Here is a 111,113-nt window from a genome sequence, read left to right on the forward strand (position 1 = left end):
CGACGCGCCGTCGATCGTCAAGGTCGTCGAGGCCACGCTCCCGGCGCGCGAGACCGCGGCCGAGCGCGGCGGGCGCCTGCGCCTCGCCTGAGACGTCCGTCCGGACGGGTTCGTCCCGGTGGCAGGATGCTGATGCGCGGGCGGCACGGTCGCCTGCGATCCCTTTGCCCGCGCCTTGCGGGCATGGCGCCGGGCTGGCAGAAGCGGCCCGGCTTCCCGAAGTGAGGTACCACCGGAGATCGGGCCCGCCGCCCGAGCCGCCGAGAAGGAACGCATGACCGAGGCCCAGCACCGCACCGCGTCCACCCCGTCCGGCACCGCAGTCGAGCCCGGCCCGGTGCTGATCACCGGCGCCAGCGGCTTCCTCGGCCCGGCGCTCGTCGACGTGTTCCGGGCCGCCGGCTTCCCGGTGCGGGTGCTGGTGCGCGCGACGAGCCCGCGCACCAACCTGACCTGGCCCGACGTCGAGATCGTCGAGGGCGACATGCGCGACCCCGAGGCGGCGGCGGCCGGGATGCGCGGCATGCGCTACCTCGTCCACGCCGCGGCGGATTACCGGCTCTGGGCGCCGGACCCGGACGAGATCGTGCGCACCAACCGCGAGGGCACCCGGGCCCTGATGCGGGCGGCGCTCGATGCGGGCGTCGAGCGGGTGGTGTATACGTCGAGCGTCGCCACCATCAAGCCACACGACGACGGCACGCCCGCCGACGAGACCCGGCCGCTGACGCCCGAGACCGCCATCGGCGCCTACAAGCGCAGCAAGGTGGTGGCCGAGCGCGTGGTCGAGGAGATGGTGGCCCGCGACGGCCTGCCGGCGGTGATCGTCAACCCGTCGACCCCGATCGGCCCGCGCGACGTCAAGCCGACCCCGACCGGGCGGATCATCGTCGAGGCGGCGAACGGCAAGATGCCGGCCTTCGTCGATACGGGCTTGAACCTCGTCCATGTCGACGACGTGGCGAAGGGCCACCTCCTCGCCCTGCACCGGGGCCGCATCGGCGAGCGCTACATCTTGGGCGGCGAGGACGTGCTCCTCTCGCGCATGCTCGCCGACATCGCCGGCCTCGTCGGGCGGAAGCCCCCGACCGTGCGGCTGCCCCGGGCGGCGGTCTATCCGGTGGCCTTCGTGTCCGAACTCGCTGCCCGGATCACCGGCAAGGCGCCGCTCGCCACGATCGACGGCATCCGGATGTCGCGCTACCGGATGTTCTTCTCCGACGCCAAGGCGCGGGCCGAGCTCGGCTACGCGGCCCGGCCCTACCGCGACGGCCTGTCCGACGCCGTCGCCTGGTTCCGTCAGGCTGGATACATCCGATGAAAACCGCCACCGAGGCGCGCTCCGGCAAGGGGCACCGCGACGAGAATTTTCCGGTCGCCTCGCACCTGATCCATCCGCGCCATCGCGGCCCGATCCTGGACTTCTACTACTTCGTCCGGGCGGGCGACGACGTCGCCGACAATGCCGGCCTCTCGCCGGAGCGGAAGATCGCGCTCCTCGACGGCCTCGCCGACGCGCTGACCGGCAAGGGCCCCGACGATCCGGAGGCGGCCCCCTTGCGCCGCTCGCTCGCCGAGCGCGGGCTGCCGCCGCGCCACGCCCTGGAACTGCTCGACGCGTTCCGGATGGACGCGCACAAGTCGCGCTACGAAACCTGGGACGAACTCGCCCATTATTGCCGCTACTCGGCGGTACCGGTCGGCCGCTTCGTCCTCGACGTCCACGGTGAGGATCCGGGCCGCACCTGGCCGACCTCCGACGCGATCTGCACCGCGCTGCAGGTGATCAACCATCTGCAGGATTGCGGCAAGGATTTCCGGAGCGTCGACCGGGTCTACCTGCCGCGGGAGACCCTGGAGAAGCACGGTGCCCGCATCGAGGATCTGGGAGCCGAGCGTGCCACCCCGGCGCTGCGCGCCGTGATCAAGGACCTGGCGCAACGCTGCCTCGACCTCCTCGAGGAAGGTAGGCCCCTGCCCGACCTGATCGACGACACGCGTCTCGCCATGGAGATCGCGGCGATCCACCGCCTCGCGGTCCTGCTCGCCCGCGGCCTGCTGGTCCGTGATCCGCTGAGCGAGACGGTCCATCACGGCAAGGCCGCCTTCGCGCTCACCGCTCTCGGCGCCGCCGCCACTGCCCTCGCCCGGCGGCCGTTCCGCCGCCACTTGCATCCGGCCCTGCGGGGAGCCCGCCCGTGACCGCCCTCGCCTCCCAGACCCCGTCCCAAGCCGAGGCGACCGCCGAGGCCCCGGCCCTGCCGGCCGCCGGCTCGTCGTTCTACACCGCGATGCGGCTGCTGCCGGCCGAGCAGCGCGACGCGATGTACGCGGTCTACGCCTTCTGCCGCGCCGTCGACGACGTTGCCGACGACGGCGGTGCCCGCGAGGTGCGGGCGGCCGAACTCGACCGCTGGAGGGCCGACATCGACGCCCTCTATGCCGGAAGGCCGGTGCCGCGGACCCAGGCCCTCGTCGGCCCGGTGCGCCAGTTCGGTCTCCGGCGCGAGGATTTCCAGGCGGTGATCGACGGCATGGCGATGGACGCCGAGGCCGACATCGTCGCCCCCGATTCCGCGACCCTCGACCTCTATTGCGACCGGGTGGCGAGCGCCGTCGGCCGGCTCTCGGTGCGGATCTTCGGGCTGCCCGAGGAGCCGGGCATCAAGCTCGCCCACCATCTCGGCCGTGCGCTCCAGCTCACCAACATCCTGCGCGACATCGACGAGGATGCCGAGCGCGGCCGGCTCTACCTGCCGGCCGAGCCGCTGGCGGCGATCGGGCTGAACCATCCGACCCCGGCTTCCGCCCTCATCCATCCGCGCCTGGGCGAGGTCTGCGCCCGCCTCGCCGACGAGGCCCAGGGGCACTACGATGCCGCCTGGGCGATCATGAACCGCGAGCCGCGCCGGGCCACCAAGGCGCCCCGGATCATGGGGGCGGCCTATCACCTGATTCTCGTCGGCCTGCGCAAGCGCGGCTGGGCGGCGCCCCGCGCGCGGGTGAAGCCCGGCAAGCTCGCGCTGGTCGGCGTCCTCCTGCGTCACGCGATCGTCTGATGGGTACGGTTCACGTTCTGGGCGCCGGCCTCGCCGGCCTCTCGGCGGCCCTGCGCCTCGCCAAGGCCGGCCGGCGCGTCGTCGTGCACGAGGCGGCCAAGCAGGCCGGCGGGCGCTGCCGCTCCTACTTCGATCCGGCCCTCGGGCTGACCATCGACAACGGCAACCACCTGCTGTTGTCGGGCAATCGCGACGCCCTCGACTTCCTGAAGCTGGCCGGCGCGCCCGAGGGCGTGCTCGCCGGGCCGGACGAGGCCGCCTTCGCCTTCGCCGACATCGCCACCGGCGAGCGCTGGACCCTGCGCCCCAATGCCGGCCGCCTGCCCTGGTGGGTGCTCGATGCCCGCCGCCGGGTGCCGGGCAGCCGCGCCCGCGACTACCTCGCGCCGCTCGGCATCTTCCGCGGCGCGACGAAGTCCGCGACGATCGGCGAGAGCATGGCCTGCGAGGGGCTGCTATGGGATCGCCTCTGGCGCCCGGTGCTGCTCGCCGCCCTCAACACCGAGCCGCAGGAGAGCGATGCGGGCCTTGCCGCCACGATCCTGCGCGAGACGCTGGGTGCCGGCGGCCGGGCCTGCCGGCCCCTCGTCGCGGTGGAGGGCCTGTCGGCGGCCTTCGTCGATCCGGCCCTGACGGCTCTGGCGGCAGCCGGCGCCGAGATGCGCTTCGGCCGGCGCCTGCGGGGGCTCGGAATCGGGGACGGACGCCTGACCCGGCTCGACTTCTCGGACGGCGCGGAAGAGCTCGGCGCCGACGACGCGGCGGTGCTGGCCCTGCCCGCATGGGTCGCCGCCGACCTGATGCCGGGCTTGAGCGTGCCGCAGAGCCACCGCTCGATCGTTAACGCGCATTTCGCGCTGGCTCCGAAGCCGGGCGCGCCGCTGCTCCTCGGCGTCGTCGGCGGCGTCACCGAATGGCTGTTCTCCTATCCCGACCGGCTCTCGGTGACGATCAGCGGCGCTGACCGCCTGCTCGACGTGCCGCGCGAAGAGCTCGCCCGCACGATCTGGGACGAGGTCTCGCGGCTCTCGGGCTTCTCCGGCGAGCCGCTGCCGCGCTGGCAGATCGTCAAGGAGAAGCGCGCCACCTTCGCGGCGACGCCCGCCGAGGCGGCGCGACGGCCCGGTGCGCGCACGCACATCGCCAATCTGGCCTTGGCGGGAGATTGGACCGCGACCGGGCTGCCCTCGACCATCGAGGGGGCGATCCGGTCCGGGGCGACGGCAGCGCAGGTCCTGGCTGGTGTTGGCACCGGTGCGAGCACCGGCGGCAACGCTGCGTTGCGCGGAGCCGCTTGACGCCGGGGTCCGGTTTCGGGAACAGCGTGGGCGTGCGCGGCGTTTTGTGCGCTGCAAAAATCAATCGGGATGGCATCATGGGCGGCGGGGCGGAGCCGCCCTCGCTCGAGGAAGGCAGAGATACCGTGGGCAAGGTCGAGACGCTGCAACGCAAGAGCACGCAGGACATCACCCTCGACGAGGTCGAGCGGCGGGTGTCGGCCGCGTCCCGGGCGCTGACGCAACTGGCACATGCCGACGGGCACTGGTGCTTCGAGCTGGAGGCGGACGCCACCATCCCGTCCGAGTACATCCTCTACCACCACTTCCGTGCTTCGGTGCCGCCGCGGGAGCTGGAAGAGAAGATCGCCGTCTACCTGCGCCGGACGCAGAGCGCGCTGCACAATGGCTGGGCGCTCGTCCACGAGGGCCCCCTCGACATGAGCGCGAGCGTCAAGGCGTACTTCGCCCTGAAGATGATCGGCGATCCGATCGACGCGCCGCATATGCGCCGGGCCCGGGAGGCGATCCTGCAGCGGGGCGGCGCGGCCCATGCCAACGTCTTCACCCGCACCCTGCTCGCCCTCTACGGCGAGGTGCCGTGGAGCGCCGTGCCGGTCATGCCGGTCGAGGTGATGCTGCTGCCGCGGTGGTTCCCGTTCCACCTCGACAAGGTCTCGTACTGGGCCCGCACCGTGATGGTGCCTCTCTTCATCCTGCAGATGAAGAAGCCCCGGGCCAAGAACCCCCGTGGCGTCGGCGTGCGCGAGCTGTTCACCCAGGATCCGGAGCGGATCCGGCGCTGGCCCTCCGGCGCGCAGGAATCCTCGCCCTGGCGCCCGGTCTTCGCGGTCATCGACGACATCCTGCGGGTGGTCGAGCCCCTGTTCCCGGCCGGGCCTCGCGCCAAGGCGGTCGACAAGGCGGTGGCCTTCGTCAGCGAGCGGCTGAACGGCGAGGACGGCTTGGGCGCCATCTTCCCGGCCATCGCCAACTCGGTGCTGATGTACGAGGCGCTCGGCTACCCGGAGGACCACCCCCTGGTGGTCACGGCGCGCTCGGCGGTGGAGAAGCTCGTCACCGTCAAGGAGCACGAGGCCTACGTCCAGCCCTGCCTCTCCCCGGTCTGGGACACGGCGCTCGCCGCCCACGCCTTGATGGAGGCCGGCGGGCAGGAGAACGAGCGCCAGGCCCGCGCCGCCCTCGAATGGCTCAAGCCCCTTCAGGTCCTCGACATCAAGGGCGACTGGGCGGCCCGCAAGCCGGACGTGCGCCCGGGCGGATGGGCGTTCCAGTATGCCAACCCGCACTATCCCGACCTCGACGACACCGCCGTGGTGGCGATGGCGATGGACCGGGCGCAGACCCGCCTCGGCCCCGGCGAGGGCGGCTCGGACTACACCCAGTCGATCGCCCGGGCACGCGAATGGATCGAGGGCCTGCAGAGCCGCGACGGCGGGTTCGCGGCGTTCGACGCCGACAACACCTATCACTACCTGAACTACATCCCGTTCTCCGACCACGGCGCCCTGCTCGACCCGCCGACCGCCGACGTCACCGCCCGCTGCATCTCGATGCTCGCCCAGCTCGGCGAGACCAGGGAGACGAGCCCCGTCCTCGCCCGGGCCGTCGACTACCTCCTGGCCGACCAGGAGGAGGATGGCAGCTGGTACGGCCGCTGGGGCATGAACTACATCTACGGCACGTGGTCGGCGCTCTGCGCGCTGAATGCCGCCGGCCAGGATCCGGCCTCCGCGCCGATGCGCAAGGCGGTGGAGTGGCTGGTCTCGATCCAGAACCCGGACGGCGGCTGGGGCGAGGACGCGGCGAGCTACAAGCTCGAGTATCGCGGCTACGAGCGGGCGGCGAGCACCGCCTCGCAGACGGCCTGGGCGCTGATCGCCCTGATGGCGGCGGGCGAGGCCGACCACCCGGCGGTGGCCCGCGGCGTCAACTACCTCGCCCGCACGCAAGGGCAGGACGGGCTGTGGGGCGAGGAGTTCTACACCGGCACCGGCTTCCCGCGGGTGTTCTACCTGCGCTATCACGGCTACGCGAAGTTCTTCCCGCTCTGGGCGCTGGCGCGCTACCGCAATCTCCAGCGGGGCAACAGCCGCCGGGTGGCGGTGGGGATGTAGCGAGGAGCGGTCGGGCCCGCGGCGCAACCGCGCCCGCCCGGAACGACCGCCCGGGCTCGGGCATTCCTCGGGCCGGGAGCCGCGCGATGACCCTGTACAGTTACCACATCTCCCACGAGCAGTGCCCGCCCCGGGCCCTGCTCGCGCTGGCCCAGCGGGCCGAGCAGGCCGGTTTCGACGGGGCCTTCTCCTCCGACCACCTTCAGCCCTGGTCGCCGAGCCAGGGCGAGTCCGGCTTCGCCTGGGCCTGGCTCGGCGCCGCCCTGCAGGCGACCGAGCGGCTGACCTTCGGCATCATCTCGGTCCCGGGGGGCTGGCGCTACCACCCGGTGGTGCTGGCCCAGGCCGTGGCGACCCTCGGACAGATGTTTCCGGGCCGGGTGCCGTGGGTGGCGCTCGGCAGCGGCCAGGCGATGAACGAGCGCGCCACCGGCGGCGCCTGGCCCGACAAGGCCGAGCGCAACGCCCGCCTGCGCGAGGGCGCCGAGATCATGCGGGCGCTCCTCGCCGGCGAGACCGTGACCCAGCGCGGGCGCCTGACGGCGGTGGACGCCAAGGTGTGGTCGCTGCCCGAGACCCCGACCCGTCTGGTGGGGGCGGCCACCAGCGTCGAGACCGCCGCCTGGCTCGGCACCTGGGCCGACGGGCTCCTCACCGTCGGGACGAGCCCCGAGGCCTTGGGGCCGATCGTCGACGCCTTCCGGGAGGGCGGCGGCGCCGACAAGCCGGTCTTCCTCAAGATGGATCTCAGCTACGCCCCCGATCCGGCCGAGGCTCTGCACCAGGCCCATGCCGAGTGGCGCTTCAATGCGCTACCGGCCTCGGTTGCCTGGGAACTGCCCCGCCCGGCCGATTTCGAGGCCGCCGCCCGCTACCTGCGGCCCGAGGACATGCACGAGGCGGTCCTGATCTCCCACGACCTGCCGGCGCTGACCGAGCGCATCGCCGCCTGCGCGGCGCTCGGCTTCGACAGCATCGACCTGCACCAGGTCGGCGGCAACCAGGCGGCGTTCATCGACGCCTTCGGCGAGCGGGTGCTGCCGACGCTCCACGGCCGCAAGGCCCCGGTGATCGAGTTCGATCCGTTCGGGCGCAAGCCTGCGGCGCGGGCCGGCTAGACCGCCCGGATCCTGAACGCAGAAAGGCGCCCGACCGGCCGGTCGGGCGCCTTTCGTCGAATACGATCCGGATCAATAACCGTAATAGAAGCGGCGTGGGCCGTAATACGGGCGCCGCCAGTACGGCCGCGGGCCGTAATAATAGGGGCGCGGTCCGTAGAACGGCCGCGGTCCGTAGAACGGGCGGCAATAGCCGAAGCGGTTCGGGAAGAAGCCCGGGCCGCAGCCGCCGGCCACCTTCGTCACGCCCGTCTCCGACGCGAGCGTGCCCGCCGTGCCGAGGCCGATCGGGGCGGCCTGTACGGTCGACGCAAGACCCAAGCTACCGATCAAGCCGCCCGCGACGAGGGCGGCCATCCCGAGCACCTTGACGTGCATCATCGTGGGATCTCTCCTTGGGAGTGAGGGGCGGCCGCGAGGACCGCCCTGCCCCGCAAGGAAAGAACTAACGACCTGAATGCACGATGAGCGCGCCTGTCGGCTCCCGCTCAGCTCGGGATGCGTCTCAGCGGCGCTTGGACTTCCCCGGCGCCGGCCCAGAGACCACCGGGTCGGCCGCGGCCCGCATGGCCGCGCCGCGGCCGCGCCGGCTCTGGCCGAGGCCGGAGCTCTTGGCGAGCTCGGAGCGCTGGGCGGCGTAGTTGGCGGCGACCATCGGGTAGTCCGGCGGCAGGCCCCACTTCTGGCGGTAGGCTTCCGGGGTGAGCCCGCGCCCGGCCAGGTGACGCTTGAGCGTCTTGTACGGCTTGCCGTCCTCAAGGCTGATGATGTGGTCGGGGGTGACGGTCCGGCGGATCGGCACCGGCGGCGCCACCCTCTCGGGCTCCGGCGCCGGTGCCGCGCCGAGCTGGCTCAGCGACGTGTGGACCGCCGCGATCAGTCCAGGGACGTCCGCTGCCGGAACGGAGTTGTTCGCCACATAAGCCGACACGACGTCGGCGGCGAGCTCGATCAGGTCGAGCGACCGGGTGGGGTCATCGTTGGTCATGGCGCACCAGATCGAAATGACTGGCTCAAGAGGGCACGTGTTGTCGGGGGCGTCAACCACAGGTGATATGCGTAACAACAGAATTCGTCAGTCTCGATACGAAATAGAAAAAGTATCGCACGCGATTGGCCGGCTGGCTCCGCATCGCGCCGGAGGCGGTTCGGCCCGGGCGGCGCCGGGGCCACACCCGCCGGGATATCGTGCTAGCCCGTTGGTCCTGACGGTTTTTTCACGAACGGCGGTTTCCCCTCGGTGGGGAAATGCCCTAGCTGTTGCTGCATTGCGCCATCCGGCGCCCCGTTCCTGTCAGCACGATCCGCAAGACATCCCATGACCGACAAGAACCGCCGCTTCCTGGTCATCGGCACCGCCGCCGGCCTCGCCTCGACGCTGCTGGCGGGCGCGTGGCCGCGCCCCGCCTTCGCCTGGACGGACCAGGATTTCGCCCCCGTCCGGCGCCGGCGCTCCCGCGATCCCGTCCCGGCGGATGACGGCGCGTTCTACGACACGCGGGGCCAGGCCACCGATCCCTATTATCGGACCGAGCCCGTCCCCACCGAGGCGCCGGAGGAGGATTCGTTCTGGGGCGGCGGCCGGCGCGCCGTGGCGCCGCAGCCGGGCACGGTCGATCCGAACGCCGCGATCGTGGTCGATGACGGGCCGATCGACTACGCCCGTGCCTATGCGGCGCTCGACACCGAGCCGTTTCCGGTCCCGGCCTTCCGCTGGCGCCGGGCGAACCCGTCCTTCCTGCGCCAGGAGGTCGCCTATGGCGGCCGCTACGCGCCCGGCACGATCGTGGTCGATCCGCGGGCGCACCACCTCTACCTGATCCAGGAGGGCGGCCGGGCGCGCCGCTACGGCGTCGGCGTCGGCCGCCAGGGCTTCGCCTGGAACGGGGCGGCCACCATCAACTCCAAGCAGGCCTGGCCGGACTGGTACCCGCCCAAGGAGATGATCGCCCGCCAGCCGGCCCTGGCCCGCAGCGTGTCCAAGCTGCAGAGCGGCCTCGGCGTGCCGGGCGGCCCGCGCAACCCACTCGGCGCCCGCGCCCTCTACCTGTGGCAGAACAACAAGGACACGCTCTACCGCATCCACGGCACCACCGAGCCGGAGAGCATCGGCCGCAGCGTCTCCTCGGGCTGCATCCGGATGATCAACCAGGACGCGATCGACCTCTACGCCCGGGTGCCGGTGGGCGCGCAGGTGGTGGTGCTGGGCTGACATCACAGGCCCGCCCAGCAGAGGCGCACGGCGCACCTCTGCTTGGCTTCTTGTTCTTGCAGCATTTGGCCGGCGGAATGATGCCGGGGGGATCAGGGCCGCCGCAGGGCCGGTCCTCCCCCGGTGATGTCCGGCGGCAGGCGGGCTCCTTCCTCGGCCTGGTCGACCGCTCGCAGCACGAGCCGGCGCAGGGCCTCTGCGCCCGGCGCGGCCTCCGCGACGAGGGCCCGCACCTCCGGCTCGGGGGCCGACAGGATCTCGGCCTCGAGCGCCTCGGTCAGGCGGTCGAGCGCGCGGTCGGGGCGCCACTGGGTCATCGCGGGCCTCCCTCGGAATCGAGCCGCAGCAACGCGCGCCGCAGCCGCTTGCGGGCGCTGTCGTAATCCGTCTGGGACAGGCCGTGCCGGGCGCGGATCTCGCCGGCGGAGCGGCCGTGGCCCAATCCCTCGATGATCCGCAGCACCGTCTCGTCGCCGGAGAACAGCGCCACGATCCTGCCGAGCGCCTGTGCGGCGGCGATCGCCCGCTCGGGATCGGCACCCTCGCGGTCCGCCGCGTCGTGCTCCCGCCACGCCCGCTCCTGGGCCAGCCAATCTTGAGCCAGCCACTCTTGGGCCAGCCGCCGCCGGAGGTCGTGCTCGATCGAGCGCATGCATCCGGCCAGGAAGACCAGGACCGGAACCCCCGGCGGCCAGCGCCGCGTGCCGTCGAGCGCCCGCACGATCGCCTCGTGCAGGATGTCGGACCAGTCGGTGCCGGGAAGCCGGCGCGCCCGCAGCCGGGCGAGCGCCCGCAGGCGCGCGAGATCGACGGTCGACAGGTCGCGGATCGCCCCCGCGACGTCGCGCTGCTCGGCCTCGTCCGTCTCCATCGTCACCACGTCCGCACTCGTCCAGGGTCATGCGCATGGGCGCGCCGACTGCGGACAGGCGCGGATCGAAATTTTGCGAAATGGTCCGGCCGGTCCGCGTCCCGTCGGTTCATGCGCCTCCTCTCGTGGCCGCGCATCGGCGGCTGGAGAGCGCGCATCCGGAGCAGGCACCATGACACGGGACGAGCGGGCCGCCATCGCACGGCACATCTACGCCAGGCACGTCGCCCACGCGGCGGCTGCGGACGAGGCCGGGCTGCGCAGCGCCCTGGAGGCGGCCCTGGCCGTCATCCCTCGCGAGCGCTTCCTGCCGCCCGGACCCTGGCACCTGGCCCGCCTGTCCGGCGGCTATACGCCGACGCCCGATGACGATCCGGTCTATCTCTACCAGGACGTGCCCGTGGCGATCCGGCCGGAGCGGCACCTCAACAACGGGCAGCCCTCCTTCCTGGCCGGCCTGATCGCCCGGGGACGGCCGGGCCGGGGCATGAAGGCGGTGCATGTCGGCACGGGGACCGGCTACTACACGGCCCTGCTGGCCCGCCTCGCCGGGGCGGAGGGCCATGTGCTCGGCATCGAGCATGACCCCGCCCTCGCGGCCTTCGCGGCCGAGGCGCTGGCCGAACTGCCGCAGGTCCGCATCGTCGCGGGCGACGGCGCCGCCATGACGCTGCCCCCGGCCGACCTCGTCCTCGTCAATGCCGGCGCGGTGCGTCCGGCCTATGCCTGGCTCGACGCGCTCAAAGTCGGCGGGCGGCTGGTCCTGCCCCTGACGGCCGGGCCGCGGCCCGGCACGCCGATCACCCGAGGGGCCGTCTTCCTGATCGAGCGTCGCGACGAGGGGCACTACACGGCGCGCTGCCTTTCCCCGACCCTGATCTATCCCTGTGCCGGCGCCCGCGATCCTGTGGCCGAGCGGGCCCTGGCACGCGCTCTGGCGGCCGGCGGCCAGGAGGCCGTCCGGATGCTTCACCGCACCGATGCGCTTCCCGACGACAGATGCTGGTTGCGCGGGCCTGGCTGGTGCCTCGCCTATGGATGACGGAGGGTTCGCGCACCGGCCTCGTCCGCGACGACAGCGAAGCCGGCGACCACTGCCCGACGATGGCACGGGATGCCGAGGCATCGACCGCGTGAGCGGCATCCCGGAACCGGGACATGCGCTACGCGGGCGGCCGGACCTTGGCGCTCGGGACCGCGTGCGCGGTCGCCGGGTCGGCCAGGATCGTCTTCACCGCTGGCAAGGCGGCCGCGGAGGCGACGAGGCCGGCATTGCGCCGCACGTAGAGGCCCCAGGCGGTGACGAGCAGCGTCACCAGCGCGCCGGTCAAGGCGGTGGCGGTGTCGGCATCGATCCAGCCGCGCCCGACGGCGATCCCGCCGCCGAACTGCAGCAGGGTGCGCAGCAGCGTGGTGAGCTGGTCCTGGTTCATGACGATCTCCTGTCGAAGGATGGTGGGGCGGAATGTGCCCGTCAGGCCGCGACGGGCTGGCCGCAGGCCGGGCAAGGGGTCGGTGCGGCGGGACGCTCCGGGGCGGCATGGAGCGCGAGCGCCGCCGCCCGCACCTCCTCCACCCGTCGACCCCAGCCGCGCCCGAAGCGCGGCCAGGTCGACAAAGCCCGCAGGAACGTCAGCCGCCCGTCGCACAGGGCGTCGATCAGCGCCGGCCCGTCCCGGCCCTTGAGCGCCGCCAGCGTTACCGGGCCGAGCCGCCCGTCATCGGCGAGGCCCAAGGCCCGCTGCAGCCCGATCACCGCCCGCCGCGGGCCGCTGTTCACCGCGAAGTCGAACAGCGCGTAATCCAGCCCCGCCGGCAGCGCGTCACCCTGGATCGCGTCCCAGAACCGCCGCCGGTAGAGCGGCGCCACCGAAGCCACCGTCAGTGCCCGCACCTCCGCCCGCATCGCCGGCCGGCCGAGCCACAGGCTCAGCGTGCCGATCGTCACCCCGAGGTTCGTCGCCCCTCCCGGGTCGTGCGGGTCGTCCGACCACCCGCCCTCGTGTGTCAGGACGAGCGAAAGCGCCCGCTCGAACGTGCTCGCGGCCATACCGTCTCTCCGGGTTGGGCAGGGTGGTGCGGCGCGCCGGCCTTGCGCCGGGCGTCAGGCCGCGATCAGGGGCAAGGGGTCAAAGGGCGGCAGCCTGGCGCCACAGCGCGTCCAGCTCCGCCGCGTCGGAGCCGAGCGCGGCGCCGAGCTGCGCCACCATCGGGTGACCGCGCTCGAACGCGGTGGCGCCCGACAGCAGCATCCGGGCGGCGAAGCGCTCGGCCGCCGGCAGGCCCGCCACCGCCGCCTCGATCCGCGCCGGCAGCACGCCCGTCATCACCGCCGCCAGCGCCTCGTCGGGCGTGATTGCGCCGGCCTGCGCCAGGGCCTGGAAGAACTGCCGGTCCGACACCGCCGGCAGGGGTGCGGCCGGCGCCGGCGCGGCTTGCAGCGCCGCGAGCTGCGCCGCCAGGGCGTCCCGCTCCGCCTCCGCGGCATCGCGCGCCGCCGCCGCCACATCGCGCGCCTCGGCCATCTCGTCGCGGTCCCGTCGCGCCGCCTCCGCGGCGGCCATCGCCGCATCACGTCCGGCCAGCGCCGCGGCGTCGATCCCGTCCAGGACCGCCGAGAGCGGGAACCCCGCCGCCTCGGCCTGCGCGGGCGTCAGCGCCCCGCTCGCCACGAACTGCGCCTCGCTCGCGCCCGGCGGCGTCACGTGCCGGCCCAGCACCACGTGCCAGGCCGGCGCCTCCGCCGATCCCGCCGGCCGCCCGCGATACAGGAACTCGTACAGGTAGGCTTCGCTCATCTCACCCTCACGCCGCGACCGGGCTGTCATCCGACAGCCGCCGCCAGTTGCCGTTGGAGTAGCAGGCGACCACGCCCGTCCCGGCGCCCGCGCCCTCGCCGGACTTGCGGCCGTTCGAGACGTAGATCACCGCCCCGGCCGTTCCCGCCGGCACCGTCGCCACGGTGTACGAGCCGGGACGGATGGAGCCGGCAGCCACTATGTTGTGACTGAAGGTCGCCGCCCCGGTTGCCCTGGAGAGAGCGAGCGGCGTGAACAGGAAGCTGCCCGTGTCGCTGAATGCCGCCAGAACATAGTCGGACCCGGAGTTCCCGCCCGTTTCGGGTGTTCCCGTTGCCTGCATGGCCCAGCGCAGCATCCCGGCCGACTGGATGTTCACGCCTCGCGAGTAGCCCGATGCGCCGTTGATGAAGGACGACGTGTACTGAGACGTGTTGCCGCCGACACGCATCTCTCCTGCGACGCTCAGGACACCGCTCCCGCTCAGCGTCGCGACAGGTACGGTGCCGGCATACCACTTGTGGAATGCGTTCGCGGTCGGGACGCTGTTCCACAATGTGCTGCCGTCGATGCCGATCGCGTAATCGACATCGCTGCCCGACAAGGCGGGAAACAGCACGATCTTCGTTCCGACCGAGCGCGTCGTCGTGGTCGGGGGCGCCACGCCCGCGTTGCGATAGCCGATGACGTTGCTGGCGCCGTTGTCCAGGTTCACCGCACCCCCGCTGACGGTCAGCGCGCTCACGGTCGTGGAACCCGTGTTGCGGTTGATGACGAAGGGCGTCGCCCGATAGGTGCCGTCGTCGGAGAACGTGTTGATGAAGAAGTTCGAGCCGGCGTTGGACCCGCTCTCCGCGGTGCCGTCGACGCCGTAGTCCCAGCGGAAGGCGCTGCCGGTGAGAACCCGCGTCGTCCGGAAGGCGCCGGCGGCGCCGCTCAGCGCCAGGCTGGCGAAGGTCGGGACGTTGCCGCTCCCCAGCCCGAGCGCGGTCGCGCCCTGCGCCGCCGTGCCGGCGAGGACGCTGCGGCCGGGGGCGCTGGCGTCGGTGATGTCGGCGGCGGCCGGGCCGGTCACCGGCTTGCCGGAGGCGCGGACGTAATCGCGCACCGTCCAGGCACCGGACGCGTCCGAGGTCGCCAGCGCCGTGTCGCCGGGGGCGGTGACCAGGGGGGCGCCGCCCGGCAGGACCAGGCTGGCGGGATTGTGGGTGAGCGTCGCGGCGCCGGTGAAGCGCAGCAGGCGCAGGCGGTGCGGGCTGGTGCCGAAGCTCGTCACCGTGCCCGATCCGGTGAGCGCCACCTTGAGGGCGGGGAGCGCGCCGAGGTCGACGGTGGCGGCGACCGGGGCGGAGGCCTCCGCGGCCGCGAGGTCGAGGCCGCCGGTGCCGCGGTCGACCCGCAGGGCCTCGCGCCAGGCGGCGCCATCGGGGGAGACCTTCAGGCGCAGGTCGTCGTCGCCGGTCAGGCCCAGTTCGGCCCGGCCGGAGAAGCCGGACTGGAACAGCAGCGACAGGGTGTTGCCGGAGGCTTCCTTGTTGAGGGTGTAGCGCAGATCGCCGCTGCCGCCCTCGCCCACCGTCAGGGCGGTCCACAGCGCCTTGTTGAGCTTGGCGGCGAAGGGGTTCTGCGCGTCGGCGGTGGTGCCGAGGCCGAGCCGGGCGAGGTTCTGCAACGCCGTCAGGGTGGAGCGGAACGAGGCCCAGGCCACACCTGTACAGGTGTAGAGGTCTGCCTCGTCCGCCACGAAGGCGAGCCAGCCGGGGCGCGGCACGAAGCTGCGCCACGCCCCGTCCTGGTAGCGCACCACCCGGCCGGCCCAGCCCGCCCACGCCCCCGTGGGGGCGGCCCCCGCGATCAGGTAGCGGTCGCCCTCCGCCGGGCTCGCCGGCGGCGCGGTCAGGTCCTTGTCGAGGACGGCGAGCTGGACCAGCGTGTCGAGGGCGACGAGCGCCTCGTTGTGGGTCACGTGCTTCTGCGCCTGCGCCGCCGCCATCAGCGGCAGGGCGAGGTTGGCGGTGGCTGCGTCAGGCATACAGGGTCGCCCTCAGGGCCGCGCCGCGGCCGTAGGTTGCCGAGAGTTGGTGGATGGCGACGGACAGGCTCGCGACCGGCCCGCCGAAATCGGCCGCCTGGTGGGCCGCCGTGTAGGTGACGGTGGGGCCTGCGACCTCGAACGTGCGCAGCACCATGGAGCCCGCCAGCACGTCGAGGGCGTAGGCCTCGGCTTCCTCCGCGAGCGGCACCTCGACCTGTTCCCAGGGGTCGCCGTCGATCCGGGTGCGCCGGATCCACGACAGGACCAGGTCGCCCGACTCCGCCCGCACCATCCGGGCCTGCGCCGGGGCGTAGGGGCGCAGGCCCACGCCGCGGAACGCCAGGGTGGCGCCGGTGAAGCTCGGATCGTCCTGCGGCCGGCCGAGCGGGCCCCAGCGCCAGGCGAGCGGCAGGGTGCGGAGCGCCAGGGGCATCCCGGACTGCACCAGCGCGTCGGTGAGCACCACGAACGGCGCCCCGGCCGGGGTCGGGGCGCCCAGGGCGAACTCCGTCCCGAGCTGGCCGCGCAGCAGCGTGGCGAGCCGGTAGCGCCTGGGTGCCAGCAGCGTGGCTTGCGCCCATTGCAGCACCTCCCACTCGCCCGACGGCGTCAGCAGGGCCGCGACGTTGGCTCCGTTGAGCACGTCGATCTCGGGGGCGGAGGCCAGCTCCACCCCGCGCGGCACCTCGACGTACACCGCGTTGACCCGGTCCCACCGCCCGCACGGGCCGCCAAACAGCGCCGCCGTCAGCTGCCCGATGATCGACCGCGCGCCGATCGCCGCGTCGTCCACGAACGCCCCGCCGGCGGTCGCGCGCAGGACCGCCACCGGCGACCACGGCGCCGTGTAGGCGGCGAGGTAGGGCGCGTGCGCCACCGTGTCGGCGCGCAGGAGCGGCAGGTCGAGGAACTGGAACAAAGCCACCCCCACCGTCGCCGGCGGCTCGGCCGGGCGGGGCGTCGCGGTGCCGTCCCGGTAGGCGAACACCGACAGGTCGGTGCGGATGCCGCTCGCCGGCCGGCCCGCTTCCAGGCCGAGGCGGGTCAGCCGGTAGTCGGCGCCGCTCCCGGCGAGAGAGAGGGTGACGACGTCGCCGGCATCGAGCGCCAGGCAGGACGGCGGCAGGGTCGCCCCGACCTGCTCGCGCTCGACCACGCCCTGATAGAGCAGGGCCTGCGCGATGCCCCGCGCCGCCCCCTCGTCCAGGCACAAGGGCACCGAGACGCGCTGCACCGCGTTGGCCCGGCCGTTGGTGCGGCGCGCCTCGACCGACGCGGACTGGTAGCCGCGTTGCGGATCGATGTAGGTCAGCGCCACCACCCCCGGCAGCGCCGTCTCCTCCCCGCGGGTGCGCCGGTAGTCGCCGCCGCTGCCCTCCCGCGCCACCAGGTCATCCGCCGTCAGGGCCGCCGCCGGGGCTCGCGCCAGCGGCGCGAAGACCAGCCGCCCGGCCGACTCCGCCGCGTCGAAGAAGAAGCACGTGCGCAAGGGGTCGAGCGAGGCGCGCGGCGTCTGCACCTCCGTGACGGCGTAGCCCTCCACCAGGCCATGGAGCTGGCCGACATCGATCGGCACGCCGAGGCCCCCGCACAGCTCGGCCACCACGTCGGCGATCGGCGTCAGGCCGAGCCGCCCGTTGATCCAATGGCCGAGCCGGTAGTTCGGCCCGTCGCTCCACACGCTCGCTTGGCGCGGGAAGTCCGGGTAGGGCCGGGCATCCCAGGTCCAGACGAACAGCCGCTCGGGATCGACCATCCGGCCACCGTAGACCGCCGAGACCGGGTTGCCGGCCGCCCCCTGCCAGTAGGGGAGCGTGGCTTCGAGGTAGGCCCGTTGCGCCGCCAGGTCGCGCCGGCCATTCGAGAAGTACGGCAGGAAGCTTTCCGACGATTTCGGATCGACGAAGACGTTGGGCTGGTTCATGCCCTTGTCGACCGCCGGGCAGCCGAGTTCGATGAACCGGACCGGCTTGCCCTGCGGCACCCACCCCGTCGCGGTGGCCTGGCGCACCCCGCCCGGCCGGTCGCGATGCGGGTTTTCCCACCAGGCGCGCAGATCCTTGAGGCGGAAGACCCAGTGCTCGCCGTAAGCGGTATCGGCGATCGGCACCCGGTTCTGGGCGTCGCGATCGGCGGGCGTCGGATAGGACCAGTCGAACAGCTCGCCGGCCGCGACGTTGCCGGCGAGGTAGCCCGGATCATAGGGCGAGGGAGCGCCTGCCTTGGCGTCGAGATGGTCGAACCCGTCGCGCCAGTCGGCGAGCGGCATGTAGTTGTCGATCCCGACGAAGTCGATGTTCGGGCTCGACCACAGCGGATCGAGGTGGAAGTACACGTCGCCCGAGCCGTCGGCCGGGCGATGACTGGCGTATTCCGTCCAGTCGGCCGAGTAGCCGAGCTTCGTCGCGCCCCCCAGGATCGCCCGCGCGTCGGCCGCCAGGCTCACGAGCTGCGCCACCGCCGGGAAGGTCGAAGGCCCCGACCGCACGGTGGTGAGCCCGATCATCTCCGAGCCGATCAGGAACGTGTCGACCCCGCCCGCGGCCTCGGCCAGGCGCGCGCAATGCAGGATGAAGCGGCGGAACGAGAACTCCGCCTTGGCGCAGGTCACCGTCCGGCCGTTCCACGCCAGATCCGCCGGCGCCACGCTGCCGAAGAACGCCGCCACCTGGCCGGCCGCCGCGGCGGTCTTGTCGGGGCTGCCGGGCCGGCCCGGGGCCGGGTGGCAGGTCACGCGCCCGCGCCAGGGAAAGGCCGCCTGCTCCGCCCCGCCATGGGGATCGGGCAGCCCGTTGCCGGCGGGAATGTCCATCATCACGAACGGGTAGAGCGTGACCGCGTAGCCCCGCCCTTTCAGGGCCTGGATCAACTGCACCACCGACAGGTCGGACGGCGCGCCACCGAGCAACGGGCCGCCGGCCGCGTCGCGGCTGACGATCCCGGCGCTCGCCCGGTCGACCCCGCCGGCGAGCCATTCCGGGGTGGTCGACTTCGTGGCCGTCTCGACCTTCGGGACGATGCGGCAGGCGCCGAGCCGCAGATCCGTGCCGTGCCAGGCGACCACCAGCGAGACGTGCCGGCAGCGCGGCGCCTCGGCGGCGAGCTGGTCGAGCGCCTTGAGCGCGTCGACCCCGCCCGAGACCGTGTTCTGCCCGCTGATCCCGCCGAAGGTCGCGGCGTTGACCGGCGCGGTGGCGTAGGTGAACTCGCCCATGCTCGGGATCATCGTGACGGCGGTGACCAGCTCCTCGAGCCGCGGCCGGCCCGAGGCGTTGGGCGCGCGCCGGATCACCTCCGCGGTGATGACCGGGACGCGGTTGCCGAACTCCCCGAGCGGCAGGTCCTCGAACACGATGTAGGCGAGGCCACGATAGGCCGGGGCGTTGGCCGCGCCCTCGATGGCCGCGATCTTCGGGTCCGGCCCCTGCGCCTCGTCGCCGAGATAGACCCGGGCGCCGTAGGCGGCGAGCGCGATCCGCTTGCCGTCCGCGTAGACCTGGCCCACGGCGACGATCGGGCCTTCGCACAGGGCGATCGCCACGCTGACGCTGTAGGAATAGGTCACGTTGAACTGCTTCTGTCCGCCGCCGCCCTTGCCGCCGGAGGACTTCACCTTCTCGACCTTCTGCGTCTCCTTGAGCTTGGTGGCCCAGATGATCTGCCCGCCGACGCGGACGCGGCCGAAGACGCGCGCGAGGGCCGCGCCCTCGGTCGAGGCGGTGACGTGGAGGTCGGAGAGGCGCGGGCCGAGGTTGATCTGCGGCTTGGGGCGCGCGCCGAACAGGGCGCGATCGAGGGCGCTGCCGCCGGCGGCGCCGAGCACCTGGCCGATGGCGCCGCCGATCGGCCCGCCGAGCGCGTTGCCGACCGCCTGGCCGGCATAGGACAGGACCAGCGTGCTCACGTCGGGATCTCCGGGAAGCGGAAGGCGTAGGCGATGCGCCGGGACCAGGCCGGCGGGATCCAGGTCTCGACCACGGCGTGACCGTCATAGGCGTGGATCATCACGGACGGGGCGACCACGATCCCGCAATGCTTGGCCGGCAGGCGGTCGCGCCAGCGGAACAGCAGCACGTCGCCGGGCTCGGCCGCGCCTGGTTCGAGCGCCACCAGGTGGCGGGCGGCGGCATCCCGCAACGTCTCCTGCCCCCGGTCCTCGGCCCAGCTCGGGGTGTAGGGCGGCGGCACCTCCGGCTCGGCGCCGTACAGCGCGGCGTAGACGCCTCGCAGCAGGCCGAGGCAGTCGCAGCCCGCCCCGCGCAGGCTGGCCTGGTGGTGATAGGGCGTGCCGAGCCAGGTGCGCGCCAGCGCGACGACGCGCGCGCGGGTGTCAGCCGAGGCGGCCTCCATCATTGTCCGCTCCCTGGACGGCGTAGGCCACGGCGTAGTCGTTGCCCGGAAGATCCGGGAAGCCGCGGAAGTTGACGACGTTGGCGAACTTGTCCCGGCAGCTCGCCAGGGACTTGTCGCAGCCGGCGACGACCTGGAACCCGTCGCCGGCCATGATCGGGGCCGGCATCGGCTCCCACAGGTCGAGGGTGGCCAGCGCGCCGGCGCGGGCCTGGGCCCGCACCTCGACCGCGGCGCCGGCATTGGCGCCGGAGGTCCAGACCAGCCGGCCGGCCTCGAACCAGCGGGCGGCGTAGCCGGCGAGGCCGGAGGCGGCGAGGCTGCGGGCGCTGCGCACCGTCGCGACCGTGCCGGCGCCGCGCATCGCCGGGGCGGTGGCGTCGATCCGGCAGCGGGCATCGCCGAGGAGCGCGTCGCAGGAGCGCTGGTAGACCCAGCCGCGGGGCTGGTTCAGCCGATCGGCGAGGCCGCGGACTTCCGCCGTGAAGGCGGTGGGCCCACGGGAGACCTCGCCCACGGTGCCGGAGAGGACGAGGACGCGGTCGGCCGGGCTCGACCAGTCGACCCGCCACACCGCGACCGCGGCGCCGTCGAACAGGCCCCGCGCCAGCTCGGCTTCCGCCAGGCGCCCGCTGGTCAGCGCCCCGACGATCTCCAGGGAGTCGGCCGCGAGACCGGTGCCCTGTTCGAGCGCGGTGCCGGTGGCGCCGCTCTCGGCCGAGCACAGGACGCCGTCGACGGTGAGGTCTAGGTCATGGTCGGTGAAGCCGAGGCGCAGGCCGTCGGTGCGGGTGACGATCCAGCACTGGCACAGGGTAGTCACCCCGCTCGCGAGGCGAGCAGTCAGGGTGGGCGAGAGCGTCTTCATGGGATCAGCGGCGGATCTCGAGGATCGGGATGTCGGCGACGAGCCCGGCGCGCAGGGCCTGATGGTCGATCTCGATGCGGTCGGTGGCGAAGCGCACCGGCACGTCGAAGGTGAAGCCCGCCGTCACCACGGCCCCGGACGCGGGCGCGGCCGTGAGGGTGACGAGGCCGGTGGCGGGATCGAGCGCGAAGGCCGAGGCGGCGAGCGCGACGCCGCCGACCGCGACGGTGACCGAGCCGGCGACCGGCTTGGTGATCGGGCGGGCATAGGGCGCGAAGGCGGCGCCGTAGGTCTTGGCGAGCGGGAAGGCGCGGGTGGTGCCGTCGCCGGTGCCGAGGCGCTGGTCGGTGGGGGCGACGGCGCGGCCGGGAGCGGCCGAGCTGTGGTCGAAGGTGTCGCGCCAGCGAAAGCCGTAGAGCGGCCCGCGGCGCTCCTCGAAGAAGGCAATCAGCATGGCCACGTCCTCGGCCGAGCGCAGGGCGGGTCCGGCATTGTAGCGGCGCCGCGAGTGGCGCCAGAGGCTGTTGCGCTCCTCGTCGCCGGAGCCGAGCGTGACGATCTCGGTACGCCGCTCCGGCCCGCCGCGGGAGCCGTAGGACAGGGCGAGGGGGAAGCGGACCTCGTGGAAGGGGCTCGGCATGGGTCACGGGCTCCGGATGCTCACAGGCCCCTCAGGCCGCGCTGCACCGCCCGGGCCAGGGCGGCGCTGACCTGCGCCTCCGAGCGGTGAAAGCTCGGGGCGTCCGCGGTGGCGATCGAGACCGAGACCTGGACGGTCGGGGCGGGGGCCGGGGTCGTGACGCCGTGCGTCGCCGGCAGGATCCGCCCGGGCTGGAGCGGCACGAAGGTCTCGCGGCCGCTCTCGCCCACCGTGTAGGCGACGCCTGGGGTGACGGGACCGCCGGCGGCGCGGCCGGTCGGGTTCCGGGTCAGGCCGAGCGAGCCGAGCGCGTCGCCGATCAGGTCGCTTCCGGGGCTGCCGCGGCCGAACAGGCCGTCGAAGGCCCGGTCGAGGCCCCGGCTCGCGAGCGTGGTGGCGAGCCGCGCGACCACCGTGGTCAGGCGCTCGCCGTGCAGGATCGCGCCCTTGAAGCTGTCGGCCAGCGCCGAGCCGAGCTCCCGCGAGGCGGACTGGGCGGCGCGCTGCGCGGCCTCGGCCCGTTCCACCTGGGCGGTCGCGGCGCCATAGGCCTCCGCCACCCGGTCGACCTCCTCGCGGAGCGCCGGCGTCACCGCGAGATCCGCCTTCTTGGCCGCCTCCAGCAGCCGGAACGCCGCCTCGGCCTTCGCGGCGGCGCCCTCCTCCCGGCCGACCGCGCCGGCCTCGACCTGCAGGAGATTGGTGCGCCGGGTGAGGCGCGCCACCTCGTCGCGAAACGCGTCGTCCTCCGGCTCCGCGGCCTTGACGGGCTGCGCCGGGGACCGGGCGGGCGCCCGGGCAGGCTCGGGGGTGGCGGTGCCGCCTGGGGCAGACATGGCGATCTGGGCGAGGCTGCCGCGGGGCGCGGCGTCGCTGATCGCGAAGGCGTCGGTGATGCGGGCGCGGATCGCCGCGTCCTCGCCGGAGGCTGCCCGCACCCGCCGACCGAGATCCGCGACGAGGTCGGCGGTGGCCGGGATCTTGTCCGCGATGCTCCCGACCGCGCCCGCCACCGCCTCGAACCCCGCCACCGCCTCCCGGGAGGCGGAGCCGGCCTCGGTGAGGCGGGCGGTCAGGCTTCCGACCGCGTCGTCGACCCGGCGCAGGGAGGCGCCGTCGGCCGCCATCGGCAGGGCGCTCGCCTGCTCGACGGCGCGCTGGAGCCTGCCCAGAGTCTCCGGCGCGGCCATGCGGGCGAGCTCGTCGCGCACCTCGGCGCCGGCCCGCGCCATCGCGGCCGCGATGCGCCCGCCCCCGGCCTCGACGGCGCGCTCGGCTTCCGCCATCGCCCGCTCGGCGAGCGGCCCGGCCCGGGCGAGCTCGCGCTCATAGGCCTCGACATTGGCCTCCAGGGAGACCACCAGGCGCTCGATCTCAGTCGTCATGCGGGGGATCCGTCGTCATCCGGCAGGCCTCCTTCCGGGAAGCCTTCACCGGGCGCGCCCTGGAGCCAGGCCCAGAGCGCGTCCTCCTCCTGCGGCGTCGGGGCGTCCGCCGCGTCCGGGTCGCGGGCGCGGTTGAAGCCGTCGACGTAGGCGGCGAGCTGCCACAGGCTCATCGCCCGCAGGTCGGCGGCGGGCAGGCCCATGGCGGCGGCGGCGCCGTAGAAGGCCGCGAAGGCGATCCGCCCCTGCGGGCCCGCAGCACCCGTGGAGCGGCCGACCCGCTCGTCCTCGGTGCCCTCCAGCGCCGCCGCCAGCACCAGGGCGGCCTTGGCGATCAGCGGGATGCAGGGCAGCCCGTCGAGGCGGCGGGCGATGGCGTGGGCTTGCGGCACCGGGGTGCCGCCGCCGATCAGGCCGAGGCGCAGCACGTCGCGGACGTCCTGGAACCGGTAGAGCCGGCCGGCATGGAACCGGTGCAGCAGGGCGGCGGGCCCCGCGCCCGTGGCCTCCTGCAACGCCTCCAGGTCGCCGATGGCGAGGCGGAAGCGGTGAGTAGTGTCCTCGAGAGCGAGGTCGATATGGCCGTCGCGGCTCATGGAAGCCTCACGCGGCCGCCGTGAAGGACACCGCCCCGGTCGATTGCAAAGCCACCGCAACGGTGCAGCGCTCGCCGCGCACGGCGCCGACCTCGAAGCTGGTGAGGTGGAAGAGCCCCTCCCAGGCGCCGCCGCCGTCGGCGCCGGTGCCGCTCACCTCGACCCGGGCCTTCACCGGCCCGTCTGCCTCGAAGGCTGCGCGCCAGCGGGCGATGCTCTGACGGGCCATCACGCCCTTGCCGGAGACCGCCACCGACTTCGAGACCGCGAACCGGTCGACGAAGGGCGCGGCGTCCTCGTTGGCGCAGTCGGGCACGACCGCGCTGTTGGTCTCCTTGGTGAACTGCGCCGCGCGCTCGGTGAGGCCGCACGGCGCCTCGAAGGTGCCCGCTTTAGAAGGGCTCTCGAGCTTCACGGCGATCGCCGAGAACGGCAGGGTGGTGGGCTGGGCCATCGGGTCACTCCTCGAGAAATCAGACGGTTTCGGCGGCGACGGCGCCGAAGCGGGCGACGCCGTGCCAGGAGCCGGGCCCGAGGGGTTCCGGCAGCACCAGGCTGCGCTCGTGCGACAGCCACAGGAGCTCGCCGCGGGCGAGCGCCAGGTCGGCCTCGTCGAGGGCGGCCGCGACGGTGGCGAGCAGCTCCTGCACCGGCCCGAGGCCGCGGGCCCCGCGCAGGAAGGCATGCACGGTCAGGCGGCAGGCGCAGCCGCGCCAGCCCTGCGCTTCGTAGGGACTCACCTCCGGCGGATCGACGCGCAGGAACGGCCATTCCTCGCGGGCGCTCACCGCCTCGCGCACCCGGTCGCCGACGAGCGGGCGCAAGGCGGGATCGGCGAGGAGGCGGGTGCGCACCGCCCGCAGGAGCTGGGGCGAGAGATCGAGGCCGGCCATCACCCCCTCCCCGTCAGGCGCGCGACCGCCGGGCCGATCACCGGCCGGACCGCTCGTGTCGCGGTGCCGAATTCCCGCGCGATCAGGCCGGGTGCCTCGACCGTGACGGCGGCGCCGTCTCGCATCTCCGCCGCCTCGGCGCGCCCGTCGGGCAGGTCTGTCTCGATGTCGACCGCGAGCGCGCTCGCGGCCTCCCGCGCGCGGGCCCGCGCGGCGTCGCTGCCAGCGCGGGCGAGGCGCGCGAGCCGCGCCTGGAGCGGGCAGGTCTCGGCTCTCTGCGTCACAAGGATCGTCCCTGGATGATGGCGTGGCTGCCGGCGGGGTCGGTCTCCACCGCGACGATGCGGTGGCGGATCCCCGCCAGGGTGATCTCGTCGTCCGGGTTCGGGGGGAGGCCGGGCGTCAGCACGACCGCCCGTACCAGGCGGCCCGGCAGGCCGGGCTCCTCGGCGGCCTCCCGGGCGCCGTCGATCCGGGCCCGGACGGGCTCGTCCGCGACGCCGCCCGGGCTGACCCGGTGCAGGACGGCCTCGTCGAAGAGAGGCGCGAAGACCGCTCCGAGATGGCGCCCGAGGCCGTTGAGGAGGAGGCCCATCACACCACCACCACGCCGACGCTGTTGCGGCGCATCACCTCGTGGAAGCGCCGTCCGTAGGAGGTGAGCCCAAGCGTGCCCGGGGCTGAGTCGGTGGGCGGGTCGTGGCGCTCGAGGTGGAGCGTGCCGCTGCGAAGCGCCTTGAGGTCGAGGGCGCCCGCCCGGGCGAGCTCGGCCTCGGGCCCGCCCCGCCCGTCGAGCGTGAGGGTGTGGGCGGCGTGGAGCATCCGCCCGAGGGCGGCATCCGCCGCCGGCCAGGCCGCCCCGACCCTGGGGCCGGCCTCCGCCAGTGCGTCCGCGACCGCCGCGTCGGGCACGCCCGCGAAGGCCGGAAAGCGGGCCCGGAAAGCCTCCGGGGTGGTCGCCTCCGCCATCTCACGCCTCCCCGCCGGAGGGCGGCCGCTCGCGGCCGCGGCGGTCCGGGCGCGGCTTCGGTGTCCCCGGATCGGGCTCCTCCTCCACCCGCACCTCGCCCGCCGCCTCCCAGGCGGCGAGGCAGGGGTCCGGTCGTTCGGGGAGCATCAGCACCACGCTCTCGCCGGGCAGCAGGAGCCGGGGGGCGCGGGCTCCCTTGGGCCAGACCAGCCGGGGGCCGGCCGCGTGGTTCGTCACCCGCATCATCGCGCGCCTCCCCCTAGATGCCGTCGAGGTAGCGGCAGGCGGCGGGGCGGCGGATGTCGAGGCCGCCGAGCCGGAAGGCGCCCGGCACCTCGAATCGCCACGGGCCGGTCTGCCAGGCCGGGAAGAACCGGAACGGCATCGGCAGCCACAGCTTCAGCACGGACGGGTCGCGGCGATACGCGACCAGACGGGCGGTACCGCCAGTGCCGGCGGTCTCGAGGGCCCGCACGCCGTAGACCGTCAGCTCCTGGCCCGTCTCCAGGGTGTAGACGTTGTGGCGCCGGATCCAGTCGAGCAGGGTGAGCGGGCTGATCCCGTCGAGGCGGCGCAGGCCGATGCCGAGCATCTGCTCGTAGGGCAGCAGCAGGGTATCGGCCATCTCGACGGTGTTCGAGCCGGTGAAGATGCCGACGAGCTGGCCGTTGACGTCGGCGAGGATCTGCTCCGGGCTCTTCTGGGCCCAGGCGCTGCTGCCGTTCGCGCCCGTCGCGGCGGCGCTGCCGACCGTCACGCCCGGATGGTTGAGCAGGCCGGAGAAGCCCTTGGCGGGGTCGCCCATGAGCGCGACCTGATCGATGAACTCCTCCGAGGCGAGCCGCGCCGCGTCGGCCTTGTCGGCGTCGAGGTTCATGCCGAGGAGCTGGGCCTTGCCGAGCTCCTCGAGGTCGTAGCCGTAGCCGATGCCCGCCATGGCGACGGTGGTCTCGTGCTGGCGGCGCAGCAGCTCGGCCTTCGGCAAGTCGGCGGCGGCGCCGTGGACCCAGGTCGCCTGCCCGACCCGGTCGACCGAGAAGTAGGTCACGGTCGGTACCCATTCGGGCGCCGCGGTGTCGACCGGCACCAGCCGGGGATAGCGGATCGCCGGGTACTGGGCGCGGTAGACGGTGGGCTCGATGAAGGCCTGCTGGCTGACCAGGAAGGCGAGCGCCCGGGGCGCGTCGGTGAGGAGGGTGCGGGTCATGGCTCGTGCCTCTCGTCAGTTCAGGCGCAGGCGGACGAGGCCGCCGATGGGCGCCGAGGTGTCGAACAGGGCGCCGGGGATCGGGGCGTTGCCGGAGGCGGCGGCCGTGACGGCGCCGGCGGGCGTGACGTAGGCGGGACTGCCGGCGCTCGCCGCCGAAGCCGTGACGACCCAGACGGCGCCGCGCACCATGACCGGCGCCGTCTCGCTCTTGGCGAAGAGGTCGCCGCCACCCGGGCTCGGCCGGGCGTTGCGGTCGGCGAGCACGATGCCGCGGAACATCGCGCCCGCGGCGGCGATGCCGTCGTCGCGGGCGCCCTGGAAGGCGGCGCGGCCGAAGCCGATCCCCTCCGGGGTCTCGACATTGCGGCTGAGGATGATCGCGGGAGTCTGGTCGGCGGCCATGCCCTCGTAGGCGGCGGCCGGGCGGCCGGGATAGCTGGTCTGGACGGGGGGCATCAGCGGGCTCCTGCGGGTTTCCAGGCGTTGCGGAGGGTCTCGACCATGGCGGCATGGGCCGCCTCGGGCGTGCGGGGAGCGGGGCCGTGGTCGCGCAGGGCGTCGCGCAGCGGGTCGGCGGCCTGGTGCGAGAGAGCCGGTCGCGGAGTGGCGGCGAGGACCCGGAACGCGCCCTCGACCGCCGCGGGGCTCATCGCTGTCGTTTCCGCCTCCCCGAGGATGCGGGCCACCGCCTGACGCCGGATTGACTCGGGGGTGAGGCCGGCGGGATCGAAGGCGTCGCCGAGGATGCGGCGAGCGTCGGCGACCAGGGCGCCGCGCTCGGCTGCCAGGGCATCGAGGGCCTGCGCATCCGGCACCCGGGCGCGGAGCGCCGCGACCTCGCCATCGCGCTGCGCCAGCGCCGTTTCGGCGGTCTGCGCCCGCGCCTCGGCCTCGGCGAGACGCCGCTCCAGGTCCGCGTCGCCGATGCGGCAATCCGGCCCGGCACGCCCTTGCGCCACGATGGCGACGTGGTCGACGACGACGCGGGTCTGGCGGGCGTCGTAGGGGCTGCCGTCCGGGGCGGTGCCGGGGGTCCAGTCGAGGTCGCAGGTATAGCCGACCGAAACCTCGCGCCGCCCGGCCTGCACCGCCGCGATGGCGGCTGAGTCGGCGAGCAGCATCGGGATGCGGACGAACGCACCGTCGCGCACCACCTCGTCGCCGACATGGCCCCTTGCGACGCCGCGCCAGGTCCGGGGCGTCACCGCCTCGGGCGGGTGGTCGAGGGTGACGGGCTTGTGGCCGAAGCTGCGCAGGGATTCGGCGCGGAAGATCTCGTCCGGGTCGCGGTAGATCCGGACCTCGCGGAGGTCCGGCCGGGCGACCTCGTCGCCGCGATAGACCTGGACGTTGCCGGCGCGGGCGGCGCGGGCCTGGACCACCAGGGCGCCGTTGCCGAGCGGGCGCGCGCCCGCGATCTCGGCCGCGGGGCCGAGGCTGAACCGGTCGAAGAGATGCATGGGGGAGTTCTCGTGTGGGAGGTGAAAAATCCTCGCTCCCGCTCGGCCCCGTCGGCTCACACGCCGGTTCGTGCGCCTCTCCTCTCCCCGCCTGCGGGGAGAGGAGAGAACCCGCGCTCCATCCGGAGGCGATGTGACCGTGCCGGACCGATCGGGAAAGATGGTTCGAGGGTTGTGACGCCTGCGCTCAGCCCGCCGGCCGGCCGAAGGCCGCGGCGATGCCGGGGAAGAGGTCGGCGGATGTGAGCCAGCCCTCGACGCCGCGGGAGAGGATGCTCGCCGGCACCACGCCGTCGCGGGCGAGCATCGCGGCGGTCTCGGCCTTGAGGCGGCCGACCTCCGCCTTCTCGCGCTCGCTCGCCTGAGCGAGCGGCCGCCAGGCGTAGCGCAAGGAGGGCTCGTCGCGGCCCAGCGCGTCGCGGATCAAGAGCCGGTCGAGGCGGGCGATGGCGGGGGTGAGCTCGACGGTCTGCCGCGCCGCCACGTGATCGTGGTAGTTGCGGATGTCGGATTCCCCGGTGGCGTTGAGGCCGGCGGGCGACTGGCCGAGCAGCCGCGTCACCGGGATGTCGGCGGCCCCCGCCGCGACCTGGAGGAAGAGGCGTGCCACCTCCGGCAGGCCGGAGAAATCGAGCTGCTTCTGCTGGTAGCGCTCGCCCTCCGGCGAGCGGCCGTCGCCTTCGAGCAGCAACATGCCGAACAGGCCCTTCATCCGGGCCGCGTAGGCGAAGCGCTCTGTGAGCCGGTGGGTGCCGTCCTCGGTCGAGAGATGCTGCGACAGGCCCGGTACCGAGATCACGTCCTGCTTGGCCTCGGGCAGCATCGCGGCGATGTGGGCGGCGGCGGCCGTCGCCTGGTCGACCGCCTCCAGGAGCGCCTGGAGCACGCTGTCGCCCCATCCGTCGCCCACCTCGTCCTCCGGCAGGGCCGCGCCGAGAAGGCGGATCACCCGGGACGGATGGATCGTCCGTCCCCCCGCGATCGCGTAGCCGAGCGTGTAGCCCTTGGGCTCGCCGAACCAGGGCGAGAGCGGGTCGCGCTCGATCCCGCCGGCCTGGATCTGGCCGCGGGGCAGGACGTGGAGGTAGCGCAGGCCCCCCTGCCCGACCGTCTCGGGCTCGAGCGGCAGGCCCGGATCGGCGGCGCCATCCCCGATCAGGATCGCCGCGCCGCCATGCAGGCGGGCGAGGCGCAGGGCCCGCAGCAGGCGGTCGCGCAAGCACAGGCGCTCCTCGCTCGCGGCGAGCGCCGCGGCGATCTCCTGCGGCGCCTGCCAGGCGCGCCACTCGCGCAGCATGTCGAACGGCACGATGTCGACGACCTTGCGGGCGAGCCAGTTGTCCCGGTAGGCGGCATCCAGTTCCGCCCTGGCGCGGGGCACGTGGACGTGCAGGTTGCCGGTGCTCTTGTCCCGCGGGCCGCCGAGGCCGGAGACGAGGTTGGCGAGGCGGTCGGCGAGCCACATCACAGGACTCCGAGCAGGCCGTATCCCGGCCGGGCGAGCGCCGCGAAGGCGCGCGAGAGGGCGTCGACCTGATCGAGGAAGGCGCCGTTGGGGAAGGTGCAGAGCTCGTCGAGGAAGGCCTCGTTCCAGGGGCCGACGACGAGGTGCAGGTTGCCGGCCTCGGCCTGGGCCGAGACCGGCGCGGCGCGGGTCGCCTTGTCGCCGCTCTCCGGGGAAGCCCGCACGTCGTAGCCGGCGAGGCGCCCGACGAGGTACTGCGCCTGTGCCTTGCCGGCCTGGCCCGGATCCTGCGGCAGCGAGATCCGGCAGGACGGCCCGTCCTCGGCGGCGGTGGCGAGGATCAGCCTCTCGACGCCGCCGGCCGAGAGCCGGTCGCGGCGCACGTCCGCGACGTAGAGGCGCCCGTCGGGGGCCCGCGCGAGCTTGACGCCGGCGGTGTAATCCGGCTGGCGCCCGCTCCGCGGCAGGCTCGCCGCGAGGTCCCAGGCCCGCACGGTGGCGCAGCTGGCGGGAAGCGCCCGCACCAGGGTGAGCCAGCCTCGCTTGAACAGCCCGCCGTCCCGGGGCGCCGGGCGCTGCTGGTACTGGCCGGCCGCCGCGTACTCGCCCATCGCGGCCTTGTCGCGCTCCACCGCTTCCCTGGGGAAGCGGGCCGGGAAGAGCAGCTCGCCCGGCTCCCGACGCGGATCGGTGAAGCCGATGCGGGTGGCGCAGGCGCGCTCCGGCTCGAACTCCATCGGCAGCACGAGGTGATCGTAGCCGAGGTTCTTCGCCAGGATCACGCCCGACAGGTCGCGCTCGTGCAGCCGCTGCATGATCACCACGATGGCCGAGCGGACCGGGTCGTTGAGACGGGTCGGCACGGCTTCCAGGAACCATCGGGCGACCGCCTCGCGCACCCGCTCGGAATGAGCGCCGTCGACCGAGATCGGGTCGTCGAGAATCACCCGGTCGCCGCGCGAGCCGGTGATCGAGCCGGCCGAGACCGCTTCGCGCAGGCCCGTGGCCGTCGTCTCGAACCGTCCCTTGCGGTTCTGGTCGCGGGTGAGCCGCACGCGCTCGCCCCACAGGGCCCGGTACCAGGGCGAGGTGATCAGGCGGCGGGTGCGCAGGTTGTCGCGGAGCGCCAGCCGCTCGGTGTGCGAGACCGCGACGGTGCGCAAGGACGGGCGGTTCTTCGGCCCCCATTCCCAGGCCGGCCAGAATACGCCGGCGAGCAGGCTCTTCATCGTGCCGGGCGGCACGTTGATCAGGAGCCGGGTGATCTCGCCCGCGGTCACCGCTTCCAGATGGGCGCTGATCGCGTCGATGTGCCAGCCATGCACGTAAGCGCTGCCCGGCTCGATCACCGGCCAGGCCCGGCGCACGAAGCCCGCCAGGCTCTCCTCGCTATCGAGCCGGTCGAGGACCCGCAGCAGGGCCGGCGGATCCCTGAGCCAGGCGCTCGGCGATGGCCCGGAGCTGGGCCCGCTGCTCTTCGTCGAGGAGCCGGAAGGCGGCGTCGGGATCGGGGATCGCGGTGTCGTCACGCTGCTCGCCGTCTCCCTTGCCGTCGAGGTCCCACGCCTGCCGCTCCAGGGCGATCCACAGCCGCGCCGCGGTCGCGAGGTCGCGCAACGCCGCGACGCGCTTCTGCAAGGCCGCCGCGCGGGCGAGCCCGCTCTCCTCCGCGCCGTCGTCGGGCCCGGACTCCGCCGCGATGGCGGCCTGGAGGTCGCCGAGGAGTTGCAGGGTGAGGGCGGCGCCCTGCGCCACCACGATGCGGTGACCGCCGAGCACGTCGCCCGGACGTGTCTCGCCCAAAGGTGCCTCGCCCGCGGGTACGTCGCTCCCCCATCCCTCCGCCCGCGCCCGACGCCTGAGCGACGCCGGGCTGATGCCGAAGCGTCGCGCGACCGCGGGCCCGGCCCCCGGCTCCGCCCGATAGGCCGCCGAGATGCCCGCCCAGTCGATGACTCGCCGTGCCATATCGCCTCTTCGAACAATGGGGGCACGGCCCGGGAGGGCCGGACGGAGGCCCGTAGACACGAGCCGTCCTTCGCCTCGGTGATGCCGTGGGCCGGGTCCGGGGACACATCCCCGCGTGGCGGGGCAGTCGAGCAGCCACCTCCCTCACAGGGCAGGCCGCAGACCCGGATAACCTGAAACCCTTGTACCCGCCCCGCCGATGTTCGTCAAATGTTCTCTTCCGCGGGGCGCAACTTTTTTGGGTGAGTTATGCGTGGTCGATGTGGTCCTCCGCGAGCACCACCGGGGTCTCGCGCCCGAACAGCGACAGGGCAACCCGGTAGCGCCGCCGGGCCGGATCGACGCCATCGACCGTGCCGCGCAGGGCCGCGAGCGGGCCGGCCGTCACCCGTACGGCGTCGCCGAGGGCGAACAGCAGCGCCGTCACCGCCTCCGCGTCGCCGCCCACCTCGCCACCGCCATGCCCGGTGATCGCGTCGGCGAAGCCCTGGAGCACGGACGGCGCGATGACGATGGCGTGACCGTCGCGATACAGCACCCGGGCGATGCCCGGATGGCTCTCGACCCGCGCGAGATCGGCATCGTCGCGCAATCCGACGAAGAGCGTGCGATGCAGGAGCGGTACCCGGGCGGTGCGGCGGCGGCCCGTGGGGGAGGTCAGCTCGACCTCCTCGCGCGGCTCGAAGCTGGCGATGCCGGCGGATTCGAGGTCGCGGGCCGCCCGGGCGGCCCAGCGCGGCTTCGTCTCGGCGACCATCCAGATCCGGTCGGTCGCGAGCACGATCCGGGTGGGCCGGACCCGCCGGCGTCGCCGGCGGCGGATCTCGGCGGCCCGGCCGGCCGGGGGCCGCGCATGCGCCAGGGCCTCCCGGCGGCGGCGGGCGATGCGGCGCTTCTTCCCGCTCACGCCGCCCTCCCCGGCTGACGAAGAGCTGTTTCGCTCAAGGCCCGCCAGGGCGATCCGACGGCGGGTCGGGAGGGGCGATCCGCTCGCGGGCGGCCTCCCGCGTCAGCGCCTCGGTCGCGCGCACGATGCGGGCACGCACCATGAGGAACAGGCCGACCCCCGCGGCGAGGGTCCAGAGCACGATCAGGGCAACCTTCATGCGCCCCTCCTGCACTGGGGCGGCGCGCGGCGCGAGCGTCTTCGTTCCCGGCGGGCCGGCTCTCCCCTACATCGCGCATCCGTTGCGGCGATTCGCCGCCGAGGTGATCAGGCGGGCATCGACCCGGATCGTCCCGCTCCGCCCCGGCGTTGCGCCACGGAGCGGCCGCACCGTCGGGCGGTCTGCGGTGGGCTACGAGGAAACGGTGGACCATCGGAGGACTCCCGCAACGAGGGATACGACGCAAGCCTGCCCTTGGGTTAGGGTGGCAGGGTGAGACACGCGCGAACAACGCTGCTTGCCGCGGTGCTTGCGACCAAAGTAGCTACATGATGTAATGATTTTGCTCAATACCTCAAGTGTCAGGGAATTTCGTTGAGGTGATCCAGTCGGGAGAGAACCGGGTCCGGGCCGCGCAAGGGGAGCGGCTGCGGCAGGCACGCATCGCCGCCGGCTACCGCTCGGCGCGGGACGCCGCGCTGCAGAATGCCTGGCCGGAGAGCACCTACCGGGCGCACGAGGCCGGTACCCGGACCATCGGCCAGGACGATGCCGAGCGCTACGCCGCGCGCTTCCGCCGCGACGGCGTCGAGGTCACCGCCAAGGGGCTGCTGTTCGGCGACGACGACGCGCCGGAACCGCCGGCGGAAGGTGGTCAGGTCGTGGGAGTGAAGGGATTGATCAGCGCCGGCGGCTTGATCGACACCGGGGACGAGCAGCCCGGGCCGGGGGGCGACCTCTTCCGCATCACGGTGCCGTTTCCGGTGCCGCACGGCACCATCGCGTTCCGGGTCGCCGGCCTGTCGATGTATCCGAAATACGAGCCGGACGACGTGGTGCTCTGCGCCGAAACGGGGGAGAGCCCGGAGCGTCTGCTCGACCTCTACGCCGCGGTCACGACAGCGGAGGGGCACCGCTTCCTGAAGAAGATCCTGCGCGGCTCGCAGCGGGGCTCGTACCACCTCGAGAGCCACAACGCCCCGCTGATGCCCGATTGCCGCCTGGTCTGGGCCTCGGGCATCATCAGTACCGTGCACGCGCAGCATTGGAGCCGGTTCAGCACCCGCTCGATCTCCGGCGGGTGAGCGGATCGCTGCGCTGTGCAGTGATGTTGGTCAGTCCGCCTGCGCGACCCGGGCCGTGCGGCGCTGCGCGGTCCAGCGGCCGGAGCAGAGGGCGGAGACGGTCCAGGTGCCGGAGCCTGAATTGGCCTGGAGCCGGCCCGAGGCGGCGCCGCTCGCCGAGCCGTGGCGGACCGTGAGGCCGACATTGCCGTCCGACCCGATGCGCCCGCTCACCGTCGCGCCTCCCTCTCCCGTCGAGGCCACCCGCACGTCGCCGTCGGCGATCGCGAGCGAAACGGTGTAACGGCTGTCGCACATCCCCGATTCGGTGACGAGCTGCACCGACCAGGTGCCGTTGAAGCTCCGCCCCTCCGCCGCCGCTGGCTGCAGACTGGCCGGCAGGGCGGCGCACAGGACGAGAGCGGCGACGGACGACTTGAGCATGGGACCCCCTGATTGTTCGAGCCCGGCCGAATGGACGGGGCCGGGTCGCTTCTTGGATGCGTGGCAGAGCGTTGCGGCGGGACCGCAACGTCCCGCTGCGCGAACACGGGTGGTCGCGCGCTGGACGAGAAGCGATGTGGATGAGGCACCATTAACGCGGGCAGAACGGCAGCAATATGGCGGGTCGCAGCGCGTCGATCCGCGGATCGACTGGGCTATGGCCGCGCTTGTCCGCCGTCTTGCTGCCGGCGACTTGACCGGTCTTGGCGGTTAGCCTGGGTTCAGGCCGGCAGGGTCGCCGCCATGCGGCGGCGCAGGGCCTCGTCCGGAAGCCGGCCGGTGCCGGCGCGCAGATTCGCCGCCATGTGGCTGGGATCGGCGGTGCCGGGGATCGCGCAGGTCACGGCCGGATGGGAGACCACGAACTTCAGCAGAATCTCAGCCCAGGTCGCACAGCCGAGTTCCGCTGCGTAGTCCGGCAGGGGCTTTCCCGCGAGGCGCCGCAGCAGCCCGCCGCCGCCGAAGGGCCGGTTGACCAGCACCGCCACGCCGCGCTCGGCGGCGAGGGGGAGGATGGTGTTCTCTGCCGCCCGGTCATCGAGGGCGTAGTTGATCTGGAGGACGTCCAGCCGCTCCGCCTTCAAGACCGCCTCGACGGCGTCGTAGGCGCTCTCGGTATAGTGCGAGATGCCGAGGTGGCGGATCCGTCCTTCCTCCTTCCAGGCCCGCAGGGTCGGCAGGTGGGTGCGCCAGTCGAGCAGGTTGTGGATCTGCATCAGGTCGAGGCGCTCGGTGCGCAGGAGCTGGAGCGAGCGCGTCATCTGCGCGATCCCCGCCTCGCGGCCGCTGGTCCAGACCTTGGTGGCGAGGAAGGTACGCTCCCGAGCCCCGGCTTCCGCCACCAGGTCGCCGGTGACGCCCTCGGCCCGGCCGTACATCGGCGAGGAATCGATCACCCTCCCGCCCTTGGCGAGAAGCGTCGCCACCACCTCGCGCAAGGGCGCCCGCTCGGCGGGTTTCGTCCCGACATCGAAGCCGCGCCAGGTGCCGAGCCCGATCACCGGCAGGGTCTCGCCGCTCGCCGGGATCGGCCGCCGGTGCAGCTCCTCCCCTTGCGCGGCGGCCCGGCCACCGACAGCCGCCGCGAGGGCGGCGCCGAGGAAGCCTTGCCGGGTCAGTCCGTCCTCTCGCGTCATCGCGTCTCTCCCCTGTCCGCGCCGCGCCTGTCGCGAAACGCCCGGGGGCACTCCCCGGTGCCCTTGGCGAAGAAGCGCGAGAAATAGGCCGGGTCGGTGAAGCCGAGGCTGTAGGCGATCTCGGCGATGCCGAGGTCGGAATAGAGCAGGCTGCGCTTGGCCTCGAGCAGGCGGCGCTCGCGGATGATCCGGCCGGGGCTCGCGCCCGTCACTGCCCGGCAGGCGGCCCGCAGCCGCGCCTCGGTCACCCCGAGATCGTCCGCATACGCGGCGAGCGGGCGCTCGCGGCGGTGCTGCGCCTCGACGGCCTCGCGGAACCGCGCGGTCAGCAGCGCCTGCGGGCCCGGCGGGGCCGCCGGCTCGCGCGTCGCGGCGAGCCGGCGCAGGCCGGCGACCAGGAGCAGCATCAGGTGGGCCTCGATGGCGCCGCGCCGGCCCGCCGCCGCCCAGGCCAGTTCCCGGGCGAGCTCGGCCACGGCCTCCTCGACCGGGCCCGGTTCCGGCAGCGTGAGGGAAGCGGGGCCGGCAAAGAGCGCCGACAGCTCCGGCTCGCGCCCGCACAGGTCGCGCAGGTAACGCGCCGAGAGGGTCAGCACCGCCCCGACCGTGCCGTCGGCGAAGCGGAAGCCGTGGGCGGTGCCGGCCGGGACCGCCAGCAGGCACGGCGCCGCAAAGGGGAACCGCTCGGCCTCGGCCCGCATCTCCCCCCCGCCCCCGGCGATCAGCAGCAGCTGGTGCAAGCTCGAATGGACGTGCGGGCGGATGGTCCAGCGGTTCGGGCGGCTGCGATCGTCCAAGGCCTCGAGGTGCAGGAAGCGGTCATCGGCGTCCCGCGGCGCCTCGCCATAGAGGAAGAAGTGCGGCACGGCAGCGGGTTGGGCGGGATCGAAGCGCATCGTGGGCTTGCCCTGGCGGGATGGGCGGAGTGTTCGAAAAGTCCAATTTTTCCCTCGCCCCGTCCATCGTCAACCGGTGCGCCGCGGTTCACCTTTCCGCCATCGAGCAGCCACCGCCGAGACGGTGGCGCCACGGTTCAAGGAAACGCCCATGCGCACCCAGGTCGCCATCATCGGCGCCGGCCCGGCCGGCCTCTTCCTCGCCCATCTGCTGGCGCGCGCCGGGATCGATGCGGTGGTGCTGGAGCGCCGCACCCGCGACTACGTCGAGGGCCGGGTGCGGGCCGGCGTGCTGGAGCAGGGCACCGTCGCCTTGATGGGGGAGCTCGGCCTCGATGCCCGGCTCAAGGCCGAGGGACTGGTCCATACCGGCACCAACCTCGCCTATGACGGCGAGATCTTCCGCGTCGACATGGCGGCGCTGACTGGCGGCTCCGCCGTCACGGTCTACGGCCAGCAGGAGGTGATGCGCGACCTGTTCGACGCCGCCGAGCCCCGCGGCGTGCGGATCGTGTTCGAGGCCGAGGGCGTGCGGCTCGACGGTATCGGCGGCGACAGCCCGAGCGTGAGTTACACCAAGGACGGGGTCGCACACACTCTGACGTGCGACTTCATCGCGGCCTGCGACGGCTTCCACGGCGTCGGACGGGCGGCGATCCCGGCCGACGTGCTCAAGATCTACGAGCGGGTCTATCCGTTCGGCTGGCTCGGCATCCTGGCCGAGGTGCCGCCGGTCAACCACGAGTTGATCTACGCCAACCACGCCCGCGGCTTCGCGCTCGCCAGCATGCGCTCCCCCACCCGCAGCCGCTACTACGTCCAGGTCGGCCTCGACGAGCGGATCGAGGACTGGTCCGACGAGCGGTTCTGGGACGAGGTCGAGACGCGCTTAGGACCCGAGGCCTCGGCCGGGCTGGTGCGCGGCCCCTCCTTCGAGAAGAGCATCGCGCCCCTGCGCAGCTTCGTCGCCGAGCCGATGCGCTACGGCCGCCTGTTCCTGGCCGGCGACGCCGCCCACATCGTGCCGCCGACCGGCGCCAAGGGCATGAACCTCGCGGTCTCCGACGTCGCGATGCTCGCCGAGGGCTTGAGCCTGCACTACGCCGAGCGCGATTCGTCCGGGCTCGACGGCTACTCCGCCCGGGCGCTCGCCCGGGTGTGGAAGGCCGAGCGCTTCAGCTGGTGGTTCACCGGCCTCACTCACCGCTTCCCCGACATGGATGAGTTCGCCCGCCGGATGCAGGTGGCGGAGCTGGCGTATATCCGGGGATCGCGGGCGGCGCAGACGGTGATCGCGGAGAATTACGTCGGGCTGCCGATGGCGGCTGGGCGCGATGCCGTGAGCGTGTGAGGCGCGAGCGGTCTCAGCGGCACGGCTCCGCCACGACCTCGCCCCAGCTCTTCAGTGGGAAGGCCCAGTCGTAGGCCAAGTTGAAGACGAAGGCGTAGGTCACGTAGAAGAGGGCGATCGCGATATCCATGACGAAGGCCTCGACGAGGCCGATCCCGAGATACCACGCGATCGGCGGCAGCAGGATCACGAGCAGCCCGGCCTCGAACAGCACGGCGTGAGCCAACCGAAGGGGGAGGCTCTTGCGTGTAGTCCCGGTGAGCCGCTGCATCGTCCGATCGAAGCCCAGGTTGTAGACGTAGTTCCACGCCGTCGCGGTCACGGCGCTGCCGATACCGATCGCGCCCATCTCGGAGGCGTGCAGCCCGAACAGCACGGTCCCGAGCGGGATGATGAGCGCGAGGCCGACGATCTCGAACAGGAGGGCGTGGCGGATGCGGTCGCGCGTGCTTCGCATGATCTGGCTCCGAAAGGTCGGTTTGGTCGGCCGCCTTCTATCTGCGATGCTCCGGTCGGCAAGTTGGGACATATCTCGGAATCAGATGGATGGCCGTCTCGTTCGACCAGCTCCAGGCCTTCGTGGCAGCGGCCGAGGCCGGGTCCTTCTCCGGCGCGGCCCGTGGCTTGCGAAAGGCGCAGTCGGCCGTCAGCACGCAGGTGGCGAACCTCGAGGCGGATCTGGGCCTGACGTTGTTCGACCGGACGGGTCGGAACCCGGTTCTCACCCCGGCGGGGGAGCGGCTGCTGCTGGAGGCCCGGGTCGTGCTCGAACGGCGGGAGCACCTGATCGGCGTGGCGAGCAGCCTGGAGCAGCGGGTCGAGAACCGGCTGGTGGTCGCCATCGACGAACTCTACCCTGAGCACGCGCTCGGCGCCCTCTTCGCCGAGTTCGCTCAGGCCTTCCCCTTCGTGGAGCTGGAACTGCTGTTCCCGCTGATGGAGGACGTCAGCCGCATGGTGCAGTCGGGCGCGGCCGATCTCGGCGTGATGTGGCGCCAGGAGGTCCTGCCGACGGAACTCGGCTTCCAGACCATCGGCTGGGTGCCGCTCAAGCTCGTCTGCGGGCGCGACCACCCGCTCGCGAAGGCGCGGGTGGAGTGGGAGGAACTGAAGCGCCACCGCCAGATCCTCGTCGCCGCCCGCAGCGACGGCCCGGAGAAGCGCCGCCTGCGGGTCGCCGCCGAGGTGTGGTGGGTGGAGAGCCACTGGGTGATCCTGGAGATGGTGAAGCACGGGATCGGCTGGGCCTTCGTCACCGATCACGTCATCGCCGCCTCTCTCACCGCGCCGTACCTCGTCACGCCGGACCTTCAGTTCGACCAGGGCGACTGGCCCATCGCCCTGGAGCTGGTCTGGCACAAGCAGCGGCCCTGCGGGCCTGCCGCATCCTGGCTGCGCGAGCGCTTTGCGGCGGAGCGGGTCGGCAGCCTCTCGGGACGTTGAGCGGGCCGGATGAAGGGAGAGCCGTGCAAGGGCAGCGGAGGCCCCCGGACGGAGCCTCGGCACGCGCTTGCCTGTCCCGTCATCCCGGATGCGGAGGACGGACTTGGTCGTCCGAGCCCCGGCGCACGACGAGCGGACAGATTTCCTGACAGGGCCGAGCGCCGCCCTTCATCTCGCCGTTTTGGTCCCGCTCCTAGCGTGATCCGTCCCGCCCCTCCGCATCACCCCCGCCCCGCAGCAACTCCCCCGCGACATCCCCCAGCCGCGGCGCCGGCTCCCGGGTGAAGGGCAACGGCCGGCACACGGCGAGCGCCGCCAGCCCGAACCGCGCCGTCATCAGGCCGTTGAGCACGCCCTCTCCGAGCTTGGCCGAGATCCGCGCGGCGACCCCTAAGCCCAGCACCTGCTGCACCAGGCTGTCGCCGACCGCGACGCTGCCGGTGACCGCGAGATGAGCGAGCGCCGCCCGGGCGAGGCGCAGGAAGCCGAACAGGCCAGGCCGGCCGCCATAGATGGTGGCGATGCGGCGAAGCAACCGGACGGCGGCGAAGATCACGAAGCCGACATCGACGATCGCCCGCGGGCTCAAGGCCGTTACCGCCGACACTTGCTTCGCGGCCTCCGCCACCGCCGCCTTGGCGGAGCGGTCGAGGGCGCCGAGCAATTCGGCCTCGGCGATGCCGATCCTGTCCTCGACGTCGAGGATCTGGTCGTCGAGGGCGGCGAGCCGCGCCCGTGCTGCACCGGCCGCCGGCCGCTCGGCGTAGAGGCCGGACAGCTTTCGCACGACGGCCTTGGCGGCGCTGTGATCGCGGGATCGCAGCGCGTCGAGGGCCTCCTCGCGCAGGGCCTCGATGCGGCGCTCGCGCAGCACGCCCGCCACCTCGCGCCAGACGATGGCCGCGAGCGCCACCACCGCCACAGCCAGCAGCACCAGCGCCACGATGCCGAGCCAGGGCGCGGCGGAGAAGAGATCGGCGATCAGGCGCTCGATCGCGAGCCCGATTCCGAGCGAGGCCAAGCCTCCCAGCGCCGAGAGCAGCAAGGTCGCCCAGGGCGCGCGCGAGCGCGGCGCCACCGGCACGGCGACGCCGTCGGCGGCCTCGACGATCTCGAACGGCTCCTCCACCACCCGGATTCCGTCGGGCAACGCCGTCTCGGTGCCGGGTGGCGGCGGGGCGGTCATGGTCTCCGTGCCGGTGGGCGGCAGGCGGAAGGCGCGGGGCTTCGGAGTGGGCGTGTCGGTCATCGAAAGCCCTCAGGCCAGGCGGTCGCCGATCAGGAAGTGCAGGGCGCGGTCGAGGCGGATCTGCGGCAGGCGGCCCGGGCGGCCGAGGGCGTCGCGGGAGACGGGTGGCGGGCGGAAGCGCGGGAAGCGCAGCGAGCCCGGGGGAACCGCCCCTTCCAGCACGGCTTCGGGCCGCTCGGGCAGCTCGCCCGGGAAGATCGCGGCCTCGGTCTCGCCATCGAAGGTCTCGCCGTCGATGCTCTCGCCCGCCTCCGGCGTGCCGGCCACCGCCCTGAAGGCGCTCGGCCCGTCATGCACCACCGTCTCGCGGGTCGAGCGGACCGAAGCCAGCGCCTGGGTGCTGACATGGGCGCCCGCGGCCTCCGTGCGCCGCAGGGAACGGGCGACGAGGAGGCGCAGGAGCGCGTCGAGCCGGTCGTGGCTCGCATGGTGCAGGTGGTCGGCTTTGGTGGCGGCGAACAGGATCCGGTCGGCCCGCGGCGCGAAGAAACGCGACAGCAGGGTGTTGCGCCCGACGCGCAGGCTCATCAGCACCCGGTCCAGAGCCTCCTCCAGCTCGGCGAGCGCCGCCGCCCCGGCATCGACCGCCGCCAGCACGTCGACGAGCACGATCTGCCGGTCGATGCGCTGGAAATGGTCGCGGAAGAACGGCGTCACGACCCGGTGCTTATAGGCCTCGAAGCGGCGCTGCATCAGCCCGCCGAGGCTGTCGGGGTTGACCGGGCCGTTCAGGATCAGGGGGGCAAAGGTCAGCGCCGGCGAGCCCGCGAGGTCGCCCGGCATCAGGAAGCGGCCCGGCGGCGTGGTCGCCACCGCCTCGGGGCCGGCGCGCACGGCGGCGAGGTAGACCTTGAACGCCTCGCTCGCCCGCTCGGCCACGATCTCGTCGAGGGGTTGGTTCGGGTCCAGCGCCCTCAAGGACGCGAGCCAGGGCGCCGCCATCGCGGCCCGGCCGGGGCGCTGGGCGGCGGCGATCGTCTCCCGCGACCAGCCCTCGTAGGTCTGCTCGATCAGCGCCAGGTCGAGCAGCCATTCTCCGGGGTAATCGACGATGTCGACCATCAGGCTCGCCGGGCCGGTGCGCCAGCCGCTCTTGCGCTCGTAATCGACCTCGAGGCGCAGCTGGCTGATCCGGTCGGTCGAGCGCGGCCAGCGGCGCGCCTCGGTCAGCGCCGCGAGATGGTCCTCGTAGGGGAAGCGCGGCACCGCGTCGTCGGGCTGCGGCACCAGGCGCGCCCGACGCAGGCGGCCCTCCTGGGAAGCGCGAAGCGCCGGCAGCGGGTGGAGGCCGGTGAGCTGGTGCACGAGCGCGGTGGTGAACACCGTTTTCCCTGAGCGGGCGAGGCCGGTGACGCCGAGCCGCACCGTCGGCTGGACCAGCAGGTCGTTGGAGGCCTCCGCCAGGGAGCGCGTGGCCTCGGTGACGGACTTGGCGAGGGAGCCGGCACGCGCGGCGAGGTCGGTCAGGGGCACGCGGTACGCTCTCGCTTCATCGTGATCCGGGAGGTGGCGCGGCGGGGAGGCTTCCGCAAGGGTTACGGCAAGAGCTACGGCACGGCTTCGGCCTGCCGGCGCTCCGCGCCGCGCTCGGCCTCGGCCCGAGCGATCGCCGCGGCGACGAGGGCCGGGCTCGCCCGCAGCGCCCCGAGCTCGACCGAGGACATCGCCAGCAGCACCGGAGCGAGGCGCTCGGTGGCATGCCCCTCCGGCGTGAACAGGCCGAGGTCGTCCCCGGGTTTCACGCCGACGCTGCCGGCGATGCGGGCGGCGTAGTTCTGGATGCGGATCTCGTCGGAGCCGCAGAGCGGTGCGGGCGGCCGCAGGGCCAGCGGCAGGGACGAGGCCGGGGCGACGGCGAGCGTCGGCAGCGCGGCGGCCTCCGCGGCGAGGCGCGCGCCGTCGAGGATCCGGCCGGGCTCGATGGCGGCGGACGGGCGCGCCGCCTCGCCGATGCCGGTGGCGATGGTCGGGAGCGGGGCCGCCCTGACGGCCCGCAAAGGCTGGCGCGGACGGCCCTGCATCCGGGCTAGCGCCGACCAGGGCTGGACCCGCATGGCATTGCCGGCGGCGGGCCGGGCGGGCGCGGAGACGCCGCGCGCCGGCGACCGCGCCACCCGCCGGGGCGCCCCGCCGCGGCCGTGGCCGGCGAGGAAGCGCGCCCGCAGGGTGCGGCCGATGCCCTGCGGCGCCAGGGCGGCCAGCGCTGGCGAGGCGGGCGCGGCCGCCCGTCCCGGGGCGGCGACCCGCGCCACGGCGGGGGCGGCGCATTCGGCCGGCGCCCAGCGCCGGACGATCGCCAGGGCCGAGCGGCGCCCGTACTCGCCGTAATAGCGTCGGAGCAGCGAGACCGCGGCGTCGGCCCCCTGCCCGGCCGTGGCGAAGCCGGTATGGCCCTCCTGGTCGCCGCCGATCTCGCCGTCCCAGCGCGCCCGCTTGATGCACCAGTAATTGTTGAGCTTGACGCAGCGCGCCACGAAGGCCGGGTCGCTCGGCACCGCCCAGGCGGTCCAGGCGAGGGAGAGCGGCAGGAGCCCGTCCTTCGTCTCGCTGCGCCAGTTCGACACCGCCCGCGCCTCGGGCCGGTAGACCGGCGTCTCGCGCGCCGGCGCCGCCAGGGCGGATGCGGCGGCGAGCCCGTCACCGACGCGCGCGGCGCTGTCCCGCACCAGGGCGGCAGCTGCATTGGTGGCAGGGCCGGCCGCGAGGCTCAAGCTGAGGAAGGCGGTGAGGATCACGGGGCCCGCGGGTCTCCGTTCAAGGATCGGCTCTCTCAAACGGCTCCGGAGCGATCCGGTTCGCCGCGTCCCGCGCTCACTCGTCCTCGCCGTGCCCCAGGCTCTTCGGGGTCACGAACCGCTCGACCGTCCCGTCCCCGGCCTCGACCTTGGCCCACGACTCCACGGCTAAGTCGATCACCGCGATCGCCGCCGTCGGATACTTCTTGGTGAGTGCCCGCCGCTCCTCCCCCGGCTTGCCGAGGAGCCGAGCGAGGTCCTGGAAGCCCGGATTGTGGCCGATCATCAGGGCGGTCGCGGCCTCGTCCGGGATCGAGTGCACCACGTCGAGCAGGCGTGAGACCGGCGCTTCGTAGATCTGCGGCACGGTCTCGTCCGGCATTGCCCCGAGAGCCGGCTTGACGAGGTCCCAGGTCTCCTGGGTGCGCCGGGCCGGCGAGACCAGAACCCGGTCGGGGATCAGCCCCTCCGCCGCCAGGTAGGCCGCCATCTTGGGGGCGGCCTCACGCCCGCGGGGAGCGAGCGGCCGGTCGATGTCGGACGCGCCGTCCGGCCAGTCGGACTTGGCGTGGCGGAGCAGGATCAGGCGGCGCATCGCTCTAGCGTCCCTCGCGGCGGCTCAGGAAGGCGAGCTTCTCGAACAGCCCGACATCCTGCTCGTTCTTCAGGAGCGCCCCGTGCAGCGGCGGGATCAGCTTGCGGGGGTCGCGCTCGCGCAACTGCTCCGGGCCGATATCCTCCGCCATCAGGAGCTTGAGCCAGTCGAGCAGTTCGGAGGTCGAGGGCTTCTTCTTCAGGCCCGGCGCCTCGCGCACCTCGAAGAAGATTCGCAGGGCCTCCTCGACGAGGCGCTGCTTGATGCCCGGGTAATGCACGTCGACGATGGCCTTCAGCGTGTCGGCGTCCGGGAACTTGATGTAGTGGAAGAAGCAGCGGCGCAGGAAGGCGTCCGGCAGCTCCTTCTCGTTGTTCGATGTGATGATGACGATCGGCCGGCGCTCCGCCCGCACGGTCTCGCCGGTCTCGTAGACGTGGAACTCCATCCGGTCGAGTTCGAGCAGCAGGTCGTTCGGGAACTCGATGTCGGCCTTGTCGATCTCGTCGATCAGCAGCACCGGCCGCTCGGGCGCCGTGAAGGCCTCCCACAGCTTGCCCCGCCGGATGTAGTTGGCGATGTCGGAGACCCGCGGGTCGCCGAGCTGCGAGTCGCGCAGGCGCGAGACCGCGTCGTACTCGTAGAGGCCCTGCTGCGCCTTGGTGGTCGACTTGATGTGCCAGGTCAGCAGCGGGGCGTTCAGCCCGCGGGCGATCTCCTCCGCCAGCACGGTCTTGCCGGTGCCCGGCTCGCCCTTGACGAGGAGCGGCCGCTCCAGGGTGATGGCGGCGTTGACCGCGACGGTGAGGTCGCCGGTGGCGACGTAGCTCTCGGTTCCGGTGAAGCGCATCGGGCTCGTGTCAGTCCTGTCGTTCGGGAATTGTCCCGAACCTATGCGGCGAAAGCCGCGCTGGCGAGCCCCGCCCTCCTCACAGCTTCGACGGATCGAACCACACGCAGCTGCGGGCGATCACCGAGAAATTCACCTCCGAGCGGGCCGGCTGCGGCAGCAGCTCGCCGTCGATCGCCACGGTGGTCTGGTTCGAGGTGGCGCCGTCGCCGAAGGTCTGGGGCCTCGTCACGTAGCAGTACTGCTTCTCGGGCTTCTGCTCGTCGCCCTTGAAGTTCCAGCCGGTGACGATCGAGCCGTCGAGATAGGGCACGGTCTTGAACACCGTGAAGCTCGTGCGCACGGCGGCCGCGGCGCTCGCGGGCGCCTCGGTCTTTCCCTGGTTGCCGGTGAGCGAGGAGACGTCGGGACGGCCCTTCGCCGCCGCCGGCACCCCGCCCTCGATCTTGAGGGTGTTGTCGGTGAGCCGGACCTCTCCGCTCGTCTTGAGCGTCGTGGTCTCAAGGGCCTGGGTGAGGGCTTTCGCGAGCTTGTCGGAGGCGTTCCCGACCTCGTTCATCGTCGCGTAGCCGTAGAAGGCGGCGCCGAGGCCGGCGCCGGCGAGCCCCACGAACGCCCCGAGCCCGATCGCCCGGAACAGGAAGGCGCGGGCGTTGGAGATCCGGGCCTCGGCCCGCAGGCGCCCGTTGACGTGCTGGGCGAGCGCGACGTTCTCCGGCGTGCCCGGTGCGAGGTAGCTCACGGTCTCGGCCTCTCGATGCGGTCGTCGTCGCGCGCCGGCGGTGCCGGGGGCGTGCCGGCCTGCGGCACGGTCGGCGAGCGGCGCTGGTCGAGGGGGATCGCGGCGCCGGAAGCCACCGCGGCCTCGCGCATTGCGCGCTGCGCGTCCTGGATCTGGGTCGCGCTCTCGGCCATCTGGTTGAGGAGGAGCGGCACGCCCTCAGGCTGCATCATCGCGTCGAGGTCGTCCTCGTCGCGATAGGTCTTGCGCACCTGCACGGCGCAGAGCGCCAGCAACGTCGAGGCGAAGGCAGCGCACAAAGCCGGCGCGAAGACGAAGATCCGCAGGAAGGCGTGGACCTGCTGGTCGGTGACGTCGATCGGATCGGCGCCGTAGACCATCGCCGTGAAGGAGTGCAATTGCGAGCGCCGCACCGCGTCGCGGTAGGCGCCCTCGGCTTCCGTCACCCGGCGGTCGGCGGCGGCGCGGTCGAGCTGGGCCCGGGCGGCGCGGGCCTCCGTCAGGTTCTTGGCCACCACCGCCCGCTCGTCGCCGGCGGATTTCAGGCTGCCCGCGATGGTGGCGGTGCGCGGATCGGTGACGCAGCGCAGGTAGTTGTAGCGCTTGCCGCGGCTGTTGGTGCCCGACAGCCGCTCGCAGCGCTGGCCCGGCAGGCCGGCGAGCTGGGCCGAGGCCTCGGTGGCGCGCTTCTCGAGCGCCGCGGCCTCCGCCGTGTACTGCGCCACCCGGGCGTCGGCCTGGGCGATGCGGTTGTCGATCGTGCCCCGGTCGGCCTCGGCCTCCCGCAGCGTGGTGCGGGCCTTCGAGGCCTCGGCGAGGCGGGGATGGAACATCATCTCGCCGAGCTGCGACACCGACTTGGTGGTGACGCCCGCCGCCATCACGATGCCGACGATCGCCAGGCCCTTGATCAGCCAGTCGCGCTGGACCCGGATCAGGATGCCGAGCGGCACCCGGCACAGCTCGATCGCCGCGTAGACGATCGGTGCCAGCAGCATGAACCAGAAGCTCTGGTCGTTGCGGTCGGCATAGGTCTCGGCGAAGAACCAGGCCCCGGCGAGCGAGGTGCAGATCACCAGCGCCTCGACCAGGTAGGCGATGGCGACGTAGCCCCAGCGGATGCGGTAACCCTTGCGGATCGCCCGGTCCTGCTTCCAGGCATCGGTCTCGTCGGTCCAGGCGCGCTTCTCGCGCACCACCACCCGATCGGGAGGCTGTCGGCCCATCTCGGCTCCTCGTCCGGCCGCCCGGGAGCAGCCGCGTACACGGAATCTCAATCCTTCACGCTATGCGGGTTTTGCGCCGAAAATGCGCCCTCTGCGAGCGGGGCTTGCCGCGGCGCAGCGTCCGGGTGGTGGTTTACGCACCGCAAAACGCCGTGGATCGCGTTAGAACTGGCTTGCGGCGCGGTCGTCGCGCCGAGAACCGACGCCGCGCGACGGCGTCGCCAGACCGGAGCGAGGCCCCGCATGTCGGATGACCGCTACCACAAGGATCGCTACCACAAGGACAGGTTGGGCAACCGCCGCCTGACGCCCGAGACCCTGATGGTCGGCTACGGCTACGATCCCGCCCTCTCCGAGGGGGCGGTGAAGCCGCCGGTCTTCCTGACATCGACCTTCGTGTTCACCTCCGCCGAGCACGGCAAGGCATTCTTCGACTACGTCTCCGGGCGGCGCGAGCCGCCGGCCGGCGAGGCGGCGGGTCTGGTCTATTCCCGCTTCAACCACCCCAACAGCGAGATCGTCGAGGACCGCCTGGCGGTGTTCGAGGAGGCGGAGGCCGCCCTCCTGTTCTCGTCGGGGATGTCGGCGATCGCCACCGTGATCCTGGCTCATGCCCGGCCCGGCGACGTGGTGCTGCATTCCCAGCCGCTCTACGGCGGCACCGAGACGCTGATCGCCAAGACGCTGGCGGGGTTCGGCATCGGTGCGGTCGGCTTCCAGGACGGCACCGACGAAGGCAGCGTGACGGCCGCCGCCCAGGCTGCCGAGGCCCTGGCGGAGAAGGGCGGCGGGCGCGTCAGCGTCGTGATGGTCGAGACGCCGTCGAACCCCCTCAACACTCTGGTCGACCTCGCGCTGGTGCGCCAGGCGGCCGACCGGATCGGCGCCCGGCAGGGCGGGCAGGCGCCGGTGGTGGTCTGCGACAACACCCTGCTCGGCCCACTCTTCCAGCATCCCCTGCGCCACGGCGCCGACATCTCCGTCTACTCGCTGACGAAGTATGTCGGCGGCCATTCCGATCTCATCGCCGGGGCGGCTTTAGGCTCGGCGGCCCGGATGAAGCCGGTGCGGCTCCTGCGCTCGGCGATCGGCACCCAGCTCGACCCGCATTCGTGCTGGATGCTCGGGCGCTCGCTGGAGACCCTGACCCTCCGAATGGAGAAGGCCAACCGCAACGGCGAGATCATCGCCGAGCGGCTGCGCGCCCACCCGAAGGTGGCGAAGCTGCACCATCTCGGCCACCTCGAACCCGGCTCCGGCGCGGCGCGCGTCTACGCCGCGCAATGCGCCGCCCCGGGCTCGACCTTCTCGTTCGACGTCGCGGGCGGCGAACCGGAAGCCTTCCGGGTGCTCAACGCGCTGCAGCTGTTCAAGCTGGCGGTGAGCTTGGGCGGCACGGAATCGCTCGCGAGCCACCCGGCCTCGACCACCCATTCGGGAGTGCCGAAGGAGGTGCGCGATCGCCTCGGCGTCACCGACGCGACGATCCGGGTCTCGATCGGCATCGAGCATCCGGAGGACCTGGCGGCGGACCTGGAGGCGGCGCTGGCCACCCTGGGGTGAAATGCGCCGGCTCCGGCCCGTTTTGGCTTGCCCCGACGGGCCCCCTCCGCATGATGGCCGCCCGTGCCCCGGCTGCGCCCTCTGCGGCGGGGCTGCCCCCATCCGCAATCTGACAAGGCCCCGCCGCTCCCGATGACCGAGCACGCCGCGTCCGGCTCCTACAAGGAAGTCATCCTGTTCCTGGTCACCGCCGGGATCGTGGTGCCGTTGTTCCATCGCCTGCGCGTCAGCCCGGTCCTCGGCTTCATCGGCGCCGGCGCCCTCCTCGGGCCGTCGGGCCTCGGGCGCCTCACCGAGACGGTGCCGTGGCTCGGGGCCGTGACGATCTCGACCCGCACCGAGATCGCGCATCTCGCCGAGCTCGGCGTGGTCTTCCTGATGTTCATGATCGGGGTCGAGCTGTCCTGGGAGCGGTTGCGCATCCTGCGCCGCCTCGTCTTCGGCCTCGGCTCGCTGCAGGTGGTGGTGTCGAGCCTCCTCGTCGGGGCGGTGCTGATGGCGCTCGAGGTGCCGCCTACCGCCGCGATCCTGGTCGGGCTGGCGCTCGCGCTCTCCTCCACCGCGATCGTGCTGCCGGTGCTCGCCGAGCAGAAGCGGCTCAACACGCCGGCCGGGCGGGCGAGCTTCGCGGTGCTGCTGTTCCAGGACCTCGCCGTCGCCCCGGTGCTGTTCGCCATCGCGGTGCTCGGCCGCAAGGACAGCGACGCAGTGACCGGCCTCGCCCTGGCGCTGGGCCAGGCCGCGGTGGCGCTCGCGCTCCTCGTCGGCGCCGGACGCTTAGGCCTGCGGCCGCTGTTCCAGCTCGTCGCCCGCACCCGCAGCCCCGAACTCTTCATGGCCGCCTGCCTCCTCGTCATCGCGGCGACGGCGTTGGTCGCGGCGGCGAGCGGCCTGTCGATGACGCTGGGCGCCTTCGTGGCCGGGCTGCTGCTCGCCGAGACCGAGTATCGCCGGGCGATCGAGGCCACGATCGACCCGTTCAAGGGCCTCTTGCTCGGGGTGTTCTTCGTCTCGGTCGGCATGGGCATCGACCCGGCGGTGCTGATGAAGACGCCGCTCACCATCTTAGGCTTGGCCCTCGGGCTCCTCGTCCTCAAGGGCGGAGTCATCGTGGCGATCGGCACGGCTTTGCGCCTGCCCCGGGCGGTGGCGCTCGAATCCGCCCTGCTGCTCGGGCCGGGCGGCGAGTTCGCCTTCGTGCTCGTCGGCAGCGCGCTCGCCGCGGGCCTCGTGCCCGACGATCTCGGCCAGGCGGCGCTCGTCGTCACCACCGCCACGATGGTGATGATTCCCGGCCTCGCCGCTCTCGCCCGCCGCCTCGGCCGGCGGATCGACCGGACCGCCCTCGGCCGGGCTCGGGCCGAGCCGCCGCCGGCGGAGCGCCAGCCCGGCCGGGTGATCGTCGCGGGCTACGGCCGGGTCGGCCGGCTCGTCGCCGAGATGCTGGCCCGCCACAAGGTGCCCTACATCGCCCTCGACATGGACGCCGCCCGGGTCTCCGACCAGCGCCGCCTCGGCAACCCGGTCTATTTTGGCGATTCGGCCAATCCCGACCTGCTGCGCCGCTGCGGCATCGACACCGCCCGCGCCCTGGTGGTGACCCTCGACCAGCCTCGCGCCGTCGAGGCGGTGGTGGCGGCAGCGCGCGCCGAGCGGCCGGACCTGACCATCGTCGCCCGGGCCCGCGACGCCCGCCACGCCACCGCCCTCTACGAGATGGGTGTCGACGACGCGGTGCCGGAGACGATCGAGGCCTCGCTCCAGCTCTCGGAAGCGGTGCTGGTCGATGTCGGGGTGCCGATGGGGCTGGTGATCGCCTCGATTCACGAGCGCCGCGACGAGTTCCGGGCGATCCTGCGCCGCAAGGAGGCGCCGCCGGCCGCACCCTTCCAGGCCCGCCGCACCGTGGGGAAGGCGCCGTGAGCGGCATCGGACCGCAGCAGGAGGCGGCGCTCAAGGCGGTGTCGGACTGGCTCAAGCGCGGCAGCCCGCAGGTCTTCCGCCTGTTCGGCTTCGCCGGAACCGGCAAGACGACGCTGGCCCGGCGCCTCGCCGAGGATGTCGAGGGCGGGGTGCTGTTCTGCGCCTATACGGGCAAGGCGGCCTCGGTCATGCGCGCCCGCGGCTGCCCCGACGCCTCGACCATCCACAGCCTGATCTACCGCACCCGCGAGGATACCGAGGGTGGGCCGGCCTTCACCCTCAACCGCACCGGGCCGGTGAGCAAGGCGGCCCTGGTCGTGATCGACGAATGCTCGATGGTCGACGGCGACCTCGGCAACGACCTGCTCTCCTTCGGCACGCCGGTCCTGGTGCTCGGCGATCCGGCGCAGCTGCCGCCGGTGAAGGGCGGCGGCTTCTTCACCGAGGCCGAGCCCGACGTGATGCTGACGGAAGTCCACCGCCAGGCCGCCGACAACCCGATCGTGCGCCTCGCCATGACGGTGCGCGAGGGCGGACGCCTGGATTACGGGACCTACGGCGAGAGCCGGGTGATCCCGCGCCGCGAGATCGACCCCGGCACGGTGCTCGCCGCCGACCAGGTGCTGGTCGGCCTCAACCGCACGCGGCGGCTCTACAACGGCCGCATCCGCGAGCTGATCGGCCATGCCGACCCGATGCCGGCCGTGGGCGAGAAGCTGGTCTGCCTGCGCAACGACCGCACCAAGGGCCTGCTCAACGGCTCGACCTGGACCGTCCAGGCGCTGCGCGCCGCCCCCCGCCCCGACCTCGTGCGCCTCGACGTGGTGCCGGAGGACGATCCGGCGCTCCGCCGCAAGCCCCAGGACATCCGGGTTCTGCGCTCGGTGATCGCCGGCAGCGACGAGGAGGTGCCGGCGATCCTGCGGCGCGAGACGGAGGAGTTCACCTACGGCTACGCGCTCACCGTGCACAAGGCGCAGGGGTCGCAATGGGACAAGGTGGTGTTGTTCGACGAATCTTACGCCTTCCGCGAGCACCGGGCGCGCTGGCTCTACACGGCGCTGACCCGGGCGGCGGAGGCGGTCACGGTGGTGGTGTAGGGGTGGCTTGCACAGCCGCGCCCATGCGGTAGCCTGCCCGCATGTCGATCGAAGTGTCCTGCACGTTGCGGAAGGCCGATCCCGGTGCCCTGCTCCGGGAACTCGACGACGTGCGCGTCATGGCCGACGTGACGACCGACGACGGGGACACGATCGCTGCCGTCACGGAAGGTACGGTCGTCGCCGTGTGGAGCGGGGCGAGTCCTACGACGTCGAGTTTCCGGAGCCGATGGGGGCGTTCGCGACGGTGAAGGCTGCCGATCTCGCCCGTGTCGGGCGCTCGGTGCCTTGAGCGAGGACGGGTGGAAGCCTGCCCTCGAGGTGCCCGGCAGCAAGCTCGTTCATTATTCGTTGAACGTCTATCATCCCAGGGCGGCCCGAAAGCGCGGTTCTTCATGACTTTCGGTTTCGATCCCGCCCATCCCGAGGTGGAACCGATGGAGACGCCGGACGGCCGCCGGCCACGGGTCCGCAGCGTTTGGCAGCTCCATGACGGATCAATGTGGCGTCTCATCGCGGCAGTGCCGCTCGCCTGGCACGATGTGTGCCGGCCGAGCAGCGTGCCAAGTAACGTGAACCGGGTGGGAGACGGTACCTTGGCCAGCACCCATATGACGACGCGACCGAAGAGTTGCGCAAGCTGGTCCGCTAAGACCTCGAGTGGGCCGCGCCGGTGAGAGACCATGGCCGAGGCGAGAGCCGAGGCGTGCCGCGGTTTGGACGCATCCGTCAGGAAGGACGGCCCGCATCGTCCGGCGCGCAGGCCTCATGACGATCGGTCTTGCGCCGCTATCCCGAGCACGGCGGCGACCGCCTCCGAGGGCGATGAGGCCGCACTGTCGATGACGAGGCGTGGCCGGTCCCACGACTCGTAGCCGCTGCGCAGGATCGCCTCCCACGACGGTTGGACGAGGCCGGGAATGTCCGACACCCGTTCCTCGACGCGGCGGCGATGCTCTTGCGGATCCGCGCACACGACCTCGACCTCGATCAGCCGCACCGAGGCGCGGGCGGCCACCGCCCGCCATCCCTCGCGGCTAGCAGTGACCGGATTGACGCAATCGGCCACCACGACCCGCCCGTCCGCGAGATTCGCCTCCGCGAGGGCCTGCGCCACCGCGTAGCCGGCCGCGCCCACAGCGTCCGCCGGCACGCCCGAATCCCGGATGGCCTGCTCGATGATGTCGACGCGCAGATGGATCGCCGCGAGGGCGCGGGCGAGCCTGCGGGAGATGGTCGTCTTTCCGGTTCCTGGCAGACCACCGAACACGATCAGCATGGCGCGGGCTCTCGGCGGTTGTGGTGGTGTGAAGAACCACGCCCAACGTTCTTACGGCATCGTCCTCTCGCATCACCCTGCGTCATGTAACCGGCTGGGCATCCAGATCGCCACGCCTGCCCGCGTCATGCTGGACGAACGCTCCCGCAACCCCCACCTACGCCGCAGCACGACGCGACAGCCTGTCCGGAGAGACATCCTTGGCCAACGACGACGCGGGGGGCGCCCCCCGCATGCATGCGACGACGATCCTGATGGTGCGCAAGGGCGGCCGGGTGGTGATCGGGGGCGACGGGCAGGTCAGCCTCGGCCAGACCATCGTCAAGGGTAACGCCCGCAAGGTGCGGCGGCTGGCCAAAGGGTCGGTGATCGGGGGCTTCGCCGGCGCCACCGCCGACGCCTTCACGCTGTTCGAGCGGCTGGAAGCCAAGCTCGAGCAGTATCCGGGCCAGCTCACCCGCGCCTGCGTCGAGCTGACCAAGGACTGGCGCACCGACCGCTACCTGCGCCGCCTCGAGGCGATGATGCTGGTCGCCGACAAGGACGTCAGCCTGCTCCTCTCCGGCGCCGGCGACGTGCTGGAGCCCGAGGGCGGCGTGATGGCGATCGGGTCGGGCGGCAACTACGCCCTCGCCGCCGCCCGGGCGCTGGAGGAGCAGGACCTCGATGCCGAGGCGATCGTGCGCCGCGCCATGCGGATCGCCGCCGAGATCTGCGTCTACACCAACGGCAACCTGGTGATCGAGAGCCTGGACGCCGCCTGACGGCTGCCCGCTCGTCCCTCACCCCCGCATCCGGCCGCGAGCCCCCGCGAAGAACTCCGCGAAGATCCCCATGACCACCTTCTCCCCCCGCGAAATCGTCTCCGAGCTCGACCGCTACATCGTTGGCCAGGGCGACGCGAAGCGCGCGGTCGCGATCGCGTTGCGCAACCGCTGGCGCCGCCAGCAGCTCCAAGGCCCGCTTCGCGAGGAAGTGGCGCCGAAGAACATCCTGATGATCGGCCCGACCGGCTGCGGCAAGACCGAGATCTCGCGCCGCCTCGCGCGGCTCGCCGGGGCGCCGTTCCTGAAGGTCGAGGCGACGAAGTTCACGGAAGTCGGCTATGTCGGCCGCGACGTCGAGCAGATCGTGCGCGACCTCGTCGAGGTCGGCATCGGCTTGAAGCGCGACGAGAAGCGCCGCTTCGTCCAGGCCAAGGCGGAGGCCGCGGCCGAGAACCGCGTCCTCGACGCCCTCGTCGGCCCGACCGCGAGCCAGGCCACCCGCGACGCCTTCCGGCGGCGCCTGCGCGCCGGCGAGCTCGACGACAAGGAGGTCGAGCTGGAGCTGGCGGCGGGCGCGCCGCAGGGCCTGCCGATGTTCGAGATCCCTGGCATGCCCGGTGCCGCCATGGGGGCGATCAACCTCGGCGACATGCTCGGCAAGGCGCTCGGCGGCCAGAAGGGCAAGCCGCGGCGGATGACCGTGCGCGACGCCTACGCGCCGCTGATCAGCGAGGAATCCGACAAGCTCCTCGACCAGGACAGCGTGGTACAGGAGGCCCTGCGCGACGTGCAGGACAACGGCATCGTCTTCCTCGACGAGATCGACAAGATCTGCGCCCGCGAGGGCCGCTCCGGGGCCGACGTCTCGCGCGAGGGCGTGCAGCGCGACCTGCTGCCGCTCATCGAGGGCACTACGGTGGCGACCAAGCACGGGCCGGTGAAGACCGACCACATCCTGTTCATCGCCAGCGGCGCCTTCCACGTCTCGAAGCCGTCCGACCTGCTGCCGGAGCTTCAGGGCCGGCTGCCGATCCGGGTCGAGCTGAGCCCCCTCACCGTCGACGATTTCCGCCGCATCCTGACCGAGACCGAGGCGAGCCTGACCAAGCAGGCGGTCGCCCTGATGGCGACGGAGGGCGTGACGATCGACTTCACCGACGACGCCATCGACGCGCTCGCCCGCGTCGCCGTCGACGTGAACTCCTCGGTCGAGAACATCGGTGCGCGCCGGCTCCAGACGGTGCTGGAGCGGGTGCTCGACGACGTGTCGTTCACGGCACCCGACCGCGCGGGCGAAACCGTGACGATCGATGCGGCCTACGTCCGCGACCGGGTCGAGAGCCTGGCGCAAAACGCGGATCTGAGCCGGTTCATCCTCTGAGCCGCTTCGTTCTCTGAGCTTGGTCGGGGCGGAGCCTATCCGCCCCAGACCTGCCCCGGCCGCAACGCCAGGAATCGCTCCGCCGGCACCTCCGCCTCCGCGAGCGCCCGTGCCAGGGCCTCGGCCGGCTCGCCCGCACCCTCGTTGGTGAGCCGGAACGTGCCCCAATGATGACCCAGGCCCTGTTCGGCTTGGACGTCCCGGAAGACCCGCACCGCCTCTTCCGGGTTCATGTGCTGCGGCTGCATGAACCAGCGCGGCTCGTAGGCGCCGATCGGCAGGGTGGCGAGGCGGGGTGCGCCGAAGCGCTCGCGTACCCCTCGGAAGATCGCCCCGTCGCCATAGCCGGTATCGCCGACATGGTAGAGCACGCCCTGCGGGGTGGTGAGCACGAAGGCGCACCAGAGCGCCATGCGCTTGTCGTTCACGCCCCTCGCCGACCAGTGATAGGCCGGCACCAGGTGCACGACGATCCCGCCGCCGAGATCGACCGAACCGTCCCAGTCACGGGTCTCGACCGGGATCGTCGCATCGTAGCTGCGGAGGATCGCGTCGTTGCCGAGCGGCGCCACGAAGGTCGGCGCGTGCTCGGCCCAGAGCCGGGCGAGGATCGGTCCGTCGAGATGGTCGTAGTGGTTGTGGGTGATCAGCACCACGTCGATCGGCGGCAGGGCCGCGAAGGCGATGCCCGGCGGGTTGGCGCGCTTCGGCCCGGCGAAGCCCACCGGGCTCGCGCGCCGGGCATAGACCGGATCGACCAGGATGTTGCGGCCGGCGACCTGGAACAGCAGGCTGGCATGGCCGATATGCACCACCCGCAGGCCCTCGACCCGCTCAGGAGGAGTGTCCTGCGGGAACGGGCTCGGAACGTGGGCCGGCCAGGCCTCCCGGCCGCCGCCGAGCTGCCAGCGCGCCAGCTCGGCCATGTCCTTGTCCTGCGGCTGCCCCGGCGAGAAGAACCGCACGCCGTCGAAATGATCGCTGACCGGGCCCCGATAATAGGGATTGCGGCTGCGTCGGTGAGCGGCGTAGCCGACGCCGCCGAGCGTCATCACGGTCATGGCGCTGGCGAGCTTGAGGAAGCCACGGTTCTTCATGCGAGGGAGATGACCGGGCGAAGGCCGAGGTCAAGGTGCGCTCCCGCGGACCCTTCGCCGCGCCCGGGATGGATTGCGCGAGGCCGATGAATCCTTACATTCGGATCATCGGCAACAACAGGAAGGAGGTGATCCAGTGTCTCATTGTCATCAGCCGCGGTCGTCTGCGCGCCGGACCTGGATCGTCGCCTCCGGCTTCACGGCCTGAGCGTACGACGAACATTCCAGGATCGGTAAGATCCTGACAGATCGATCGGTCGGACCGCGGTTCGGCAATGGAAGGGCCGCCCTGTCGCCAGGTCGGCCCTTCGTCCGTTCTTGAGCGGCGCCGATCACGGTGCGACATGGTACGCGTGAGCGCGCCTCGGCCATGGCTCCCGCGCTTGACGATGACTCATGATCCGTTTCCGTCCCGGACGGCTGCAGCGTCAGCGGAAGCAGATCACGGATCCGGCAGCGGGACGTGCCGCGAAGCGGTTCCGTCTCGGAAGATGCCTCAGAGGCTGCGATCGAGCAACACCGCCTCCGCCTCCTGCAGCTGGCGTCGCAGGGACGCGTTCTCGGCCTCCAGTTCGCGGATGCGGGCGAGCAGTGCCGCCGGCGTCGTGTCGGACGCGCTCGCCGCCGCCGGGTGGGCCGCCTCGTCCGCGAAGGTCACGCCGACGCTGTCGGCCTTCCGCCAGCGCAGGGTCGCCTTGTGGGTGCGGTCCTTGGCCGGGATGATAAGGTCGAAGCCGTCCGGAAGCGTCGCGGTCTGGCTGAGCATCAGCCGCGCACCGGAGGCGGAGATGTCCCGCACCAGGCAATCCATGCTGGAATTGCCGTTGTTGAAGACGATGCGCCCCTTCAGGAACGTCCGCAGGCGGGTCTCCCTGCGCAGCTCGGACATGTCGGGCATGGCGGAAAGCCTCTCGGCCTCGCGTGGTTCGGATGCCGGGAATCCTATCCTGCCGACCTTTAAGGAATGCTCGCCGCGATCTCGGAGGCACGCGAACGTCGTGCGGGGAGCCGGAGCATCACGGCACGCGGGTCCCTCAGCCCTGCACCGGAGACGTGCTCTGGAAGAGGTAGAACCCGTTGAAGCGCACCGCGGTCGCGGCGGCCGCGCCATCGAAGCCGGTGGGCCCGGGCGTGCTGCCGTCGAGCTTGCCGCCGAACGCCCAGCGGGCCTCGGTGACGAAGGCCGGCACGGCGTAATCCTCCGGCACCGCGCAGACCAGGCCGTCGAGTCCCTTCAGGCAGAACAGGTTGTAGCTTCGCATCGGATCGCCTCCGCTCGCAGGTGCTGCCATGGCGTCCATTCGCTAGCGGCTGATTTGGCCGAGACTATGTCAGCCTCCAGCCTAGGGCGCCACCACGATCTTGGCCATGACGCTAGGTCCTGACCCCCAGAACAGGCCATCATCACGAAATCGTGCGAGCCGGGAACCGCGGGACGACACGAGACAAGGTGCCGATATCGGCCAGATACGCGGTGCCGCCCCGCATCATCGGGCCGGCAACTGTGAACAATTCCAATTGTGCAGGATCTGATCGATCGTCGCCACTTCGAGCTGCTGGCCGAAGCGTTGCCGGTAGAGCGTCATCATCGCGTCGTGGGTCTCGTCCGAGGAGGAGCAGACCGCGTCGGTGGCGAGCACGATGCGGTAGCCGCGATCGACCGCGCCGAGCACGGTGGCGAGCACGCAGACGTCGGTCTCGCCGCCGGTGATCACCAGGGTCTCAGCCCGGCGCGCCCGCAGCGCGTCCTCCAGGCCCGGCTCCATCCAGGGCGAGTAGACGGTCTTGTCGATGACCGTGCCGGGTGGCGTCAGCGCCGCGAGCTCCGGCACCAGCTCCACCATCTCCGGCCCAAGCCGCTCCACCGTCATCTCGGCCCAGCGCTCCCAGTAGCGCTTCCAGCAGCCCCGTCCCTCCCCGGGGCGACGGGCGGGGACGAAGCGGGTGAACAGCGTGCGCTCCGGCAATGCGGCCGCGAGGTGCAGGACCCGCGGCAGCACCCGGCCCATCCAGGGCGTGTGCCAAGCGGTCTTCCGGGCAAACAGGTTCTGCATGTCGACGCAGACATGCACCGCGCGCTCGTCGAGCGGGCCGTTCGGCAGGGCGTCGGTGTCGGAGGGCGCGGCGCTGGCCATGTGGGGTCGGGCTCCCGGTGAGGGGCTCGTCTCGGCCCCGGGGCCCGACCAACGCTTATACCCCCATGGGGTTTCTGGGATCAGCCCTGCGGGACGTTGCGCTCCAGTTCGTCGAGCCAGGCGCGGGCATTGCCGTCGGAGGGCGCGCGCCAGTCGCCCCGCGGCGACAGGGCACCGCCCGCCGCGACCTTGGGGCCGTTCGGCAGGGCCGAGCGCTTGAACTGGCTGAAGCCGAAGAAGCGGCGCAGGAACACCGCGAGCCAGGCCCGGATCTCCGGCAGGGCATATGCCCCCCGCTTCGCCTCCGGGAAGCCGGGCGGCCAGGGCCCGCGCGCGGCATCCTCCCAGGCCATCAGCGACAGGAAGGCGATCTTCGAGGGCCGGTAGCCGTAGCGCAGCGTGTAGAACAGGTTGAAGTCCTGCAGCGCGTAGGGGCCGATCTTCGATTCGGTGCTCTGGATCGTCTCGCCCTCGCGCGCCGGCACCAGCTCGGGCGAGATCTCGGTCTCCAGGATCGCCTCGAGGGTGCGGCCGACCTCAGCCTCGAACTGGCCCGACGCGATCACCCAGCGGATCAGGTGCTGGATCAGGGTCTTGGGCACCCCGGCATTGACCGCGTAGTGGGACATCTGGTCCCCGACGCCGTAGGTGCACCAGCCGAGCGCCAGCTCCGACAGGTCGCCGGTGCCGATCACGATCGCGTCGTGCTGGTTGGCCAGCCGGAACAGGTAGTCGGTGCGCAGGCCCGCCTGCACGTTCTCGAAGGTGACGTCGTAGACCTCCTCGCCCCGCCCGAACGGGTGGCCCATGTCGGTGAGCATCTGCCGGGCGGCCGGCCGGATGTCGAGCTCGGCCGCACGGGTGCCGAGCGAGGCCATCAGCCGGTGGGCGTTGCCCTTGGTCTCGTCCGAGGTGGCGAAGCCCGGCATGGTGTAGGTGAGGATGTCCGAACGCGGCAGGCCGAGCTGGTCGAAGGCGCGGGCCGCCACGATCAGCGCGTGGGTCGAATCGAGGCCGCCCGAGATGCCGATCACGACGCGGCGCGTGCCGATCGCCTGCAGGCGCTGGGCGAGGCCGGCCACCTGGATGTTGTAGCCCTCGTAGCAATCCTGCGCGAGGCGGGCGGGATCGGCCGGCACGAACGGGAAGCGCTCGACCGTCCGGTGGAAGCCCAGATCCGTCTCCGGCGGCGCCAGCCGGAACGGCACCCGGCGGTAGGACGGCGCGCGCGCCAGGGCTTCCCGGGCATTGTCCTCGAAGCTGCCCATCTGGGCCCGCTCCTGGCGCAGGCGGTCGAGGTCGATGTCGGCGAGCGTCACCTGCGGCTCGGCCGGAAAGCGGGGTCCTTCCGCGATCACCTCGCCGTCCTCGTAGATCGCGGTCTGGCCGTCCCAGGAGAGGTCGGTGGTCGATTCGCCCGGGCCCGCCGCGGCGTAGATGTAGGCCGCGAGGCAGCGGGACGAGGCCGAGCGGCACAGGAGTGACCGGCTCTCCGCCCGCCCGATGGTGATCGGGCTGCCCGAGAGGTTGGCGAGCACCGTGGCGCCGGCGAGCGCGGCGAGCGAGGACGGCGGCACCGGGATCCACATGTCCTCGCAGACCTCGACCCCGAGGACGAGGCCCGGCAGGTCCTCGGCCGGAAACAGCAGGTCGGTCCCGAACGGCGCCTCGGTGGCGCCGATCCGGATGGTCTCGCCCGTCACCCCGGCGCCGGAGGCGAAGTGACGCTTCTCGTAGAACTCGCGGTAGTTCGGCAGGTAGCTCTTCGGCACCACCCCGAGCAGACGGCCGCGATGGATCAGAGCGGCAGTGTTGTAGATCCGGTTGCGGTGGCGCAGGGGGGCGCCGATCACGAGAACCGGCATCAGCCCGCAGCTGGCCTCGACGAGGAAGCTCAGCGCCGCCTCGACCCGCTCCAGCAGCGTCTCCTGCAGCAGCAGGTCCTCGAGGGCGTAACCCGACAGGCAGAGTTCGGGAAACACCGCCACCGCAACGCCGTCCGCATTGCAGCGCTCCGCCAGGCGCAGGATCTCGGCCGCGTTGGCGTCCGGATCGGCGATGTGGCTGCGGCCGACGCAGGCCGCGACGCGGGCGAAACCGTGCCGGTAGAGAGATCGGAACATCGTGCTGGCAGCCCCTTCTCGCCGGAAATGCCCCTGCTCCTTAACGCGGCCGCGCGCGCCCCGGTACCGGCTCCCGTGCCTAATCGGGCGTTAACGATGCCGTGCCTAACTGGTGCGACGTACGCGGCCGCGGGCCGCCCACACACCATTCGGCATCATGAGACAATCGGGACGGCCACCCTTCTCCGACTCCTCGCCGCGCGCGCCCCAGCGGGTGCGCGACCATCTCCGCACGCCCGAGCGCCGGGAGCGCCCCCTCGGCGTCCTCGCCCAGACGGTGATGAGCCTGCGGGCCCTCCTGGCCCGCCGATTCGCCCCCCCCGCGCCCCCGCCCGCCCAGCGGGACTATACCTTGAGTCGGCGCGCCACCCCGAGCTGGATGGCCGACGCCCTGGTGCGCCCTGACGCCCCGGAGCCCGGCTTCACGCCAGCGCTGCCGCCCGAGCCGTGGAATCAGAGCCCCTTCGCTCCGGCTCCCAGCCCCGCCCCGCGCCCGGCGCGGGCCGCCGCGGCGTCCCATGCCGCTCCGGCGGAGGGGTGGGCGCCGGATCCGGCGCTCATGCAGGCGCCGATGCCGGTCTCGGCTGCGCCATCCCGGCCCGCGCCGCCCGCCGCCCGCCCCGCCCCGGCGGTGCCGCCCGCTTCCCATGGCGAGGCGCAGGCCCGTCGCGCAGGAGAGTTTGCCGGCGCGGCGCAGGCCTGGCCGCAGGATTCTCTACCCCAAGATTCTCTGCCTCAAGATTCTCTGCCCCAAGACTTGCCGCATCAGGGCTTCCCGCCTCAGGAGTCGCGGCCGCCCCTGCCCGAGGCTGTCGTGCCGCTGCCGGCAGAACCCGTTTTCCCGGCGGAGCCCGAACTCCTCGCGACATCGCCGGTCATGGTCGCCCCGGAGGCGCCGCGCCGCGCCTCGTCGTCCGCGTCCACCTGGGCGCCGGATCCGGCCCTCGTCCCCGAGGGAGGCTGGATCATGCCGATTCCCCCCGCCGGCCCGGCCCGCGCCGTTCTGACCCGGGCCCGCCGCCGCGACGCGGAGCCGTCCGCGGCGGCATCGGAGGCGCAGTCCCGGCCGTCGCCGCAGGAGCGTCAGCCGGAGCGTCCCGCCGAGACCGGGGTGCGCTTCACCCGCACCCCCGACCACGTGCTGCAGGCGCGCCATCGCCGGCGCGAGCAGGCCCTGCGGGAGAAGGAGGAGGCCCTGCGCGCCGCCGAGGCGGAGGCGGCCGCCCGCGCCGCCGCCGAGATCGCGGCCGCCGAGGCGGCCCGGGCGGAGGCCGAAGCGGCCCGGGCCGAAGCCGAGGCCGCCGCGGCGGCCGCGGCGGTGCCCCTGTGGCGCCAGCCCTTCGTCCTGCCGCCGGGCGTGCGCTTCACCCGCACGCCGGACCATCTCCTGCGCCATCCGCAGGAGGAGACCGCCCGGGCCGAGACCATGTCGGGTGAGATCGCGGCCGGCGAGGCGGCGCCCGAGCCCGAGGCGACCGTCTCCGTGGAGGCTGCCGCCGCCGAGCCGGTCGCGACGGAGGAGCCCGCTGCCGAGGCCGTCGCCGCGCTGACGGAGCCGGTCGTGGACGCCGTCGCCGCGGAGTTCACCCGCGAGGTCGTTCGGGAGACCGTTCAAGGGACCCTTCAAGCGGTGATCCAGGAGATCGCGCACGACGTCGCCGAGCCCCCGGTCTCCCCGGCCGGAGAGGCACCGGTCGCGGCCGTCTGCGCGACGGCGATCTCGGCCGTCGAGTTCGAGGCTGTCACCTCCGGATCCGCCGCATCCGAGCCTGCCGCCCCGGCTCCCGAGGTCGCGTCGGCCGGGACTGCGTCTTCCGCGCCGGATGGGCCGGCCCCGGAGCCGGCCGTCGTCGCGGACGCTCCGGTCGCGCCGATTCAGGTCTTCGACGTCCCGAACAGCGCGATCCTGGTGCCGGTCGACGTCTCGCATCTCCGTTCCCTGCCCCCGCGCCCCGTCTACACCCTCGACCGCCTGCTCCAGCACGACTGGACTCGCCCGCTGCCGACCGCCGCCGAGCAGGACAACCGGCCGGCCCCGGAGCCGGTCGCGGAGGAGCCGACCGCCGAGGCCTTGCCCGACGAGGATCCCGTCCCATTGGTCGAGCCTGCTGTCGCCGGGCCGGTCGCGGAGACCGTGCCCGCGCGACCGATCGCGGTGCCGCAGGATGTGGCGCCCACGGCGGACCTGCTGCTGGACGTGCCCCTCGTGGGCTTGCCTCCCGCAGACCTGCCCCCCGTCGACTTGTCTCCCGTGGATGTGCCTCCCCTGGACTTGCCGTCCGTGCCAGAGCCCGCCGTCGAGGCGGCGATGGGGGTCGTCCCGGCGGTGATCGCGCCCGCGGGCGACGTCCCCGAGGCTGTCGTCGCCGTGGAGCGAGACGTTGCGGCCGACCTGCCGCCGGCCGCGATCCTGCTGCCGGCGCCCGCCCCGATGCTGGCCCTGACCTACGCACCCCTTCCGGAGACGGCGCTCCTGCCCGTGCCGCTGGAGCCCGAGGCCCCGGCCGCGCCGCTGCCGCTCATCGCTCTCGACACCGTGGTGGAGGCCGCGACCGAGGTCGTGCCGCCCGTCGAGTCCGCTCCCCCCGCGGCACCCCTGTCCGTCGAACCTCTCCCCGCTGCCCCCCTTCCCGCTGCCCCTCTGGCCTTCGCGCCGGTGCCGTGGTCGTTCATCGCCACGGACGCGCTGCCGGTGACGCAGCCCGTGACGGCGGAGACCCCGCCGGCCGTGACGCCCGTCGCAGCCGCCGAGGATCGGCCGATGGCGGAGCCGGTCGCCGAGCCGGCGTCTCCCGCCGCGCTACGGGGGACGCAGCCCTTCGTCTACGTGCCGACCGGCCGCCTCAACGCGCAGCCGCCCGCCCCGACCCTGCCCTCCCCGCCGCGCCCGCCGCGCATCATCCTGCCGATTGCGACACAATCGGCGCCGTCCGCCGCGCAGCCTGACGCCCCGGCCCCCGAGCCGGAGCCCGTCGCGACGGCGCCGACCTGGTCGCCCGCTACGGCGGAGATGCCGGTCGCGGAGCCGCACGGCCTGGTCATCGGCACGGCGGGGCTCGATTGCGACCTCGGCCTCGATGCCGACGAGGATGGGGAGGACGAGGACGACATCCTGGCGCCCGTCACCACCATTCCGCTGCGCCAGGCCGCGCGTGCGGTCGAGGCGCCCTACGAGCTGCCCTCGGTCGATCTTCTGGCCGAGCCGCGGGAATCGGACGGCAGCAACCTCGATCCCGAGATGCTGGAGGACAATGCCCTCCAGCTGCAGCAGGTGATCCAGGATTTCGGCGTGCGCGGCGAGATCCTGGCGGTCCGCCCGGGTCCGGTCGTGACGCTCTACGAGATGGAGCCGGCCCCCGGCACCAAGTCGAGCCGCGTCATCTCGCTCGCCGACGACATCGCCCGCTCGATGTCCGCCATCTCCGCCCGCGTCGCCGTCGTCCAGGGCCGCAACGCCATCGGCATCGAATTGCCGAACCTCAAGCGCGAGACGGTCTATCTGCGCGAGCTCCTGACCTCGCCGGTCTTCACCGAGACCAAGCAGAAGCTCGCGCTCTGCCTCGGCAAGAACATCGGCGGCGAGGCGATCATCGCCGACCTTGCCCGCATGCCCCACCTGCTGGTGGCCGGCACCACCGGCTCGGGCAAGTCGGTCGCCATCAACACCATGATCCTGTCGCTGCTCTACCGGATGAAGCCGGAAGAGTGCCGCCTGATCATGGTCGATCCCAAGATGCTCGAACTGTCGGTCTACGACGGCATCCCGCACCTGCTCTCGCCCGTCGTCACTGACCCGAAGAAGGCGGTCATCGCCCTCAAATGGGCGGTGCGCGAGATGGAGGAGCGCTACAAGAAGATGGCGCGCCTCGGCGTTCGCAACATCGACGGCTTCAACGCCCGGGTGGCGGAGGCGCGGGCGCGGGGCGAGGTCATCACCCGCACGGTTCAGACCGGCTTCGACCGCGAGACCGGCGAGGCGGTCTACGAGGACGAGGTCATGGATCTCTCCGCCCTGCCCTACATCGTGATCGTGGTCGACGAGATGGCCGACCTGATGATGGTGGCGGGCAAGGACATCGAGGGGGCAATCCAGCGTCTCGCCCAGATGGCGCGCGCCGCCGGTCTTCATCTCATCATGGCGACGCAGCGTCCGTCGGTGGACGTGATCACCGGGACGATCAAGGCGAACTTCCCGACCCGGATCTCGTTCCAGGTGACCTCGAAGATCGACTCGCGGACGATCCTGGGCGAGATGGGCGCCGAGCAGCTGCTGGGCCAAGGCGACATGCTGTTCATGGCCGGCGGCGGGCGCACGACGCGGGTGCACGGCCCGTTCTGCTCGGACGACGAGGTCGAGCAGGTGGTGGCCCATCTCAAGCGCCAGGGCCGTCCCTCCTACCTCGACGCCGTCACGGCGGACGAGGAGGCCGAGGAGGCGGCCGCCGCCGCGCAGGACACCCCGGTCATGGACCAGGGCAGCTTCGGCGATCCGTCGGCCGACCTCTACGACCAGGCGGTGGCGGTGGTGCTGCGGGACAAGAAAGCCTCGACGAGCTACATCCAGCGCCGGCTGCAGATCGGCTACAACCGGGCGGCCTCGCTGATGGAACGGATGGAGCGCGAGGGCATCGTCGGCCCGGCCAACCACGCCGGCAAGCGCGAGATCCTGATCGAGCCCGCGCCCCAGCCCGGAGCTGAGGAGGCGTGAGCCGCCCCGCCGTCGCATATTCGCCACAGGGGGCGGCTCTATGGCCGGACCGGCCCCCTGCGGCACACCAGCATCCCGGACAGGCGCGGCGTCGGCATGCCGGCGCGGCCCCGTCCCTCCCCGTTCGCCCACACGGAGAACCCTGCCGATGAACGGCCGTCCCCGCTCCGGCCCGCTCCGCGCGGTGTCCCTCGGCGCCGCTCTCTCGGTCGCCGCCCTCCTGAGCGCGGCGCCCGCCGAGGCACAGGTGTCGTCGTTCCTCGACGGCCTGTTCGGCCGCAAGGACCCGGCGCCCGAGGCGCAGCCGGACCTCGCCCCGGCCGTTCCGGGCCAGGCTCCGGCGACCGGTCAGGCCCCCGGCTCCTCCGCCAAGGCGCCGTTGCCGCCGCGCCGGCCGGCTTCCCTCGGCGGGGCTAAGAATGCCGCGCCCGAGCCGGTCGAGACCGCCGCGGTGCCCGCCGCCGCGCCGGCCCAGCAGGTCGCCGCCGTCACCACGCCCTCGGCGGTCGACCCTGCCAATCCGGCCGCGGTGATCGAGCGCGCCAACGCCTATTTCAACGGCGTCACGACGCTGACCGGCAACTTCGTCCAGATCGGCGCCGACGGGCGCAAGATCGGCGGCAAGCTCACCCTCGCCAAGCCCGGCCGCCTGCGCTTCGACTACGATCAGCCCTCCTCCCTCGAGGTGATCGCCGACGGCACCTCGGTGGCGGTGCGCGACCGCAAGCTGGCAACCCAGGACCTCTACTTCATCTCGCAGACGCCGCTGAAATTCCTGCTGCGCGACAAGATCGACCTCGCCCGCGACCTCACCGTCACCGACGTCGCGGCCGAACCCGGCGGCATCCGCATCGTGCTCGACGACCGCTCGACGCTGGGGGGCACCTCGCGCATCGCGCTCTACTTCGACGACGCGATGAAGACCTTGAGCCAATGGCGGATCACCGACCCGCAGGGCTACCAGACCACCGTGCTGCTCTCCAACCTCCAGCGCGGCCGCGCCGTCGACGGCATGCTGTTCGTCATCAATTACGGCCGGGCGGTCGACAAGGAGCTCGAGGCCAAGATGCAGCAGGCCCGCCCCAACTGATCCACTCCCGCCTTCGAGATCTCGACCGTTGCGCCTCACCGTCAGCACCTGGAACATCAACTCGGTCCGCCTGCGCATCGACCTCGTGCGCCGCTTCCTCGACGAGGCGAAGCCCGACGTGCTCTGCTTGCAGGAGACCAAGTGCCCGGACGACCGCTTCCCGCTCAAGGAGCTGCAGGGCTTCGGCTACCCGCACGTCGTGTTCGCCGGGCAGAAGGGCTATAACGGCGTCGCGATCCTCTCGCGCCTGCCGCTGGTCACCCGCGAGGTGATGAGCTTCTGCGAGCGCCAGGACGCGCGCCACATCTCGGCGGTGCTCGGGCCCGAGGCCGGGCGTGCGGCCGGCATCGCCATCCACGACTTCTACGTGCCCGCCGGCGGCGACGTGCCGGACGCCAAGCTCAACGACAAGTTCGCCCACAAGCTCTCCTTCATGGACGAGCTGCGCGCCTGGGGCGGCCGGCGCCCGTCCGGCCCGGCGATCCTCGTCGGCGACCTCAACGTGGCGCCGCTGGAGCACGACGTCTGGTCGCACAAGCAGCTCCTCGACGTGGTCAGCCACACTCCGATCGAGACCGAGCGTCTGGAGACCCTGCGCGGCGAGGCCGGCTGGATCGACACGATGCGCCACCTGCGCCCGCCGCCGGAGAAGATCTACACTTGGTGGAGCTACCGCTCCCCCGACTGGGCCGCCGCCGACAAGGGCCGGCGCCTCGATCACATCTGGGTCACCCCGGACCTCGCCGGAACCGTGAAGTCGGTGACGGTGGCCCGGCATACGCGGGCGTGGGAGAAGCCGTCGGATCATGTGCCGGTGACGGTGGAGCTGGAGCTTTAGGATCGAAGCGCGATCGGCTTGGGCAGCCAGATCTTCGTCCAGCCTCGTCGAAAAACCATTGCTGAGCTGCCGCGCCGACCACGACCTCGCTGCGCCGGTTCGCGGACGCGACAGGGGGGGGCGCCTCCGAATCGAGTTCGCCTTCGGACCTGAAGGCCGGAGAGGCGGAACGCCGCGCGCCGCCCCTCCTCACCCGTGCTTACCGATCCGCCTTCTCGCCCCTCAACTCCCGGGCGACGAACCCCTTCGTCACCGGCACGATCTGCTTGAACACCGCCTCGGCCATGCGCTCCTCCTCCCGAAGCGAGAGGCGCAGGGTCTCGACGTCGCGGCCGTGCCCGGCCTCCTCGGCGAGCGCGATCAACGACGTGTAGGCAGCGATCTCGTAGGTCTCGACCGAGTAGTCGGTATAAAGGTTCTTCAGCACCTCGTCGCCCGTCACGCTGTGGACCAGAGCCGCGACGTTGCCCACCGTCTGGGTCACCACGTCCTTCAGCAGCGAGCGGTCCTCGCCGTGGCCGTGCAGCAGGTCGGCGAGGCGGGTGACCTGCTGGTCGGTCTCGCTCTTGTGCAGCCGCAGCGCTTGGGTCAGTTCGGGATAGTTCTCGTAGCGCTCGATCTGGCGCTGGATCATCTGTGCCGCCTGCTTCTCCAGGGCGTGGGTGTTGCGCAGGGCGGTGACGTAGATCGACTGCACGGTGTCATTGGTAGCCGTGCCAGTCCGGTCCGCGGTCGCGGTCATCGTGAACCTCTCGTGGGGCAGCGAATGGCGGACAAACTACTCGGGAGTACCCCGGGTTCGACCTCGGCCGTTCGCCGCCGGCCGGCGCGGGCGTGACGAAACCGCGCGCGGGGTAACCGGCCGATGGGGAGTGGCGGGGCCCGGCGGATTCGTGTAGAGGTGCGTCACCCTCGCCCTCACACGGCGAGGTTTTTCGCCTTGGCAGACCGCGCTGGACGACATCCCGGCCCGGCCGAGCCCCGTGCGGAAGGCGGCCCTCGAGGTCGCGCATCCAAGAACCCGTACCACCTGAAAGGACACGCGATGTCGATCACGGCGGAGCGCAAGACCGCGCTCATCAAGGAACATGCCCGCGGCGGAGCCGACACCGGCTCGCCGGAGGTGCAGGTCGCGATCCTCACCGAGCGGATCCAGAACCTCACCGGGCACTTCAAGACCCACACCAAGGACAACCACTCGCGCCGCGGCCTGCTCAAGCTGGTGTCGCAGCGCCGGTCGCTCCTCGACTACCTGAAGCGCAAGGACGAGGCGCGCTACCGCGCCCTCATCGAGCGCCTTGGTATCCGCCGCTAAGGCGGGTCTCACGCGGTTCGGGCACCGGTCCGGGCCGCGTTTTTGCAGGTGAGACGCCCTTCGACAGCGAAGGGGTGCTCACCCGTCCCGGGTGGGCCGGAATGGGTCCGGCCGCCCCACTCTCCGGGACCCGCGAGGAACGCGGGCCGCGACCGCCAGGGCAGGATCGCCGGTGGCTCGTCAACGAGCCCCTCGCCGTCTTGCGCTGGCGCCGCCCTCCCGGACCGCAGGAAGGCATGACGAACATGTTCGACGTTCAACGCGAAGAGCTGCTGTGGGGCGGGCGCAAGCTCGTGCTCGAGACCGGCAAGGTCGCCCGCCAGGCCGACGGCGCCGTGGTCGCCACCTACGGCGAGACCTCGGTGCTCGCCACCGTGGTGTCGATGAAGGAGCCGAAGCCCGGCATCGATTTCCTGCCGCTCACGGTGAACTACCAGGAGCGCACCTACGCCGCCGGTCGCATCCCGGGCGGGTACTTCAAGCGCGAGGGCCGTCCCTCCGAGAAGGAGACCCTGGTCTCCCGCCTGATCGACCGGCCGATCCGCCCCCTCTTCGTCGAGGGCTGGCGCAACGACACCCAGGTCGTCGTCACGGTGCTCTCGCACGACCTCGAGACCGATCCCGACGTGCTCGCCATGGTAGCGGCCTCTGCGGCGCTCACCCTCTCGGGCGTTCCGTTCATGGGTCCGATCGGTGCGGCCCGCGTCGGCTATGTCGGCGGCCAGTACAAGCTCAACCCGCCCATCCAGGAGATGGAGGGCTCGACCCTCGACCTCGTCGTCGCCGGCACCCAGGACGCCGTGCTGATGGTCGAGTCCGAGGCCAAGGAACTGCCCGAGGACGTGATGCTCGGGGCCGTGATGTTCGGCCACAAGCACTTCCAGCCGGTCATCGAGGCGATCATCCGCCTCGCCGAGAAGGCCGCCAAGGAGCCGCGCAACTTCCAGCCCGCGGACAATTCCGAGGTCGAGAAGGCCGTGCTCGAGGTCGGCGAGGCCGAGCTGCGCGAGGCCTACAAGAAGACGGTCAAGCAGGAGCGCTACGCCGCCGTCGACGCCGTGAAGGCGAAGGTGATGGCCGCGCTCGCCCCGGCCGAGGGCGAGGCCCGCTTCGAGGCCGAGAAGATCAAGGCCGCCTTCAAGGAGGCCCAGTCGAAGGTGGTCCGCTGGAACATCCTCGACACCGGCTCGCGCATCGATGGCCGCGACGTGAAGACCGTGCGCCCGATCCTCTCCGAGGTCGGCGTTCTGCCCCGCACCCACGGCTCGGCCCTGTTCACCCGCGGCGAGACCCAGGCGCTGGTGGTGGCGACGCTCGGCACCGGCGACGACGAGCAGTTCATCGACGCGCTCGAGGGCACCTACAAGGAGACGTTCCTCCTTCACTACAACTTCCCGCCCTATTCGGTGGGCGAGACCGGCCGCATGGGCTCCCCCGGCCGCCGCGAGATCGGCCACGGCAAGCTCGCCTGGCGCGCCGTGCACCCGATGCTGCCCCCGGCCCACGAGTTCCCCTACACGATCCGCGTCGTGTCGGAGATCACCGAGTCGAACGGCTCGTCCTCGATGGCCTCGGTCTGCGGCGCCTCGCTGTCGCTGATGGATGCCGGCGTGCCCTTGCGCCGTCCGGTGGCCGGCATCGCCATGGGCCTCATCCTTGAGGGTGAGCGCTACGCGGTGCTGTCCGACATCCTCGGCGACGAGGACCATCTCGGCGACATGGACTTCAAGGTGGCCGGCACGGAGGAGGGCATCACCTCGCTCCAGATGGACATCAAGATCGCCGGCATCACCGAGGAGATCATGCGGGTGGCCCTCGCCCAGGCGAAGGACGGCCGCGCCCACATCCTCGCCGAGATGGCGAAGGCCCTGACCGCCGCCCGTCCCGAGCTCGGCGAGCACGCGCCGCGCATCGAGACGATGCAGATCCCGACCGACAAGATCCGGGAAGTGATCGGCACCGGCGGCAAGGTCATCCGCGAGATCGTCGAGAAGACCGGCGCCAAGATCGACATCCAGGATACCGGCATCATCAAGATCGCCTCGTCGGACGGCAAGGCGATCAAGGCGGCCTATAACTGGATCCGCTCGATCGTGGCGGAGGCCGAGCCCGGCATGATCTACGAGGGCACGGTCGTGAAGACGATGGAGTTCGGCGCCTTCGTCAACTTCTTCGGCGCCAAGGACGGCCTCGTCCACATCTCCGAGCTCGCCGCCCAGCGCGTCGCCAAGGTCACCGACGTGGTGAAGGAAGGCGACAAGGTGAAGGTGAAGTTCCTCGGCCAGGACGAGCGCGGCAAGATCCGCCTCTCGATGAAGGTCGTCGACCAGCAGACTGGCGAGGACATCACCGAGAAGCTGAAGGCCCAGCGCGACGCCGACCGCACCCGCGAGAAGCAGTCCCGCGCCGGCGAGTGATCGGCTGACTACATCGGCGGGAGCCCGGACGGGTCCCCGCCGCCTTGAAGAGGAAAGCGCGGTCCTTCGGGGCCGCGCTTTTTTCGTGCGGGAGCGTCCGCGCGCATCGGCGGATCGGGATGGCGAGCGTCGGTGGCGGATCGTGCGATTTGCTGTCATTCTCCTCGATGCTCGGAAGGTACGTCGTCACGCCCGCCGTCACCATCCGCAACCTCCCCGATGAGGCTCATCGCGCTCTGAAGGTCCGTGCCGCCCAGCACGGGCGCGGCACGGAAGCCGAGATGCGCGACATCCTTGAGGCGGCGGGGCGCCAGACGCATCGCGTCAATCCCGGCACGTTGCTGTCCGCCATCGGCCGCGGGGCGGGCCTGACGGAAGCGGACATGGAGCCATTCGACCGTCTCCGGGACGGGACCTCAACCGGGCCGATGGGTTTCGAGTGCTCCCGCTCGACACTCACGTCTTATCCGAGCCGTTGAGGCCGGCCTCCGATCCGTGCGTGCTCGCCTGGATCGACGCCCAGGCGATCGAGACCCTCTACCTGCCGCCCATCACCGTGGCCGAACTCCGGTTCGGCATCGCCGCCATGCCGCCGGACAAGCGGTGCGATCCGCTCCGCCGCCTGGAGGCGGAGGTGCTGCCTCTGTTCCAGGACCGCGTCCTCGCTTTCGACCTGGAGGCCGCGCAGGCTATGCCGGTCTCATGGCGCGGAGCGAGGGAGGCCGGCCGCGGCGTCGCCATGGCGGATGGCTGCGTCGCCGCGACGGCCGCGTCGCGCGGCTTGATGGTCGCCACCCGCGACACGAGCCCTTTCGAAGCCGCCGGGTTGCGCACGCTCGATCCGTGGGCACCCCCGTGATGGCCGTCCGCCGCCTTCCCGCCCGTCCCCACCTCTGCTTCAAGGTCTATCGCGGGCTTCGCTGATTCGCCCGCCGGAGAGGCAGCGCATGAGCGACGATCTCGTCTTCTACACCCATCCGATGTCTCGCGGCCGCATCGTCCGCTGGATGCTGGAGGAGGTCGGAGCGCCCTATCGCACCGAGATCGTCGGCTACGGCCCGACGATGAAGCAAGCGGCCTACCGGGCCATCAATCCGCTCGCCAAGGTGCCGGCCTTGACCCATCGCGGCATCACCGTGACCGAGACGGCGGCGATCTGCGCCTACCTGGCCGATGCCTTTCCCGAAGTCGGCCTCGCCCCTGCGCCCGACAGTCCGGAGCGCGGCGCCTATTACCGCTGGCTGTTCTTCGCAGCCGGGCCGGTCGAGGCAGCGGTGACCAACAAGGCGCTCGGCGTCGAGGTATCGGAGGAGCGCCGCCGCATGGTCGGGTACGGCAGCATGGCGGAGGTGCTCGACGCGCTCGAAGGCGCGGTCTCGGGCCGCGACTACCTCGCTGGCGGACGCTTCACGGCCGCTGACCTCTATCTCGGCGCGCACCTGATGTGGGGGATGCAGTTCGGCGGCATCGAGCGGCGCCCGGCCTACGAGGCCTACGTCGCCCGCCTCGCCGACCGCCCGGCGGCCGTGCGTGCCCGGGAGATCGACGACCGGCTGATCGCCGAGACGCCGCATGGCTGAGAAGAGGCGTTGCAGGGCTGAGGGCCGCCTCCGTCAGGGAACGTCCGGTCTCCGGCCGCGTTCGCACCGCGACGCAGCGGAATTCTTCCGCGACCGATCCTGACGGAGATCCCATGGCCAGCGACCTCATCCACGACGTGTTCAGCGGCGAGCGCAACCTGACCACCAAGGAGCGGGCCATCTCGGTGGTGCTCGGCCTCGGGCTGGCCGCCGCGGCCGCGCAGCCTCGGCCGAACAAGTTCCTGAGCCTCGCGGCCCTGGTGGCCGGCTCGCTCCTGGCGATCCGCGGCGCCACCGGCCATTGCGCCGCCAAGTCGCTGATGAACAGCGGCTCCCACGAGCCGGCACGAATCTGACGAAGCCTCGGGGCGCCCACGGCGCCCCGTTCTCGATGGAAGAGATCGACGCAATGAAAAAGCCCGCGCCGGTATCCTGGCGCGGGCTTCGTCCTGCTGTGGGGAAGAACCGGCGGGATCCCGCCGGTTTTCCGAATCCCTCAGAGGGCCGTGGAGCGGCGGCGGCCCTGGATGAAGCCGAAGATCGCCAGAACGATCACCGCGCCGATCACAGAGGCGATCAGGCCTGCACCCTCGTTCGGTGGGTACCAGCCGGTGACCTGGCCCAGGAACGTCGCCACGAAGGCGCCGACGATTCCGAGCAGGGTGGTCATGATGAAGCCGCTCGGCTCGTTGGCCGAGCCGGGCATGATGAACTTGGCGATGACACCGGCGACGAAGCCGATGATGATGGTCCACAGGATCGCAAGCATGAGGGCTGCCCTTCGGCTCCGCTTAACTGAAGAGCAAACGCACGGGCGGCGTCGTGGTTGCGCCGGGACGTGCGTGCCGTCGCCCGGACCTTTGCCGACAGATCCTGGCCAAGGTTCCTCGGAGGGCCCTTTACGCCGGCACGGGTTCGGCGGCACAAGGCGCCTGAGCGCCATTCCAGAGCCCTCCCGCTCAGAGCCCTCGAGGAGTTCCCGATGACCATCACGCGTTTCGAGACCGGCACCCGGATGAGCCAGGCGGTGGTGCATAACGGCACCGTCTACCTGGCCGGCCAGGTTGCGGACCAAGTCTCGAACAATGAGGGCGTCGAGGCGCAGACCAAGGACATCCTGGGCCAGATCGACGCGTTGCTTGCGACGGTCGGCAGCGACAAGACCCGGCTGCTCTCGGCCACGATCTACCTCACCGACATGTCGACCTTCGCCGAGATGAACCGGGCCTGGGACGGCTGGGTGGCGGCTGGCCACGCCCCGGCCCGGGCGACCGTGGAGGCGAAGCTCGCCGGTCCGCAATACCGGGTCGAGATCTCGGTCATCGCCGCGACCGGAGCCTGACGGATGAATCCGCTCCGGCGCCGTTTCCTGGGGGCAGCGGCCTGCCTCCTCGCCCTCGTGGCGGGGCCTTCCGGCCCCGCAGCCGCCGCGCCGGAGCGGGTCGTCAACATCTACAACTGGTCGGACTATATCGACCCCAAGATGCTCGACGCCTTCACGCGCGAGACGGGCATCAAGGTTGTCTACGACACCTACGACACCAACGAGATCGTCGAGACCAAGCTGCTCGCCGGCCGCTCGGGCTACGACATCGTGGTGCCGACGGGTCCCTTCCTGCAGCGCCTGATCAAGGCCGGAGCGTTCCAGCCCCTCGACAAGGCCAAGCTGCCGAACCTCAAACATGCTTGGCCGGAGGTGACGGCGCGGCTCGCGGCCTACGACCCGGGCAACGTCTACGCCGTCGACTACATGTGGGGTACCACCGGCATCGGGGTGAACACCGCGCTGGTGCGCGAGCGCCTCGGCCCCAATCAGCCGCTCAACACCTGGGACATCGTCCTGCGCCCCGAGCTGGTGACGAAGCTCAAGGATTGCGGCGTCACGATGCTGGATTCGCCGGACGACATCGTCCCGAGCGTGCTCCAGGCGCTCGGCCTGAAACCCGATTCGCGCCGGATCGACGATCTCGACAGGGCGGGCGACGCGCTGTTCCGCATCCGCGGCGCGGTGCAGAAGTTCCATTCCTCCGAGTACATCAACCAGCTCGCCAACGGCGATGTCTGCCTCTCTGTCGGTTATTCGGGCGACGTGCTGCAGGCGCGCCGGCGCGCCCGCGAGGCCAAGAACGACGTCGACATCGCCTATTACATCCCGCAGCAGGGCGCTCTGATGTGGTTCGACGCCTTCGCGATCCCGAAGGACGCGCCGCACGCGGCGGAGGCCCACGCCTTCATCGACTTCATGATGCGGCCCGAGGTGGCGGCGGCCAACACCAACTTCGTCTCCTATGCCAGCGGCAACCTGGCGGCCAAGGCCCTGGTGCGCCCCGAGATCCTGTCCGATCCCGGCATCTACCCGGACGAGGCTACCTTCCGCCGGCTGTTCACCAACACCGCCTATGACGACCGCACCCAGCGCGTGGTGACCCGGCTCTGGACCCGCGTGCGCACCGGGCGCTGAGGCTGCCCAAGGCCACGCATAGCACTCAGTGCTTGCAGTGGTTCGATCGGGCTAGCCGTCATTCTACAGCGTCGGCCTGCACCGGTGAGCGCGGCCGCACGCTTTCTCCGCCGAGGGCCCAAGTCTCTTGCCCCAAGTCTCTTGTCCGACGAGTGTCGACGCCCCGGAGCCTGGGGGCCGACCGGCCGGTCCGGCCTGACGCGCCACGCCCCTGCCCTGCGGCTTCCGAACATCACCGGCGAGCGATTGTTGACTGTGATCCTCGTGGCCGGCACCATCTCTACCCCGCGCCTATCTTATGTGCATGAACAGCCCAAAGGTCGATGCGCTCGCCGTATCTCCGGTGCGTCTCGGTCCATTCGTTGGGGCGGAGGCCAGGACAGGGAGGGGCGCTGGTGTAAGGCTGTAGAGGCCGTGAAACCATTTGAGGGTGGTGCTGGGAGTGTCGACGCGATGCTTGTCTGTAGGCGCTCGGCAATTCTCGCGCGCGGCTCCTTCCCCTGGAACAGGTCCTGGCCATCGCGTGGGACTTCCGTGGGACTGCCGGCAGTGAAGGCCGCTCCTGTTCGCCGTTCGTTGCGCCAATCGCGAAAAAAGGGGGTTGCGCGGCCAGGGGCGAAAAGCTAGATCGCTCATGCCCTTCGGGGCGTCGGAGCGTAGCGCAGCCCGGTTAGCGCACTAGTCTGGGGGACTAGGGGTCGGAGGTTCGAATCCTCTCGCTCCGACCATTCAAAATCAAGCACTTAGGCTTGTTTCTTGAGGGGGATGAACCCTCGGGTTGCAAAATGGTTTGTAAGATCCGGCGCCTCGACAGGGGCGCTTTTTGCTTTTGGCCTCATGACTCTCTTTGAGGTGGGATTCGTCGCGATCTCCGGCATGGTGCAGCCGGCTTCCGCCAGCATCGTTACCGCCGTTCCGCGCAGGTCGTGGACGTGCCGCTTGATCCTTGCCGGGCATCAGAGGTGATACGGCCCGCCTCGGGTGCATGCGGCGCTGCGCGCGGAAGGCTGCACAGCCAGTCGCGGACGGATGGAGCGCCCGATGCGTCGCCATGGCATCCGGGCCTTGGCGGGGCGTCGGTTCCGGCCATGCACGACCGACAGCCGATACGACCTGCCATCGTCTCCAAACTCCTCAAGCGGCTCGTCTCGGCTGCCCCGTCCAGCCAAGTCTGGCTGGCGGACACGACTTACCTTCCCACGGCAGAGGGGTGGACCTGCCTCGCTGCCGTCCTTGATCTTGCCACCTGCAAGAGCGTCGGTTGGTCGATGCGCGACCACATGCGGACTGTGAGCTGACGTCGGCTGCCCTGATGATGGCCACTCGACCGCAGCGACCGGCCATCTGTCACTTGGATCGTGTTAGCCAGTACGAGGTGGATGCTTGCCGCAGACAACTCGCCGATATGCGGGCGACGCCCTCCATGAGCCGCACTGGCTGCTGCGACGATAATGAACTAATGGAAAGCTTCTTCCACTCCCTCAGAGTCGAACTCGTCCACCAGCGACGATGGGCGAACCGGGATGAGGCCCGGCGCGACCTGTTCGCCGACATCGAAGGCTATTGTACTCGACAGCGCGTCCCCTCGACTCTCGGCTCCATCACGGCTGAGCAGGCCGATCGGAACGCAAGCTAACCCTGTGTCGGCAAAATGGGGGAGGATCATCTCCTGCGACCTCGCCAAAGCAGTCGGCCGAGGGCCAGAGATGGGTTTACTGGTAGACGGCGGCCCATTGCGGCAGGTCGCGGGGCATGTAGGGCCACGGGGCGCCTGTCTTGACGATGGAGTGCGGGCCGTTGACCATTTGGCGCAACGCATGGTCGCGCTGGCCCGAGGCCTCACGCAGCAGCGCTCATTCCTCATCGGCCATGTCGGACTCGGCGATGTCGGACGGGTCGGCGACGCAATCGGCGCTCACGTTATGTCATAGAGTCATAACACGCTTAGGCTGAGCGGGCGCGCCCGTCGGGCGTGTTCGCCGCTCGCGCCGGGGACGAGGCGGAGCGCTTCGCTCGGCTCGCAGCGGGAAGTTTTCCGTGCGACAAGACGGGTCATGAGACCCGGCCTCCTCTCTCTCGACGCCTTCCTGACCCGCCGCGCCGCCGACCGGCGGCTGGCGCGGCTGACCCACGACATGCCGCTGCCGGAAGCGCGCGGGCTGGAATTCGGGCCCGGGGACAACCCCACCCCACTGCCCGTGGGCGTGCAGGTCGCCACCGTCGATCACGCCCTCGACGCGGGCGCCGGGCTGCCCGGCGCGGCGCCGATCGACCATGCCTGGGCGGGATCGGGGCCCCTCGCCCCGATCGTCGGCCCGGACCCCTTCGACGTCGCTATCGCCGCGCAGGTGGCGCAGTACGTCCCCAACCTGCTCGGCTGGCTGCGCGGCATCCACGGGGTGCTGCGCCCGGGCGGCGTGCTCAACCTGTCGCTGCCGGACAAGCGCTTCATGTTCGACGCCGCGCGGCCCGCGAGCACCTTGGCCGAACTCGTCGAGGCCGATCTTCTCGGTCTGACGCGGCCCAGCCCGCGCCAGCTCTTCGCCCATGCGAGCGAGGCGCGGGCGGTCGCGCCGGCGCAGATCTGGGCCGGCGAGGATCCGGTGGCGGCGCCGCGCCTCTCCGGCGAGGCGGCCCTGGCGCATGCCTACGCGGAGGCCTCCGCGGCGCTCGCCGCCGGGTCTTACGTACCGTGCCATTGTTGGGTGTTCACCCCGGAGGGATTCCTGGACTTGGTGGCGGGAGCGACGCGGCTCGGGCTGTTCCCGTTCGTGCTGAACCGGGTCGGTGCGACGGAGGTGGGCGGATTCGAATTCTACGTCTCGATGCGGCGCGACGCGGAGGAGGAGCCCGAGACCCTGCACCGGCTGCAGGAGGGGGCGATCGACCATCTCGGCCGCGTCTTAGCGCAGCAGCGCCGGACCGCGACGCTGCTGGCCGGACGCTGACGCTGCGCGTGGCGCCGGCGCCCGGCCTGGCGCGGAAAGGCCGCGCCCCAGGCATCGGAACCTCGGCCTGTCGCCATTGGTTCCGAGACATCCTGCCTTTCAACGCCATCAGGAGGCCTCTCATGCGCGCTCTCACGGTCCGGGTGTCCATCGCGGCGGCCCTCGTTTTCGGAACGGCCGGCACGGCACTCGCCCGCAACAGCGATTCCGGCAGCGGGCTCTCGCCCTACGCGGCGCTGAACGGCAACGATCGCTCGGCCGGCATCAACAACGGTAACTACCGGAAGCCGCGCTACGACCCCTACCTGCGCACCTATGGCCGCCCGCCGGCCGGCTACGGCTACCGGCCGGCGCCGCCGCCCGCCTATTACGGCTACCCGTACTGAGGCGGTCGGTCCTGAGGCTGTCTTGCGCACGGCCCCTTGATCCGGTCACGCTTTCCGGCGACCACTGCCCGGCGGACCTGACGCGCTGCCGGGACACGACGATGCCGACACCCTTCTGCGCTTCGGGCTTGCGCGCCCCGGGTCCGCGGGCATGAGCCTGCCGCCCGCGACCCTCGTGCGACTCGAGGCGCTGCGCCGGGGCGACCTCGCCGGAGCCCGGGAGCTTAGGCTTCCCGGCGGGCCGGAGGGGCGCCTGACCGAGGTGCCGCCCGAGATCCTCGGCCTTGCCGACACGCTCGAACTCCTCGATCTCGGCCAGAACGATCTGACCACGCTGCCCGCCGATCTCGGCCGGCTGCGCCGGCTGCGGGTGCTGTTCTGCTCCGGCAACCGCTTCGTGCGGCTGCCGCCGGTCCTCGGCGACTGCGCCGCCCTGAGCCAAGTGGGGTTTCGTGGCTCCGGCATCGCCGAGGTGCCGGCCGAATCCTTGGCTCCGGCCCTGCGCTGGCTCACCCTCACCGACAACCGCATCGCGGCCCTGCCCGAGGCATTGGGCGCCCGGCCGCGCTTGCAGAAGCTGATGCTGGCCGGCAATCGCCTGCGGGCCCTGCCGGAGAGCTTAGGGGGAGCGCGGAACCTCGAACTCCTGCGCATCGCCGCCAACGCATTCGAGGCGCTGCCTGCCTGCCTGACCGCCCTGCCGCGCCTGGCCTGGCTGTCCTGGGCCGGCAACCCGTTCGAGGATCGTGCGGCGCCGTCCCCTCCCGCGGCGCCTCCCGTCGCGTGGCGCGATCTCGCGCTCGGCCCGCTCCTCGGCGAGGGTGCCTCCGGACGGGTGATGCGGGCGGCGTGGCGGCCGGACGGAACCGATGAGGCGCAGCCCGTCGCCCTCAAGCTGTTCAAGGGCGCGATGACCAGCGACGGCCTGCCCGAGCGCGAGATGGCGGCCTGCCTGGCGGCGGGCGCGCATCCGCACCTCACCGGCGGCCTCGGCCGCCTCGCCGACCATCCGGACGGTGCGCACGGGCTGCTGATGCCGCTCCTGCCGGAGGGCTGGCGGGTGCTCGCCGGGCCTCCGAGCCTGGAGAGCTGCAGCCGCGACGTCTACGACCCGGATCTCCGCCTGACGCCCACGGCCGCCTTGCGCCTCGCCCGCGGGGTGGCGTCGGGCGCCGCCCACCTGCATGCCAGGGGCTTCGGCCACGGCGACCTCTACGGTCACAACGTCCTGTGGGATGGGACTCGCGGCGAGGCGGTGCTGAGCGATCTCGGTGCGGCCTCCGCTCTGCCACCGGGCCGCGAGGGCGCGTTCCTGCGGCGGCTCGACGTACGGGCGTTCGGGCTGCTCCTCGAGGAACTGCGGGCGGTTGCTCCCCTCGCTCACCCGGCCCTCGACGCCCTGGCGCAGGCCTGCGCCGGGCCCGACCCGGCGGCGCGACCGGAAATGGCCGAGGTGCTGGGCGCCCTCGACGACATCCTCAAGGAATCGGGGCCGGCCTGACCGGCCCCGATCGAGAGCACGGCCCGATCATGGTGCAACCGGGTTGTGCTCTCGATCGTCAGCGTTGCCGCAGTGTCGTCGACGAACCGGCATCGACTGCGTCGGACAAGGCTCCTGGTCTCAACGGCTCTTCTTGTAGAGCTTGCTCGCGATCTCGAAGATCTCCTCGGGCTTGTAGTTCGGCGCGAAGGCGCCGTAATTGCCGTCGAGCTCCGGAATCTTGCCACCCTCGGGGGCGCCGTCGACCACTTCGAGGTTGCCTGGCGGATCGCCCGGCAGCGCGACCTCGTCGTTCGACCACACGCCGGCCGCCTCCGGGTAGTCCGGCGAGTTGAAGCGGTAGAGCCGACGGTGGCTGCCCTCCTGCAGGTATTTCTGGCATTCCGGGATGCGGTCGAGGTTGATGTTGGGTGTCGGCAGCATCTGCTCGATTGCCACGCCCGTGAGCTTCTTCAGCGCCAGCGCGTAGGCGTGGGCATGCACCGAGCCCCGCACCAGCAGGTAGCCGCAGACCTCGCGCCCGGTCGGATCCTTCAGGGTTTCGTAGACCCTGAGCTTGTGGATGCGCGCGCCGCATTCGAGGTGGAAGTTGTGCAGCAGGTCGATGATGATGTTTCCGGTCGTGGTGACCATGTCCATGTTCCACGACGCGGCGTTCGAGTTCATCGGCATCGCGCCGCCGCCGTTGCTGAGGAAGCTTCCGGCCAGCCGAACGTCCTGCATGTCGTGGAATGGGGCCTTCGACACGTCGACATCAGGCGTCGGGTCGCCGGGGCCGTTGTTGAGCATCGCCACACCGGTCGAGACCAGCTCGACATGGCCGAGCTCCTCCATGAAGATGCTCGAGACCAGGCTGTAGAACGGCCGGAGCTTGGACTTGTCGCGAAAATTGAAGCTCTGGAACATGTAGTTGCCGAGCGTCGACATCTCGCCGTACTTGCCGCCGAGCAGCTCCTGCAGGGCGGCGGCGGCATTCGGGTCGGGCCTCTTGGGCTGCGGCAGCTCGGCCTGCAGGCGGTCGATCCTCATGAACATGGCACGGCACCTTCTCGCTCGGGGATAGTCCCCGGGAGCATCGATTTGATCCATGTTAGGTTCCGCCGCACCGCGCCGGACGGGCGCATCGGTCGCAGGGGTGGTCGCACGGAGTGACGCGTCCACGCTGCAGGGATTTGGCGATTGTGGGCGGTGGTGCGAGGACCCTTGACCGCGGCGCGCCGGCAGGCACCCCTTGGGGAATCGCCGCCCGAATCCCGGACGCCCAGAAACCGGACCCTATGGCCACCCCGATCGATACCGGAACCATCCTGAGCCTGCTGCGCCGCGCGACCGAAACGGTGCGCGCCTCCACCGCCCGCGCTGCCGCGGCCGAAGCCCGCGCCGACCGGCTCAGCCGCGAGGTCGGCGCCCTGCTCGGCCGGGTCGAGTCGGCTCTGCAGGCTGCAGCGGAGGAAGCGACCGAGGCCAGACAGGCGGCGGCCGAGGCCGAGGCCCGGGCCGGCGCGGCCGAGGCCAGGCTGTCCGCCGAACGGGCCCGGCTGCGCCGGCTGGAGGAGCGGCTGGCCGAGGTGATGGCCGACACCCGCGCGGCCCGGGACGCCGCCACGGCGGCGCAAGCCGGACGCGAGGCGGCGGAGCTGCGCCTCACCCGCATCCGCGCGGCGCTCATCGACGAGGCAGCGGTGCCGCCGACCGAGGCGGAGCGGCCCGCGGCCCTGCACTGACGGCGTCTCATACCCTCGCGCCTTCGCATCGCCGCGTCGATGCGAAGGCGAGCGGCGCATCAGCGCCGGCGCCCGTTCGGGCTTGCCTGGCGCCTTCGAACGCGTCCGTTCGAAGGCGCGGCGGTATCACCTGTGCGGGGGGGCGACGCCGTCCGGCCCCGACACCCCCTCACCCCGCCTTCGACAACGGATCCGCGATACTCTCCAGCGACTTGCCCTCCGCATCGACCCCCAGCCGCCACTCCGTCACTGCCGCGAGCACCAGGAGCAGGGCCGCCCCCGCATAGCCCCCGGCCAAGGCCCAGTGCTGGCCGGATTCGATCAGGTGGGTGAAGAGCCAGGGCGCCATCACGCCGCCGGCGCCGGTGCCGAGCGCGTAGAACACCGCGATGGCGAGGGCCCGGGTCTCGAGCGGAAAGATCTCGCTCGCCGTGAGGTAGGCGGAACTCGCGGCCGCCGAGGCAACGAAGAAGATCGCGATCCAGGCGAAGGTCTGGGTCCAGGCGGTGAACAGGTCGAGGCCGAACACCACCGCCGTGCCCATCAGCAGCACCCCGCTTAAGCCGAAGGTGCCGGCGATCATCCGGCGCCGGCCGATCGTGTCGAAGAAGTGGCCGAGAAGCAGGGGGCCGAGGAAGTTGCCGATGGCGAGGGGCACCAGGAAGACGCCGGCCCGGTTCTCCGGCACGCCGTAGAACTTCGCCAGCACCAGCCCGTAGGTGAAGAACACCGCGTTGAACAGGAAGGCCTGGGCGATCATCAGCACCAGAGCCAGGATGCTGCGGCCGCGGTGCTTGTGCACCATCGAGGCGAAGATCTCGCCGAAGCCGAAGCTCTTCTTGGGGTGTACCTCGAGGATGCCTTCCGCCTTCGGCAGGGTCTTCCCGGTTTCGGCCTCGATCGTGCGCTCGATCTCCGCTACCGTGCGCTCGGCCTCCGCCTCGCGGCCGTGGGTGACGAGCCAGCGCGGGCTCTCGGGCACGTAGCGGCGCAGGAACAGGATGAACAGGCCGAGCACGCCGCCGATGCCGAAGCCGAGGCGCCAGCCGAAATCCGGGTCGAGGAGGTTGGGGTCGAGGAGGAGCAGCGAGGCCCCCGCCCCCGCCGCGGCGCCGATCCAGAAGCTGCCGTTGACGATGAGGTCGACCCGACCGCGATACTTGGCGGGGATCAGCTCGTCGATGGCGGAATTGATCGCCGCGTACTCGCCGCCGATGCCGAGCCCGGTGACGAGGCGAAACAGCGCGAAGCTCCAGAAATCCCAGGCGAGCGCGCTAGCGATGACGCCGCCGACATAGATCATCAGCGTGGCATAGAAGACGAGGCGGCGCCCGAACCGGTCGGTGAGCCAGCCGAAGACCAGGGCGCCGACCACCGCGCCGACGACGTAGAACGAGGCTGAGGCGCCGATCTGCTGGAGGGTGAGGCCGAGCGCCCGCTGATCCTGCAGCACCGGGCCGATCGCCCCGACGATGGTGACCTCGAGCCCGTCGAGCACCCAGGTGATGCCGAGCGCGATGACCAGCAGCAGGTGGAAGCGGCTCCAGGGCAGCCGGTCCATCCGGGCCGGCACGTCGGTGCGCACCACACCCGTCCCGGCGCTCCGCGCCGTTCCCGCTCCTGCCGCCAAATTTCCCGCAGCCAAGTCTCCTGCAGCCACGTTCCATCCTCCCGAATCATCCGTGGCCAACTCAAACCGCAGCGGAGCCGTTGCGTTCCGCGCGCGCCTCCCGCACATCAAGCAGGACCTGCCGCCGCGCCGCCCATGCTCCGCATCGAGTCCCTCCGCCGCGACCGTTTCGGGCCCTTCGACTTCGGGCCCTTCGACCTGGCGCTCGCGCCGGGCGAGGCCTGCGCGGTCACGGGGCCTTCGGGGGCGGGCAAGAGCGTGCTGCTGCGCATGATCGCCGATCTCGACCCGTCCGAGGGCCGGGTCAGCCTCGACGGGATCGACCGGGAGGCGATGCCGGCGCCGCTCTGGCGCAGGCAGGTGACCTATCTCGCCGCCGAGCCCGGCTGGTGGGCCGAGACCGTGGCCGAGCACTTTTCCGCCGACGCGCCCGCCCGCCTCGATCCCGAGCGCATGGCCCTGCTCCTGCCGCCGGAGGTTTTCGGCTGGCCGGTGGCGCGGCTCTCCACCGGCGAGCGCCAGCGCCTCGCCCTGCTGCGGGCGCTGGCCGGCGGGCCGCGGGTGCTGCTCCTCGACGAGCCGACCGCCTCCCTCGACCCCGACAGCGTGCGGGGCGCCGAGGCGGTGATCGAGGCCCGCCGCGCCGCCGGGCTGAGCGTCGTCCTCGTCTCCCACGATCCCGCCCAGGTGACGCGCCTGACCACCCGCCGGCTCGCGGTGGCGGGCGGGCGCCCCCTCTGATCCGATCCGCATGATTCCTTCGCCCGGGCCTCTCGATCTCGCCCTCGGGGCGGGCTTCGTCCTCGTCAATGCCGGCCTGTCGGCGGCCCTCGGTCTCGGTCTCGCCCGAACGATCCTGGTCGCGGCCTGCCGGCTGGTGGCGCAGCTCACCCTGGTCGGGCTGGTGTTGCGCACGGTGTTCGGCCTCGGGGCGCCGGGGCCCGTGGTCGGGGTGGTCGCCGTGATGGCGCTCGCCGCCGCCTACGAGATCGGCGCCCGGCAGGAGCGGCCCCTCCGGGGTCCGTGGCGCTACGCGCTCGGCGGCGCCGTGGGCGCGGGGGCGACGGTCGTCGCCGTCGCGGTCGGCCTCGCGTCCTTACGCCCGCATCCCTGGTGGGACCCGCACGCGCTGATCCCCCTCGCCGGGATCGTGCTGGGTTCGGTGATGAGCGGGATCGCGATCGGGCTCAACGGCTTCACCGGAGCCGTGCGGCGCGAGCGGGCGGGCATCGAGGCGCGCCTGGCGCTCGGCGCCACGAGGAACGAGGCGCTGGCACCGCTGGTCCGCAGCGCGGTCCGGGCCGGGCTGATCCCGGTGCTCAACCAGATGGCGGCGGCGGGGCTGATCACGCTCCCGGGGATGATGACCGGCCAGATCCTCGCCGGGCAGGACCCGCAAGGGGCGGCCGCGTCGCAGATCCTGATCCTGTTCCTGCTCGCGGGGGCGAGCGGCCTCGGGGTGACGGGGGCGGTCCTCGCCGCGTCGCGCCGGCTCACCGATGCGCGTCACCGCCTGCGGCTCGACCGGCTGGCGTGACGGCAGGCTTCTGCCGGTGGATCAGCCCGGGCTGCGGCCGGTCTCGGCGGCGGCGACGCGGCAGATGTTGCGGGCAGGGCCGAGCTCGGCGAGCGGGGTCTGCTGGGTGTTGCGCGCGACCCGGACCGGGCGCGAGGTCCAGCGGGCGCTGCCGGCCGAGCCGGACTGGGCTTGAGCGAGCTGGGTCGCGGCGGCCGGGGCCCGGTGCGCCGTCGTGCCCTCGCGGTCGTACCACGGGCGCTTCTCGTAGAAGGCGTTACCGCCGGCCAGCGCTACGTAGTGCATGTTGCGGTAGGAGAAGGTGTAGCCGGCGGTATGGAAGAACATCGCGCCGCCGACCTTCTCGTGGCGCTCGCCGGCCAGGATCGCGTCGGCGATCTGCTCGGCCTTCTCGCGCTCACGATCACGCATCGGCTTGTGCAGCACGCCGGTGGCGAACTGGCGCTTCTGGCCGACGACGCCGCAGATCGAGTTCGGGTAGGCCGGCGCCTCGAGCCGGTTCATCACCACGGTGCCAACCGCGAGCAGGCCCTCCTCGCTCGAGCGGTTGGACTCGAAGTACATCGCGCGGGCGAGGCAGTCCCGGTCGGCGCTGGTGACGGCGGCGAGCTGCTTGCGGTCCGGAAGGCTTCCCGTCGTGTCGACCCCGGCCGGCATCAGGCTGCAGGCGCCGAGATGCGGCGCCGTGGCGAGAACCGCGAGGGCGGCGGTGATGGGGAAAGTCCGGTTCCGCGTCATGCAGGCCCCTCTCGTTGCATTGGCCGGGCACGGCCGGAATGGCCGCGCTCGAGGTCAAGCTTGGGGCGGAATGTGGCGAAGGCGGGGCGTGGATACGGTTCGTAAACCAATCCTCGCGCCGGGCAGTCAGATACAAGCGATCTGATGCAAACGGGAAACACCGCCGGCTCACGATCGGAGCGTCGCCCCACAGGCCCCGGAACGGCGGCGCGATCACGGCATGATCATGACCAGTCGAGGGCAGCGCGGCTGTGCGGAGACGATGCCGCGGGCCCGGTTTCGTCCCGGCTCCGGCAATCCTGCGGCAGTCTCGCCGGTCTTGGCCCCCCGTTCGGATCGGCCGATGACAGGGGCACGAAGTCGAGGCCGGCCGGCGAGACCTCGCGCCGCAGGCCCATGTCGCGCAGCAACCGGTCGTCGAGCCAGGTCAACCTCGTGCGGTCGCGGCGCTGACGCAGGTGTCGTGACAGGGCGCCCTCCCCGGGCGGGCCACTCCCGGGGGCGCCTGGGCGGCAGAGGACGAGGAGGCGGCGAATCAGTGGCAGCATGGCGAGCGCTTCCCATTGGGACGGGACGATCCTCGCTCAGCCCCCGGCCGCCGTGATTCGGTTCCGGCCGAAGCGTCCCGCAGCAGGCTTCGGCCGGGGCCCGGCGACCCAACCCATGCTTCGGCCATCGCCGAAGCGTCCGGCCTCTCCATGCCCTACAAGGGAGATCCGGGAGGAGCCTGCCCAAGGAGCTTGCCATGGTGACCGTCGCCGCCTTCGCCCGCACCGCCGCCCTGGTGGGCGATCCGGCCCGTGCCGGCATGCTGACGGTGCTGATGGACGGCCGCGCGCTCACAGCGGCGGAACTCGCCCGCGCCGCCGGCGTCACGCCGCAGACCGCGAGCGGCCACCTCGCGAAGCTCGCGGAGGCCGGCCTCCTCACGGTCGCGCGCCAGGGCCGCCACCGCTATCACCGCCTCGCCTCCCCAGCGGTGGCCCGGATGCTGGAGGGCGTGATGGCGGTCGCCTCGATGCCGGACGCCGCCCGGCCGGCCGCAACCCGGGCTCCATCGATCCGCTCTCCTGGCCCCCGGGACGCCGCCCTGCGCGAGGCCCGGACCTGCTACGATCACCTCGCCGGCCGCCTCGCCGTCGCGATGGCGGATTCCCTCGTGGCGCGCGGCGCGGTCGAACTCGGGGAGGATGGCGGTGCCCTCACGCCGGCGGGCGAGGTCTTCCTGCGCGGCCTCGGGGTCGATCTCGATGCGGCGTCCGGTCGGCGGGTGTTCTGCCGCCCCTGCCTCGACTGGAGCGAGCGCCGGCCCCACATCGCCGGTGCTCTCGGGGCGGCCCTGCTGGCGACCTGCCTCGACCGGGGCTGGCTGCGCCGGAGCGAGGGCAGCCGGGCCGTCGCGGTGACCCCCGGCGGGCGCCTCGCCCTGGGCCGGGCCTTCGGCTACCGGCAGGCCTGCGCCTGCGGCGACGCGGCGTGACCGTCACGCCGCCGGCAGGGGCTCGTCCGCGGTCGCGGGGGCCGTCCGCAGCGTCAGGGGAACGTTGCCGCGGCCGGTGCGGCGGCGCTCCGTCGCCTCCTGCATGAGGGTGTGCGCGTACTCCGTCAGGGTGTGGCCGAGATCGGCCAGGGTGTCGGCGGTGGTCTCCTGGACGTTGGTGGCGTGGCAGGCCACGTCCACCAGACCCTCCATCATGTCGACGATCTCGCTCAGCGCCCGGACCAGGGGTGGCAGGATATCGGCCATTTCGTCGATCGTCGGCGGGGTGCGGCTGGTCATGATCTCTCTCGCTGCCTCTCGTGTTGGTTCTTCATGTTGGTTCTTGGCGGTGTTCTTGGCGGTGTTCTCGGGGGCCGCCCTCTCAGGCCATCAGGTAGGTCGGCGAGGTCGGGGCCAGGACGGAGGCCTGGGTGCCCCGGATCTCCTGCAGCTTGCGCAGGGTGCGGGCGTCGAAGCGGGCCTCCACCGCGATGATCCGCTCGCCGTCGATCTCGGCCGGCACGCCTAGCGGCACGGCCCGGAAATGCAGCTGGAGGACGTGGAGCAGGTAGAGGATCGGCATCTGGGCGAGGAAGCAGGTCACCCCGTTCTCCAGGCCCCACTCGACGATGCCGGTCATCACCTCGAGGGTGACCGGGTGGTTCTTGCCGCGGGTGCGGTGGCTCGGCGCCACCGCCTGGCGGGTCCATTCCCAGATCTGCGGGCCGGCCGGCCGGTCGCCCTCGCACAGCTCCGGCAGCACGTCGGAGAGCAGGTGCGGCCGGGTCGTCGGCAGGAGCCGGCTGTAGCCGATCACCTGGCCGTTCTCGATCGCCAGGAAATGGGCCGCGTGGGCGGTGTCGAACTGGTCGATCTCGCGCCCGTCCGGGCGGCGCAGGGCATTCCACCCCTTCTCCTCGACGAAGACGCGGTGGCGCAGGCGCCAGACCTCCTCCATCTCGGCGGCGTAGCGATCCTGGTTGGCGGCGGTGACGACGTGGATCATGGGGACAGGCTCCTTGTCTCGGACCCTTTCTCCATGCTCTGACGGCGCAGCCGTACTGGGGAATTTCCTAGGAGCCCTGTCCTGGGTGGGCCGCAGGGCGACGCGCGGGGCGCGATCCAGGCCGGCTCGCCGTCCTTGTGGGCAACGCAATCCTCCACGTCGCGAACCGGAAGGCCAGGCTTGGAGTTGACCCTCCGGAATGAGCCGGAGAGGTCGAATGTCGATGCCGTTGACCCGCACCGTCGCCTTGGCGGCGGTCATCGTGCTTCTGTCGCCCGTCGGGCGGGCGAGTGCGCAAGGAACCGAGCGCCAGCGCCTGGCCTGCATGACGGACGCGATGACGCTGTGCGCGAGCGACGTGCCCAACACGCGGCGCATCGAGGCCTGCCTGCGCCGGAACTATGCCAGCGTCAGCCCGCCCTGCCAGGGGGAGCTCGACTCGGCCCGTGCCGCCGCTGGCGGCCCCACCGCCACCGGGGGGATCGTTCCTTACCATCGCTGACCATGCCAGCCCCCGCCCTTCACGAATGATTCCCGCTCTCTCCTTCGTGTCGTCCCGGTGGCGAGGGCCCGGCCTCCGGGCTAAACTCGGGCGGCGCGGCGCCGGCGGGATCAACCCGACGGCGACCGCGTGAACGGGAGGACGCTCATGGTGGAGACGGAGAACTGCTCGCGGCGGGTCCTGTTGGCGGGCATGACGGTGGGTCTGGCGATGCCGGTGCTGGCGGCTGGATCGGTGACGGCGCACGCCGCGGACGAGAGCGAGGCGGTGGCCCGCCAGCTTGAGGCCCTGCGGGTCGCGATCGTGGAGGGCGACGCCAAGGCACTCGACGCCCTCACTCATCCGCAGATGAGCTACGGCCATTCGAGCGGCCGCAAGATCGAGACCAAGCCCCAGTTCATCGCCAGCCTCGCCGGCAAGACCAACTACAAGTCGCTGACCTTCTCCGAGCAGTGGATCCAGGTCGTCGGCGACAACGCCCTGGTCCGCCACGTCTGGGATGGCGCCGACATCCTGCCCAACGGCGAGACCGGCCGCTCCTACATCGCGGTGATGCAGGTCTGGCTCAAGGACGGGGGCCCATGGCGGCTGCTCGCCCGCCAGAGCTGCCCACTCAAGCCGGCCTGATCGCCGGAGGGGCCGGGACGGCTGGCGGGATACTCGGAACGACGGCCAAGCTCGGGCGTTTCCGCTCGCCTCACCGATGCCCGGTGGCGGCGAAGCGGGAGCGTGGGTGGTGCGGTCGGACCGGCAGGTGAGCACGATCAGGTTGGTCGCCGAGGCCGTCCGCCTCGCCAGCAGCCTGGCCGTCAAGGAGATCACGCTGTTCTCCGACGAGGTCGACCGGATCGTTCGGGTCGTCTCGGGTTGGACTCTGTGGGGCGGCGCGATCCTGCTCCTCGCCTGCGTCAGCGGCTTCCTGCTGCTGATGGCCCTGGTGAAGGGCCTCGGGGCGCTGATCGGCTCGGAGGCGGTCGCCGCGGTGGTCGGGGCGGCGCCCTTCGCCGTCGCGGCCGCCCTGCTGACGCTGTGGGGCCTGCGGAAGATGGACCTGCGGCGGTAGATTTCAGCGGGTGAGATAGGCCGGGACGCGCACCAGTGCGTCGGTCCGCGCCGCTCGCGGACCAGCCGGTCGGAGGCATCGAAATCGTGCACTGCGCCGGGATAGACCGTGATTTCGACCGGCTCGCCCCGTCCCCTTGCCGCCTCGGCCAGGGCGCGGCAGGGCGCGGCGCCGGTCCAGTCATCGGCGCCGCCGACCAGGATGAGCAGCGGCATGCGGTTGCGCCAGCCCTGCTCCAGGGTGGCGCGGCAGCAGCCCGGATAGAACGCGACGGCGCGGGCAAAGGCGTAATCCGCGGTCCGGCGCGGATCGCCGCCAGTACCGTCGAGCCGCCGTTGGACCAGCCGAGCAGCGAGACCGCCTTCGTCTGCACGTCGGGACGGCTGACCAGACAGGCCTGCGCGGCTTCGGTATCCGCGATGCGCTCGCCGCCGGGCCGCGCGGCGGGAGACCCGGCATTGCGGCCCGAGGCTGCGGGAGCCGAAGCTGTCGGGAAACAGCACCACGAAGCCCTGCGCGGACAAGCGCTCGCCCCAATCGGCGTGGCGCTCGGCGAGCGAGCCGGCCCGCTCGAACAGGCCGCCGCAGCCGCGCAGCGCGACGATGGCGGGGAACGGTCCCTGGCCGGCGGGCCGAGAGAGCTGCCCTTGCAGCGCGATTCCGTCCGGACCCGGAACCGTGACGGCAGCGGGCTCCGCCCACGCGGCGGTCGTCAGGAGAGCCGGAAGCGCCGCGGCGCCGATGGGCCGTGCACCGCGTCGAACCCCGACCATCCGTCCTCCGAGGATGCGCGTGCGACCAAGGTCATGCGCGCCGAGCATGGCGGTCGCGCGACGCGGGACGATTGCTTTGTGCGATGCAGCATGAGACAACGACTTCGCACCGCAGCGATGGCGTCGCGACGGTGCAGCCCTCTTTGGGCGTTTCCTCCCTAGACTTCGGGCCGCCTCGCAAGGGCGGCCTTTTTTCTGTGCGGTCAGGGTCATACCGGGCCGAACCGCGCCCGACAAGCACAATCGTGCACAGGGTGCGGTGAGCGGAACGATGTTGCAGGTCGCGCCGGAAGGGACGGCGTTCCGCGGGTTGAATCGCGTGGTGCGCCGGGCCCCGTCGCCCCGCCGTCGTCACCCCGTCTTGCAGGGCCGATGCTCTACTGCGCCAGGAACGCCGCGATGTTGCGGCGGATGCGCGCCAGCGGCGGCTCGCCGGTGTCCGGCAGGGCGAAGCGCTCGCCCGTGATGGTCTCGAAGGCGCTGACGTAGGTGGCGGCGGTGTGCAGGACCACCTCGGGCGGAATCTCCGGCACGGGATCGCGGTAGGGGTCGCAGCGGGCCGCGACCCAGTGGCGGACTACGTCCTTGTCGAAGCTCTCCGGCTGGGTGACGGCCTCGAAGCGCTCGGGGTAGCTCTTCGCGAACCAGTAGCGGCTGCTGTCGGGGGTGTGGATCTCGTCGGCCAGCACGATCCGCCCGTCGGCATCCAGGCCGAACTCGTACTTGGTGTCGGCGAGGATCAGGCCGCGCTCGGCCGCCAGCGCCTGGCCGCGGGCGAACAGTGCCAGCGCCGTCTCAGACAGAATGCGCCACTGGCTGTCCGTCAGCAGCCCCTGCCCCAGGATCTCGGCCTCGGAAAGCGGCGCGTCGTGGTCGCCGTGGCCGGCCTTGGTGGTCGGCGTGATGATCGGCTGCGGCAGCGCCTGGTGCGGGCGCATCCCGTCCGGCAGCCGGTGGCCGTACATCTCGCGCTGCCCGGCCTTGTAGAGGGTCAGGATCGAGGTCCCGGTGCTGCCGGCGAGGTAGCCGCGCACCACGATCTCGACCGGCAGGATGGTGAGCCGGCGGCCCACCACCACGTTCGGGTCCGGATAGGCGAGCACGTGGTTGTCGCAGATGTCCCGCGTCTTCTCGAACCAGTAGCGCGCGGTCTGGGTCAGGACCTGGCCCTTGAGCGGGATCGCCGCCAGCTCCCGGTCGAAGGCGCTCAACCGGTCGCTGGTGATCAGGATGCGCCGCCCATCGGGCAGGTCGTAATTGTCCCGTACCTTGCCGCGGTAATGCCCCGGCAGCTCCGGCAGGGTCGCCTCCGGCAGGACGTAGTCGGAAAAGGGCGCGAGCTCGGCCGCCTGCATGGTCGTGTCTGCCTGTTCCCATAAGCGCTTTCTCAGCGCTCTTGAAAAATATGAGGAATTTTGGAGTTTTAACCTATATCCTATCGGGAGGCTATACCCGATTGCGTCGGGAACTTTGCCGTTTTTCACCCAAATCGGTGAGGAGCCTGTCGGCGCCGAAGCGCCATGACGTCGAACCAATCACTTGAGCGGACGCTTAGGACGCCGTTTTCGTCGAGCCCTATGGTCCCGCGCCTCCTGCGAACCGGTCAGGGCAGCCTCGACGTCGCGGAACCGATACACCTCAACGAAGTGCCCTGGCGGAACCGGAGCATGTTTCAGGCCGAGCTTGTCGATGATGGCGCGCGTCACGATGCGCGATAGATCGTATCGTTCGGCGAGATGGCGAACGGTGCCGTATTCATCACAGAAGCGTTCGAAATCAGCCCTTCGCACCCACCAGCGCTTATTCGTTCGGCCGAGAGCCTGTCGTCCGGGGATCAGTCCGGATCGGACCAACCCGCGGAAACCCCAGTAGTTGACGCCGAACCGCTTCGCGGCTTCCTCCAGCAGCATGCTGTCGGAGCGATGCCCGTGCAGGGCGACGACCTCCCCCACGGATACGAGGATACCCTGCAGTCCCGGGGCGGACGGCAACCTTCCCCTGGGCCTCACGCGGCCGTCGAGGACGGCCGGGAGCAGACGGTCCAATCCGACCCGTCCCTTGAACGATGCCGCCGGCAATCCTGCCAGGTCCCCCACCAGGTCATGGCATTCGGGGACATCGCCGGATAGCCGGCCAAGCAGGTGCTCAAGCTCCTGCGGTGAGTAGGTCCTGTCGCGGCGGCCAGTCACGACCGGATCGTGGGTGGCGACTACGCCGGCATCGACCAAGCGCTGGAAGGCCGGGACGCTGATCCCGAGGAACCTGGCGGCGTGCCGTTGCCCCAATGTTCGTGTTAACAGGTCGCGAACCTTGGAAACCGCCTCCTCGTCGATCACGATCCTGGACCGAAGATCGGTGCCCGAAGGGAGAAGACCAAGTTGCTCGGCGACCGCGACGAGCGTTTTGCGCGTCACCCCCAACTGGTTGGCGGCTTCGGTAAAGGTCACTCCGGACGGAGCGGACCGCCTCGACTTCTCGGCATGGTTGCGGACGGCTGCCCGCAGAGGCTCAAGCGACCCTTCCGGAGACCGGGCCAGCCACATCGAGAGGGCGCCATACGCGGTCCGTGGCGATAGGCTCTGCATGTCGCGTGACGGCACGTCCTCGACCATGGCATCGAGAAGCGCCTCGAACGACAGCGGCCAATCCGCGAGAAGCTCCAATCCGCGCCGGCGCGCCGCCGCCTTGGTGGCGTGGTCGGCCCGGCGCATGTCGAGCGCTCGGCCGTGGTCCGCAATCCAGCCGACGTAAAAGGCCGCCCAGATAGCCGCCTCCAGCGTGACGCCGTCCAGGATACGCGACGGGAGCGGCTCGCATCCGCCGAGACGCCCGACCACGTATCGGTCCAACGAGCACTCGTTCGGCGAACGCGGGATGGCGGCCGCGTTCGTCAGGTCCCCCCCGCACCGGCATCGCCAGGGCCAAGCGCAGTCGGCGTCGATGGGCTCGGCGCACGCGGGACAGGCGCGCAGGAGCTCGCAACAATGGATCGGACAATTGTCGACATGGACCACGTCCCACCAAGCGCGGCGATATGGGCGGAAGGGTCGCGGGCCGTCATTCTCGACCGTTCCCCGCAGGTCGCCTCCCAGGCAGCGCGGGCAATACCGTCGCTTCTTCGGCGCCCAGGACCTCGCCAGGAGCGTCTCACCGTTCAGGACCACCACCTGACGTGGCCCCGAGCTCACGGCGGTGTAGCGGGCGATGTCCGATCCGGCCAGACCCGCGAGGTTCTCGACCGCCTCGACCCTCCGGCCGGCCAGGACCTCCCCGAAATACCGAAGCCCGACCTCGGCGGCGAAGGCGCGGCAGGATGTCTCGCCGTTCCTGGCGGCCAGCCGACCGAACAACGAGTATGCCGGCTCGGGCCGGAAGCGCACGCGCAACGCGCGCGGTTCGAACTCCTCATCCCTCTTGCGTCGGTCGCGAGCGGGCTTCGGCAACTCCTCGGGCAAGCGGCACGTCCGTCGCGGCGGACCCGGGGACCGCGTGGAATGCCGTCTCCACGTCGGCCCGCCGGAAGATGACCTGCCTGCACGCCGGCGGGGCGGCGACAGGGACGACGGAGAGCCGCCCGAGCCGCGAGACGACGGCTTTCGGCGAGGTGCCGAACATGGCAGCTGCCTCGCTTCCGGTCACGTATGCATCACGGAACCGGGCCAGTCCAGCGCGGTCGACCCGCGTCGCCGAACCGCATCGCCGCCCCAGCAGCCCCACGCGCGCAAGATGGCGCGCGGCCTGGTGGTGCAGGCGCAGTTCCGCCGCCGCCTGCTCGATGCTTACATTGCCGTCGGGGCGCCCCGGCTTGAGCGCCTTCGGATCGACGAGGACTTGCGCCAGCGTACGGCCGTCGCCGACCACGCCGGCGGGCGACACGTCACCCGCGAGGATGCGACGGCAGGCGTGGTCGAGCGGGACCCCGGCGGCCTGGCAGGCCGCCGGGAGCGGGAGGATGCCGCCCGGTCGCGCTTCGAGCCGGTTCGCGCCGGCCGCGAGGCGACGAACCAGATCCTCGCACGCCTCCCGGCGGATGCGAGTGGGCTTGGCCTCGAACGGGCCGAGCAGACCGGCCGCGGCGATCCTGCCCGCCTGCGACTTGCCGATGCCGAGCAGGCGGGATGCCTCGTCGATGCCGACGAGCTCGGCTTGCTCCCTCAGGATGGTAGAGACCTCTTGCGAGGAGATCCGGATGCCGACGCCCCGACGCGCACCGCGCGGGACCAAGCCACGTCGGGATGCCTCCCGCTTGACGCGCGCGAAGCCCCACCCCATCGAGCGCGCGGCTCCTGAGATCCCGGGATCGCGCGGCGACGGCGTCGAGAGCAGCGCGCCCTCCCGGTCGGAGATCACCCCGTGCTTGATTGCGTGGCCACGCATCGCCGACCGCACCGCGGACCCGAAAACCGAGGCATGTTCGAGCTTCGCCGCCCAGTGCTCGTAAGCCCAGCCGTACGTCCCCGTCAGTCCGGTCCCGGTCCGTCCACCCCGCGACCGGGTGAGCCCACGGTCGAGCGCCGCCTCGAACTGCGTCGGCCAGGACGCCAGCGCGCGAAACGCGACTTCCCGGATCTCCGCGGCGGCCGCGGTGTCCCGGCGTGGCTTGAGGGCGGATAGAGGCCCCGTGATGACCAGGCCGAGCCGTTCCATCTGAGGAACCGCTTCCTTAAGGTCCATTTCGTCCAAGAGGGGAACGTCGGTAGGCCAACCCGCGAGCCGTGCAGCCGCGTATTCGGAAAAGCCCGCGGTCCCCCGAGGGTCCGGCGGACGGGGTGCCGCCAGGCTGCAGCCACAGATCCTGCACCGACCGGGAGCGCCTCCCCAAGCCGGACGGGCGCCGCAGCGCGGGCAGCCGGCGCCAAATCCGGTCCCGTGCGTCGGGCAGCGCGTCACCGACAGGACATCCCACCAGAGGCGACGATGGACATCGACGGCAGCGTCGCGCCCGGCGGCTCGCGCGAGCAGGGCATCCTCGCGCACGCAATGCGGGCAATATCGGCCGCCGTCCTTGGACCAGTCCGCAAGTCCGACGACGGTGTGGCCGATTCGGACCGACCGCGTGCGAGCATCGACCTTCGGGGAAGACAGCAGCAAGTCGGTTGCGTCCACGCGCGCGAGCATCGCCAGGCGTTCGACCCCTCGGCCGAAACCGAGCTGCCGAAGGCTCAGCCCATGCTCGTGACAGAAGGCGGCCAAGTCCCCGTCCCGATGGCGCGCTGCCAGCCGTCCGAGGAGGCTCGCACCTCCCTCGTACGGCTTCGGACGGACACGTAGCGCGAGAGGCTCGACGGTCTGCCGGCTCACGCGGCGAGCCTCTCCTCGACGTCGTCCCTGACCGGCCGGTAGGCCAATTGCCTCGGACGACGGCGGTTCGCGCGCTCGGACATCGTCGCGTGCTCCCTTGCCATCCGCGCCCAGAGCTTCAGGAACGCGTCCTTGCCGGCGAGGTAGGGATTGCGAGCGGTTCCCCGGGCCAGTTCGCGTGCCGGCATCGGTCGTGCGTCGGGGTCGGCCGACAGTTGCGGCGCGCCGGCGGGCTCGAACCGCTCCCAGACCTGCCCGAGCAAGGCGAGATCGATCCGCCTTGCCTTCCTCTCCAGGGCGACGCTCAGCGCCTCGCTCAGGGTCTTCGAGACGAGGCCCGGATAACCGCCCGTCGCGCAGTACAACCGCTTGGCCGTCTCGTGCTCGAAGAGGAACGACGGCTCGGGCAGGCCGAGCTGAGCCTCGAACAGCCCGAGCATGGCCATGAAGGCGGCGCGCCCCTCGATGGAGGACCAGGAATAGGGATGGAGCACGACCGGCGGCTGCATGCGACGCCGCAGCTGCGGATAGTCCCGCAGGTGGAGGAGGCTCGGCAGGCCGGCCAACACGATTTGCGTGCCGAGCCGGTTGAGCAGGCTCTTGAGGAATTCAGAGACGTCCTCCTCGTTGTCCTGGCTGATGTGCTCGCAGAGGTGGTGCGCCTCGTCGATGAGGATCAGCTCGACCTTGAGCTCGTCGCAGAGCCAGCCGATCTTCGCGATGATCTCGTCGGTGTTCCAGGTGTCCCGCGCCTTCGACCCGAGCGCGCGCATGATGGCCGCGACGAACGATCTCTGCGTCGGGCGCTTCGGGGCCTCGACGAGGATCACGCGTCGGACGTCGCCGTCGGGGCTATCCGTCAGGTGCGGATGGTCCTCGGCGTAACTTTCGAGGATGGTGGATTTCCCCGCCCCAGAGGGTCCGGCGATGACCAGTGCCCGTGCCTTCAGGCGGCGGCGCCTCTCGGGCCTGTACCGGGCCTGCAGCTTCGCGATTTCCGCCTTGCCGTCGAGCAGGGCTTGGTGAGGCACCGTCCGGGTCTCGAAGTCGACGACGACGTCCCCGCCGCCAGCCGCCTCGGGCCCCGGTCCAATCGCTTGCTCCGTCGCCACCTTCACGCCGACCTCCTGGTCCATTGTGCCATCATCGCGAGCATCGCCGCTTGAACGTCCGGGTCGGCGCCGCCTCCGGCCGGCTCCGGGTTACCGGCCCGGTCATTGCCGCCCTCATGACCCTCGGCCTCGCCCCCGACGGGAACCGGCGCGGGATCGTTCGCGGGCGTCGGCTGTCCGACGAGCGGCGTGAAGAAGCAGCCGTTGTCCAGCCCGTACCGTGCCGCCCGTGCGGCGGTGGTCTTAGCCTCGGTGTCATCCAGCGCCACGGCCGCCTCCTCCGCTTCGAGGCGCTGCCCTTCGGCCCGGTGCAGATCGGTCACCGGTCCGCCTTCCGCGAGCCTCCGCGCCCGCTTGTCGTTGGTCCTGGCCTGGTGGAGCGACACCCCGGCCGCGAGTTCGGGTCGGTCGCAAGGCACCACGATCCACCGGCCCGTCTCCTCGTCGAGCACCTCGACCTCCCCTAGGTCGAACGGATCGGCGCGGACTTGGAACCGCTTGGTCGTGCCTCCGCGCCGGCGGCGCAGCTCCTTGAGGTCGTCGTGGTAGTAGACGAGCCCGAAGATCTTGATGCCGACGTTCGTGATCGGCTTCAGGAAGGTGGCGCCCATCAGGCGCCGGATGTCCTCGTAGGAGCGCACGCCCTCGACCCGGTCCACCTCGGCGTGGCGTTGCCACTCCTCAAGGGGGGTTCCCTTAAGCCCGTCATGGAAAGTCACATGGTAATCGTCCACGAAGTATTTGAGCAACTTCTCCTTCACCTCCGGGAGAGTCAGCTTGGCGCTAGCGACTGATTTATATTCACCTCTTTTTGCCGGGTTGCTGAATGTTTTACCTTCCATGAGGTCGAAGACTTGAATTCCTATCCTGCCGAAAATTCGTTCGACCTTACCCTTCAGCCAGGGTTGACGCGGAGGCAAGTTGACGACCGTGAAGCCCATCGACAGCTCGGCGAGCTTCAGGGACCGACTGTGGAATTCCTTGCCGTTGTCACAGAAGACCAGCCGGGGGATGCCCTCGGCAGGCCATGGATTGCTCAGCCCCAACCCGGTGAGGTCCTTGGGCCAGAATGCGTGGGCCAAGCACCGCTGCAGCGAAGCGAAGCTCGGGGGCTCGAAACTCACGTGCACCCCGAGTACCATCCGAGTGCATCTGTCCAAGGCCAAGGTAATCCACGGCCTACCCAGGGGTCTTCCGGACTTCTCGTTGACGACGATGATGTCCAGAAGGCTGTGATCGACCTCGATCTCTTCGAGGGGCTTCGCGGGCGGGCGCTTGCGTTTGAATACGCCGGTTTCGAGGTGCGCTTTACGCCAATTGAAACGCCTCTTAACCTCCTCATGTTCAGAGTAGTTTTTCAAAAGATACGCTTGAAAGCATTTATAGCTTACCTTTAAGCCTTTCGATTTTAGCTCCTTGTTAAGAAGCTTGTGGACTTCGTTCAGCGATGCCCGGCGGTCGTTGAGAAACATCGTTTCGATGTAGATCTTCATCCTCTCAGGGATGAAGGCCCTTTCATCCTTGAACCGCGAGGTTCGGTTCCCGCGCTTCTCGATCAACGGGACCAGGATGCGAATGTCGCGGCTCACCGCCATCCAGGGATGATACCAGCTCTCGATCGTGCTGGGCTTGGGCGCGGCCAGGGGCTTCCGGGGCTTGTTCGGGCTCTTCAGCAACTCGGGGGGCACGCGGCGGCGCTCGGCGCGCGCCGTTTCGCGGACGGCGGCCGCCTCGTCGTCCTCTTTCTGCCACGTCGGTCCTTTCTCGGCGAAAATCTCCGACGCGGCGCGCTCGAAAGCCGCGTTCAGAGGAATGCCTTCCTTGTGCAGTCGGTACGCATGCCAGAGATACTCCGCACGTCGCATCGCCTCGATGCACGACTCCGCCTTGTTGCTCTCGAACGTCCTGTTGAGGAGCTCCTCCTGGTCCGCCGTCAAACCGGCCCGGCCTTGGGGATAGTGCTCGATCTGCTGGCGCATGCGGGTGATGTCACGGTCCGTCACGGTGCGTGTGTCGCCGCCGCCGACCGGTTCCAGGCGCCAGCCCCGGACGACGCGTTTCCGCACGACCCAGAGATGCGGGGTACCGTCCGCCTCCGTGATCCGGAGATGGTCGCCCTCCACGTACCGTTGCGGGCTGCCGCTCATCGTGATGCACCTCCTGCCAGTATCCGCGTGGACGCCCCGAGCGCGAGGTCCAGGTCCAGGCCGACCTCGCCGCGCGCGGCGAGGCGCATGGCCGCCCGAAGGGCACGGACCGGCGGCAGGCCGCCTGCCCAGGCCGCCTCCCCGACCGTCGCGCAGTGCGGCAGCACGGCACGGACGCGCTGCTCCGCCCATGCGTCGCCGACACGGCGCCCCTCGGAGAGGACCGCCCGGGAGTTCGAGAGGCGCGGCTCGCGCTTGATGTCCTTGTCGGTCCAGACCTCGAAATCGGCCCCGAGCGCCGCGCACTCCGCCTCGATGCGCTCCCTCCGACCCCGCAGGGTGGGATCTCGGGCTAGCCGGCGTGCAGGCTTGACCTCCCGAAACGTGCGGCTGAGAGCCGTGACGACGAGGAGATCGGGCGTGTAACGGCGGGCACGGCCGGCATCGCGCCACTGGAAGGTGACCGGTTGGGTCGCGAACTGCACGACTTTCCAGTCCACCTCCAGCAACACGAGGGCGTCGAGTTCGAGCAGGCTCTCGAACGGGACGGACGCCCCCATCTTGCGGCTCGGGTGATAACCGGTCAGGGCCCCCGTCCGGCGGCCGGTGACCACCTTCCTGGCCGGCGGTCGCATGGGCCTCATACGCGGCGCCCCTGAGGCTCGCATGAGACCGCTACCCCCAAGACGGACTTGCCGGACGAATGCATGCCCCTGAGCATGCGGCGTCGCACCGGCGGCTCGCCGCAGCGGTCGACGACGAGCGCGCTCAACCAACGACGGTCGAGAATGGCCGTCTCTTGCGCGCCGCACCCCTCATACCCGGCCTGCCAGCAAGGGACTTGGCAGGGGGACGAAGCGGCTTCCGCATGGCGATGGGCGACCGCCGCAAGCGCGGCAAGCGCCGGCTGGTTCCCGCGAACGGCATCGTCGAGGGCAGCCACGCAGCGCGGCCGTCGGGCGGCCTCGTCCGTTTGCATCGATGCATCATGTGCGACGACAGCGTCGCGCGATTTGCGGGATTGTGGCATGGGCGCGTCCGTTCGCATGACGGGAATTCGGTGGTGGGAGGGACGCCGCGGCGGGCGGCCCTCATTAAGGGGGCCGCGCTTCTCAGGCGCCCACAGGGTCGCCGGGCCTGGGCTCCGCCACGGCCTTGTCCGACTTCGTACCGACAGCCGGCTTCTTGAGAGGAGCGGGCCGTCGAGGCGCGCGGTGGACGGGTAGGACGATGCCGACGACGCTGAAAAGGGTGCGGTCGGCCGGTCGGGGGGTGTCCTCGCACATGGAAAAATCTCCCACGGCCCGGCGGCAAGTGCCGGAGCCTGCTCGTTGTGGTGAGGGGGTGCGGGACCCACGACCCGTTGCGGGGTCGTGGGTCCCATGCTAGGAAAAGGCGTCCGGTAGAACGTCAGCTCTCCGAGGCGCCGAACGACTTGGCCGAGAAGTGGACTTCGTCCGTCGGCTGGTAATCGAAGTCCGCGTCGAGCAGGCCGACTGCATCGGCCAGCCCCATGTCTGGTGCGTCGTCGAGCGCCTTGATGTCGTCGTCGATCAACTGCAGTCCTCCTCGCTGTGGAAAACCACGGCGCGGCCCGCAGAAATCCGCCCTCCCCGCTTGCGATGGGCGCGTGGAGCGGGCATAAAGAGGATTCCTCGTCGGGTTTTTGACCCTGCGAGTCCGGCCGGTACGAAGCTCCGTAAAGGGAATGGCCGAGCGGTCGCTTGGCGTGGTTGGACACGCCGAGCGATCAAGGCCTCCCCGGCGCGATGACAACATCGCGCCGGGGAGCTGCCTTGTGGATCGGCCAAGGGAACGCTCCCGATTGCCAGGGCGGGCCGCGTGCCGTTGCCGGCAATGATCTAATCCGCGCGGTGCGCTCCCGCTGGGTGAGCGATAGCTTCATCCAAAGTCCTTTCATGTTTCGTCCGGGAGTCGTTCAAGCATTCTGGTTGCCGTGGTATGACATCAAGAAGTCATTAGCGCTCTCTTAGACATAGTTTTAGCTTACAGTCAGGCGCGTCCTTACTTCATAGTTGAATTTGCATTTGTTTTAGGCTTGCTTCTAACGCGGCCTAGGTTTTCAGGAATTGCACGCTTCCGATCATTCTGCTCGCCGGCAATATTCTTGGGACCTTTTCCGATTGAATACCAATGCATTGCTTGCTTATCATGGCGAGCCAAGCCGTTTCGCTTCAAGAAAAGTTTGGCTTTTTCGCTCGCATCTTTGGTGTATTGAGCATTGACAACAATCTCATTGATGGCCTGACCTGATAATCCTGTATCACCAGCTTCAGCCAAGGCATTAACGATGAGTTGGGCCACGCGGGAGCGTAGGCGCGGGATTGGCTGCGCCTGGCCGTCCAGGCCAGCGCGCTCGGCCGCTTGAGCGCCGTCGAGACCTGGACCCGACGGCGGTTCGGCAGCTACGCGAACGGCAACTTCGGCGAGCCGGCCGGCCAACCTCGCGCGTCCGGCGGCAGTGCCGGCCTGAAGTTCCAGTAGCGCGTTCTGCGCTCCGACCAACATCGTCATCAGCGCGTGCACCTTCGCGGCCAGCTCTTCGTAGGCCCTGAGCTCCTCGGTCAGTATGTCGGCGTTCGTCCGCATGATGGCTCCGGCATTCCCCTCCCGCCAATCTGGGGCGCTCGCGCTCCGGAGTCAACTCGGAAAGACAGGGATCAGGCACCAAGGATTACCGAGCTACAGGAAAGACGTCCATGCCTAGGTGCCCTGCCGCGTTCCGGTGTCGTCAGGTCCAGGTCCGGTCCGCCGTCGCACCCACGGCGCAACCGTTTCGGTGGCACGGCCCGCGAGGGACCGTAACTCGATGGCGCCGCCGGATCCGCGTTCGCGATGAGTCCATCAATCGTATGGGCTTGTACCTAGGAATATTAGCAGGGAAACCCCCGAATTTGCAACGCTCTAGTAAAAATGGCAAGATCCCTGTCGAAACCATGGTTAACAGACCGTTGCGCCCACCGGCCCACCGCTTGGCTTTTTCCAGCAGGTAGCAGACCCAGTATCCGGTCTCGGGCACCATAGTTCCGCACCTGAGCAACCACGCGTATCGTACGGTCGCCCCCGACAGCGGCTCTTCGACCTATCTGGCGACGCGGACAACCCGCTCCTCAGGTATGACTGGGCGTAGCGATGGGTGCCGCCCGCTTCCGGCCGCGTAGCCCATTAGGCGCGCGCCCGGCCAACATTCGCCAGCGCGTGCGCCGCCGGGAAAGCATGGTCCATGTCGAGACACCGTCTGTGGGTGCCTTGGCGCCTACCGACGGAACGAGGGCCTGGGCGCCCAGGCCCGGTTGAGCCAGGCGGCCCACCGGGACCGGTTAGCGCCCCGCCAAGGCGGGCGGCACCGTGCCTCTGGCAACTGAGAAGGTCCCGTTGCGCGCCCCGCAGGGCACCAAGGCGATGCCGGCCACAGGGATGCCGACAGCCGGGATGGCTGGTCCGAGCGCCACGAGGCCACGACGGCAGTCAGCGTCCGGGGCGGGGGATGCCGGACCTTGTTGGCCATCTCGACGATACGGGCTCCGATTTGGGACGGCCTGACCAATGCGCCGTAGGACACGGCTGCGGCGAGCGCCACGCCGCGCAGGCTAACGCGTCATCAGGTGCATCGAGACCGGCGTCGCCACCGTGCCGATCGGCGCAAGCATGGTGCCGGCAGGGCGGCTCCCGGCACCACCGGCACCACCGCCATCTCCTCACCCATGCGGAGCGCGTGGACGTCCGGTGGGTCCCGATCCAGCGTCGGTGAAGCGCCTCGCGGTCGTAGCCGACCATGGCGGCCGGGGTGGTACCGGTCGGGATGGAGATGCGGACCGCGTTTGCTCTGAATGCCAGCCAGGCTGAAGGCAGCCCTGCCCGAGGCCGCCTCCTTCCTGACCCGCTGACACCGGCGATCCGCAGCCCGCCGGGGGCGACCGGAATCCTGTGGACAACCAGCGGAGAGGCGCGCGTGCTCAGCCCAGGTCGGTCCGGTCGGCCGACCTGGGCTCGCCGCCTGGTCGCGATGACCCTTGGAAAGCCCTGCGCGGTGGCCGGGAAGCGCCTCGGCTCGGCTTCCCGGAGCGCGAAGCCGGCCGGGCAAGCCGGTGGGCCGGTCCACCGTGGCCCGGCCGTGTGCCCGGCCTCGACCCGGTCGCGCACCGGGAAGCTGCCTCAGGACCCGTTCCGTCCAGGCCGTCGTCTGGACCATCCTTCCTCGGGCGACCGGGTTCCCTTCCACCCGGCACTATGGCCCTGATCGACGGGCGGATGAGGAGGCGGGAATGCTGCACGATGCCCGGACCATCGACCTGGAAGCGCTGATCGAGGCGGAGTACGCCGCGCTGCGCAGGCATTTCGAGGAGAGGCTTGCTCCCCTCCTGGTGAAGCGCGCCCTGCGCGACGCGGCCGGCACGGTGCCTGTCCGGGGCGGCGACATCCCCGGGCCCGCGCCCGCGGCACGCGTCGAGGCTTCGCGCGCCGGCTCCCCGGTCACTAGGCTGGTCATCGAGACGCTTCTGAGGGCTCCCGCGCACCGCATGTACGGCCCGGACCTGACCCGCATCATCCGCGACGCGGGCTACACCCTCGACTGTGCGGAGAAGGTGAGGACACGGCTGAAGAAGCAGGGGGTCCTGGTCAAGGAGCGCGCGACGTCCTCGTGGTCGCTGGCGCCGCGCTTCCTTGAGACGGGAGCGGTAATCCCCGGGCGCACCACCCCGCACGTCGCCCGACCACGGGAAACCCCGGTGGGCCGGATCATCCTTGAAGCCCTGACGGCGGCCGGCGAAGCCGGGCTCGCGGGCGATGATCTCGTCGAGGCGGTGCGGTCTCGCGGCTACCCCACGTCCCGAGCGGTCGCGGTGCGGGGGAGCCTGCGCGCCGAGGGACACATCGCGTGCGGCCTGGGCCAAAACGCGCGTTGGCGGCTCGCGCGGCCGCACCGAGCGGAGCCCGGCGAGCCGTCCGCGACCGCCTCCGCGCAAGCGTAGGCATCCGACGTGATTACGGCCGGGCTGCCGGCCCAGGGCGCCCGCGCCCGAGACCGGTCAAGCCCCGACGCGTCGGCTCAAGCCGCCGTCAGGGCCGCCCCCCACCGGCCGCCGGATGGCCGGCGGGCACGCCGGCGATGCGGGCGCTCGCCGGCTCGGGCTGGCCGAGCGCCTTCGCGACCTCCTCGAAACTGGCCCGCGCGTCGGACCAGTCCTGCGCGAAATCGAACACCTTGCCGCTGCTCGATCTGGACTACCCCCTGTACCGGTGCGCCGTGGTCCTCGTCCCCGTTGGCGAAGGCGGCGGTGCCGAGGATGGCGCGGGCGGCGAGCGCGGCGTTCCCGGCATGGAGCGTCTCGACCATGCCGATCAGGTGCTCGCGGTCCTGCTTGTCGTCGGAAGCCATGGAAGCGGCGGCCTCGCGCTTGGCCTGCTTCCAGAGGGCCATGGCGAGCGCCTGGCCGGCCTCCTTCATGGCCTTGGACATGTCGGTCGGTTCGAGCTTGGGGTTGTAGCCGCGCTTCTTCCGCCAGGCGCGCAGGTGCCTGCAGACCTCGCGGGGCGAGCCGCCGGTCGGGATGGCCTCGCGGACCCTGCGCAGGTTGGGCCGCTCGCCCTTGGCGGACGGCATGGGCCCTCCCCGGGGGCGGCGGGGAGCATGCCTGGACGAGGTTAAGCGGGCGCTGAGGCGGGCTCCGCGGGGGCGCGGATTCGCAACTCCGCGGTCGTGTACCGGGTGGCGGCACCCGATACCCCGTGCGCCAACGGTCACTTGCCGCTCGCCTGGCTGGCCCGTGATGGTGTCAAGGCGGATTTGGGGATGTCCGACGGGGTGTGCCGTTTGCCCTGGATGCGGAAGAGGACGACCGCGGTCTCGACTGAGCTATCCGCCACGGTCCGGTGATGAACACCGATCTGGTCGCGTATATCGGGCTGGGCCCCGGAGCGGTCGAAGAGGTCGAGGACCATCAGCATGGAGAGGGCGACGTTGGTACCCTGGTACGAGATGGCCTGCGGGCCGTACCTGTCGACCAACTCGCCCGACGTGAGCTTCGGGAAGGAGCGCTTCAGTTCGGATGTCGTCCTCATCCACCTGTAGCTGAAGAGGACATCGACGCGACCACCGCCTAGGTCCCGGGCCTCGGGACGGCAGATCTCGGCAAGCCGCGAGCCCATGAGGGAATTCACGAAGTCATATTGGAGATCGGCCTCCAGCGGCGGGTTTTTCGCGTCCCTGTTGAAGAGATAGGCGACCCCGGGGAACGTGGCCGTGCTGAGGTTGTATCGTGAGACCACAAACCGGGTGACGTCGAGGAGCAGGATGTCGAAGAACCGCCGGGCATCGGCCCGCTCCCGGTAGTCGACGTTTGTCATCAGGGCGGCTGTGGCCCTTGCGAGTACGTCGTCGACGGTCCTGGAGACGGTCTCGTCGAGCAGCGAGATGGCGTCGGCCTCGATACGGGCCGAGACGGTGTCGCGGACTGTTGCCGGCAGGTGCTCAATGATGGCGGCGGTCGGTGAGCTCCCGTCCGCCGCCCCGGAAGGGCGGTGGGTGACAAGGTCTTCTCGGGCCTGCCTGACGAGGTCGCCGAGGGACTTGGCATCCGCCAGGTAAGCGGACCCTGCATTCTCCTCGATCCAGTGCTCCAGGATGTCCAGGGAACGAAGCTCGCGCTGCATCGCGCCCACGATCCTCGGGCGCACGACCTGCTCAAGCCCGCCGTCCGAGCCGCGCCGGAACATGGTGCGGCTCGCTGCATAGACGGACAGGAGCTCCTCCTCCATGACCGCGGCGACCTTGAGCCACGCCGAACGGGAGACCTTTTCCGCGACCGCCCCGAGACGGAGCGCGAGCGATGTCCAGTGGACGCGTTCGAGGTCCTTCGCCGCGAGCCAGGACGCCGTCTCGGGCTCGCGGTCGTTCAGCGTCAGGAAGGCGGTGTACTCGAAGGCCGACCGGGTGACGGTGTCGATCCGGTCCGGGAGGTCCTCGCCGGTACGGCCTTCCTGGAAGGCCACCAGCATGTCGAGGCAGTTCACGTACAGCCGGGCATCGAGGCGCGTCTCGGTCGCGTCCTCGGCACGCGCGAACCAGTACCGGGCCTGCCCGAAGGCGTCGAGCGCCGTCTCCGGCTTGGTGGCGCCGAGCCCCGTCCTCAAGGCATCGAGGCCGAGCTCGACCGCGGCCTCGTCCTCCGCTTCCTCCACATCCGCGAGTTCCGTCAATTTGTGGCGCAGGTCGTCCGCGGGCTCGTGGGCCAGCACGGCCCCGGCAACCCTGGCCGCATGGCGGAGGTAGATGCCGTCGTCCGACGGGTCGAGATCGAGGATGTCGGCCTGGAGGCGCCGGAGCAGCGACCGCTCCGACTGGGCCATGATCATCGCCGCCTTCAGCGCCTGGGAGCGCGTGCCGTAGTCGACGGATCTGTCGGCAGCGCGTCCGAGGAAAGCCTTGCCGAGCCCCTGGCGGTGCGACGACGGGACCTGCCCGCCGCGTCCGAGCCAGGACGCGATCTCCATCATGGCGAGGACATCGGCGTTCCCCGCCAACGCGACCAGCGCCTTCGTGGTCGCCTCGGTCCGCGGATGCTCGGCAAGGACAACGAAGAGGCGCGCGCCCTCGACCTCCGTCGAATGGTCAGCGACCGCCGCGGCAAGCTCGTCCGACGACAGGCAGCCGAGGTCTCGCGCGTCGCCCTCTTCGAGAAGGCGCCTGATCAAGTCGGACGTCGCCACGGCGCTAGGCTCAGAAAAGGAATCGCTCGCCCTGAGCGTGGGTCACGTGATCGCAAGGGACAACATCGAGGAGCGCCGGCTCCGCGCGGGCGCCGACGATGATCTGGATGTCTCCCGCGCTCTCGATAGCCCCGTGCACGCGCGACAGCAACGCGGCGAAGTCGGCGGGCGCCATCTCCTGCGCGCCAGGGCTGTCCAGCACCAGCAGTCCCGGGTGCCGGCCGTACATGCGTTGCCGGGCCACCTCGATCACGGCGAGCGCCGCCGCGATGCGCACGCGGAGGTTCTCGCCCGGCGACAGCTTCCCGAAGCTGGTCTGGGCCCTTCCCTGCACGATCCGCATCGCGCCCCCGGTGCCCCAGTCCATGCTCTCGATGTTCTGGACGCCAAAGGAACGCGACAGTTGCGTGATCTCCTTCGATACGTCGGCGAGGATCTCCCGCGCGAGTCCGTCGTAGAGGTCCTTGGTCACCTCCTCGGCGGCCTTCAGCACCGCCTCGTCATGGGCGCCGGCCGCGTCGGCGGCCTCGTCCTCGGCCTCCTCTTCCTCGGCCGCGATCAGGGCCAGGAGTTGCTCGCGTTGCGCCTCAAGACCCCGGATCTCCAATTCCAGGTCGGCCGAACCCTCGGTTCTCAACGCGGCTTCGAGGGCGCGCGACGATGCGATTGCACGGGACAGCTCCGCCTCGGCCCCGCGTTGCGACGCCTGCGCCTCGGTCGCCTGGGCGCGCAGTTCGGCGACGTTCGCCGCAACGTCGTCGGCGTCGCGCTGGAGCTCTTCCAACCTGAGGCCGTCCTCGTCCTCGGCCGGCGTCTGGCGGGTGCCGCACAGGGCGCAGGTCGAGCCGTCCGTCGCCCTGGCGTGCCGGTCGTGGTCGATCCCGGTGTCGCATGACGGGCAGCAGACGGGACGCAAGGTGCGGAGCACCACGCCCGCCGCGCGGTCGTCCTTGAGCTGCTGCAGGGCCCTGCGCGTGTCGAGGAGCACGGTCGTCGCTCCCTGCAGCTGCCTCTCCAGCCTGAACGTCTCCCGCCGGGTCGCCTCCACTCTTTCGCGCAGGGCGAGAAGCCGCCCGTCCATCTCCAGCATCCGGGCTCGCAGGACGCCGCGGTCCGGGCCGGGGCGGACCCGGCCACGGGCGGCAGCCAGGGCGTCCTCCACCGTCCCGAGCCTGGCCTGGAGGCGGTCCTTGAGGCCCTTGGACGGGCTGAGCCTCTCGGCCTTCGTTGTCCTCAGCCGCTTCAGCGCCGTGGATGCCGCCGTGTAGGTGCTGACCCACGGCAGGCCCATGAACATCTGCAGCAGCCTGAGGGGGATGGCGTCGACGAGCAACTCGCCGAACACCGCCTCGCCCGGGCCGTTGACGAACAGCGCCGAGGCGATGACCTGCCAGCCGTGGGTGTGACTGCCGTCCTTCTTGTTGTGGGCGTGGAACCTCGCGAAGCCGAACTCCGCCAGCATGGCGTCCTCGACCGCCCGTTCGAGGGGTTTTCCGACCGTACCTTCGTACAGGACGAACCAGCCCCCTTCCTGCTCGCGGGCGAAGGTGGCGGCTGCGTCCTTGTCGGGATCGCCCGCCTCCTTCGTGACGAGGACGCGGTGGCCGATGCCGTTGGCCTCGAAGACGATCTCGGCCTTGCTGAGCCACCGCCACACGTCCGGCTTCACGCGCTCGTGGATGTCCCCGCGGATGCCTCCCTGGATCATGTTCAGGAGCGTCGACTTCCCGCGGAAGTTCTCGTCCGACACGATGGCCCAGAGCCCGGGACCGAAGGTGAAGGTTTGGTCGAACGGGCCGTCGGCGGCGGTGCCCTCCTTCACGCCCTCCAGCGTGACGGAGCGGACGCGCAGGCTCTTCCTGCGGGGCAGCGTGGATTGCGGCTCGACGGCGTGCCTGTCGAGCGCCTCCTGCACGACGGCCACCGGCAGGGATGCCTTGCCGGCGATGGCCTCGATCCACTCCGCGGCCGTGGCTTGCGTCATCATCGTCCCCTGAGGCTCTGGAGCCGAGCCAGGACGCGCTCCTTGATGGACGGGATCTCGGTCCCGTGGCGAGCGTCGCGGTACTCGGGATGGAGGTACTGGTCGCCCTTGAGGTCGGAGCCGCTCCGGAAGCCGGCCAGCGTCATCACCAGCTCGACGCGAGACCTGTACCAGCGAAGGCTCGGCTGCTCCCGCTCGATCCGTTCGATGAACGAGAAAGCGGCCGGAAGGACCATGAAGTCGTGCCGGCGCTGTCCGGCGGTCTGCTTCAGCGGACGCACCAGGCCATGCGCCGCGAGGATCGAGAGCGGCATCTCGATGTTCTGGAAGGCACCGCGGCGCCAGCGGACCATCGCGACCGTGCGAAGGTCCGGCTCGTCGGCGTCGAAGATGTCGGAAGCGGCTTCCAGGGCGGCAGGATCGCCCTCGGCCTCGAAGCGGGTCAGCAATTCGTCGGCTAGGTAATCCGGGTAGCGGACGAGGAAGTCGATGGCCATGGCCCGCTTCTCGCCCTTGAAGATGCGGCCGTCATGTACGGCTTCCTCGCTCCCGAGCGCCAGGATGTACAGCAGGCGCACCGCGTCGCGATGGTGGAACCCGACCTGCGGCCTGGCCGGTCCGCCCTGCGCAGGACGGGCGGCGCCGGGGCTCGTGGTGGTCTCGGGCTGCCCGTCCATCGTGGTCGCTCAGGGTCGTGGAGGCCAGGTCACGTCGGTGACGAGGCGTGCGCCGGCCGGCGCCGAATTCCCGTATCGCCGGAAAGCTAGCCCGCCGAGTCACCGGCTTCCAGACCGCCTCGCGGCCATCGACGCTCGACGGGACCAGGCCGGACAGGTGACACAACGGCCCGGCAGTGGTTCCGGTTCGTTCGCGCGTAGGGTATCGGGTAGCGCTACCCGATACCTCGCCGACGAGTCGCGTTTCCGAGGCGTCTGCCCGGCGGGTCCGAACGGCCTCCGGCACCGTCCCGGCGGCGCACCTTCGCGAATCCCGGCGCCCCGGGGTTGCTTCGCCATCACGCGCGGGACGCGGCCGCCACCCTCCAGGACGCACCGTCATGAAACCCGCGCCTGAGCACCCATCTGCCTGACCGCCGGAGTGCCGCCGCGTGCCGAGCCTCCGCACCCGCGAGGCTCGATGCCATCCAGGGTCCCGTGGTCGAGCGACCACCGCTTCGACCCGTCAAGCCATTCTCGACGAGCGGATTCCCAACCGCCGCCCGTTCGCCTCCATAGAGGAGCACGACGAGACGCTGATTGCGAACCGGAATGCCGCTGTGGGCACCGATGACACCGTCCGGCACCTCGGCGACTTCTGCTACCGCCGCGGCGAGGATCACGCTGGTAGCCAACTCAGTGTTGCGCTGCGCGAGATCAAAGTTCCGCACTGTCACAACCTAGAGCACACGTGGCCGGCGTCGAAAGTCGGCGGCCACGTTCGTTCTTTGAGGGGGTGATTCGGCCCGTCAGCCCGGAAGCCGGGCGCTCGTCCGACGGAAAGATACGCGACGCCGAGGGCGCCTGTGACGGCGATGGCGATGTGCGCCCGGATGGATGCACCGCACCCTCAAGGCAGCGCGCCGCGCATCACCGGTCAGCCGATGGACCGACCGAGGCTCGCCGCTTGATGGCCGTGCGCGATACCCTCCCAGCCGAGCCAGCCGGTGTAGAGGCCGACCAGCACGATGAGCGCGGCCGAGGCGTAGGGGCCCGCCGGGCGAAGGCGCCGAACCCGGACCAGCGGCTCGCCACGTGCTTCACGCTGAGCGCCGCGAGCACACCCTTAGGCTTGCAAACTCTCGTTGAGCGGACGTCATTAAGGCAGTCTCACGCGCAGCAGCCGCAGCGCGTTCGCCGTCACCAGCACGGTGGCGCCCGTGTCAGCCAGGATGGCCGGCCAGAGACCGGTGATACCGGCGATGGTGGTGACCAGGAACACCAGCTTCAGGCCGAGCGCGATGGCGATGTTCGCCCGGATGTTGGCCAGCGTCCGGCGCGCGAGCTCGACCATGCGCGCGACGTCGGCAACGCGGCCATGCAGGACCGCGGCGTCGGCCGTCTCCAGAGCCACGTCGGTGCCGCCGCCCATCGCGATGCCGACGTCGGCGGCCGCGAGCGCGGGCGCGTCGTTGATGCCGTCGCCGACCTTTGCCACGACCGCGCCGCCGGCCTGGAGCTCGCGCACGATCCCCTGCTTGTCCTCCGGCAGGAGCTCCGCCCGCGCCTCGATGCCGAGGGCGCCGGCCACGGCCCGGGCCGTGCGCGCGTTGTCGCCGGTCAGCATGAGGGCGCCGATGCCCACCGACGCGAGGCGGTCGACGGCCGCCTTCGCGTCGGTTCGAGGCTCGTCCCGCATCGCGAGCAGGCCGGCCACCGCCCCGTTCGCGAGGAGCACGGACACCGTCTTGCCCTCGCCCTGAAGGGCGGAGATCCGCGCCTCCTGTCCGGCCGCCAACACCGTCCGCGTGTCGGCCTCCCGGGGAGAACCCAGGAACAGGTCGATGCCCCCGACCTTGCCGGTGACACCTTTGCCGCCGAGGGCCTGCGCTCCGAAGGCCGGGGGCACCGGCGCGCCGACCTCAGCGGCCTTAGCCAGAACGGCCTTGGCGAGCGGATGCGAGGAACCGCCCTCCAGCGCGCCGGCCAGCGAAAGCACGTCCCGCTCGGAGCGCCCGAACGCCACCACGTCCGTCACGACCGGCTTGCCCTCGGTCAGGGTGCCGGTCTTGTCGAACGCAACCGTCGTCACCGCGGCGAGCCGCTCCAGGACCGCGCCGCCCTTGATGAGGAGGCCCCGTCGCGCCCCGGCCGAGAGTCCGGCGGCGATGGCGGCCGGCGTCGAGATGACCAAGGCGCAGGGACAGCCGATCAGCAGGATGGCCAGCCCCTTGTAGACCCACTCGCCCCAGGAGGCCCCGGCGAGGAGCGGCGGCGCCACGGCCACGAGGGCCGCCACCGCAACCACGGCCGGCGTATAAATCGTTGCGAACCGGTCGATCAGCCGCTCGGTCGGCGCCTTCGCCTCCTGCGCCTCCTCCACGAGCCGGACGACACGGGCGATGGTGTTGTCGCGCGCGGCCGCGGTCACCCGCACCCGGATCGCGCCGTCCCCGTTGACCGTGCCGGCGAAGACCGCGTCGCCCGCCGCCTTGGGCCTTGGCACGCTCTCCCCGGTGACGGGCGCCTCGTCGACCGCGGTCTCGCCGTCGAGGACGGTTCCGTCCGCCGGGACCCGGTCGCCCGGGCGAACCAGCACGGTCGCCCCGACGCGGAGGCTCGCCGCCGCGACCCGCTCGGTCGTGCCGTCCCGCTCCAGCAGGGCGGTGTCCGGCACCAGGCCGGTGAGCCCGCGGATGCTCGCCCGCGCGCGGCCGGCGGCCACGCCCTCCAGCACCTCGCCGACCAGGAACAGGAAGACGACGGTGGCCGCTTCCTCGGTCGCCCCGATGGCGGTGGCGCCGACCGCGGCAATCGTCATCAGCGTCTCGATGGAGAACGGCGTGCCGTGGCGGGCCGCCGCCAGGGCCCGCCGGGCGACCGGCACCAGGCCGACCGTCATGGCGG

At 71.4% G+C, this 111,113-nt stretch carries 103 protein-coding genes, 1 tRNA gene and 6 pseudogenes (1 of these 110 running past the window's edge); 41 read left to right on the forward strand and 69 right to left on the reverse strand.

Annotated elements, in window-relative coordinates; genetic code table 11:
- Positions 1–274 precede the first annotated feature (274 nt).
- The 6 genes from hpnA to MFF64_RS17405 all read left to right on the forward strand — a co-directional run bounded on the left by hpnA (position 275) and on the right by MFF64_RS17405 (position 7,592).
- Positions 275–1,321: a hopanoid-associated sugar epimerase gene (gene hpnA / locus MFF64_RS17380; RefSeq protein WP_238191724.1), complete on the forward strand. Its 1,047-nt coding sequence runs from the start codon at positions 275–277 to the stop codon at positions 1,319–1,321.
- Positions 1,318–2,202, forward strand: a complete 885-nt coding sequence (hpnC, locus tag MFF64_RS17385) for a squalene synthase HpnC (RefSeq protein WP_099904582.1) — start codon at positions 1,318–1,320, stop codon at positions 2,200–2,202. Before hpnA ends, hpnC begins: the two co-directional genes overlap by 4 nt.
- Entirely contained in the window at positions 2,199–3,059 is an 861-nt protein-coding gene (gene hpnD, locus MFF64_RS17390) for a presqualene diphosphate synthase HpnD (RefSeq protein ID WP_099904584.1), read from the forward strand. Before hpnC ends, hpnD begins: the two co-directional genes overlap by 4 nt.
- Positions 3,056–4,357, forward strand: coding sequence for a hydroxysqualene dehydroxylase HpnE (gene hpnE / locus MFF64_RS17395; protein WP_099904586.1), 1,302 nt, complete (start codon positions 3,056–3,058; stop codon positions 4,355–4,357). The genes hpnD and hpnE overlap by 4 nt, the downstream gene beginning before the upstream one ends.
- A 77-nt stretch (positions 4,358–4,434) precedes the next feature.
- Positions 4,435–6,474 (forward strand): squalene--hopene cyclase, encoded by a 2,040-nt coding sequence (shc, locus tag MFF64_RS17400; RefSeq protein WP_238191727.1) that lies wholly within the window; start codon positions 4,435–4,437, stop codon positions 6,472–6,474.
- A gap of 86 nt (positions 6,475–6,560) precedes the next feature.
- The gene (locus tag MFF64_RS17405; RefSeq protein ID WP_099902477.1) at positions 6,561–7,592 is read left to right on the forward strand and encodes a TIGR03885 family FMN-dependent LLM class oxidoreductase; all 1,032 of its coding nucleotides are present in this window, start codon (positions 6,561–6,563) and stop codon (positions 7,590–7,592) included.
- 72 nt (positions 7,593–7,664) lie between these two features.
- On the opposite strand, the gene MFF64_RS17410 is transcribed toward MFF64_RS17405, so the two are convergent.
- Positions 7,665–7,973, reverse strand: coding sequence for a GCG_CRPN prefix-to-repeats domain-containing protein (locus MFF64_RS17410; protein ID WP_099902475.1), 309 nt, complete (start codon positions 7,971–7,973; stop codon positions 7,665–7,667).
- A 124-nt stretch (positions 7,974–8,097) separates the two neighbouring features.
- On the reverse strand, positions 8,098–8,580 hold the full coding sequence (locus tag MFF64_RS17415) for a Ros/MucR family transcriptional regulator (RefSeq protein WP_238191729.1): 483 nt from the start codon (positions 8,578–8,580) through the stop codon (positions 8,098–8,100).
- Between the two features lie 330 nt (positions 8,581–8,910).
- Here MFF64_RS17415 and MFF64_RS17420 point away from each other — a divergent pair, with 330 nt between their 5' ends.
- Positions 8,911–9,804, forward strand: a complete 894-nt coding sequence (locus MFF64_RS17420) for a L,D-transpeptidase (RefSeq protein WP_099899405.1) — start codon at positions 8,911–8,913, stop codon at positions 9,802–9,804.
- Positions 9,805–9,896: 92 nt separating this feature from the next.
- Here the strand turns inward: MFF64_RS17420 and MFF64_RS17425 are convergent, their stop codons facing one another.
- Both MFF64_RS17425 and MFF64_RS17430 read right to left on the reverse strand, forming a co-directional pair.
- Positions 9,897–10,121 carry a hypothetical protein gene (locus tag MFF64_RS17425; RefSeq protein WP_099899403.1) on the reverse strand — a complete coding sequence of 75 codons (225 nt, stop codon included), beginning with the start codon at positions 10,119–10,121 and terminating at the stop codon, positions 9,897–9,899.
- Positions 10,118–10,675: a sigma-70 family RNA polymerase sigma factor gene (locus MFF64_RS17430; RefSeq protein WP_238191809.1), complete on the reverse strand. Its 558-nt coding sequence runs from the start codon at positions 10,673–10,675 to the stop codon at positions 10,118–10,120. The genes MFF64_RS17425 and MFF64_RS17430 overlap by 4 nt, the downstream gene beginning before the upstream one ends.
- Positions 10,676–10,847: 172 nt before the next feature.
- On the opposite strand from MFF64_RS17430, the gene MFF64_RS17435 reads away from it, so the two are divergent.
- Positions 10,848–11,717, forward strand: a complete 870-nt coding sequence (locus tag MFF64_RS17435) for a protein-L-isoaspartate O-methyltransferase family protein (protein WP_099899401.1) — start codon at positions 10,848–10,850, stop codon at positions 11,715–11,717.
- Between the two features lie 121 nt (positions 11,718–11,838).
- On the opposite strand, the gene MFF64_RS17440 is transcribed toward MFF64_RS17435, so the two are convergent.
- The 24 genes from MFF64_RS17440 to MFF64_RS17555 form a co-directional block, all read right to left on the reverse strand.
- Positions 11,839–12,108, reverse strand: coding sequence for a Pam3-gp28 family putative phage holin (locus MFF64_RS17440; protein ID WP_238191731.1), 270 nt, complete (start codon positions 12,106–12,108; stop codon positions 11,839–11,841).
- A 41-nt stretch (positions 12,109–12,149) separates the two neighbouring features.
- Positions 12,150–12,725, reverse strand: coding sequence for a glycoside hydrolase family 108 protein (locus MFF64_RS17445; RefSeq protein ID WP_238191733.1), 576 nt, complete (start codon positions 12,723–12,725; stop codon positions 12,150–12,152).
- 79 nt (positions 12,726–12,804) lie between these two features.
- Positions 12,805–13,473, reverse strand: coding sequence for a hypothetical protein (locus MFF64_RS17450; RefSeq protein WP_165795509.1), 669 nt, complete (start codon positions 13,471–13,473; stop codon positions 12,805–12,807).
- A gap of 7 nt (positions 13,474–13,480) precedes the next feature.
- A complete protein-coding gene (locus tag MFF64_RS17455; protein WP_238191735.1) occupies positions 13,481–15,505 on the reverse strand; it encodes a DUF2793 domain-containing protein in 2,025 nt (674 codons plus the stop codon).
- Complete coding sequence (locus MFF64_RS17460) at positions 15,498–19,412, reverse strand: baseplate multidomain protein megatron (protein WP_238191737.1); 3,915 nt, start codon at positions 19,410–19,412, stop codon at positions 15,498–15,500. Before MFF64_RS17460 ends, MFF64_RS17455 begins: the two co-directional genes overlap by 8 nt.
- The gene (locus MFF64_RS17465; protein WP_425324293.1) at positions 19,409–19,861 is read right to left on the reverse strand and encodes a DUF6950 family protein; all 453 of its coding nucleotides are present in this window, start codon (positions 19,859–19,861) and stop codon (positions 19,409–19,411) included. Before MFF64_RS17465 ends, MFF64_RS17460 begins: the two co-directional genes overlap by 4 nt.
- The gene (locus tag MFF64_RS17470) at positions 19,839–20,726 is read right to left on the reverse strand and encodes a phage/gene transfer agent baseplate hub protein (protein ID WP_238191739.1); all 888 of its coding nucleotides are present in this window, start codon (positions 20,724–20,726) and stop codon (positions 19,839–19,841) included. The genes MFF64_RS17465 and MFF64_RS17470 overlap by 23 nt, the downstream gene beginning before the upstream one ends.
- Before the next feature lie 4 nt (positions 20,727–20,730).
- The gene (locus tag MFF64_RS17475; protein ID WP_238191749.1) at positions 20,731–21,366 is read right to left on the reverse strand and encodes a DUF2460 domain-containing protein; all 636 of its coding nucleotides are present in this window, start codon (positions 21,364–21,366) and stop codon (positions 20,731–20,733) included.
- A 20-nt stretch (positions 21,367–21,386) separates the two neighbouring features.
- The gene (locus MFF64_RS17480; RefSeq protein ID WP_099901441.1) at positions 21,387–22,751 is read right to left on the reverse strand and encodes a phage tail tape measure family protein; all 1,365 of its coding nucleotides are present in this window, start codon (positions 22,749–22,751) and stop codon (positions 21,387–21,389) included.
- Positions 22,748–23,347, reverse strand: coding sequence for a gene transfer agent family protein (locus MFF64_RS17485; protein WP_238191751.1), 600 nt, complete (start codon positions 23,345–23,347; stop codon positions 22,748–22,750). The genes MFF64_RS17480 and MFF64_RS17485 overlap by 4 nt, the downstream gene beginning before the upstream one ends.
- Positions 23,348–23,354: 7 nt before the next feature.
- Positions 23,355–23,801, reverse strand: a complete 447-nt coding sequence (locus tag MFF64_RS17490; protein WP_099901183.1) for a phage tail tube protein — start codon at positions 23,799–23,801, stop codon at positions 23,355–23,357.
- Between the two features lie 19 nt (positions 23,802–23,820).
- Positions 23,821–24,240, reverse strand: coding sequence for a DUF3168 domain-containing protein (locus MFF64_RS17495; RefSeq protein ID WP_099901185.1), 420 nt, complete (start codon positions 24,238–24,240; stop codon positions 23,821–23,823).
- Positions 24,240–24,524, reverse strand: coding sequence for a hypothetical protein (locus tag MFF64_RS17500; protein WP_099901187.1), 285 nt, complete (start codon positions 24,522–24,524; stop codon positions 24,240–24,242). Before MFF64_RS17500 ends, MFF64_RS17495 begins: the two co-directional genes overlap by 1 nt.
- Complete coding sequence (locus MFF64_RS17505; RefSeq protein WP_099901189.1) at positions 24,521–24,835, reverse strand: hypothetical protein; 315 nt, start codon at positions 24,833–24,835, stop codon at positions 24,521–24,523. Before MFF64_RS17505 ends, MFF64_RS17500 begins: the two co-directional genes overlap by 4 nt.
- Positions 24,835–25,209, reverse strand: coding sequence for a DUF4054 domain-containing protein (locus MFF64_RS17510; RefSeq protein WP_238191753.1), 375 nt, complete (start codon positions 25,207–25,209; stop codon positions 24,835–24,837). Before MFF64_RS17510 ends, MFF64_RS17505 begins: the two co-directional genes overlap by 1 nt.
- A gap of 1 nt (position 25,210) precedes the next feature.
- Entirely contained in the window at positions 25,211–25,456 is a 246-nt protein-coding gene (locus tag MFF64_RS17515) for a hypothetical protein (RefSeq protein WP_099902331.1), read from the reverse strand.
- A gap of 13 nt (positions 25,457–25,469) precedes the next feature.
- Positions 25,470–26,417, reverse strand: a complete 948-nt coding sequence (locus MFF64_RS17520; RefSeq protein WP_099902333.1) for a DUF2184 domain-containing protein — start codon at positions 26,415–26,417, stop codon at positions 25,470–25,472.
- A gap of 15 nt (positions 26,418–26,432) precedes the next feature.
- Complete coding sequence (locus tag MFF64_RS17525) at positions 26,433–26,876, reverse strand: structural cement protein Gp24 (protein ID WP_099902335.1); 444 nt, start codon at positions 26,874–26,876, stop codon at positions 26,433–26,435.
- Positions 26,876–27,880, reverse strand: coding sequence for a DUF2213 domain-containing protein (locus MFF64_RS17530; RefSeq protein ID WP_238191755.1), 1,005 nt, complete (start codon positions 27,878–27,880; stop codon positions 26,876–26,878). Before MFF64_RS17530 ends, MFF64_RS17525 begins: the two co-directional genes overlap by 1 nt.
- A gap of 187 nt (positions 27,881–28,067) precedes the next feature.
- On the reverse strand, positions 28,068–29,345 hold the full coding sequence (locus tag MFF64_RS17535; protein ID WP_238191757.1) for a DUF1073 domain-containing protein: 1,278 nt from the start codon (positions 29,343–29,345) through the stop codon (positions 28,068–28,070).
- Positions 29,345–30,712, reverse strand: coding sequence for a phage terminase large subunit (gene terL, locus MFF64_RS17540; RefSeq protein ID WP_099907330.1), 1,368 nt, complete (start codon positions 30,710–30,712; stop codon positions 29,345–29,347). The genes MFF64_RS17535 and terL overlap by 1 nt, the downstream gene beginning before the upstream one ends.
- 22 nt (positions 30,713–30,734) lie before the next feature.
- The gene (locus MFF64_RS17545; RefSeq protein ID WP_099907333.1) at positions 30,735–31,313 is read right to left on the reverse strand and encodes a hypothetical protein; all 579 of its coding nucleotides are present in this window, start codon (positions 31,311–31,313) and stop codon (positions 30,735–30,737) included.
- Between the two features lie 247 nt (positions 31,314–31,560).
- Positions 31,561–32,220, reverse strand: a complete 660-nt coding sequence (gene nusG, locus MFF64_RS17550) for a transcription termination/antitermination protein NusG (RefSeq protein ID WP_099907334.1) — start codon at positions 32,218–32,220, stop codon at positions 31,561–31,563.
- A gap of 34 nt (positions 32,221–32,254) precedes the next feature.
- A complete protein-coding gene (locus MFF64_RS17555; protein WP_165795849.1) occupies positions 32,255–32,419 on the reverse strand; it encodes a hypothetical protein in 165 nt (54 codons plus the stop codon).
- A gap of 380 nt (positions 32,420–32,799) precedes the next feature.
- On the opposite strand from MFF64_RS17555, the gene MFF64_RS17560 reads away from it, so the two are divergent.
- Positions 32,800–33,504: a LexA family transcriptional regulator gene (locus MFF64_RS17560; protein ID WP_238191759.1), complete on the forward strand. Its 705-nt coding sequence runs from the start codon at positions 32,800–32,802 to the stop codon at positions 33,502–33,504.
- 30 nt (positions 33,505–33,534) lie between these two features.
- Here MFF64_RS17560 and MFF64_RS17565 read toward each other — a convergent pair whose 3' ends face one another.
- The 3 genes from MFF64_RS17565 to MFF64_RS17575 all read right to left on the reverse strand — a co-directional run bounded on the left by MFF64_RS17565 (position 33,535) and on the right by MFF64_RS17575 (position 36,019).
- Positions 33,535–33,927, reverse strand: a complete 393-nt coding sequence (locus MFF64_RS17565; protein ID WP_099907336.1) for a hypothetical protein — start codon at positions 33,925–33,927, stop codon at positions 33,535–33,537.
- A gap of 281 nt (positions 33,928–34,208) precedes the next feature.
- Complete coding sequence (locus MFF64_RS17570) at positions 34,209–35,123, reverse strand: aldo/keto reductase (RefSeq protein WP_099907338.1); 915 nt, start codon at positions 35,121–35,123, stop codon at positions 34,209–34,211.
- Complete coding sequence (locus MFF64_RS17575) at positions 35,120–36,019, reverse strand: helix-turn-helix domain-containing protein (protein WP_099907340.1); 900 nt, start codon at positions 36,017–36,019, stop codon at positions 35,120–35,122. The genes MFF64_RS17570 and MFF64_RS17575 overlap by 4 nt, the downstream gene beginning before the upstream one ends.
- Before the next feature lie 151 nt (positions 36,020–36,170).
- Here MFF64_RS17575 and pobA point away from each other — a divergent pair, with 151 nt between their 5' ends.
- Positions 36,171–37,370, forward strand: coding sequence for a 4-hydroxybenzoate 3-monooxygenase (pobA, locus tag MFF64_RS17580; RefSeq protein ID WP_099907343.1), 1,200 nt, complete (start codon positions 36,171–36,173; stop codon positions 37,368–37,370).
- A gap of 13 nt (positions 37,371–37,383) precedes the next feature.
- Here the strand turns inward: pobA and MFF64_RS17585 are convergent, their stop codons facing one another.
- A complete protein-coding gene (locus MFF64_RS17585; protein ID WP_099907346.1) occupies positions 37,384–37,827 on the reverse strand; it encodes a PACE efflux transporter in 444 nt (147 codons plus the stop codon).
- A gap of 89 nt (positions 37,828–37,916) precedes the next feature.
- Between MFF64_RS17585 and MFF64_RS17590 the strand changes: the two genes are divergently transcribed.
- Positions 37,917–38,813: a LysR family transcriptional regulator gene (locus MFF64_RS17590; RefSeq protein ID WP_238191761.1), complete on the forward strand. Its 897-nt coding sequence runs from the start codon at positions 37,917–37,919 to the stop codon at positions 38,811–38,813.
- 193 nt (positions 38,814–39,006) lie between these two features.
- Here the strand turns inward: MFF64_RS17590 and MFF64_RS17595 are convergent, their stop codons facing one another.
- The 7 genes from MFF64_RS17595 to MFF64_RS17625 all read right to left on the reverse strand — a co-directional run bounded on the left by MFF64_RS17595 (position 39,007) and on the right by MFF64_RS17625 (position 46,210).
- Positions 39,007–40,062 (reverse strand): YcjF family protein, encoded by a 1,056-nt coding sequence (locus MFF64_RS17595; RefSeq protein WP_099905584.1) that lies wholly within the window; start codon positions 40,060–40,062, stop codon positions 39,007–39,009.
- Between the two features lie 9 nt (positions 40,063–40,071).
- Positions 40,072–41,535 carry a YcjX family GTP-binding protein gene (locus MFF64_RS17600; protein WP_099905586.1) on the reverse strand — a complete coding sequence of 488 codons (1,464 nt, stop codon included), beginning with the start codon at positions 41,533–41,535 and terminating at the stop codon, positions 40,072–40,074.
- Between the two features lie 74 nt (positions 41,536–41,609).
- A complete protein-coding gene (locus tag MFF64_RS17605) occupies positions 41,610–42,797 on the reverse strand; it encodes a hypothetical protein (protein ID WP_099905588.1) in 1,188 nt (395 codons plus the stop codon).
- A 76-nt stretch (positions 42,798–42,873) separates the two neighbouring features.
- Positions 42,874–43,392 carry a SixA phosphatase family protein gene (locus MFF64_RS17610; RefSeq protein ID WP_099905590.1) on the reverse strand — a complete coding sequence of 173 codons (519 nt, stop codon included), beginning with the start codon at positions 43,390–43,392 and terminating at the stop codon, positions 42,874–42,876.
- Between the two features lie 4 nt (positions 43,393–43,396).
- Complete coding sequence (locus MFF64_RS17615) at positions 43,397–44,242, reverse strand: AAA family ATPase (protein ID WP_238191763.1); 846 nt, start codon at positions 44,240–44,242, stop codon at positions 43,397–43,399.
- Positions 44,243–44,321: 79 nt separating this feature from the next.
- On the reverse strand, positions 44,322–44,984 hold the full coding sequence (locus tag MFF64_RS17620) for a hypothetical protein (RefSeq protein WP_099902003.1): 663 nt from the start codon (positions 44,982–44,984) through the stop codon (positions 44,322–44,324).
- The gene (locus tag MFF64_RS17625; protein ID WP_238191765.1) at positions 44,981–46,210 is read right to left on the reverse strand and encodes an ATPase; all 1,230 of its coding nucleotides are present in this window, start codon (positions 46,208–46,210) and stop codon (positions 44,981–44,983) included. The genes MFF64_RS17620 and MFF64_RS17625 overlap by 4 nt, the downstream gene beginning before the upstream one ends.
- 243 nt (positions 46,211–46,453) lie before the next feature.
- On the opposite strand from MFF64_RS17625, the gene MFF64_RS17630 reads away from it, so the two are divergent.
- The 3 genes from MFF64_RS17630 (at position 46,454) to MFF64_RS17640 (ending at position 50,796) form a co-directional block, all read left to right on the forward strand.
- A complete protein-coding gene (locus tag MFF64_RS17630) occupies positions 46,454–47,773 on the forward strand; it encodes a cystathionine gamma-synthase family protein (RefSeq protein WP_238191768.1) in 1,320 nt (439 codons plus the stop codon).
- A 132-nt stretch (positions 47,774–47,905) separates the two neighbouring features.
- Positions 47,906–49,696 carry a cation:proton antiporter domain-containing protein gene (locus MFF64_RS17635; protein ID WP_099902344.1) on the forward strand — a complete coding sequence of 597 codons (1,791 nt, stop codon included), beginning with the start codon at positions 47,906–47,908 and terminating at the stop codon, positions 49,694–49,696.
- Entirely contained in the window at positions 49,693–50,796 is a 1,104-nt protein-coding gene (locus MFF64_RS17640; RefSeq protein ID WP_238191770.1) for an ATP-dependent DNA helicase, read from the forward strand. The genes MFF64_RS17635 and MFF64_RS17640 overlap by 4 nt, the downstream gene beginning before the upstream one ends.
- Before the next feature lie 766 nt (positions 50,797–51,562).
- Here the strand turns inward: MFF64_RS17640 and MFF64_RS17645 are convergent.
- Positions 51,563–52,075, reverse strand: coding sequence for a P-loop nucleotide/nucleoside kinase family protein (locus MFF64_RS17645; protein ID WP_099899239.1), 513 nt, complete (start codon positions 52,073–52,075; stop codon positions 51,563–51,565).
- A gap of 233 nt (positions 52,076–52,308) precedes the next feature.
- Here MFF64_RS17645 and hslV point away from each other — a divergent pair, with 233 nt between their 5' ends.
- Both hslV and hslU read left to right on the forward strand, forming a co-directional pair.
- Entirely contained in the window at positions 52,309–52,839 is a 531-nt protein-coding gene (gene hslV, locus MFF64_RS17650) for an ATP-dependent protease subunit HslV (RefSeq protein WP_048467276.1), read from the forward strand.
- A 70-nt stretch (positions 52,840–52,909) separates the two neighbouring features.
- Positions 52,910–54,223, forward strand: coding sequence for an ATP-dependent protease ATPase subunit HslU (hslU, locus tag MFF64_RS17655; RefSeq protein WP_099899241.1), 1,314 nt, complete (start codon positions 52,910–52,912; stop codon positions 54,221–54,223).
- 35 nt (positions 54,224–54,258) lie between these two features.
- On the opposite strand, the gene MFF64_RS17660 is transcribed toward hslU, so the two are convergent.
- From MFF64_RS17660 to MFF64_RS17680, 5 genes are all read right to left on the reverse strand, one after another.
- Entirely contained in the window at positions 54,259–55,320 is a 1,062-nt protein-coding gene (locus MFF64_RS17660; protein WP_238191772.1) for an MBL fold metallo-hydrolase, read from the reverse strand.
- Positions 55,321–55,816: 496 nt separating this feature from the next.
- Positions 55,817–56,209, reverse strand: a complete 393-nt coding sequence (locus tag MFF64_RS17665) for a PilZ domain-containing protein (RefSeq protein ID WP_099899251.1) — start codon at positions 56,207–56,209, stop codon at positions 55,817–55,819.
- A gap of 145 nt (positions 56,210–56,354) precedes the next feature.
- Positions 56,355–56,582, reverse strand: coding sequence for a hypothetical protein (locus MFF64_RS17670; protein WP_099899245.1), 228 nt, complete (start codon positions 56,580–56,582; stop codon positions 56,355–56,357).
- A gap of 225 nt (positions 56,583–56,807) precedes the next feature.
- Positions 56,808–57,455: a cysteine hydrolase family protein gene (locus MFF64_RS17675; protein WP_099899247.1), complete on the reverse strand. Its 648-nt coding sequence runs from the start codon at positions 57,453–57,455 to the stop codon at positions 56,808–56,810.
- A gap of 80 nt (positions 57,456–57,535) precedes the next feature.
- A complete protein-coding gene (locus MFF64_RS17680) occupies positions 57,536–59,578 on the reverse strand; it encodes an NAD(+) synthase (RefSeq protein WP_099899249.1) in 2,043 nt (680 codons plus the stop codon).
- Positions 59,579–62,747: 3,169 nt separating this feature from the next.
- Here MFF64_RS17680 and MFF64_RS38610 point away from each other — a divergent pair.
- The 3 genes and pseudogenes from MFF64_RS38610 to xth all read left to right on the forward strand — a co-directional run.
- A pseudogene (locus MFF64_RS38610) lies at positions 62,748–64,286 on the forward strand (DNA translocase FtsK); the annotation flags it as partial.
- A 148-nt stretch (positions 64,287–64,434) separates the two neighbouring features.
- On the forward strand, positions 64,435–65,376 hold the full coding sequence (locus MFF64_RS17690) for an outer-membrane lipoprotein carrier protein LolA (protein ID WP_238191774.1): 942 nt from the start codon (positions 64,435–64,437) through the stop codon (positions 65,374–65,376).
- Positions 65,377–65,404: 28 nt separating this feature from the next.
- Complete coding sequence (gene xth / locus MFF64_RS17695) at positions 65,405–66,214, forward strand: exodeoxyribonuclease III (protein ID WP_099900954.1); 810 nt, start codon at positions 65,405–65,407, stop codon at positions 66,212–66,214.
- 199 nt (positions 66,215–66,413) lie between these two features.
- Here xth and MFF64_RS17700 read toward each other — a convergent pair whose 3' ends face one another.
- Entirely contained in the window at positions 66,414–66,956 is a 543-nt protein-coding gene (locus MFF64_RS17700; RefSeq protein WP_238191777.1) for a ferritin-like domain-containing protein, read from the reverse strand.
- A gap of 303 nt (positions 66,957–67,259) precedes the next feature.
- On the opposite strand from MFF64_RS17700, the gene rpsO reads away from it, so the two are divergent.
- The 6 genes from rpsO to MFF64_RS17730 all read left to right on the forward strand — a co-directional run bounded on the left by rpsO (position 67,260) and on the right by MFF64_RS17730 (position 71,882).
- Complete coding sequence (rpsO, locus tag MFF64_RS17705) at positions 67,260–67,529, forward strand: 30S ribosomal protein S15 (protein WP_099900823.1); 270 nt, start codon at positions 67,260–67,262, stop codon at positions 67,527–67,529.
- Between the two features lie 245 nt (positions 67,530–67,774).
- Positions 67,775–69,946: a polyribonucleotide nucleotidyltransferase gene (gene pnp / locus MFF64_RS17710; protein ID WP_238191779.1), complete on the forward strand. Its 2,172-nt coding sequence runs from the start codon at positions 67,775–67,777 to the stop codon at positions 69,944–69,946.
- A gap of 167 nt (positions 69,947–70,113) precedes the next feature.
- A complete protein-coding gene (locus MFF64_RS17715; RefSeq protein WP_099906476.1) occupies positions 70,114–70,425 on the forward strand; it encodes a FitA-like ribbon-helix-helix domain-containing protein in 312 nt (103 codons plus the stop codon).
- The gene (locus MFF64_RS17720) at positions 70,386–70,805 is read left to right on the forward strand and encodes a PIN domain-containing protein (protein WP_099906466.1); all 420 of its coding nucleotides are present in this window, start codon (positions 70,386–70,388) and stop codon (positions 70,803–70,805) included. The genes MFF64_RS17715 and MFF64_RS17720 overlap by 40 nt, the downstream gene beginning before the upstream one ends.
- Positions 70,806–70,893: 88 nt before the next feature.
- The gene (locus tag MFF64_RS17725; RefSeq protein ID WP_099906468.1) at positions 70,894–71,526 is read left to right on the forward strand and encodes a glutathione S-transferase family protein; all 633 of its coding nucleotides are present in this window, start codon (positions 70,894–70,896) and stop codon (positions 71,524–71,526) included.
- Positions 71,527–71,639: 113 nt separating this feature from the next.
- Entirely contained in the window at positions 71,640–71,882 is a 243-nt protein-coding gene (locus MFF64_RS17730) for a YgaP-like transmembrane domain (protein ID WP_099906470.1), read from the forward strand.
- Positions 71,883–72,022: 140 nt separating this feature from the next.
- Here the strand turns inward: MFF64_RS17730 and MFF64_RS17735 are convergent, their stop codons facing one another.
- Complete coding sequence (locus MFF64_RS17735; protein ID WP_099906472.1) at positions 72,023–72,295, reverse strand: GlsB/YeaQ/YmgE family stress response membrane protein; 273 nt, start codon at positions 72,293–72,295, stop codon at positions 72,023–72,025.
- A 213-nt stretch (positions 72,296–72,508) separates the two neighbouring features.
- On the opposite strand from MFF64_RS17735, the gene MFF64_RS17740 reads away from it, so the two are divergent.
- From MFF64_RS17740 to MFF64_RS17755, 4 genes and pseudogenes are all read left to right on the forward strand, one after another.
- The gene (locus MFF64_RS17740; protein ID WP_099906474.1) at positions 72,509–72,868 is read left to right on the forward strand and encodes a RidA family protein; all 360 of its coding nucleotides are present in this window, start codon (positions 72,509–72,511) and stop codon (positions 72,866–72,868) included.
- Positions 72,869–72,871: 3 nt separating this feature from the next.
- Positions 72,872–73,987, forward strand: coding sequence for a polyamine ABC transporter substrate-binding protein (locus MFF64_RS17745; protein WP_238191781.1), 1,116 nt, complete (start codon positions 72,872–72,874; stop codon positions 73,985–73,987).
- Between the two features lie 650 nt (positions 73,988–74,637).
- Positions 74,638–74,715, forward strand: a tRNA-Pro gene (locus MFF64_RS17750).
- Positions 74,716–74,953: 238 nt separating this feature from the next.
- Positions 74,954–75,623, forward strand: a pseudogene (locus MFF64_RS17755) (IS3 family transposase); the annotation flags it as partial.
- A gap of 79 nt (positions 75,624–75,702) precedes the next feature.
- On the opposite strand, the pseudogene MFF64_RS17760 reads toward MFF64_RS17755, so the two are convergent.
- Positions 75,703–75,840 (reverse strand): annotated as a pseudogene (locus tag MFF64_RS17760) (transposase); the annotation flags it as partial.
- 201 nt (positions 75,841–76,041) lie between these two features.
- Between MFF64_RS17760 and MFF64_RS17765 the strand changes: the two are divergent.
- The 3 genes from MFF64_RS17765 to MFF64_RS17775 all read left to right on the forward strand — a co-directional run bounded on the left by MFF64_RS17765 (position 76,042) and on the right by MFF64_RS17775 (position 78,822).
- On the forward strand, positions 76,042–76,935 hold the full coding sequence (locus MFF64_RS17765) for a methyltransferase domain-containing protein (RefSeq protein ID WP_238191783.1): 894 nt from the start codon (positions 76,042–76,044) through the stop codon (positions 76,933–76,935).
- A gap of 122 nt (positions 76,936–77,057) precedes the next feature.
- Positions 77,058–77,321, forward strand: a complete 264-nt coding sequence (locus MFF64_RS17770) for a hypothetical protein (protein ID WP_099901237.1) — start codon at positions 77,058–77,060, stop codon at positions 77,319–77,321.
- A 151-nt stretch (positions 77,322–77,472) separates the two neighbouring features.
- Positions 77,473–78,822: a leucine-rich repeat-containing protein kinase family protein gene (locus MFF64_RS17775; RefSeq protein WP_238191784.1), complete on the forward strand. Its 1,350-nt coding sequence runs from the start codon at positions 77,473–77,475 to the stop codon at positions 78,820–78,822.
- A 120-nt stretch (positions 78,823–78,942) separates the two neighbouring features.
- Here MFF64_RS17775 and MFF64_RS17780 read toward each other — a convergent pair whose 3' ends face one another.
- Positions 78,943–79,857: a manganese catalase family protein gene (locus tag MFF64_RS17780; protein WP_238191786.1), complete on the reverse strand. Its 915-nt coding sequence runs from the start codon at positions 79,855–79,857 to the stop codon at positions 78,943–78,945.
- A 242-nt stretch (positions 79,858–80,099) separates the two neighbouring features.
- Here MFF64_RS17780 and MFF64_RS17785 point away from each other — a divergent pair, with 242 nt between their 5' ends.
- Complete coding sequence (locus tag MFF64_RS17785; RefSeq protein WP_099903552.1) at positions 80,100–80,546, forward strand: hypothetical protein; 447 nt, start codon at positions 80,100–80,102, stop codon at positions 80,544–80,546.
- Positions 80,547–80,715: 169 nt separating this feature from the next.
- Here the strand turns inward: MFF64_RS17785 and MFF64_RS17790 are convergent, their stop codons facing one another.
- Positions 80,716–82,107, reverse strand: a complete 1,392-nt coding sequence (locus MFF64_RS17790) for an MFS transporter (RefSeq protein ID WP_099903554.1) — start codon at positions 82,105–82,107, stop codon at positions 80,716–80,718.
- A 204-nt stretch (positions 82,108–82,311) separates the two neighbouring features.
- Between MFF64_RS17790 and MFF64_RS17795 the strand changes: the two genes are divergently transcribed.
- Positions 82,312–82,917, forward strand: a complete 606-nt coding sequence (locus MFF64_RS17795) for an ABC transporter ATP-binding protein (RefSeq protein ID WP_238191788.1) — start codon at positions 82,312–82,314, stop codon at positions 82,915–82,917.
- Between the two features lie 10 nt (positions 82,918–82,927).
- Positions 82,928–83,713 (forward strand): ABC transporter permease, encoded by a 786-nt coding sequence (locus MFF64_RS17800; RefSeq protein ID WP_099899867.1) that lies wholly within the window; start codon positions 82,928–82,930, stop codon positions 83,711–83,713.
- A gap of 21 nt (positions 83,714–83,734) precedes the next feature.
- Here MFF64_RS17800 and MFF64_RS17805 read toward each other — a convergent pair whose 3' ends face one another.
- Positions 83,735–84,451, reverse strand: coding sequence for a cell wall hydrolase (locus MFF64_RS17805; RefSeq protein ID WP_099899865.1), 717 nt, complete (start codon positions 84,449–84,451; stop codon positions 83,735–83,737).
- A gap of 745 nt (positions 84,452–85,196) precedes the next feature.
- Between MFF64_RS17805 and MFF64_RS17810 the strand changes: the two genes are divergently transcribed.
- Positions 85,197–85,931 (forward strand): ArsR/SmtB family transcription factor, encoded by a 735-nt coding sequence (locus tag MFF64_RS17810; protein WP_099899863.1) that lies wholly within the window; start codon positions 85,197–85,199, stop codon positions 85,929–85,931.
- A 3-nt stretch (positions 85,932–85,934) separates the two neighbouring features.
- Here the strand turns inward: MFF64_RS17810 and MFF64_RS17815 are convergent, their stop codons facing one another.
- Positions 85,935–86,231, reverse strand: coding sequence for a hypothetical protein (locus MFF64_RS17815; protein ID WP_099899861.1), 297 nt, complete (start codon positions 86,229–86,231; stop codon positions 85,935–85,937).
- Positions 86,232–86,313: 82 nt separating this feature from the next.
- Entirely contained in the window at positions 86,314–86,937 is a 624-nt protein-coding gene (locus MFF64_RS17820; protein WP_099899858.1) for an acyl-homoserine-lactone synthase, read from the reverse strand.
- 217 nt (positions 86,938–87,154) lie between these two features.
- On the opposite strand from MFF64_RS17820, the gene MFF64_RS17825 reads away from it, so the two are divergent.
- The 3 genes from MFF64_RS17825 to MFF64_RS17835 all read left to right on the forward strand — a co-directional run bounded on the left by MFF64_RS17825 (position 87,155) and on the right by MFF64_RS17835 (position 88,502).
- Positions 87,155–87,439, forward strand: coding sequence for a hypothetical protein (locus MFF64_RS17825; protein ID WP_099899856.1), 285 nt, complete (start codon positions 87,155–87,157; stop codon positions 87,437–87,439).
- A gap of 147 nt (positions 87,440–87,586) precedes the next feature.
- Positions 87,587–88,066, forward strand: a complete 480-nt coding sequence (locus MFF64_RS17830) for a nuclear transport factor 2 family protein (RefSeq protein WP_099899854.1) — start codon at positions 87,587–87,589, stop codon at positions 88,064–88,066.
- A gap of 127 nt (positions 88,067–88,193) precedes the next feature.
- The gene (locus MFF64_RS17835) at positions 88,194–88,502 is read left to right on the forward strand and encodes a phage holin family protein (protein ID WP_238191790.1); all 309 of its coding nucleotides are present in this window, start codon (positions 88,194–88,196) and stop codon (positions 88,500–88,502) included.
- A gap of 125 nt (positions 88,503–88,627) precedes the next feature.
- On the opposite strand, the pseudogene MFF64_RS38160 reads toward MFF64_RS17835, so the two are convergent.
- The 10 genes and pseudogenes from MFF64_RS38160 to MFF64_RS17885 all read right to left on the reverse strand — a co-directional run.
- Positions 88,628–89,488, reverse strand: a pseudogene (locus MFF64_RS38160) (dienelactone hydrolase family protein); the annotation flags it as partial.
- A gap of 164 nt (positions 89,489–89,652) precedes the next feature.
- Positions 89,653–90,630: a phosphoribosylaminoimidazolesuccinocarboxamide synthase gene (locus MFF64_RS17845; protein WP_099899850.1), complete on the reverse strand. Its 978-nt coding sequence runs from the start codon at positions 90,628–90,630 to the stop codon at positions 89,653–89,655.
- A 180-nt stretch (positions 90,631–90,810) separates the two neighbouring features.
- Complete coding sequence (locus tag MFF64_RS17850; RefSeq protein ID WP_167858581.1) at positions 90,811–92,730, reverse strand: TniQ family protein; 1,920 nt, start codon at positions 92,728–92,730, stop codon at positions 90,811–90,813.
- The gene (locus tag MFF64_RS17855; protein WP_238191794.1) at positions 92,681–93,922 is read right to left on the reverse strand and encodes a hypothetical protein; all 1,242 of its coding nucleotides are present in this window, start codon (positions 93,920–93,922) and stop codon (positions 92,681–92,683) included. Before MFF64_RS17855 ends, MFF64_RS17850 begins: the two co-directional genes overlap by 50 nt.
- 276 nt (positions 93,923–94,198) lie before the next feature.
- Positions 94,199–94,576 (reverse strand): annotated as a pseudogene (locus MFF64_RS38165) (TniQ family protein); the annotation flags it as partial.
- Positions 94,573–95,712, reverse strand: coding sequence for a TniB family NTP-binding protein (locus tag MFF64_RS17865; RefSeq protein WP_135416234.1), 1,140 nt, complete (start codon positions 95,710–95,712; stop codon positions 94,573–94,575). The gene MFF64_RS17865 and the pseudogene MFF64_RS38165, both read right to left, overlap by 4 nt.
- Positions 95,691–97,835 (reverse strand): TnsB C-terminal domain-containing protein, encoded by a 2,145-nt coding sequence (locus MFF64_RS17870; protein ID WP_167858579.1) that lies wholly within the window; start codon positions 97,833–97,835, stop codon positions 95,691–95,693. Before MFF64_RS17870 ends, MFF64_RS17865 begins: the two co-directional genes overlap by 22 nt.
- The gene (locus tag MFF64_RS17875) at positions 97,832–98,470 is read right to left on the reverse strand and encodes a TnsA endonuclease N-terminal domain-containing protein (RefSeq protein ID WP_167858578.1); all 639 of its coding nucleotides are present in this window, start codon (positions 98,468–98,470) and stop codon (positions 97,832–97,834) included. Before MFF64_RS17875 ends, MFF64_RS17870 begins: the two co-directional genes overlap by 4 nt.
- 775 nt (positions 98,471–99,245) lie before the next feature.
- Positions 99,246–99,392 carry a hypothetical protein gene (locus MFF64_RS17880; protein WP_167858577.1) on the reverse strand — a complete coding sequence of 49 codons (147 nt, stop codon included), beginning with the start codon at positions 99,390–99,392 and terminating at the stop codon, positions 99,246–99,248.
- 468 nt (positions 99,393–99,860) lie between these two features.
- Positions 99,861–100,445, reverse strand: coding sequence for a hypothetical protein (locus MFF64_RS17885; protein ID WP_135416228.1), 585 nt, complete (start codon positions 100,443–100,445; stop codon positions 99,861–99,863).
- Positions 100,446–102,121: 1,676 nt separating this feature from the next.
- Here MFF64_RS17885 and MFF64_RS17890 point away from each other — a divergent pair.
- On the forward strand, positions 102,122–102,829 hold the full coding sequence (locus MFF64_RS17890) for a hypothetical protein (RefSeq protein WP_135416226.1): 708 nt from the start codon (positions 102,122–102,124) through the stop codon (positions 102,827–102,829).
- Positions 102,830–102,906: 77 nt separating this feature from the next.
- Here MFF64_RS17890 and MFF64_RS17895 read toward each other — a convergent pair whose 3' ends face one another.
- The 4 genes from MFF64_RS17895 to MFF64_RS17910 form a co-directional block, all read right to left on the reverse strand.
- Positions 102,907–103,461, reverse strand: a complete 555-nt coding sequence (locus MFF64_RS17895; protein ID WP_135416224.1) for a DNA-binding protein — start codon at positions 103,459–103,461, stop codon at positions 102,907–102,909.
- A gap of 137 nt (positions 103,462–103,598) precedes the next feature.
- Positions 103,599–105,566, reverse strand: a complete 1,968-nt coding sequence (locus MFF64_RS17900; RefSeq protein WP_135416222.1) for a hypothetical protein — start codon at positions 105,564–105,566, stop codon at positions 103,599–103,601.
- Between the two features lie 10 nt (positions 105,567–105,576).
- The gene (locus tag MFF64_RS17905; protein WP_238191797.1) at positions 105,577–107,481 is read right to left on the reverse strand and encodes an FUSC family protein; all 1,905 of its coding nucleotides are present in this window, start codon (positions 107,479–107,481) and stop codon (positions 105,577–105,579) included.
- 68 nt (positions 107,482–107,549) lie between these two features.
- Positions 107,550–108,227 (reverse strand): hypothetical protein, encoded by a 678-nt coding sequence (locus MFF64_RS17910; RefSeq protein WP_135416218.1) that lies wholly within the window; start codon positions 108,225–108,227, stop codon positions 107,550–107,552.
- 431 nt (positions 108,228–108,658) lie between these two features.
- On the opposite strand from MFF64_RS17910, the gene MFF64_RS17915 reads away from it, so the two are divergent.
- Positions 108,659–109,006: a metallophosphoesterase family protein gene (locus tag MFF64_RS17915; protein WP_099902734.1), complete on the forward strand. Its 348-nt coding sequence runs from the start codon at positions 108,659–108,661 to the stop codon at positions 109,004–109,006.
- Positions 109,007–109,143: 137 nt separating this feature from the next.
- Here the strand turns inward: MFF64_RS17915 and MFF64_RS17920 are convergent.
- Together MFF64_RS17920 and MFF64_RS17925 are read right to left on the reverse strand one after the other, a co-directional pair.
- Positions 109,144–109,331: pseudogene (locus MFF64_RS17920) on the reverse strand (nickel/cobalt efflux protein RcnA); the annotation flags it as partial.
- Positions 109,332–109,365: 34 nt separating this feature from the next.
- Positions 109,366–111,113, reverse strand: the 3' portion of a protein-coding gene (locus MFF64_RS17925; RefSeq protein ID WP_135416216.1) for a heavy metal translocating P-type ATPase. Its footprint extends 388 nt past the window's final position; the window shows 1,748 of its 2,136 coding nt (coding positions 389–2,136); the start codon falls outside the window, past its right edge; the stop codon is at positions 109,366–109,368.

The sequence above is a fragment of the Methylobacterium frigidaeris genome, assembly GCF_022179185.1.
Lineage (GTDB): Bacteria > Pseudomonadota > Alphaproteobacteria > Rhizobiales > Beijerinckiaceae > Methylobacterium > Methylobacterium frigidaeris.

Excerpts from the sequence above, each read along its gene's own strand:
- MFF64_RS17675 (WP_099899247.1), bottom strand. The coding sequence starts at position 57,455 with ATGGCCAGCGCCGCGCCCTCCGACACCGACGCCCTGCCGAACGGCCCG.
- MFF64_RS17785 (WP_099903552.1), top strand. The coding sequence starts at position 80,100 with ATGGCCACCCCGATCGATACCGGAACCATCCTGAGCCTGCTGCGCCGC.
- MFF64_RS17635 (WP_099902344.1), top strand. The coding sequence starts at position 47,906 with ATGACCGAGCACGCCGCGTCCGGCTCCTACAAGGAAGTCATCCTGTTC.
- MFF64_RS17895 (WP_135416224.1), bottom strand. The coding sequence starts at position 103,461 with ATGCCGTCCGCCAAGGGCGAGCGGCCCAACCTGCGCAGGGTCCGCGAG.
- MFF64_RS17690 (WP_238191774.1), top strand. The coding sequence starts at position 64,435 with ATGAACGGCCGTCCCCGCTCCGGCCCGCTCCGCGCGGTGTCCCTCGGC.
- MFF64_RS17815 (WP_099899861.1), bottom strand. The coding sequence starts at position 86,231 with ATGACCAGCCGCACCCCGCCGACGATCGACGAAATGGCCGATATCCTG.
- MFF64_RS17615 (WP_238191763.1), bottom strand. The coding sequence starts at position 44,242 with ATGCGCTTCACCGGAACCGAGAGCTACGTCGCCACCGGCGACCTCACC.
- MFF64_RS17455 (WP_238191735.1), bottom strand. The coding sequence starts at position 15,505 with ATGCCTGACGCAGCCACCGCCAACCTCGCCCTGCCGCTGATGGCGGCG.
- MFF64_RS17625 (WP_238191765.1), bottom strand. The coding sequence starts at position 46,210 with ATGGGCCGACAGCCTCCCGATCGGGTGGTGGTGCGCGAGAAGCGCGCC.
- MFF64_RS17845 (WP_099899850.1), bottom strand. The coding sequence starts at position 90,630 with ATGCAGGCGGCCGAGCTCGCGCCCTTTTCCGACTACGTCCTGCCGGAG.
- MFF64_RS17510 (WP_238191753.1), bottom strand. The coding sequence starts at position 25,209 with ATGGCGGAGGCGACCACCCCGGAGGCTTTCCGGGCCCGCTTTCCGGCC.
- hslU (WP_099899241.1), top strand. The coding sequence starts at position 52,910 with ATGACCACCTTCTCCCCCCGCGAAATCGTCTCCGAGCTCGACCGCTAC.
- MFF64_RS17410 (WP_099902475.1), bottom strand. The coding sequence starts at position 7,973 with ATGATGCACGTCAAGGTGCTCGGGATGGCCGCCCTCGTCGCGGGCGGC.
- MFF64_RS17875 (WP_167858578.1), bottom strand. The coding sequence starts at position 98,470 with ATGCGACCGCCGGCCAGGAAGGTGGTCACCGGCCGCCGGACGGGGGCC.
- MFF64_RS17470 (WP_238191739.1), bottom strand. The coding sequence starts at position 20,726 with ATGAAGACGCTCTCGCCCACCCTGACTGCTCGCCTCGCGAGCGGGGTG.
- MFF64_RS17665 (WP_099899251.1), bottom strand. The coding sequence starts at position 56,209 with ATGTCCGAGCTGCGCAGGGAGACCCGCCTGCGGACGTTCCTGAAGGGG.
- MFF64_RS17670 (WP_099899245.1), bottom strand. The coding sequence starts at position 56,582 with ATGCGAAGCTACAACCTGTTCTGCCTGAAGGGACTCGACGGCCTGGTC.
- MFF64_RS17800 (WP_099899867.1), top strand. The coding sequence starts at position 82,928 with ATGATTCCTTCGCCCGGGCCTCTCGATCTCGCCCTCGGGGCGGGCTTC.
- shc (WP_238191727.1), top strand. The coding sequence starts at position 4,435 with ATGGGCGGCGGGGCGGAGCCGCCCTCGCTCGAGGAAGGCAGAGATACC.
- MFF64_RS17565 (WP_099907336.1), bottom strand. The coding sequence starts at position 33,927 with ATGCTCAAGTCGTCCGTCGCCGCTCTCGTCCTGTGCGCCGCCCTGCCG.
- hpnC (WP_099904582.1), top strand. The coding sequence starts at position 1,318 with ATGAAAACCGCCACCGAGGCGCGCTCCGGCAAGGGGCACCGCGACGAG.
- MFF64_RS17885 (WP_135416228.1), bottom strand. The coding sequence starts at position 100,445 with ATGCGGACGAACGCCGACATACTGACCGAGGAGCTCAGGGCCTACGAA.
- hpnA (WP_238191724.1), top strand. The coding sequence starts at position 275 with ATGACCGAGGCCCAGCACCGCACCGCGTCCACCCCGTCCGGCACCGCA.
- MFF64_RS17530 (WP_238191755.1), bottom strand. The coding sequence starts at position 27,880 with ATGCATCTCTTCGACCGGTTCAGCCTCGGCCCCGCGGCCGAGATCGCG.
- MFF64_RS17730 (WP_099906470.1), top strand. The coding sequence starts at position 71,640 with ATGGCCAGCGACCTCATCCACGACGTGTTCAGCGGCGAGCGCAACCTG.
- MFF64_RS17865 (WP_135416234.1), bottom strand. The coding sequence starts at position 95,712 with ATGGACCAGGAGGTCGGCGTGAAGGTGGCGACGGAGCAAGCGATTGGA.
- MFF64_RS17870 (WP_167858579.1), bottom strand. The coding sequence starts at position 97,835 with ATGAGCGGCAGCCCGCAACGGTACGTGGAGGGCGACCATCTCCGGATC.
- MFF64_RS17735 (WP_099906472.1), bottom strand. The coding sequence starts at position 72,295 with ATGCTTGCGATCCTGTGGACCATCATCATCGGCTTCGTCGCCGGTGTC.
- MFF64_RS17405 (WP_099902477.1), top strand. The coding sequence starts at position 6,561 with ATGACCCTGTACAGTTACCACATCTCCCACGAGCAGTGCCCGCCCCGG.
- MFF64_RS17790 (WP_099903554.1), bottom strand. The coding sequence starts at position 82,107 with ATGGACCGGCTGCCCTGGAGCCGCTTCCACCTGCTGCTGGTCATCGCG.
- MFF64_RS17805 (WP_099899865.1), bottom strand. The coding sequence starts at position 84,451 with ATGACGCGGAACCGGACTTTCCCCATCACCGCCGCCCTCGCGGTTCTC.
- MFF64_RS17610 (WP_099905590.1), bottom strand. The coding sequence starts at position 43,392 with ATGCGCCGCCTGATCCTGCTCCGCCACGCCAAGTCCGACTGGCCGGAC.
- MFF64_RS17700 (WP_238191777.1), bottom strand. The coding sequence starts at position 66,956 with ATGACCGCGACCGCGGACCGGACTGGCACGGCTACCAATGACACCGTG.
- MFF64_RS17570 (WP_099907338.1), bottom strand. The coding sequence starts at position 35,123 with ATGACGCGAGAGGACGGACTGACCCGGCAAGGCTTCCTCGGCGCCGCC.
- MFF64_RS17435 (WP_099899401.1), top strand. The coding sequence starts at position 10,848 with ATGACACGGGACGAGCGGGCCGCCATCGCACGGCACATCTACGCCAGG.
- hslV (WP_048467276.1), top strand. The coding sequence starts at position 52,309 with ATGCATGCGACGACGATCCTGATGGTGCGCAAGGGCGGCCGGGTGGTG.
- MFF64_RS17630 (WP_238191768.1), top strand. The coding sequence starts at position 46,454 with ATGTCGGATGACCGCTACCACAAGGATCGCTACCACAAGGACAGGTTG.
- MFF64_RS17415 (WP_238191729.1), bottom strand. The coding sequence starts at position 8,580 with ATGACCAACGATGACCCCACCCGGTCGCTCGACCTGATCGAGCTCGCC.
- MFF64_RS17765 (WP_238191783.1), top strand. The coding sequence starts at position 76,042 with ATGAGACCCGGCCTCCTCTCTCTCGACGCCTTCCTGACCCGCCGCGCC.
- MFF64_RS17485 (WP_238191751.1), bottom strand. The coding sequence starts at position 23,347 with ATGAGCCGCGACGGCCATATCGACCTCGCTCTCGAGGACACTACTCAC.
- MFF64_RS17425 (WP_099899403.1), bottom strand. The coding sequence starts at position 10,121 with ATGACCCAGTGGCGCCCCGACCGCGCGCTCGACCGCCTGACCGAGGCG.
- MFF64_RS17795 (WP_238191788.1), top strand. The coding sequence starts at position 82,312 with ATGCTCCGCATCGAGTCCCTCCGCCGCGACCGTTTCGGGCCCTTCGAC.
- MFF64_RS17585 (WP_099907346.1), bottom strand. The coding sequence starts at position 37,827 with ATGCGAAGCACGCGCGACCGCATCCGCCACGCCCTCCTGTTCGAGATC.
- MFF64_RS17660 (WP_238191772.1), bottom strand. The coding sequence starts at position 55,320 with ATGAAGAACCGTGGCTTCCTCAAGCTCGCCAGCGCCATGACCGTGATG.
- MFF64_RS17525 (WP_099902335.1), bottom strand. The coding sequence starts at position 26,876 with ATGCCCCCCGTCCAGACCAGCTATCCCGGCCGCCCGGCCGCCGCCTAC.
- MFF64_RS17830 (WP_099899854.1), top strand. The coding sequence starts at position 87,587 with ATGGTGGAGACGGAGAACTGCTCGCGGCGGGTCCTGTTGGCGGGCATG.
- MFF64_RS17480 (WP_099901441.1), bottom strand. The coding sequence starts at position 22,751 with ATGACGACTGAGATCGAGCGCCTGGTGGTCTCCCTGGAGGCCAATGTC.
- MFF64_RS17555 (WP_165795849.1), bottom strand. The coding sequence starts at position 32,419 with ATGAAGGTTGCCCTGATCGTGCTCTGGACCCTCGCCGCGGGGGTCGGC.
- MFF64_RS17855 (WP_238191794.1), bottom strand. The coding sequence starts at position 93,922 with ATGGAACGGCTCGGCCTGGTCATCACGGGGCCTCTATCCGCCCTCAAG.
- MFF64_RS17775 (WP_238191784.1), top strand. The coding sequence starts at position 77,473 with ATGAGCCTGCCGCCCGCGACCCTCGTGCGACTCGAGGCGCTGCGCCGG.
- MFF64_RS17440 (WP_238191731.1), bottom strand. The coding sequence starts at position 12,108 with ATGAACCAGGACCAGCTCACCACGCTGCTGCGCACCCTGCTGCAGTTC.
- MFF64_RS17680 (WP_099899249.1), bottom strand. The coding sequence starts at position 59,578 with ATGTTCCGATCTCTCTACCGGCACGGTTTCGCCCGCGTCGCGGCCTGC.
- MFF64_RS17515 (WP_099902331.1), bottom strand. The coding sequence starts at position 25,456 with ATGATGCGGGTGACGAACCACGCGGCCGGCCCCCGGCTGGTCTGGCCC.
- MFF64_RS17820 (WP_099899858.1), bottom strand. The coding sequence starts at position 86,937 with ATGATCCACGTCGTCACCGCCGCCAACCAGGATCGCTACGCCGCCGAG.
- MFF64_RS17520 (WP_099902333.1), bottom strand. The coding sequence starts at position 26,417 with ATGACCCGCACCCTCCTCACCGACGCGCCCCGGGCGCTCGCCTTCCTG.
- MFF64_RS17420 (WP_099899405.1), top strand. The coding sequence starts at position 8,911 with ATGACCGACAAGAACCGCCGCTTCCTGGTCATCGGCACCGCCGCCGGC.
- MFF64_RS17745 (WP_238191781.1), top strand. The coding sequence starts at position 72,872 with ATGAATCCGCTCCGGCGCCGTTTCCTGGGGGCAGCGGCCTGCCTCCTC.
- pobA (WP_099907343.1), top strand. The coding sequence starts at position 36,171 with ATGCGCACCCAGGTCGCCATCATCGGCGCCGGCCCGGCCGGCCTCTTC.
- MFF64_RS17445 (WP_238191733.1), bottom strand. The coding sequence starts at position 12,725 with ATGGCCGCGAGCACGTTCGAGCGGGCGCTTTCGCTCGTCCTGACACAC.
- MFF64_RS17490 (WP_099901183.1), bottom strand. The coding sequence starts at position 23,801 with ATGGCCCAGCCCACCACCCTGCCGTTCTCGGCGATCGCCGTGAAGCTC.
- MFF64_RS17590 (WP_238191761.1), top strand. The coding sequence starts at position 37,917 with ATGGCCGTCTCGTTCGACCAGCTCCAGGCCTTCGTGGCAGCGGCCGAG.
- MFF64_RS17890 (WP_135416226.1), top strand. The coding sequence starts at position 102,122 with ATGCTGCACGATGCCCGGACCATCGACCTGGAAGCGCTGATCGAGGCG.
- MFF64_RS17810 (WP_099899863.1), top strand. The coding sequence starts at position 85,197 with ATGGTGACCGTCGCCGCCTTCGCCCGCACCGCCGCCCTGGTGGGCGAT.
- MFF64_RS17465 (WP_425324293.1), bottom strand. The coding sequence starts at position 19,861 with ATGATGGAGGCCGCCTCGGCTGACACCCGCGCGCGCGTCGTCGCGCTG.
- MFF64_RS17645 (WP_099899239.1), bottom strand. The coding sequence starts at position 52,075 with ATGCTGATCGTGTTCGGTGGTCTGCCAGGAACCGGAAAGACGACCATC.
- MFF64_RS17475 (WP_238191749.1), bottom strand. The coding sequence starts at position 21,366 with ATGCCGAGCCCCTTCCACGAGGTCCGCTTCCCCCTCGCCCTGTCCTAC.
- MFF64_RS17910 (WP_135416218.1), bottom strand. The coding sequence starts at position 108,227 with ATGGACGGGCAGCCCGAGACCACCACGAGCCCCGGCGCCGCCCGTCCT.
- MFF64_RS17535 (WP_238191757.1), bottom strand. The coding sequence starts at position 29,345 with ATGTGGCTCGCCGACCGCCTCGCCAACCTCGTCTCCGGCCTCGGCGGC.
- MFF64_RS17770 (WP_099901237.1), top strand. The coding sequence starts at position 77,058 with ATGCGCGCTCTCACGGTCCGGGTGTCCATCGCGGCGGCCCTCGTTTTC.
- rpsO (WP_099900823.1), top strand. The coding sequence starts at position 67,260 with ATGTCGATCACGGCGGAGCGCAAGACCGCGCTCATCAAGGAACATGCC.
- MFF64_RS17715 (WP_099906476.1), top strand. The coding sequence starts at position 70,114 with ATGCTCGGAAGGTACGTCGTCACGCCCGCCGTCACCATCCGCAACCTC.
- MFF64_RS17825 (WP_099899856.1), top strand. The coding sequence starts at position 87,155 with ATGTCGATGCCGTTGACCCGCACCGTCGCCTTGGCGGCGGTCATCGTG.
- MFF64_RS17505 (WP_099901189.1), bottom strand. The coding sequence starts at position 24,835 with ATGGGCCTCCTCCTCAACGGCCTCGGGCGCCATCTCGGAGCGGTCTTC.
- MFF64_RS17740 (WP_099906474.1), top strand. The coding sequence starts at position 72,509 with ATGACCATCACGCGTTTCGAGACCGGCACCCGGATGAGCCAGGCGGTG.
- MFF64_RS17575 (WP_099907340.1), bottom strand. The coding sequence starts at position 36,019 with ATGCGCTTCGATCCCGCCCAACCCGCTGCCGTGCCGCACTTCTTCCTC.
- MFF64_RS17430 (WP_238191809.1), bottom strand. The coding sequence starts at position 10,675 with ATGGAGACGGACGAGGCCGAGCAGCGCGACGTCGCGGGGGCGATCCGC.
- MFF64_RS17595 (WP_099905584.1), bottom strand. The coding sequence starts at position 40,062 with ATGACCGACACGCCCACTCCGAAGCCCCGCGCCTTCCGCCTGCCGCCC.
- MFF64_RS17725 (WP_099906468.1), top strand. The coding sequence starts at position 70,894 with ATGAGCGACGATCTCGTCTTCTACACCCATCCGATGTCTCGCGGCCGC.
- pnp (WP_238191779.1), top strand. The coding sequence starts at position 67,775 with ATGTTCGACGTTCAACGCGAAGAGCTGCTGTGGGGCGGGCGCAAGCTC.
- MFF64_RS17495 (WP_099901185.1), bottom strand. The coding sequence starts at position 24,240 with ATGGCCGGCCTCGATCTCTCGCCCCAGCTCCTGCGGGCGGTGCGCACC.
- MFF64_RS17545 (WP_099907333.1), bottom strand. The coding sequence starts at position 31,313 with ATGGCACGGCGAGTCATCGACTGGGCGGGCATCTCGGCGGCCTATCGG.
- MFF64_RS17450 (WP_165795509.1), bottom strand. The coding sequence starts at position 13,473 with ATGAGCGAAGCCTACCTGTACGAGTTCCTGTATCGCGGGCGGCCGGCG.
- MFF64_RS17780 (WP_238191786.1), bottom strand. The coding sequence starts at position 79,857 with ATGTTCATGAGGATCGACCGCCTGCAGGCCGAGCTGCCGCAGCCCAAG.